This window comes from Streptomyces sp. NPDC012466, from assembly GCF_042955215.1.
In the GTDB taxonomy this organism is placed as follows: Bacteria; Actinomycetota; Actinomycetes; order Streptomycetales; family Streptomycetaceae; genus Streptomyces.
The window spans coordinates 122,088-235,471 of record NZ_JBIBEQ010000006.1 but is presented as its reverse complement, the minus strand read 5'-3'; the positions used below and the strand labels follow the sequence as shown (position 1 = coordinate 235,471).

Below are 113,384 nucleotides of genomic sequence, written 5' to 3'. Positions count from 1 at the left end.
GGCCTTCAGTGCGAGACGCGCGGCCGGGGCTGCGACGGGCTCGGGCTGCGGCAGGGTGGGAATCAAGGTCGCCGACATGATGCGAACCCGTCTCCGGGCCGCCTCTGCGGCGACCCGGGTTTCATCTTTCGCCGAGGACGACCCGGCGTGGAAGCCGGTGTGCGAAATGCCCTCGGTACTGACCACACTACTCCGCGTTCCGCCGCAGCGGGGGTATGCGGCCGCCTGACTGCAGGTATCGCCCCTGGGTGTCCACCTGCGGCTCGCCGAGCCCTCCCGGCCACGAACCGCGGGCGCCGCCTCGCGGGCGGCCATAGCCGGGCTTCGGTGATGCGGCGCCCGAACCAACGTCCCTGAGGAAGAGCGCTGACCGCGTGGGCCACCTCCCGCTCGACGAGGCGGATGCGGCGGGATGAGGACGTCGTGCTGATGGACGTGCGCATGCCCGGACCCCTACCGTGCGCCTGCCCGCCAAGCTGCTGTGCGCGACCGAGCCCGCCTCGTTGCCGTCGTATCGGAAACCGCGCTCGGGGCGGCCGCCGACGGGGACGGTGACCTTCACGGACCGGAGGGATCTCATCAGAGCCCCGAGGCACCCGCCTCACGTGTGCTGCGAGATCGAGAGGCCCAGCCGCCCACGTGGCCAACAGTGCCTCTGACGCGACGGAAACCGAGCCGCACGGGCGTCTGGGCAACTCGGGTGACGACGACCGCCGTTGGGAGTTAACGTGCGGCGATGATCAGTAACGACGGGGCACGTCTGGGCGCGGAAGCGGCGCGTCGCTTGGCACAGACCGGACTGTACGAGGTCGAGCCGGGGTTGTCGGACGCCGAGTTCGCGCGCATCGAGCGCGAGTACGGCTTCGAGTTCGCGGATGACCACCGCGCGTTCCTCGCGGCCGGCCTTCCGGTGAACGTTCCTCCTGAGGAGGGGCAGACCTGGTCCAAGCCCTGGCCCGACTGGCGCAACGGAGACCCAGCCGGGTTGCGTGATCAACTCGGCTGGCCGGTGGAGGGCGTTCTCCTGAGCGTCGAACACAACGGCTACTGGCACGAGGGCTGGGGCGAACGTCCCGCCGACGGAGTCACGGCACTCGCTACGGCACGCCGTCATCTCGCGGAAGCGCCGACGCTGGTGCCCGTGTACGCCCATCGGTACCTCCCGGCGGGCCGGGGAAGCCACGGCCATCCCGTCCTCTCGATGTGGCAGACCGATGCCATCTACTACGGGCTGGACCTGGTCGACTACGTGCACCGGGAGTTCGACGAGGCACGCGGCGACGTCGACGAGAGCTGGAATCCGGAGGCGACAGTCCCCTTCTGGCGGGACCTCCTCTGATCAGCCCGAGCTGCGGTCGCCCGCCCACCACGAGCAACTGAAGAGGCCGAAGGCGCTTGTGGGGCGAAGAACAGCCAGAGGAGCGCTCATGTACCCGTGCCCGTCCCGGCGTCGGCTCAGAGCTCCAACGTCTCCAGGTCCTGCCGCAAGACCACGCGTGCCGCCCTGGTCGCGTCCCCGTGAGCCTGCCTGGCGGCATGGTACTCATCTGACGTCAACGTGCATCCGGACGCGAGTGTCTCTCGAACTCGACGCAACGAGTGGTACGAAGCGTCTATGGCTTCCGATATGCCGGTGGCTGCCGTGAGAACGAGCCGCTCTCGCGCCTCGTCGCACCCCGACGCCTGGAACGCCTGCCGGATCTTGGCCGCCCTCGCCTGCGGGTCCGGGTAGTCCTCGTCAGCGGCCAACCGCATCGCCTCGTGCGCACGACGAAGAGCCACCAAACAGTCCACGTACATGGTTCGTCGGTCTTGCAGCCTGTTGTCCCTGACGGTCCGCCGCCAGCGCAAGTGCTCACCGGCCAGCGTCGCCCCGATGCCGAGCACCGCGCCAAGGGCCGTCCCGACAAGTGTCCCCCACTCCACGCGAAGGATCGTGCCACACAGCTGTCCCTGACGCTCCCTCAGTGCTCCGACTGCGGCCACACGACAAGGGGCCTGGGTCCTCGCACGATCAGCGGCGAGGCGTGAGCCAGTTCCCTGTTGTTACCCGCTCACGACGAAGGGCCGGCTTGGCCACCGCCTCGTCCTTGGGTCGGCGGGTGGCAAGCTGTGCCGATGAGCGACTACCGCGTGTGGCTCGCTGCGATCCCACAGCCCACCCCCGGGGCCGATGCGCCGGTCTACTGGAACCTCAAGGTCGCTCCTCCCGGGCCCGGACCGTTGTCAGTGCCACTTGCTAGTTTGCCTGGTGGAGTGAGACCGGTCAGAGAACCTTCGAGGTCCGCGGTCAAGGGGGGTGGGCATAAAGGTCCCCGGGAGCCACCTCGGGACTATGTTGCAGGCCGTAGATCCCCACCCCCCTCATCCTCCATGAGGTTGGCGAGCTACCTCTTCGTCCCGAAGTAACTCGGGATGCTCGCTGTCCTTGGGCTGGCGTGCCAGTCACCTGCGCTGATGGTCCGCTGACGTCCACGGTTGTTCGCTGTTGTCCGTCGTGGTTGTCACAAAGTTAGACACTCAGTGCGTCTCGTACGCGGAGCGGTGGCATGTGGATCGTCCGGTGACGGTCATATCGGCCGTGCTACGGCCCTGCGAGGGCGGTACCGGGTGGGGTGGGTTGCTGCACTTCGCTGCTGTACGGCGTTGGAGCCAAGCAATCTTTGGCGTACGCCTGTACGCCCACCAACGGGTTGATCACTGCGGCGCATCCCGCGAGGAACGTGCCGACCCCCACCATGAGCGCTGTGACTGTCGTGGCTCTGCTGCTGGTTCTTTGAGTAGGCTCTGCCTGAATAGGGGTGAGTGGGCTATCCATCTCATCCTTCCCGGGGTAGCTCAGTGGAGTTGCGCTGGTTGGCCCCATCCGTCACGTCTCCCCAGACCCGGATGGGGCCTTCTTCAAGCCATGAAGCTAGCAGCGGATGTGCTCCTCCCCGCTTCTTTCGAGAAGCGCTCTGGCCTCGCTCCGACCACACCAGAAAAGTGCACACCACGTCCGCCTGTAGCCCCGTCTACAGCCTCCTGACCTGCATTGATATCCCCTTGCTTTCATCGCAGAAATTTACGTTCACCGCAGTTCCGTGGCTATTCACGCAGTTCGGTGCACTTAAGCGGCAAAACGTGCACCGGGACTTGGCTGAAAGTGATCGATCTCGCCCGCTCACACAAGCCCACCACCTGCCCCAGCTCCCATCCCGTCTGCCGTCGCCCCACACACCGTGGAGCGGGCGCAACGGCCAAGAAGTCGCACCGAGTTCTGCGCTCGGCCCTGTCCTCCGCCTGCCGCGAGGAACTCATCGCACGCAACGTCGCCAAGCTCGTCGAGCCGCCCCGCACGGACAAGCCCTGAACTGCACCCCTGGACCCTCGACGAGACGCTCGACTTCCTTGCCGCCTCCCGAAAGGACCCGCTCTACGCGGCCTTCGCCCTGGGGCTTCGCCGGGGAGAGATCGTGGGCCTGCGTTGGTCGGACGTCGATCTCGACAACCGCGTCCTCTACGTCCGCCACCGGTCCAGCGCCGCCGTGGCGTCCTGTACGCCGACGACCCCAAGAGCCGTCGTCGTCGCACAGTGCCCCTACCCGCCCTCTGCATCGCGCCCCTGCGTTGGCACCGCCTACGGCAGGCGGACGCTCGCGCCAAGGCGGGGGAGACGTGGCAGGAGTCGGACTACGTCTTCGCCACCCGAACCGGCCGCCCTGTAGAGCCGCGCAACCTGTATCGCTCCTTCACGCGTCGCTGAGTCCGCCGGCCTCCGCGTGATCCGGCTGCACGACGCTCGCCACGGGACGGCCACCGGAGTCGCGCCCCGCCTTGTGATGGAGATCCTCGGGCACAGCTAGATCAGCATCACGATGGACGTCTACACCCACGTCGTCCAGGACACCCAGCGCGAAGCCATGAGCCACATGGACCGGCTGCTCAGGAGACGCCCCATCCGCGAGTCCGCCCGCGTTGATGTCAGAAGTAGATGTCAAAGGCCCCGGACCATGATCGGTCCGGGGCCTTTGTGCTGGTGCCCCCGGCAGGATTCGAACCTGCGACACCCGCTTTAGGAGAGCGGTGCTCTATCCCCTGAGCTACGAAGGCAGTGGCAGCAGACGCAAGCAGCGATGTGCCCGTGGTCTGGGAGGACCACAGGCGTCAGCGTACCGGATGCCGGTCGTACGGGTGTGGGGGTCAGGTCAGGGATGCGGGTCGGGCGGGTGTGGGGGACACGTCCGAGATCTGAAGCGTGCGGGTGGGCGGAGCGGAGGCCAGAGGTGGGCCGGGGTCAGGACAAGGGGACGTGGGTGAAGCGGGACGCCGTGTGGAGGTCTGTCTGGATGCGGCCTGCCGTCAGTGTCAGTTCGGGGAGGAGATCCGTCACGCACTCCCGCGGCGTGCGGCGGCTTGCGTGCATCGCTGTGTTGACGGCCGCCACCACTCGGCCCGACCGGTCGCGGATCGGGACGGCGATCGAGCGGAGGCCCTCTTCCAGTTCCTCGTCCACCAGGGCGTAGCCCTGCGAGCGGACCGAGGTCAGGACCTTTTCCAGGGTCTGTTGTTCCGTGATCGTGTGCGGGGTGAAAGCCCGGAGGGACTCAGGTCGGGGGGCGTCTCCGGGCGCGTCCGCCAGCAGGACCCTGCCCAGGGCCGTGGCGTGTGCCGGCAGACGCGTGCCCACGGTGATGTTCACGCTCATCACCCGGGCCGTGGCCACCCGGGCCGTGTACTGGATCTCCTCGCCGGAATCCGACAGCACCGCCAGGGACGTCGATTCGTGGATGCGGGACGTCAGGTCGGCCAGGTGGGGCTGGGCGATCTCGGGGAGGGAGGTGCGGGACAGGGGCGGGAAGCCGAGGGAGAGGACCCGGGGGGTGAGGGTGAAGGTGCGGCCGGCCGGGGCCACCAGGCCCAGGTGCTCGTAGGTGATCAGGGCCCGGCGGGCCGTCGCCCGGGCCAGGCCCGTCGCCTGGGCCACCTCCGTGAGGGTCAGCTCCGGCCTGCCCTCGCCGAAGGCCGTGAGGACCGTCAGGCCCCGGGCCAGGGATTCGATGAACTCGCGGCCCAGTTGCTGCTTCGAGGCGCCCGTCCAGAGCGCGAGGTCCGAGGGGGGCGGGCCGGGTTCGGGGGGCGGGGTGCGGCGGAGTGCGCGTTCCATGTCCGCGACCGCCGACCGCAGCCTCGGGAGGAGGGCCGTCCTCAGGTGGTGCGCGGTGTGCCGGCTCGTGTGGCTGACCACGCTCGCCACGCTCGCGATCCGGCTGTCCGGGCCGGGGGTGCGGACGGGGACCGAGATCGCCACCAGGCCCGGCTCGATCAGCTGGTCGTCCACGGACCAGCCGTGGGCCGACGCCTCCGCCGTGCGGTCGGCGAAGGTCTCGTCGTCCCGCGTGTCCGCCGCGTACCTGCGTGGCGGTACGGCCGTGAAGGACAGGTCCCTCGGGTCCGCCGCCCTGCGGTCCCGCCAGTGTTGCCAGTCCGCGGGCGTCCACTCCGTCGCGAACAGCGGCCCGGGGGCGGTGCGTTCGGCGGGGAGGAGGTCACCGATGCGGAAGCTGAGGGACATCGCGCGGCGGCGGGTCGCCTGGTGGATGAAGCGGATGCCGTCGCGGTCGGCGACCGCGAGGGAGACCGACTCGTCCAGTTCGTCGGCGAGGGCGTCCGCGTGCGGGGAGAGGAGGGCGGGCAGACGCAGGGCCGACATGTAGGCGTTGCCCAGTTCCATCAGACGGGGGGACAGGTGCACGTCCCGGCCGTCGAAGCGGACGTAGCCCATGCGGGCCAGCGTGGCCGTGATGCGGTCGACCGTGGAGCGGGCGAGGCCGGTGGCCCGTTCCAGGCCGCTCAGGCTCAGTGTGCCGTCCGCCTCCGTCAGTTCCCGCAGAACGGCGATGCCGCGGATGAGGGGAGTGACCGCCTCGGCGGGGGTTCCTCTCTCGCCGAGGGTGCTCGCCGTGCGAGCAGCCGGGGCGCCCTCGCGGGCGGCGGACGCGGTCGCCATTTCGACCGGCGGCCTCTTCCCGACCGTTGGTCTCTTCTCGACCGGCGGCCTCTTTCCGACCGGCGGCCCCTTCTCCACCGGCGGCCTCTTCTCGTCGGCCGGCGGGGCGGACCCCTCCGGGGTCTCGGACGTGGGCTTCGCTGGCATCGGCTCTCCGGAACGGCGCTCGCGACGGTCGCGGCAGGCCCACCGTAATCCGGAATCGGTTGTCCGGAGACAGGGAGGGGTTCGAGGGACCGACGCCTCCGTGCGTCGCCCGTACACCGCAATCCCTCGTCACCAGCACTTACTCCCTCGTCACCCGCACCCGGTAACCCCCCTGCGCACTCGCCCCCGCCGCTCCCGCCCCCACCTCCGCCACCTCGATCGTGATGCCCCTCCCCGTGTCCCGGAACGTCTCTCCGGGTGTGAACGGCGCGTCCGACAGCTCCGCGTGGACGTTCGGTGCGCGCGTGCAGCCGCCGCTGTCGCGGCGGGAGTCGTGGACGGTGACCGGGCCCATGCCCGTGCCGACCTCCGCGTCGACCTTGTAGATCAGGACGCCCGGGCGGCAGACGGCCTCGTCGTTGCCGGCGCGGGTGCGCAGCTCGAGGGCGTAGCCGGTTCGGCCGTCCAGGGGGACGAAGACCAGCTTGGAGCCGCCGGCCCGGGCCAGGGGGGTGAGGGTGTACTCCGTGGTGCCGGGGGCCGCCGCGCAGTGGACCTGGGCGGCGTCCAGCCAGCCCAGTTTCCACTTGTGCCAGCCGAGGAAGTCGTTGTTGGCGCCCCAGTCCTCGCTCATGATGTCCCAGTGCCCGACCGCGCCCCCGCCCTCGGCGGTGTACAGGTCGGGCAGGCCGAAGACGTGGCCGTTCTCGTGGGGGAGGACGCGGTAGCCGGTGCGGTCGTAGGAGCCGGAGCCGTCGTCCTGGCGGGAGTAGACGAAGGAGGCGTTGGCCACGGGTATGCCGTCGGCCGTGGGGGCGTCCGGGTTGCCGGCGAAGGTGACGGACAGGACCGTGTCCAGGGCGGAGGGGCCGGCGTTCGGGGTGACCAGGACGTTCAGCAGGTCGTACGCGCGGAAGTCCACCTTCGGGTCGGCCGCGGCCACGAGATCCTGGACCAGCGCGCGGTAGCCGGGCTCGAAAGGGGCCCCGCGCTCTATGCCGTACTCCCGGAAGGTCTTCGGCATCCGCAGCCAGCCCGGGATCGGGGTCTCGGGGCGGTAGTCGAGGCGGCCGTAGGAGCTGGTGCGGAACCACTCGCGGGTCTGCGGGAAGAACTCGTGGAAGCGGTCCTGGGCCTCGCCCTCGCCGGGGGCGTCGGAGAAGTCGATCATCAGGGTGAGGGCGCGGACGGTGCCGGTGGAGCGGGTGTAGCCGGTGGAGGTGGGGATGCCCTCGGACATCTGGACCTCGCGGGCGCCGCGGATCATGCAGGGGCCGTGTGCAGGGGTGTGGGACAGGACGATCGGGCCCGCTCCCGCCGTACTGGCGCCCGGGGTGAGACGACCCGTGCCGGCCGAGGTGCTGACCGTGAAGGTCAGGGCGGACACACAGGCCAGGGCGGCCAGTCGGCGCCTGGGTATCCGGCGGCCGGACGGGCCCGTGCGGTCCGTCCGGGGGTGCCGGGGCTGCGGCTGCCTGCAAGGGACCTGCAAGGGACCTCCCGCGCCACGGCAGCCCCTGGTCTCCGGCTGCACCCTTGCGCTCACCCTGCGTCGCGGGGTGGGGGGACGCCCGTTGGAGGAGACCGATCGTGGGTTTCCCGTCAGTAGCGGCTGCGGCGTTTGTGAGTCAGGTCACAAACAATTTCCGCGTCGGCGGGAAATACCGGGGACCCACTCCCCGTTTAGCCATGTGTCCGACCGAAACGGGGACCCGCTCCCCGGATCGGAGCACCACACCTTCCAGACCAGGAGTACGCCGTGCAGACCGCCAGCCCCGAAGCGCGCAAGGTGCCCCGGCCCCGTGCCGACGCCCTGCGCAACCGGGAGCGGATCGTCACCGCCGCCCGGGAGATGTTCGTCGAGCACGGCCCCGAGGTGCCGCTCGACGAGATCGCCCGCCGGGCCGGCGTCGGCAACGCCACGGTGTACCGCAACTTCCCGGACCGCGACGCCCTCGTCCGCGAGGTCGTCTGCTCCGTCATGGACCGCACGGCCGCAGCCGCCGAGGCCGCTCTCACCGAGACCGGCGACGCGTTCGAGGCGCTGGAGCGCTTCGTGCACGCCGCCGCCGACGAGCGGATCAGCGCGCTGTGCCCGATGGTCTCCAGCACGTTCGACAAGCATCATCCGGACCTGGAGGCCGCGCGCGAACGAGTCGAGCGGCAGGTCGCGGAGGTCATGGACCGCGCCAGGTCGGCCGGACAGCTCCGGTCCGACGTGGACGTGGGGGACGTCATGATCGCCGTGGCCCAGCTCAGCCGACCCCCGGCCGGCACGGACTGCTTCCGGGCCGACCGTTTCGTCCACCGCCATCTTCAGCTGTTCCTGGACGGGCTGCGGGCTCCCGCTCGCTCGGTTCTCCCGGGGACGGCCGTGACCCTGGAGGACCTGCGCCGGCCCTGACCGATCAGTTCGTCCACCGACCAGCTCGGCGAACCAGCTCGGTCCGATCGGTGGTCCGACCAGCTCAGCCCGACCAGCTCGACCCGATCGTTTCAGCCCGATGAGTTCAGGCCGCCCCACCGGTCTGAAACCCGAACGACAGTCCCTGCGGCCGTCCCCGTGGACGAGCCGTCGGCTTTCGTCACCTTTTTTCAGCACGACGTCCCGAATTTCCGTCACGAAGTCCCGAAGTGGGTATCCCCATGTCTGAAACAGCCTCGAAGACGCTCGGCGCACCGGCCAGAGAACCGGACGCCGGCCGCTGGAAAGCGCTCGTCTTCATCGCGCTCGCCCAGCTGATGGTCGTCCTGGACGCCACCATCGTGAACATCGCCCTGCCCTCCGCCCAGCAGGACCTCGGCATCTCCGACGGCAACCGGCAGTGGGTCGTGACGGCCTATGCCCTCGCCTTCGGCGGTCTGCTCCTGTTCGGCGGCCGGATAGCCGACCTGTGGGGCCGCAAGAGGGCGTTCGTCCTCGGGCTCGGCGGTTTCGCCGCGGCCTCCGCGCTCGGCGGCGCGGCCACCAACGAGGCGATGATGTTCGGCGCCCGCGCCCTCCAGGGTGCCTTCGGCGCGCTGCTCGCGCCCGCCGCGCTCTCCCTGCTCGCGGTGATGTTCACCGACGCCAAGGAGCGCGCCAAGGCGTTCGGCATCTACGGTGCGATCGCCGGTGGCGGTGGCGCCGTCGGCCTGATCCTCGGCGGTTTCCTCACCGAGTACCTGGACTGGCGCTGGACGTTCTTCGTGAACATCCCCTTCGCCATCGTCGCCGCGGCCGGTGCCTACTTCGTCATCCGTGAGCCGGAGGGCGGCCGCAACCGCTCCGCGCTCGACATCCCGGGCGTCATCCTCTCCACCCTCGGCCTGGTCGCCCTGGTCTACGGCTTCACCCGCGCCGAGTCGGACGGCTGGAGCGACTCCGTGACCGTCGGCATGTTCGTCGCCTCGGTCGTGCTGCTGGCGTCCTTCGTGCTCGTCGAGTCCAAGGTCAAGGCCCCGCTGCTGCCGCTGCGCGTGATCACCGAGCGCAACCGCGGCGGGATCTACCTCTCCCTCGGTCTCGCGATCATCGCGATGTTCGGCCTGTTCCTCTTCCTGACCTACTACCTGCAGATCGTGAAGGGCTACTCGCCGGTCAAGACCGGTTTCGCCTTCCTGCCGATGATCGCGGGCATGATCACGGGCTCCACCCAGATCGGCACCCGCCTGATGACCCGGGTCGCGCCGCGCCTGCTGATGGGCCCCGGCTTCCTGGTCGCCGCGCTCGGCATGCTGCTGCTGACCCAGCTGGAGATCGGCTCCTCCTACGCCGCTCTGCTGCTCCCGGCGATGCTGCTGCTCGGTCTCGGCATGGGTACGGCGTTCATGCCGGCCATGTCGCTGGCCACCCAGGGTGTGGAGCCGCGGGACTCCGGTGTCGCCTCTGCCATGGTCAACACCTCGCAGCAGGTGGGCGGCGCGATCGGCACGGCCCTGCTGAACACGATCGCCGCCTCGGCGACCACGGCGTACGTCGCCGACCACATCGCCGGGGCGACCAGCCGGTCCCAGCAGCAGCTGGTCCAGCTGGAGGCCATGGTGGAGGGCTACACCAGCGCCATCTGGTTCGCCGTGGGCATCCTCGTGGCGGCCGCCGTGATCGCCCTGACCTTCGTCAACGCCGGACGCCCGGGCACGACCACGGTGACCGGCTCCGGCGCGGACGCGGCGGACGAGGTGCAGATCCCGGTCGTCGCCCACTGACGGCCGCGCACCACACCCCTTCGGGCCATCCGTAGGTACGAGGAAGGGGACGCCTCGTACCTACGGAATCCAGGACCTGCCCGGCTCCCGCGTCAGCGGAGCCAGGGCAGGTCCGCACCCGCTTCGGCGGGCTGAAGTCCCTCGGCGACGATCCGCATGATCTCGCCGAGGGACTTCTGCTGTTCCGGGGTGAGCCGGTCGAAGACCGCCTGGCGCACGGCCTCCACATGGCCCGGCGCGGTCTGCCGCAGCACGTCGAGGCCCTCATCCGTGAGGACGGCGAACTGGCCCCGCTTGTCGTCGGGGCAGTCCTCGCGGCGCACCCAGCCGTTCTTCTCCAGGCGGGCGATGGCGTGCGAGAGACGGGACCGGGTGATCTTCGCCAGCATCGCGAGCTCGGTCATCCGCAGCCGCCGCCGCGGTGCCTCGGCGAGCTTGACCAGAAGGCCGTAGTAGACGTGCGGCATGCCCGCGTCACGCTGCAGCTGACGGTCGAGATGGTCGTCGAGGAGGGTGACGCCCTCCATGAACGAACGCCAGACGCGCTGCTCCTCGTCGGTGAGCCAGCGCGGTTCCTTGGGCTCCGCGGCGGAGCCGGGTGTCGGTGCGGATGCGGGTGCCTTCATGCGTTCCACTCTACGTGGCCCCTCCTTGAACTTTAAACAAATGGCTCGTACAGTTTGTTAGGGAATCATTTTTTGGAAGGAGCCGCAGCATGTCCGCCGCCACTCAGGAGCGCATGCCCGCTCTGTACCTCAGCCACGGTGCACCACCCTTGGCGGACGACCCCGTCTGGCCCGGTGAACTGGCCGCGTGGTCCGCCGGCCTGCCGCGCCCCAAGTCCGTCCTCATCGTCTCCGCCCACTGGGAGGAGGCCCCGCTCGCCCTCGGTGCCACCGAGACCGTGCCGCTCGTCTACGACTTCTGGGGCTTCCCGGAGCACTACTACCGGGTGACGTACGACGCCCCCGGCGCACCGGAGCTCGCCGAGTCCGTACGCAAGCTGCTGCGCGCCCCCGGCGTGCCCGTCCAGGACGTCCCCGACCGCGGCCTCGACCACGGCGCCTACGTCCCGCTGGTCGAGATGTACCCGGAGGCCGACATCCCGGTCCTCCAGGTGTCCATGCCGACGCTCGACCCGGTCCGGCTCCTGGAGATCGGCCGCAAGCTCGCCCCCCTGCGGGACGAGGGCGTGCTCATCGTCGGGTCCGGCTTCTTCACCCACAACCTGGCCGCGCTCCGGCAGGGCGGCGTCCCCGCCTGGTCGGCCGAGTTCGACGACTGGGGCCGGCGGGCGCTGGAGGCGCGCGACGTGGACGCCCTGCTCGACTTCACCCGCAAGTCGCCCGCCGGGCAGCTGGCCCACCCGCGCACCGAGCACTTCGCCCCGCTGTTCGTGACCATGGGCGCGGCCGACGCGGCCGGCGAGCTGGACGCGCAGAAGTCCGTGATCGACGGGTTCTGGATGGGCCTGGCGAAGCGATCGGTCCAGTTCGGCTGAGCGGTGCGGACACCTTCCAGCGCCTAGAGCGGCTTCTCGTACCAGGCCACGTCCCAGTAGCGGCCGAACTTGCGGCCGACCTCCCGGTGGGTGCCGACGTGCCGGAAGCCGAAGCGTTCGTGCAGCCGGGCCGACGCCTCGTTCGGCAACGCGATGCCCGCGTACGCGCGATGCAGATCCTCGCCGGACAGGGCCTCGAAGAGGGCCGTGTAGAGGAGTGTGCCGATGCCGCGCCGGCCGGCGTCCGGGGCGACGTACACGGTCGTCTCCACGGAGGTGGCATAGGCGGGCTTCGTTCGGAAAGGGCTGGAAGTGGCGTAACCCAGAATCTGCTGTGTGTCCGGCTCCCTGGCAACCATCAGGCGGTGCGGCCCGTCTTCAGGGTGGGAGAGCAGCCAAGGGCGGCGCTCCTCCGGAGTGAAGATCGCGGTATCGAATGTGATCGCCGTCTCACGTACATAGTGGTTGTAGAGGGCCGTGAGGGCTTCGAGGTCCTCCTCGACTCCTGGTCTGACCTGCACCTCTGTACGCTCCGACAGCATCGTGCCTCCCTACGTGGCCGGACAGGGTACTGCATGATCAGAAAAATCGGAGGGTGGGTTGGGAATTCTGTCCTGATTCCAGTCGTTGTTTCCATCGGATGCAGGGCACCCGAGGAGAGTCCGGAGAGTCTCTGAAAGACGGAGTCCAGCGTCCGAAGGACCACCCGCTGACCTCACCACGCAAGGGAGCTCGCATGGCAACCCGTGCCGTCGCCCGTCGTCAGTCCGCCACCGGCGAGACGGCCGACGCGGCAAGCAGTGTTCGCGCCCATGGCGGCGAGATCGCCGACCGCGACCTGGTCGGCATGTACCTCGACGAGATCGCGCGCACACCGCTGCTCGACGCCGCCAAGGAGGTCGAGCTGTCGCAGATCATCGAAGCGGGTGTGTTCGCACAGCAGATCCTCGACGGCCTGGAGGAGAACAAGGCCGGAGCCTCGCCGGAGGAACTGCAGGCCCTGGTCGACGCAAGCGAGCGGGCCAAGGACGTCTTCATCCGCTCCAACCTGCGCCTGGTCGTCGCGGTCGCCCGCCGCTACCCCCGCAGCGGTCTGCCGCTGCTGGACCTGATCCAGGAGGGCAACGCCGGCCTGGTGCGCGCGGTCGAGAAGTTCGACTACCGCAAGGGCTTCAAGTTCTCCACGTACGCCACGTGGTGGATCCGCCAGGCCATCACGCGGTCGATAGCGGACCAGTCCCGTACGATCCGCCTGCCCGTCCACCTCGTGGAGGAGCTCGGCCGGATCCGCCGTGTGCAGCGCGAGTTCAACCGCGAGCACGGCCGGGACCCGGAGCCCGCCGAGATCGCGACAGAGCTCGGCTCGACGCCGGAGCGCGTCACCGACGTGCTCGACTGGGCCCGCGACCCGGTCTCGCTGAACATGTCGGTGGACGACGAGGGCGAGACCCAGTTCGGCGACCTCCTGGAGGACACCTCGGCGGTGTCGCCCGAGCAGTCGGTGCTGACGCTGCTGCGCAGCGAGGAGCTCGACGACCTGATCGGCCGGCTCGACCAGCGCACGGCGTCGATCATCAAGATGCGCTACGGCATCGAGGACGGCCGGGAGCGCACGCTGACCGAGGTCGGCAAGGAGCACGGCCTGACCCGCGAGCGCATCCGGCAGATCGAGAAGCACGCGCTGCTGGAGCTGAAGAAGCTGGCCCGCAGCACCGGGTTCGACGCGGCGGCGTGACCCCCGCCCCCGCCCCCGCCCGCGCGGCGCGCACCGCCCCTTCGCGGGCCGGCGCGAGACCGGTGAGCACGGTGGGCGCCCGGGCGTACGACCCGTTCCCACGGCCAGTGGGTGACGGACCGTGTGCGCCCGGGGGTCACCGCGTACGCCGGGTGGCGAAAGACCGCGCAAACATGGCGTTGTAACGCCGCTTCAATGCGCGAACTCAGGGAACAAGACTTCTGGGCCCACCAGTTCGAGCCCGGGGCACACACCCCCTGCCCCCGACAGCCAAGTCCCGTCGCACTCCCCCCGGCGCCGGGACTTTCCCGAGGCCGGGCTTCGGCGTCCTTCCCCCCGGATGCCGGAGCCCGGCTTTCAATCTGTCCGGCCGCCTGCGCCCGCTGGCCCGGCGCGGTGGCCCGGCGGAGCGAGGGGGGACGGTGTGCTTGGAGGGCGGGGCACCCCGTACCTGAACCACGGGGTGGCCCGCCAGATGGCAGATTGTGTCACATGGGCATAGCCTGCCGGGCGTGAGCAGCACCACCCCGACCCCGCCTCCGTCCTCACTGACCGAGCGGCGCAAGGCCGAGACGCGCATGGAGATCGCCCGGGCCGCGGCCGGCCTCTTCGTACGGCACGGCCTGCGCGCCACCCGCGCGGAGGACATCGCCCAGGCCGCCGGCATCGCCCCGCGCACCTTCTACCGGTACTTCGCGACCAAGGAGGAGGCCGTCGCCCCGCTCTACGCGGCCGGCGCCCAGCGCTGGGTGGAGGCGGTGCGCGCCGCTCCCGCCGGCACCGGCGTGCTCCGGGCCCTGGAGGAAGGGGTCCGCCACACCCTCACCCCGGGCCTCGGCGTCTCGGCGTCCTCCTGGGAGTGGGTCCGCACACTGCTCCGCCTGGCCGAGGCGAACCCGTCCCTGCGCAGGGTGTGGGCGGAGGTGTGCCAGACGTCGGAGCGGCTGCTGGGGGAGGCGCTGACGGAACTGGTGACACGTGCCGGTGCCCCCGGGAGGCCCCCGAGGCCGGACGGCGCCGACAACGTTGCCGCGGGTCCCCGGGCGCGCTTCGCCGCCGCCGTGGCCAGTGCCGCCGTACGGACGGCGCTGGAGGCCTGGGCCGAGGGCGACGGGCCCGTCGAGGGCCCGGACGGTCCGGCGGAACTCGCGCTGCGGAATCTCGCGGCGCTGCGGGAGTTCCCGTGGGGAGCGTGAGCTTCGGGGCCGCGACCTCCGGGGAAGGGGAGCCGTGGCCTCCGGGGGCGTGACCTCAGGGGGCCGTGGCGCGAGGGCTCACACCCCGTCCGCGTCCCGGCCGCCGGCCGCCCTGCTCAACCGCGCCCCCAACTCCCGTACGGCCGTGACCAGTTCCGCCGGCTCGTGCACCACGAAGTCGCACTCCAGCATCGCCAGCCGGAACGCCACCCACTGCACGGCGTCGCCGACCGACCCCCGCAGCCGGCAACTGCCCTCGTCCAGCGGTTCGGGCGTGCCCAGCCACCGGGGCACCCGGGCGGCGACGAAGCCGGCCGGTGCGGCGAACGTGACCTCGAAGTCGTAGGTCTGCTGCTGGCGTTGCATGGACCGCCGCAGGTACTCCGCCGCGTTCCCCGTCGGCAGCTCGCGCGGCACGAACCGGGCCCCGGTGGCGAAGGGCTCGCTGACCCGGTCGACGCGGAACGTGCGCCAGTCGTCGCGGTCGATGTCGTACGCCACCAGGTACCAGCGGCGGCCCGTCGACACCAGCCGGTACGGCTCCGTCAGACGCCGCGACGCGGTGCCGTCCGCCGCCCGGTAGGCGAATCGCAGCCGCTCGTTGCCGGCGACCGTCGAGGCCATGACGGTCAGGGTTTCGGGTGCGATGCTCGGCCCGTCGCCGCTGGTCAGTGGGGTGGTCGCGGCCTGGAGGGTGGTCACGCGGTGGCGCAGCCGGCCGGGCAGGACCTGCTCCAGCTTGGCCAGCGCCCGCACCGACGCCTCGTCGAGGCCCTCCACCGCGTGCCCGGCCCCGGCGCGCAGCCCGACCGCGATGGCCACGGCCTCCTCGTCGTCGAGCACGAGCGGCGGCATGGCCTTCCCGGCGACCAGCCGGTAGCCGCCGTCGGAGCCCTTGGTCGCCTGCACGGGGTAGCCCAGCTCGCGCAGCCGGTCGATGTCCCGCCGGACCGTGCGGCGGGAGACCCCGAGCCGCTCGGAGAGTTCGCCGCCGGGCCATTCGCGGGGCGTCTGGAGAAGGGAGAGGAGCGTCAGCAGCCGGGCCGGGGTGTCCGTCGTCATACGCATGAGGATGCCGCACCACTAGGACACGACCTGACCTATTGGGGGTCTAACGTCGAAGCATGAACTCCACCGACACCACTCCGGGCACGGCGGGCGGCGGGACCGACCGCCGGCGTTGGTTCGCCCTCGCGATCGTGATGACCGCGGCTTTCATGGACCTCGTCGACGTGACGATCGTCAACATCGCCATCCCGTCCATCCAGCGGGAGGCGGGCGCCTCCTTCAGCCAGATCCAGTGGATCACCGCCGGTTACGCCCTCGCCTTCGCCGCCGGTCTGATCACCGGCGGACGGCTCGGCGACATCCACGGCCGCAAGCGGATCTTCCTCGTCGGTATCGGCGGGTTCACGGTCGCCTCCGCGCTGTGCGGCCTCGCGGTCAACCCGGAGATGCTGGTCGCCTCCCGCTTCCTGCAGGGCGGCATGGCGGCGCTGATGGTGCCGCAGGTGCTGTCGATCGTGCACGCGACCTTCCCGGCGCACGAGCGGGGCAAGGTGTTCGGACTGTTCGGCGCGGTCGTCGGTCTCGGAGCCGTGTCCGGTCCACTGCTCGGCGCGCTGCTGACCGAGTGGGACCTGTTCGGCTGGGGGTGGCGGTCGATCTTCCTGATCAACCTGCCCGTGGGCGTCGCGGGCCTGATCCTCGGCAGCCGCTTCATCACCGAGTCCAGGGCGCCGCGTGCCCTGAAGCTGGACCTGGTGGGTGTCGCGCTGGTGACGCTGGGCCTGCTGATGCTGCTCTACCCGCTCATTCGCGGCCGTGAACTGGACTGGCCGGTGTGGGGGTACGTCTCGATGGCCGGCTCGCTCGTCGTCCTCGCCGTGCTGGTGGCGTACGAGAGGCGGAAGGCCTCCCGGGACGGCTCCCCGCTGATCGAGCTGTCCCTGTTCAGGGTCAAGAGCTTCGCGGCGGGCATCGCCGTGCAGACCGTCTTCGGGGTCGGGCTCGGTGTGTTCTTCCTGGTGTGGACGCTGTACATGCAGTACGGGCTGGGCTGGAGCCCGCTGAAGGCAGGGCTGACCGGGGTGCCGTTCTCGATCGCCGTGTCCGCGGCCGCCGGGATGTCGGTGCAGATGCTGGTCCCGCGCTTCGGGCGCAAGGTGCTTCAGGCGGGTGCGCTCGTGATGGCGGCCGGGGTGCTGCTCTACATCTGGGAGGCCCGGCACTACGGCCTCGCCATAGCGCCCTGGCAGATGGCCCTCCCGCTCGTCGTCATGGGCGTCGGGATGGGGCTGATCGTCGCGCCGCTGACCGACGCGATCCTCTCGGAAGTGCCGCGCGAGCACGCCGGTTCGGCCTCCGGCCTGATCAACACGGTGCAGCAGATGGGCAACGCGCTCGGTCTCGGCCTGGTGTCCGTGGTGTTCTTCGGCACGATCTCCGACCATCTGCGGCCGGAGCAGATCGGTCCGGCCTTCGCGGACGCCTTCCAGAACGCGCTGGGCTGGGTGGCCGCGGTGATGGGCGCCATCTTCCTGCTGATGTTCGCGCTGCCGAAGCGGCCCGCGCAGCATGTGGAAGGGGAGCAGGCGGCGGTGGAGGAGACGGAGCGGGTGCTGGTCTCCTGAGAGCGGCGGTCGTGGGTCCCCGGGCCCGGCACTACGGTGCCGGGCCCGTTCTGTGTTTCCGATCATGCCCGGTTGGGTCCGAACCTGTTTACTTTGCGGACATCTCGGCGTAGCCTCCCGCTGAAACCACACGTTCGGGCATGAGGCGGAGGCGAACGGACATGTACGCACCGGAGCGGCAGCAGGCGATCCTCCGGCTCGCCCGTGACGGCGGCCGAGTGGATGTCGTGTCGCTGGCCGAGGAGTTCCAGGTGACGGCGGAGACGATCCGCCGGGATCTGAAGGCCCTCGACCGCGCGGGCCTGGTCCGCCGGGTGCACGGCGGCGCCATCCCGGCCGGGCGGCTCGACTTCGAGCCGGACCTCGCCGAGCGCGAGACGACCGCCGCCGACGAGAAGGACAGCATCGCCAAGGCGGCCCTCGCGGAACTGCCCGTCGAGGGCACGGTCATCCTCGACGCCGGGACGACGGTGGCCCGGATGGCCGCCGCCCTCCCGCTGGAGGCCTCCCTCACCGTCGTCACGCACAGCCTCCCCATCGCGGCCCGCCTCGCCGACCACCCCGGCATCCAGCTCCACCTCGTCGGGGGACGCGTACGGCACCGTACGCGCGCCGCCGTGGACGCCTGGGCCCTGCGGGCGTACGGCGAGATCCGCGCCGACGTGCTGTTCGTGGCCGCCAACGGCTTCTCCGCCGAGCACGGTCTGACCACCCCCGACCTCGCCGAGGCCGCGGTCAAGCGCGCGGCCGTGGCCGCCGCCCGCCGCGTGGTGCTGCTCGCCGACTCCTCCAAGCACGGCCAGGAGCACTTCGCCCGCTTCGGTGACCTGAGCGATGTGGACCTGCTGATCACCGACAGCGGGCTGAGCCCCGAAGACACCGTCGCGATCGAGCGCGGCGGCACGGAAGTAGTGCGCGCATGATCCTCACCGTCACCCCCAACCCGTCCCTGGACCGTACCTACGAGGTGCCGTCCCTCGACCGCGGCGAGGTCATCCGCGCCACCGGCGAGCGGATGGACCCGGGCGGCAAGGGCGTGAACGTCTCGCGTGCCGTGGCCGCCGCGGGGCAGCGCACGGTGGCGGTCCTGCCCCTGGGCGGCGCCCCCGGCGCCCTCGTCGCCGAGCTGCTGGACCAGCAGGGCATCGAGGTCGCGCCCGTCCCGGTCGCCGGGGCGACCCGTTCCAACATCGCCCTCGCCGAGTCCGACGGCGTCCTGACGAAGATCAACGCGCCCGGTCCCGAACTGTCCGACGCCGAGCGGGAACTGCTCCTGGAGACCGTGCGGCAGCAGTCCCGCGAGGCCTCCTGGATCGCCTGCTGCGGCAGCCTGCCGCGTGGACTCGCCCCCTCCTGGTACGCCGAGCTGGTCGCCCGCGCGCACGCCGCCGGGACCCGGATCGCCCTGGACACCTCCGGGCCCGCGCTGCTCGCGGCCCTGCGCGAGCGGCCGGACGTGGTCAAGCCGAACGCCGAGGAGCTCTCCGAAGCCGTCGGCCGCCCCCTCGCCACCGTCGGCGACGCCGTGAAGGCCGCCGAGGAGCTGCGCGAGATGGGCGCCCGGGCCGTCCTGGCGAGCCTCGGCGCCGACGGGCAGCTGCTCGTCTCCGCCGAGGGTGCCTGGTTCGGCAGCGCGCGCGTCGCCACCGTCCGCAGCAACGTGGGCGCCGGCGACTCCTCCCTCGCCGGTTTCCTGATCGCCGGCGGCAACGGCCCCGAAGCCCTCGCCTCCGCGGTCGCGCACGGTGCGGCGGCCGTCCAGTTGCCGGGCAGCGTCATGCCGACACCGCGCGACCTGGACCCGGCGGCGGTGACGGTCACGGCCGAGGTCCCGGCGGACCGTGTGCTGAAGGAGCCGGCCACATGACGTACGGCGAGCAGCGCGGAGCGGCGCGCGAGCGGCGGGCCTCCCCGTTATCCCCCGCCTTCATCCCCGCCACCCCCCACCGCACCCCCGTCCCCCTCCCGCCCACCCCTCCCACCGGGCGATACGCGTGCTAAGGAGCCCGCGATGAGCGACATGATCACGGCGGACCTGGTCGATCTCGACCTCTCCGCCGACACCAAGGAAGCGGCGGCGCGTGCCCTCGCCGAGCGCATGGTGGCCCTGGGCCGGGTGACCGACCTGGACGGCTTCCTCGCCGACGTGGCCGCCCGCGAGGCCCAGATGCCGACCGGCCTCGACGGCGGCATCGGCATCCCGCACTGCCGCAGCGCGCACGTCACCGAGCCGACGCTCGCCTTCGGGCGCAGCGCCGACGGCATCGACTTCGGCGCCCCGGACGGCCCCGCCGACCTGATCTTCCTGATCGCCGCGCCGGCCGGCGCCGACGACGCGCACCTGACGATCCTGTCGTCGCTGGCCCGGCAGTTGATGAACAGCGAGTTCACCGACGCCCTGCGCGCGGTGAGCGACGCGCCGGCCGCGGCGGCCCTGATCCGCGGCGACGAGCCGGACGCACCCGCACCGGCGGGTTCCCAGGACACCGTGGCGTCGGCGGGAGCGGCCTCTCCCGCCGCCGCCACGGTCACCGACGACACCACCGCCGAAGAGCCGTCCGCCGAGCGCCCGTTCCGTATCGTGGCCGTCACCTCCTGCCCCACCGGCATCGCCCACACCTACATGGCGGCCGAGTCGCTGGAGAACGCCGGCCGGGAGGCGGGCGTCGAACTCACCGTCGAGCCGCAGGGCTCGGCCGGATTCACCCGGCTCGACCCGCAGGTCATCGCGGCGGCGGACGCCGTGATCTTCGCTCACGACGTGCCCGTGCGGGAGAAGGAGCGGTTCGCCGGCAAGCCCACCGTCGACGTCGGTGTGAAGGCGGGCATCAACCGCGCCGCCGAACTCATCGCCGAGGTCCGTGAGAAGGCCGCCCGCGGTGAGGTCACCTCCGGATCCGCCCCGGCCACTCCGGTGGAGCGCTCCGGCGACTCCGGCGAGGGCTACGGCACCAAGCTGCGCAAGTGGCTGATGTCCGGCGTCAGTTACATGGTGCCCTTCGTCGCGGCGGGCGGTCTGCTGATCGCCCTCGGCTTCGCGATCGGCGGCTACAAGATCAACAAGGCGCCGTCGGTGATGGACCACTTCCTGTGGACCCAGGCCGACAGCTGGGCCGCGCTGCTCTTCCAGATCGGCGGCGTCGCCTTCGGCTTCCTCGTCCCGGTCCTGGCCGGCTACATCGCCTACGGCATGGCCGACCGGCCCGGCATCGTCCCCGGGTTCGTCGGCGGCATGATCGCGTTCAACATCAACGCCGGCTTCCTCGGCGGCCTGGCGGCCGGTCTGATCGCCGGCGGCGTGGTCATGGCGATCCAGAAGGTGAACGTCCCGGCGGCGCTGCGCGGCATCATGCCCGTGGTGGTGATCCCGCTGATCTCCGCGGCGATCGTCGGATTCCTGATGTTCGTCGTCATCGGCAAGCCCATCGCCGAGGCGCAGAAGGGCATGACCGACTGGCTGAACGGCCTGTCCGGCAGCAACGCCATCCTGCTCGGCACCCTCCTCGGCCTGATGATGTGCTTCGACCTCGGCGGCCCCGTCAACAAGGTCGCCTACACCTTCGCCACGGCCGGCATCGCGGTCGCCAGCCCCAGCGACTCGGCCATGAAGATCATGGCCGCGGTGATGGCGGCCGGCATGGTCCCGCCGCTGGCCATGGCCCTCGCGACGACCGTGCGCGGCAAGCTCTTCACCCCGACCGAGCGCGAGAACGGCAAGGCCGCCTGGGTGCTCGGCGCCTCCTTCATCTCCGAGGGCGCGATCCCCTTCGCGGCGGCCGACCCGCTGCGCGTCATCCCGGCCTCCATGGCGGGCGGCGCGGTCACCGGCGCCCTGTCGATGGCCTTCGGCGCCACGCTGCGCGCCCCGCACGGCGGCATCTTCGTGGTCCCGCTGATCGGCAACGCGTTCCTGTACCTGGTCGCCATCGCCGCGGGCGTCTGCGTCACGACGGCCCTCGTCGTCGTCCTGAAGGGCATGCGCAAGCCGGCCCCGGGCACCGCACCGGCCTCCGGTGAGGACGGCGCGGTCCGGTCGGCGGAGACGAAGCAGCCCGTCGCGGCGTGAAGCCGCTGAAGCGGTGGAGGTTCGCCCCTTTCGGGGCGTGTGAACCGTTCATGCCACCTGCGAGATAGATCACGAAAATCACGGCCCGGGACCGAAGTCCCGGGCCGTGGTGTCTACTGGGGCGCATGCCCGAGCACGTCTCCCGGTGGCCCGAGGGCCACCCGCTCCCCGCCCTCCCGCAACAGCGGCAGACGGGCTCCCGGTCGGAGTCCGTGGAACTGACCACGGAGGAGAGAGCCGCCTTCGCCGAGCTGGTACGCCAACTCGGCGACAGGCTCTAGCTCACGACAGCTGCGCCGCTCGCCGCTCCATCGCCTCGCGTGCCGCGTCCTCGCTGGTGTACACCTCGCACATGTGCCGCCCGTCCGGCGTCGCCGTGTGCTCGACCTCCCAGAGGGAGACCTCCTCGCCGTCGCGCAGCAGGAACGCGTGCTCGTAGAGCGAGAAGCCCAGCCCCGCCCGGCCCGCGCGGCACGGCCGGCCGAAGGCCTGGGTGATCTGGTGCCCCGACGCCGTGGCCAGCAGGGCCGCCGTGTCCGCGCCCGGCCGGTCCGCGTTCTCCGCCCGGCGCAGTAACCTGCGCGCGTGGTCCGCCGAGTCCTCCGCGGCGTACGCGTGCCGGGGCGAGGGGACCGGGGACAGCTGCACCGACACCGGCAGTTCGAAGTCCAGGGTGTCCGGCGGCAGCGGCAGCCGCGTGGTGGCGGCGCGCAGCTCCTCCTCGTCCACGTACACCTCGTGCTGCGGTTCGCTGCCCGGCGCGGTGTTGTGGACGAGCTCCCACAGGGTGAGCGCCGAACCGTCGGCCAGCAGCCACGTGTGCCGGTAGGTCTCCCGGTGCAGGCCCGCGCTGTGGTGCGCGGAGTGCAGCGAACCGTCGTGCGCCAGCGCGCAGTCCAGGCGCCTTATCGTCTCGTCCGGTAGCTCGAAGGAGTTCAGGGCGCGGCCGAGGAGTCGCGCGAGGTGCTCCTCCGGAGACTCGGGCGAGTCGTGGGGTTCGTACGCTGCCGTCTCGTACGGAACGCTCAAGGTTTCTCCCGGCGTTGCTGCATGTCACCTTGTGGGTGCATACCGTAGCCCCTCGGTCGGACATCATGTCCGGGAACCGAGAAAACGTACGTCCGGGAAAACGCGCGGGCCGCGCGAAAAGTTCCCGCGCGGCCCGGCCGGTTCGTCAAAATCCCCAGATGGGGCGATCTTTCAGATGGTCATACGGACCGTCAGGAAGCGCTGTCCGCGACCCACTGGCTCCACGCCATGTTCCATCCGTTGAGCCCGTTGTCCGGCGCCACCGTCTTGTCGGGGGAGTTCTTCACGACGACCACGTCACCGATGAGGGAGTTGTCGTAGAACCACTTGGCGGGCGTGCTGCCCCCCGCGCCGCGGACGTCCGCGAGGCCGACGCAGCCGTGGCTGGTGCCCTGACGGCCGAAGGGCGGGTTGCCCTTGTTGTACCAGTAGTTGCCGTGGAGGAACGTCCCCGACGTGGTCAGGCGCATCGCGTGCGGCACGTCCGGGATGTCGTACTCGCCGCCCATCCCGACCGTGCGGCTGTTCATCCGCGTCTGCACGAACTTCTCGGAGATCACCATCTGCCCGTTGTACGTGGTGTGCTCCGGGTCGCCCGCCGAGATCGGGACCGTCTTGATGGTCTTGCCGTCCCGGACGACCGTCATGGTCTGGGTGTTGACGTCGACCGTGGAGACCTGCGAACGGCCCACGGTGAAGGTGACCGTCTTCTTCTGCACCCCGTAGACGCCGTTCGCGCCCTCGACCCCGTCCAGGTCGATCTTCATCGTGACCTTGGAGCCAGCCTTCCAGTACTCCTGCGGCCGGAAGTCCAGCCGCTGCCCGTTGAACCAGTGCCCGACGACCTTCTGCCCGCTGCTGGACGTCACCGTGATGTGCGACTGCACGTCCTTGCGTTCGGTGATGGCCTTGTCGAAGGTGAACGACACCGGCATGCCCACACCGACCGTCGTGCCGTTGTCCGGCGTGTACGTCCCGATGAAGCTGTTGGACGTCGTCACCGTCGTGAAGATCGAGTTGGCCGCGGCGGTCCTGCCGTCGGCGTCCTTGGCGGTCGCCGATATCTGGTACTTCGTCCCGCGCTCCAGCTGTTCCTTCGGCTTCCAGACCTTGCCGTCGGCGGAAACGGAGCCCGCGACCGTCTGATCGCTGCCCGCGACCGTCATCTTCACGTCGGTCAGCTTCCCGTCGCTGACCTTCACGCCGGTGGTGTTGATGGACGCTCCGGTCGAACCGTCCTGCGCCGAGATGGCGATCTTCGCGACGGACGTCTTGGTGCCGCCGTTGCCGCTCTTCTCGTCGTCCTTGGCGTTGGCGCTGCCACCGCAGGCGGTGAGCGTCAGGGCGCCGACCATCAGGGCGGCACAGGCCCCCAGAGTGCGCCGCGCTGAAATGTTCGGCGTTGTCACGGGCTGCTCCCAGTTCGTGTGATGTTGCGTGATCCGCTCCAGTACGTGAGGGAAGAGGGGCCGGGGAACCGGTCGGGTTCCGTCCGTTCCCCATGGAGGCCGTCGCGTGACAGAACCGCGACAAATTCCGGTGCCGCTGTGGATCCGCTGTGCGCCGCAGGCCTGTTCAGCGGCCCGCGTACAACTCCCCGTACGACGGCCACGCCCCGCCGGGACCGTCGACCGGCTCCGCGGCCCGTACGGCCCGCACGATCGCGCGCGTCACCATGTCCGCGCCCGCCGCGAGGATCTCGTTCAGGGCGAGCGGGTTCGCGGCGTCCAGTGCGCGGTCCCCTGTCGCCAGCGTGAACACCGTGTCCCCGTCGTTGAGCAGATGCACCGGACGCACCGCCCGGGCGATGCCGTCGTGCGCCGTGCCGGCCAGCTTCTGCGCCTGCGCCTTCGTCAGATCAGCGTCCGTGGCCACCACCGCCAGCGTGGTGTTGAGCGGGGGCGGCGCGCTCCGCGCGGCCGTCTCGGCGAGACGCCGCCGCGCGGCCGCGTGGACCTCCGCCTCCGGATACTCCACCCGCCCCTGGAACAACTCCCCGTACAGCACCCCCGTTTCCGGATCCACCGTCGACCCCGCCGCGTTGGCCACCACCAGCGCGGCCACCGTGATCCCCGAGCCGAGCACCGTGCTCGCGCTGCCGATGCCGCCCTTCACCACCCCGGTCACCGCTCCCGTGCCCGCGCCCACGCACCCCTGCGCCACGGGAGCGCCGAGCTCGCTCGCCGCGGCCGCCTCCACCGCGGCCCGGCCGGTCGCCGCGTCCGGCCGGGCCCGGAAGTCTCCGCCCCGCCCCAGGTCGAAGACGCAGGCGGCGGGCACCACCGGCACGACATGCGCAGGGTCGGCCCCGACACGGATCCCGCGCCCACGTTCCTCCAGCCAGGCCATCACCCCCGACGCCGCGTCGAGCCCGTACGCGCTGCCGCCGGTCAGTACGACCGCCTCCACCTTCCGCACCACGTTGCGCGGGTCCAGCGCGTCCGTCTCCTTGGTGCCGGGCCCGCCGCCCCGCACGTCCACGGCGGCCACGGCCCCGCCCTCCGGGGTGAGCACGACCGTGGTGCCGGTGAGCCAACCGTCGCCGGTGCGTGTCGCGTGCCCCACCCGCAGGCCGGCGACATCCGTCAGTGCGTCAACTGTCATGGGCCACAGTGTCGTCCAGCCACCGGCCCCGGCGGGCGCAGCGCCCGGTCGGTGCCGCGTCAGCCCGATGACGTCCACGGGGGCGGGGCCGCGGGTGCCCTCACCCGGTCCGCGTCACCGGCCCGCTGTCCCGGGCGGCCGGGCGGGCGGCCAGGGTCTCTCCGGCCACCACCGACAGCGCGCAGACCACACCCGCCGCGAACACCGCCCAGTGGCCCAGGAACGTGCAGCAGATCACCAGCAGCGCCGTCGTCGGCAGCACCAGCTGCTGGGTGATGCCCCGCTTGAAGTGGCGCGAGTGCAGGGCCCACACCGTGAGCAGATACAGGGCCGTCGGCAGGGTCACGGCCGCCGACGCCGCCAGCGTGGAGATGTGCGCCGCGCCGACGGTCTGCTCCACCGCCACCTCCAGCCCGGCCCCGATCGCCGCCGCCGAGGCGAACACCAGGTAGTGGCCGTAACCCCACAGGAACGCCTGCCGGTTGGTGCGCAGATGGCCGTGGATGGGCACCACGAAGTAGATCCACCACGCGGCGAAGACGACCAGCAGCCCGCCCGCCGCGATGGGGAGGAGCTCGCCCAGCGCGTCGTTCTCGTCGATGCCGGACTTCACCGCGACCGTGGCCGCGGCGATCGTCTCGCCGAGCACGATGATGGTGAACAGCCCGTACCGCTCCGCGATGTGACGGGGATGCCAGGGCGTCGTGTATCCACGCTCCGCGAAGGGCGGGACGCACATCTCCAGCAGTGCCATCACCAGGAACCACCAGGGCCGCGCCCCCTCGGGCAGGAGCAGCAGCCCCAGCCAGCCGACCTGGCACGCCAGCACACCGCCGGCGTAGCGCAGGGCCGTCGTGCGCTCCCGGCCCTCGCCGGAGCGGGCCGCCCGCAGCCACTGCGCCGCCATGGCCACCCGCATGATCACGTAGCCCAGCCAGACCACGAGGAACTCGTGCTCCTCGAACGCCCGCGACACCCCCGCGGCGAGGACCAGCACACCCGCGATCTGCACCAGCGTGACGACCCGGTAGAGCACGTCGTCGTTGTCGTACGCCGAGGCGAACCAGGTGAAGTTCATCCACGCCCACCACAGGGCGAAGAACACCATCGCGTAGTCGACGATCCCCTGGCCCGCGTGCCCCTCGGCGACGGAGTGCACCAGCTCCATGCCCGCCTGCGCGACGGCCACGACGAAGCACAGGTCGAAGAAGAGCTCCAGCGCCGAGGCCGTTCGGTGCGCCTCGTCGCGGCCACGGGCCCGGAGCCGGCGCAGCGGTCCCCTCCCGCCGGGCGCGCCGGAGGGGACGGGCGGGGGAGCGGGGCTGGCAGTCATGCGTCCCAGCAGAGCAGAAGGCGCGGGGAATTTCTCCGCGACCGTACCCTGGTTGCATGAGTACCGTCCCCGGCCCCGAGCCGCGCGAGCCGAAGCCCGCGCTGGTCTTCGACGACCCGCTCGACCAGCAGTCCTCCGACGACACCGACCGGGGCTGGGGCGAGCGCACCGAGTCCGGCGGCAGTGCGGCGGACCTCAAGCGCTTCCTCGACGAGAAGCCGCCCCACCACCTCTGAGCCGCCCGCCGCGCGGCTAGCGCCGGTCGTGCCCCGAGCCGCGCTGGGCGACCAGGGCGTCCCGGATCTCCTTCAGCACCTCCAGCTCGGTCACCTCGAGGACCTCCTGCGCGCCCTCCTTCGCCTTCCGGCGGGTCTCCTGACGGGCCAGGTACTTCGACATGGGCAGGACCATCAGGAAGTAGACGACCGCCGCGGTGATCACGAAGCTCAGGGCGGCGCCGAGCACGGACCCCCACAGGATCCGGATGCCCTGCTCGCCCTCGCAGGTCGAGCTCAGGCACGAGCTGTAGTGGTCGAGGTTCTTGGTCCCGATCGCTCCGACGACCGGGTTGATGATCCCCTTCACCAGGGCGTTGACGATGTTGGTGAAGGCGGCACCGATCACCACCGCCACCGCCAGGTCGACGACGTTCCCGCGCATCAGGAAGGCCTTGAAGCCCTGCCAGACGCTCGGCTCCTTCATCTCGCTCACCTCGGGGCCTCTCCTCGTACAAGCAGCTTGTGGAACAAAACGCTCCGCAACCTACGTCACCGTTGGGCCGAACCGAGCAACCAGGTCCCTCTAACGAGGACCTTGACGAGATCATGCACGCGATCACCACAGCGTCACCGCCAACCGTGCCGTGGCGCTCGCACCGGCCAGCCTCGCCGCGGTGGCCCGCGGCACCGACAGCACGACCAGCGCCCCGCCGTCGCCCTCCACCGGCTCCGGCACCTTCGTGACCCTTGCGCCGCGGGCGACCACCCGGGCATCGCCGCCCGATACCGTCTCCTCGGCGGCGATGACGTCGACCCGGTCGCCGGGCCGCAGCAGCCGCACGGTGGCCGCGTCGGAGATCCGGATCGGAGCCGTCACCGGCCCCGCGGCACCGCCCGGGTGCGCGGGCCGCTCCCCGGACGCCGAGGCCGTGTGGGCGGGAGGACGAGGGGGATGACCACGGGCCCCGTCGGCATCGCGTGGGCCCGCCGCCACGAGCGCCGTCGCGGTGACGGCGAGTCCGGCCGCCACGGCCCGCCGCCGGTGCCGTAGGAGCCGGCCGGGCCGGTGGCCGCCGCGAACCCGGACCGGATCGAACCGCGGCACCTCACGGGTCGCGGGCACCTCGGCGCCGGGCGGGCACGGGGCGACGGACCAGGAGGGAGACGAGGGGACGACCGAGGATCGAGCGAGGGACACGGAGACCACCACCTGCGACGAGGGACCGGCTTGCGCTCCCCACGATGGGGCCTCCCGCCGCCGCCCGCTCGGGCCTGTGGACCCATCGACGGTCTGTGGACAACTCCCTCACCCGAACGGCGACTTCCGGCTCCCGCGCGGGCACCTGCCTCGACGTTCTTCCGGCGATGCGAACCCTTACGGCAGAGCGAATCCCGGATCCATGCCGCCCAGCGCACTCACACACAGGCAGTCCCGCTCGCCCTCGCCGGGCAACCCGGCCACCGCGTCGAACAGCACGCCCCGAAGCCGGTCCACATTCGCCGCGAACACCCGCAGCACCTCGTCGTGCGAGACGCCCTCCCCGGTCTCCGCACCCGCGTCGAGGTCGGTGACCAGGGTCAGGGACGTGTAGCAGAGCTCCAGCTCACGGGCGAGCGCCGCCTCGGGATGGCCGGTCATGCCCACCACCGACCAGCCCTGCGCCTGGTGCCACAACGATTCGGCGCGGGTCGAGAAGCGCGGCCCCTCGACGACGACCAGCGTCCCGCCGTCCACCGGCTCCCAGTCCCGGCCGCGTGCCGCCTTCAGTGCGACGGCCCGCCCGGCGGGGCAGTAGGGGTCGGCCAGCGACACGTGCACCACGTTCGGCACCGAGCCGTCGGGCAGCGGCAGGCCGTCGAAATAGGTGCCCGCGCGGGACTTGGTGCGGTCGACCAGCTGGTCCGGCACCAACAGCGTGCCCGGCCCGTACTCGGGGCGCAGGCCGCCCACGGCGCAGGGGGCGAGGACCTGGCGCACGCCGACCGAGCGCAGCGCCCACAGGTTGGCGCGGTAGTTGATCCGGTGCGGCGGCAGGTGGTGGCCCCGTCCGTGCCGCGGCAGGAAGGCGACCCGCCGGCCGGCGACCTCACCGAGGAAGAGGGAGTCGCTCGGCGGCCCGTACGGGGTGTCGACCTGGATCTCGGTCACGTCGTCGAGGAAGGAGTAGAACCCCGAGCCGCCGATGACGCCGATCCCGGCGCCGCCCCTGTCCGTCACGTTCGCCTTGTTCGCCATGCCCGCACCCTAACCGCACGCGGAAACACCGAGGACCCCGTCGCCCCGAGGGCGACAGGGTCCCGTAAGAATCAGGCCTTACGCGGCGGTGGTGCTGCTGCTGGAGGAGCTGCCGGTGCTCGACGACGTGCTCGAACCGGAGCTCGACGAGCCGGAGTCCGAGGACGACGAACCGGAAGACCCGGTGCTCGACGACTTCGCCGCCGGGGAGCTGCTCGACGAGGAGCCGCGGCTGTCGTTCCGGTAGAAGCCGGAGCCCTTGAAGACAATGCCGACCGCCGAGAACACCTTCTTCAGGCGGCCCTTGCACTGGGGGCACTCGGTGAGGGCGTCGTCGGTGAACTTCTGCACCGCCTCGAGGCCTTCGCCGCACGCGGTGCACTGGTACTGATAGGTGGGCACTGTCTTCCTCCTGGCACTCTCACTCGATGAGTGCTAACGACGATCCATAGTGACGTATTCCGGCCGCTCAGTCCACTGCCACCGGCACGCGGTGACCCACGCCACGTGCGACCGTCCGGCCGTGGCCCCGCGCCGCGAGCCGGGAACGCAGGGCCAGGAGGGTCACCAGGGCCAGCACCGTGCCGCCCATGGGCACCAGGAAACCGGCGCCCGACCAGAACCGGTCCTCCAGCTGTCCGGCGGCGGTGACGGCGGCGGCCTGGCCGAGCGCGACCGCTCCGGTCAGCCAGGTGAAGGCCTCGGTGCGGGCACCGGCCGGGACCAGGCTCTCGACGAGGGTGTAGCCGGTGATCAGGGCGGGCGCGATGCACATGCCGACCAGCAGGCCGAGGCCGGCGAGGACCGGCACCGAGTGGGCGGCCCACAGGCCCGAGGCGGTGAGGGCGAGCGCCGTGTAGCCGACGACCAGGCGGCGCTGCGGGGCCGCCTTCCAGGCGATCGCGCCGCAGACCACGCCGGAGAGCATGTTGCCCGCGGCGAAGACGCCGTAGAGGACGCCGTTCAGGCCCGGCTCGCCGATCGACTCGGTGAACGCGGCCAGCGACACCTGCATGCCGCCGAAGACGGTGCCGATGCCCAGGAAGGTCACGATCAGCACGCGGACCCCGGGGACGCGCAGTGCCGAGACGGGCTCCACGCGCGCGTGCCCGCTCGGGGCGACCGAGGGCTGGGTGCTCTTCTGCGCGGCGAACAGCAGACCGCCGAGCAGGGTCAGCGACGCCTCCGTGACGAGTCCGGCGGCCGGGTCGACGGCCGTGCACAGGGCGGTGGCCAGCAGCGGTCCGACCACGAAGGTCAGTTCGTCGGTGACGGACTCGAAGGCCGCCGCGGTGGTCATCAGCGGCGAGTCCTTGAGCTTCACGCCCCAGCGGGCCCGCACCATCGGGCCGACCTGCGGCACCGAGGCGCCGGTCGGCACGGCCGCCACGAACACCGCCCACAGGGGCGCGTCCAGCAGCGCGAGCGCGGTGAGCGTCAGCCCGGACAGCGCGTGCAGCAGCACTCCGGGGATCAGCACGATCCGCTGCCCGTAGCGGTCGGCGAGGCGGCCGCTGTAGGGCGCGAACAGGGCCATGGAGACACCGGTGACGGCCGCGGCGGCGCCCGCCGCTCCGTACGAGCCGGTGGTGTGCTGCACCAGCAGCACGATGGAGATGGTCAGCATCGCGAACGGCTGGCGTGCCGCGAAACCGGGGAGCAGGAACGTCCAGGCGCCGCGGGTGCGCAGCAGCCGGCCGTATCCCGGGCGGGCGGAAGCCGGCGGGTTCTCCGACGCCTTCGAGGTGACCGTGGACTCCACGGCCCGTGCCTTTCTGCCGCCTGGTAGCGCGCCCCGTGACGGGCGGCGCCGAGAGCTGTCCTCTTGCGCGGAACTGCGGTAGATGCCGGGGCCCGGTGAGGAGGGGTGTCCCGACCGCCATACGGTCGCGCCAGCTCTGCGTCAGGCAGAGTTGGTTCGATCTGGGTAACGCCTTCATCGTACAGGGATCAAGGGGTGGCGTGCCTGTGAAAGTGAGCACCATGGACCGCCCGTCCTGCAAATCCCAAACCGTGTGAAATGCCCCTCACCGGCTCGCCCCGTCCGTGCCCAGCCAGCCGGCCAGCTTGCCGCCGTGTCCCACGGCCCGCAGCCGTTTCTCGGTGGCGTCCCGGACGGGGTCCGTGGCGATGACGAGGAGCTCGTCCTCGCGCTGCAATATCGTCGTCGGCAGCGGGACGAAGGACTCGCCCCCGCGCACGATGAGCGTCACGGCGGCGCCGTGCGGCAGCCGCAGTTCGGCCACCTCCACGCCGTGCATCTTCGATCCGCCGGGGATCGCCACGGACAGCAGATGCCCGCGCAGCCGCTCCAGCGGCGCCGACTCGATACCGAGGTCGGCGGCCTCCGAGCCGTCCCCGAGGCGCAGCTTGCGGCCCAGCCAGGGCAGCGTCGGCCCCTGGACCAGGGTGTAGACGACGACCAGCACGAAGACGATGTTGAAGATCCGGCGGCTCGCCTCGACGCCCTCCACCATGGGGATCGTCGCCAGGATGATGGGCACGGCCCCGCGCAGCCCCGCCCAGGACATCAGGGTCTGCTCCTGCCACGGCACCCGGAACGGCGACAGGCACAGGATCACGCTCAGCGGCCGCGCCACCATGGTCAGCACCAGCCCGATGACCAGGGCGGGCACGATGTCGTCGCCCAGTTCGTGCGGTGTGACCAGCAGGCCGAGCAGGACGAACATGCCGATCTGGGCCATCCAGCCGAGGCCGTCGGCGAACCCGCGCGTGGCCGGCCAGTGCGGCAGCCGCGCGTTGCCCATCGCCATCGCGGCGAGGTACACCGCGAGGAAGCCGCTGCCGTGGGCCAGCGCGCCCGCCGCGTACGCCACGACGGCGATGGCCATGACGGCGATCGGGTAGAGGCCGGAGGCGGGCAGCGCCACGTGCCGCAGGCCCCAGGCGCCCAGCCAGCCCACCGCGAGACCGATGGCCGCGCCGATGGCCAGCTCCAGCAGGATCACGCCCAGCAGCACGTACCAGTGCTCCACCGGGCCCGCCGTGGACAGGGACACCACGAGGATGACGACCGGGGCGTCGTTGAAGCCGGACTCCGCCTCCAGCGTGCCCGTCACGCGCGCGGGCAGCGGGATCTTGCGCAGCACGGAGAACACCGCCGCCGCGTCGGTCGAGGAGACGACCGCCCCGATGATCAGCGCCTGCCGCCACTCCAGCCCGATCAGGTAGTGCGCGGCCGACGCCGTGACCCCGACACTCACCGCGACACCGGCCAGCGCCAGTGCCGTGGCGGAAGGCAGGGCCGGTTTGATCTCCTTCCACTTCGTGCCCAGACCGCCCTCCGCCAGGATCACGACCAGGGCCGCGTATCCGATGACCTGGGTCAGTTCGGCGTTGTCGAAGTGGATGTCGCCCACGCCGTCCTGGCCCATGGCGACGCCGATCCCCAGGTACACGAGCAGGCTGGGGAGCCCGCTGCGCGAGGAGATCCGTACCGCTGCGACGGCGACGAGCAGGACGAGCGAGCAGACGAGCAGGAGCTGGTTGAGGTGGTGAACAGTCAGCGGCCGAATCCTTCCCTGGCCCGCACGCACCCGCGCGTGGGCTCACGTACATCGCACATGACGCTGTGGCGCACCGCGCCAACTACTTCGTTACCTTACCTAACTCTTGACGATTTCTTGACGTTTCCGAGGGTCAGATCGAACGTCAGTCCGCGCCGGTTCCCGACTCCGCGTCAAGGGGCGCAAGGCCCTGCGCCTATCGTTGCTCCAGCGCTCAGTTAAAAGCACAGCCGAACCTGCCGCTCGCGTTAGGACAGCAAGGACAGCGATGCCCCCCAACACCACCGCCTCCACGGGTCAGCAGCCCGGCAAGTCCGGCAGGAGAAAGGGGCGCAAAGCCCGCCTTATCGTGCTCGTCCTGGTGCTGGCCCTCATCGGGGGCGTGGCCTACGGGTCGTACTGGTCCATCAGTACCGTCCGGGCCTCCTTCCCGCAGACCAAGGGCACCCTCACCCTGAAGGGCCTCTCGGGTCCCGTCGAGGTCAAACGCGACAACTACGGCATCCCGCAGATCTACGCCTCCTCGGACGCGGACCTGTTCATGGCGCAGGGCTACGTCCAGGCGCAGGACCGGTTCTACGAGATGGACGTCCGCCGCCACATGGCCTCGGGACGGTTGTCGGAGATGTTCGGCAAGAGCCAGGTCGACAACGACGAGTTCCTGCGCACCCTCGGCTGGGACCGGGTCGCCAAGCAGGAGTACGACACCAAGCTGTCGGCCACCACGAAGAAGTACCTCCAGGCGTACGCCGAGGGAGTCAACTCCTACCTCCAGGGCAAGGACGGCGAGGACGTCTCCCTGGAGTACGCGGCGCTGGGCTTCACCAACGACTACAAGCCGCAGCGGTGGACCCCGGTCGACTCGATCTCCTGGCTGAAGGCGATGGCCTGGGACCTGCGCGGCAACATGCAGGACGAGATCGACCGCGCCCTGCTGACCAGCCGCCTCGGCCCGAAGCAGATCGCTGACCTGTACCCGCGGTACCCGTACAGCCGGAACAAGGCCATCGTCCAGGAGGGCCAGTACAACGAGCTGACCCAGGCGTTCGAACAGGGCGGCACGAGCGGCACGTCCGGCACGAGCGGGACCGGTGGCACCTCCACCGGCACCGCGGGCACGGCGTCCGGCGGCTCCGGCACGTCGGGCACCGCCTCGGGCACGTCCGGTACGGCCGGCACGAGCGGCACCGCCTCCGGCGCTTCGGGCACCGCGGGTCTGGACAGCCAGCTCGGCGGCCTGACCCGGGTCCTGGACGACCTCCCGCCGGCCGTCGGCGTCAACGGCGACGGCATCGGCTCCAACTCCTGGGTCGTGGGCGGGGAGCACACCATCACCGGCAAGCCGCTGCTGGCCAACGACCCGCACCTGTCGCCCTCCCTGCCGTCGGTCTGGTACCAGATGGGCCTGCACTGCCGCAGCGTCTCCAGCACGTGCCAGTACGACGTCAGCGGCTACACCTTCGCCGGTATGCCGGGCGTGATAATCGGTCACAACCAGGACATCGCCTGGGGCATGACCAACTCCGGAGTCGACGTCACGGACCTCTACCTGGAGAAGATCACCGGCAACGGCTACCTCTACGACGGCAAGGTCAAGCCCTTCGAGACCCGTGAGGAGACCATCAAGGTCGCCGGCGGCGAGCCGAAGAAGATCGTCGTCCGCGAGACCAACAACGGGCCCCTGCTGTCCGACCGCGACGAGGAGCTCGTGAAGGTCGGCAAGAAGGCCACCGTCGACACCGCCGCACCCGACAGGGGCGACGGCTACGGCGTCGCGCTGCGCTGGACCGCCCTGCAGCCGGGCACCACGATGGACGCGGTCTTCGCCATGGACAAGGCGAAGAACTGGACCGACTTCCGCAAGGCCGCCGCGCAGTTCGAGGTGCCCTCGCAGAACCTGATCTACGCGGACACCGAGAACCACATCGGCTACACGCTGCCGGGGAAGATCCCCACGCGCGCGAAGAGCGACAACGGCTCCATCCCGGCGCCCGGATGGGACCCGGAGTACCGCTGGACCGGGTACCTCAAGCAGGACCAGCTGCCCTACGAGTACGACCCGGAGCGCGGCTACATCGTCACCGCCAACCAGGCCGTGATCGACCCGGACAAGTACCCGTACACGCTGACCACCGACTGGGGCTACGGCGCGCGCAGTCAGCGGATCACCGACCTGATCCAGTCGAAGATCAAGGACGGCGGCAAGATCTCCACGGACGACATGCGCCAGATGCAGCTGGACAACAGCAGCGAGATCGCCCGGCTGCTGGTGCCCACGCTGCTGAAGATCGACCCCGGGAACAAGGACGTCCGCGAGGCGCAGAAGCTCCTGGAGGGCTGGGACTACACCCAGGACGCCGACTCGGCGGCAGCGGCCTACTTCAACGCCGTCTGGCGCAACATCCTCAAGCTCGCCTTCGGCAACAAGCTGCCGAAGGAGCTGCGTCCCAGGGGCCAGTGCCTGTGGGTCGAGCCGGTCAACACCACCGGCCCCGCCGACGAGGCCGAGAAGGTCCGCGAGTGCGGTCAGCGCGACCCCGACAAGGCGCAGCCGGACGGCGGCGACCGCTGGTTCGAGGTGGTCCGGGGGCTCATGAACCAGCCGGACAGCGACTGGTGGAAGACGCCCAAGGTGAGCAAGAGCCGCCCCGGCGCCGACAACCGCGACGACCTGTTCAAGCGGGCCATGATCGACGCCCGCTGGGAGCTGACCGCCAAGCTCGGCAAGGACATCGACTCCTGGAGCTGGGGCCGGCTGCACCGCCTGTTCCTGAAGAACCAGACCCTCGGCACCGCGGGCCCCGAGTTCATCCGGTACGCCCTCAACCGCGGTCCCTGGGAGCTCGGCGGCGGCGAGGCCACGGTCAACGCGACCGGCTGGAACGCGGCCGGCGGCTACGGGGTGGTGTGGGTGCCGTCCATGCGGATGGTGGTGAACCTCGGCGACCTCGACAAGTCCCGCTGGATCAACCTCACCGGCGCCTCCGGGCACGCCTACAGCGCCCACTACGTCGACCAGACCGACAAGTGGGCCGACGGCGAACTGCTGCCCTGGTCCTTCTCGGACCAGGCGGTCGAGAAGAGCACGGCCGACAAGCTGGTGCTCAAACCGTGAGCCGCTGACACCGGCAGCCGAAGGGCCCTCCACGCACGCGTGGAGGGCCCTTTCGCGTCAGGACTCCCGCGGGAACCTCCGCACCCCCGACGGTGTGACCACCGCGTGCACCGGCCGGTCGTGCGGCTCCTCCGGGACGTGTTCGACGACCTCGGAGTCGTACAGCAGCACCACCAGGGCGGGGTGGGCGCCCGCCCGCTCCAGCCGTGCCAGGACCCGGTCGTACGAGCCGCCGCCCCGCCCGAGCCGCATCCCGCGCGCGTCGACCGCGAGCCCCGGCAGCAGCACGGCGTCGGCGGTGGTCACGGCGTCCGGCCCGAGGCGCTCGCCCGCGGGCTCCAACAGCGCCATCCGGCCACCGTGCCGGATCCGCGCGAGCGAGCCCTCACCCCGGTACTCGCCCCAGTCCAGGTCGTTGTCGGGCAGCAGGGCCGGCAGCAGCACGCGCACGCCCCCGGCGCGGAGCGCGTCCAGGAGCGCGAGCGTCCCCGGTTCACTCCCCACCGAGACGTACGCAGCCACTGCCCGGGCCCGCGCCAACTCGGGCAGCTCCAGCGCTCGCCCGGCCAGCGCGGCCGACGTTTCCCGCAGGTCATCCGCCGTCAACCTGCTTCTCACCGCGAGGATCTCGCGCCGCAAACTCCGCTTGTCAGGCTCGCCCGGACGTGCGATAGGCCTCAATGGTTGCTCCCGTACTATGGCAATACGCTCATATGAGCGCCTATGAACCGGAGCCGCAGATTCCATGCAAAGGCACCGGATAGGGTGGCGCACATGACTCAGCACCCTCGGATCAGCAAGGCTGTCATTCCCGCAGCAGGCCTCGGCACCCGGTTCCTTCCGGCCACCAAAGCCACTCCCAAGGAGATGCTGCCGGTCGTGGACAAGCCCGCGATCCAGTACGTGGTCGAGGAGGCGGTCGCCGCGGGTCTCGACGACGTCCTCATGGTGACGGGCCGCAACAAGCGCCCCCTCGAGGACCACTTCGACCGCAACTACGAGCTGGAATCGGCGCTGCAGAAGAAGGGCGACGCCGGCCGTCTCGCCAAGGTGCAGGAGTCCAGCGACCTCGCGACCATGCACTACGTGCGCCAGGGCGACCCCAAGGGCCTCGGCCACGCCGTCCTGTGCGCCGCCCCGCACGTGGGGGACGAGCCCTTCGCGGTCCTCCTCGGCGACGACCTCATCGACCCCCGCGACCCGCTGCTGCAGCGCATGGTCGAGGTCCAGGAGCAGCGCGGCGGCAGCGTCATCGCGCTCATGGAGGTCGCCCCCGAGCAGATCCACCTCTACGGCTGCGCCGCCGTGGAGACCACCGAGGACAGCGACGTCGTCCGGATCAGCGGCCTCGTCGAGAAGCCCGACCCGGCCGACGCCCCGTCCAACTACGCCATCATCGGCCGCTACGTCCTCGACCCGCACATCTTCGGGATACTGCGCCGGACCGAGCCGGGCCGCGGCGGCGAGATCCAGCTCACCGACGCCCTCCAGCAGCTCGCCGAGGACGAGAAGATCGGCGGCCCCGTGCACGGCGTCGTCTTCAAGGGCCGCCGCTATGACACCGGCGACCGCGGTGACTACCTGCGTGCCATTGTCCGACTCGCATGCGAACGTGAAGACCTGGGCCCGGACTTCCGGACCTGGCTTCGCAGTTACGTAGCCGAGGAGATGTAGCACGTTGAGCAGCGCCGCGCCCCACGTCACCGGCCAGGACCACTTCGGCCCCGACCACCTGTGGTCGGTGGACGAGCACCTGGAGGACATCCTCGCCACCGTCCGGCCCCTGGAACCCATCGAGCTGAACCTGCTCGACGCCCAGGGCTGCGTCCTCGTCGAGGACATCACGGTGCCGGTGTCCCTGCCGCCCTTCGACAACAGCTCGATGGACGGTTACGCGGTACGGGTCGCGGACGTGGCCGGCGCGAGCGAGGAGTTCCCGGCGGCCCTGGAGGTCGTCGGGGACGTCGCCGCGGGCCAGGCCGAACTGCTCCATGTGGGCCCCGGCCAGGCCGCCCGCATCATGACCGGCGCCCCGCTGCCGCCCGGCGCCGAGACGGTCGTGCCCGTCGAGTGGACCGACGGCGGGCTCGGCGAGGGCCCGGTGCACGGGATGCGCGCCCGCAGCCTCGGCCCCGAGGGCGCCACGGGGCATGTGCACGTGTACCGCCCGGCCGAGGCACGCGCGCACGTGCGCGCCAAGGGCAGCGACGTGAAGGCCGGCGACCGCGCCCTGGAGGCCGGCACGATCCTCGGCCCGCCCCAGATCGCCCTGCTCGCAGCGATCGGCCGCGGCACCGTCCGCGTGCGCCCGCGCCCGCGCGTGGTGGTGGTCTCCACCGGCAGCGAACTCGTCCAGCCGGGCACGGATCTGGGCACCGGCCAGATCTACGACTCCAACAGCTTCGCCCTCACCGCCGCCGCCCGCGACGCCGGCGCCATCGCCTACCGCGTGGGTGCCGTCACCGACGACGCCGAGATCCTGCGCTCCACCATCGAGGACCAGCTGGTCCGCGCCGACCTGATGGTCACCACGGGCGGTGTGAGCGTCGGGGCGTACGACGTCGTCAAGGAGGCGCTCTCCCACGTCGGCGACGAGGACGAGGCCGGCAGCGGCATCGACTTCCGCAAGCTCGCCATGCAGCCCGGCAAGCCCCAGGGCTTCGGCTCCATCGGCCCCGACCACACCCCGCTGCTGGCCCTGCCCGGCAACCCGGTGTCGTCGTACGTCTCCTTCGAGCTGTTCGTCCGCCCCGCGATCCGCACCCTCATGGGGCTGAAGGACGTCCACCGCCCCACGACCCGGGCGACCCTGACGACCGACCAGGCGCTGACCTCCCCGAAGGGCCGCCGCCAGTTCCTGCGCGGCACGTACGCCGACGGCAAGGTCACCCCGGTGGGCGGCGCCGGATCCCATCTGATCGCGGCCCTCGCCCACGCGGACGCCCTGATCGCCGTCCCCGAGGACACGGTCTCCGTCGAGCCCGGCACCGAGGTCGAGGTGGTCCTGCTCGGCTGAGAGGCGCTGGTTGGGGGTACCGTGTCGCGCACAACAGGCCCGTGCGCCGCACCGCGACGGGCCCGGACCGGGAGCGCCACACAGCATGAGCACGCAGGACCCACCCCCGCACGACGGCCGTACGCCGGACCGGCTGACGCACATCGACGAGGCGGGCGCCGCCCGCATGGTCGACGTGTCGGAGAAGGACGTGACCGCGCGCACCGCCCGCGCCAGTGGACGCGTTCTCGTCTCGCCCCGCGTGATCGAGTTGCTGCGCGGCGAGGGCGTCCCCAAGGGCGACGCCCTCGCGACCGCGCGGATCGCCGGGATCATGGGCGCCAAACGCACCCCCGACCTGATCCCGCTCTGTCACCCGTTGTCGGTGTCCGGTGTGAAACTGGACCTGTCGGTCGCGGACGACGCCGTGGAGATCCTGGCCACCGTGAAGACGACGGACCGCACGGGTGTCGAGATGGAGGCCCTCACCGCGGTCTCCGTCGCCGCGCTCACCGTGATCGACATGGTCAAGGCGGTCGACAAGGGAGCGGTCATCACGGACGTACGGGTGGAGGAGAAGACGGGCGGCAAGTCGGGCGACTGGAGCCGGGCATGACCTATCGCGCTCTCGTCGTCACGGCCTCGAACCGTGCCGCCGCCGGGATCTACGAGGACAAGGGCGGCCCGCTGATCTCCGACGGCCTGAAGGGCTTCGGCTTCGAGGTCGACGGCCCCCAGGTCGTCCCCGACGGGGGCCCGGTGGAGGCCGCCCTGCGCGCCGGGGTGGACGCCGGCTACGACGTCATCGTCACCACGGGCGGCACGGGCATCTCGCCCACCGACCGCACCCCCGAGGCCACCCGCCGCGTGATCGACCACGAGGTGCCGGGCATCGCCGAGGCGATCAGGGCCTTCGGCCGGGAGAAGGTGCCGACCGCGGCGCTCTCCCGGGGCCTGGCCGGAGTGGCGGGCGGGACACTGATCGTGAATCTGCCCGGCTCCAGCGGCGGCGTGAAGGACGGTCTCGCCGTCCTGGAGCCGCTGCTCGTGCATGCCGTCGACCAGCTCCGGGGCGGCGACCACCCCAGACCCGGCAGTGGGGGTGCGAGCTGAACAGCCCATCCTGGCCCGTGGAGCTGGTGGACGGTGACATCGTCCTCCGGCCGATAAAGCTGCGCGACCAGCGGGCGTGGCGTGAGGTCAACCGGCGCAACCGCGACTGGCTGCGCCCCTGGGAGGCGACGATCCCGCCGCCCACGCCCGGTGGGCCGATGGCGCACCGCCCGACCTTCCGCCAGATGGTCCGCCATCTGAGGTCGGAGGCGAACGCGGGCCGGATGCTGCCCTTCGTCATCGAGTACGAGGGGCGGCTGGTCGGGCAATTGACGGTCGCCGGGATCACCTGGGGCTCGATGTGCTCGGGGCACGTCGGTTACTGGGTGGACGAGTCGGTGGCCGGCCGCGGGGTGATGCCGACGGCGGTGGCGCTCGTCGTCGACCACTGTTTCAGGGCTGTCGGGCTGCACCGCATCGAGGTGTGCATTCGCCCGGAGAACGGGCCCAGCCGCCGGGTCGTGGAAAAACTCGGATTCCGTGAGGAGGGCCTGCGGCCGCGATATCTTCACATCGACGGGGCCTGGCGCGACCATCTCGTCTTCGCGCTCACGGCGGAAGAGGTCCCGGACGGACTGCTGAGGCGCTGGCACCGGGCACGATCGCAGAGTAATCCGGGAATGCGGCACCACCCCGGAAATTGAATAAGTGTTCGAAATTGATCGGTCGGTGACCGTCTCGGGGCAATGAATTCCCGGCCCGAGCGGTCTGCTGATCGCATCGGTCACAAGAAAAGTTCGAAATATCAGCCAGATCGTGCGACACACCGGCTCAATTGGCAGATGGCCTCACGCAAACCCCTCTACGGTGTGAGGCGTGAGCAGCAGCGGCCTCATCTACGCAGTCATCGTCGGGGCCTGGGCCGCCTACTTGGTGCCGATGTGGCTCCGTAGGCAGGACGAGCTGAACGAGGCCCGTCCGACGGAACGCTTCAGCACCGCCATCCGGCTGCTGTCCGGACGGGCGGGAATGGAGCGCCGGTACGCCAAGGACCTGCGGGCCCGCTCCGCCGACGAGGGGGAGCAGGGCGCCGACGACCTGGACGCCGTCACCGACTCGGTGGACGTCCGGGCCTTCGCCGTGTCCAAGACCCGTCCGCAGACCCAGGCACCCGTACCGTCGCCCGCCCCCGAGCAGCCGGCCCGCCCGACGGCGCCCGAACCCCCGGCCCGTCAGTCGCCCGCACCCCAGGCGGCGCGTACCGGGCGTCCCCGGGAGCGGGTCCCCGCCGCCCGGCGCGGCGCCTCGGCGCAGGCGGACCAGGCGGCCGCAGCGCGTGCCCGGCGCTCGAAGGTGCTCGCGCGCCGCCGGCGCACCACCATCATGCTGTTCCTCGCCTTCACCCTCGGCGCGATCGTCGCCGCGGTGGGGGGACTCGCGTTCCTGTGGGCACCCGGCGTGCCCGCGGTCATGCTCAGCGTCTACATCGCGTACCTCCGCTCCCAGGAGCGGCGCCGCTTCACCTACCAGATGGACCGCCGGATGGCCGAGGCCGCGGCCCAGCGCCTGCGGGAGCGGCAGCGCCAGCCCCGCCGGCGTCCCGTCGCCGACGAGGAGATCGACGAACCGGAGGAGGGACCCGGGCCGGTGACCGACCCCGGCCTGTCGGCCCTCGCGGCGGACCGGCGCGCCCTCGTCGAGCAGACCGACCACGCGGAGTGGGTCGACCAGCAGCGCGAGCGGCAGCGGCGGCCCGGGCAGGGCGGCGACAGCTGGGAGCCGGTGCCGGTGCCCCTGCCGACGTACGTGACGGCGCCGGTCGCGCCGCGGGCCACCAGCGACGTCGACCTCGGCGCCCCCGACACCTGGAGCTCGGCCCGGTCGAGCACCGTCGCCCCGGACGAGGACGACGACTCCGGCGCCGCCGACCACCCGGGCGAGCCGGACCACCCCGCCCAGGAGGACACGGGCGACGGCGACGGCCGCACCGACGCCCGGAGGGCGGCCTCCGCCCGGCGGGCCCGGGAGCGCGGCCGTACCCCCCTGTTCGACCAGTACGAGGACGGCGAGCGTCCCCGGGCCGCCAACGAATAGGGCCACGAAGCCGCAGGTGACCGGCCCTCGGGAACGGATTTCCAAGCAGGCCGATCGGGGTGCTAAAGTTTCACTCGTTGCAAGGGCCTGTGGCGCAGTCCGGTAGCGCACCTCGTTCGCATCGAGGGGGCCAGGGGTTCAAATCCCCTCAGGTCCACGCAGCTCAGAGCCCCGGTCGGGATTCCCGACCGGGGCTCTGACGTGTGTTCAGCGTCACACGGGGCTTCACGGATCTCTTGCCCTGGTTCCGCCGCCTCGGCGCGGCGGGACCGGCTCGGTGACCGCCTGGTGGCGCGGCCGGGACAGCGCGCCGCGTGACAAGGGCCCCGGGCGCGGCCGCCGCTGAGCCCTTGTCAGCCGGGTGCGTCAGAGCCGCTTCGCGAAGCAGCGGCTCGCGTCGTGGAAGCGGTAGTAGCCGAACTTGGCGCACGGCTCGTAGCCGCTGGACGTGTACAGGGCTATGGCCTCCGGCTGCTTGGTGCCGGTCTCCAGGACCATGCGGACGCGGCCCGCCTCGCGGGCGTCCTCCTCCAGGGCGGCCAGGATGCGGCGGGCCAGGCCCCGGCCCCGCATGCCGTCGATCACATACATGCGCTTGAGCTCGGCGTCGCCGTCGAGGTTGCCCTCGTCGTTGGCGTCCCGGGCGCGCCAGCCGCCCGAGGCGACGGGGGTGCCGTCCTCGTCGTACGCGATCAGGTAGACGCCGTTCGGCGGGGCGAAGTCCGCGGCGGCCATGGGCGTGGCGTCGCCGTCGTCCCCGTAGCGGACGGCGTACTCGGCCTGGACCTGGTCGTTCAGCTTCATGGCGTCGGGGTGGTCGAAGGAGACCCGGCGGATGTGCATGGCCGCTACCGTATTCGATCCGGAACTGGACCTCGTCCAGCGTGCCGGTATCGTGCCGGGGTGCTCACTGTGACCTCTGTGAATGTGAACGGGCTGCGTGCCGCCGCGAAGAAGGGTTTCGTGGAGTGGCTCGCACAGACCGAAGCCGACGTGCTGTGCCTCCAGGAGGTGCGCGCCGAGCCGGAGCAGCTGCCCGGGCACGTCCGGGAGCCCGAGGGGTGGCACGTGGTGCACGCGCCGGCCGCCGCCAAGGGGCGGGCCGGGGTGTCCCTGTACAGCCGCCGTGAGCCCGACCGGGTGCGGATCGGCTTCGGCTCCGCCGAGTTCGACGGCAGCGGGCGGTACGTGGAAGCGGACCTGCCGGGGGTCACCGTCGCCTCGCTGTATCTGCCCTCCGGGGAGGTCGGCACCGAGCGCCAGGACGAGAAGGAGCGCTTCATGGGCGAGTTCCTCGCCCATCTGAAGGGGCTGCGGGAGCGTGCCGCCGCCGAGGGGCGCGAGGTGCTGGTCTGCGGCGACTGGAACATCGCCCACCAGCGGGCCGACCTGAAGAACTGGCGGGGCAACACCAAGAACTCGGGGTTCCTGCCGGAGGAGCGGGAGTGGCTCGGGCGGGTCCTCGACCCGGCCGACGGCGGGTACGTGGACGTCGTCCGCGCCCTGCACCCGGACACCGAGGGGCCCTACTCGTGGTGGTCGTACCGCGGGCGGGCCTTCGACAACGACACGGGATGGCGCATCGACTACCACGTGGCCACCCCGGGGCTGGCCGAGCGGGCGGTCAAGGGGTTCGTGGAGCGCGCCGCGACGCACGCCGAGCGGTGGTCCGACCACGCGCCGGTGACCGTCGTCTACGACCGTTAGGGCTTGTGCATCCTGCGGTCCAGCGCCAGGGACAGTTCCGCCTCCACCACGCTGCGGGCCAGCGGGCGCAGGCGGGGCAGGTCCTGCGCGGAGGCGTGCCGCAGGACCAGGTCCGCGAAGAGGCCGGCCAGGGCGTCGGCGTGGGCCCGGACCTCCTTGGCCGCGCCGAGGACCTCCGCGAGGGGGATGCCCTCGCGGACCAGGGCCGCGGAGACGTCCAGGAGGCGGCGGCTGATGTGGACGATCTCCTCGCCGTCGGTGCCGAGGTAGCCGAGGTCCATCGCGGCGGCGAGGTTCTCCGGAGTGGCCTCGCCGGCGAAGTGGTCGGCGAGTTCCTCGGGGGTGAGGTGGACCGGCTCCTCCTCGGTGGGGCCGCCGACGCCGAGCAGGTCGCCGACGTCCCGGCCGTGGTCGAAGGCCTCGGCCAGTTCCGCGATGCCACTGAGGGTGTGGCCGCGCTCCAGCAGGGCCGTGATCGTGCGCAGCCGGGCCAGGTGGTGGTCGTCGTACCAGGCGATGCGGCCCTCGCGCCGGGGTGGCGGGATCAGCTTGCGTTCGCGGTAGAAGCGCAGGGTGCGCACCGTGATCCCGGCGAGGCGGGCCAGCTCTTCCATGCGGTATTCACGCTTCTCGGCCACCTGGGCACCTTAAGGCGTACCGCGGGTAACTTTCCTGGCCCCGCCCCCTACCCATCGGTACGCCGCTGCCCTACGCTCCCATTGCGCCAGTGTTCACTGGCATGGTTCTCGTGGTGTGTGGAGGTGTCGGCATGGGCGAGCGCGAACACGAGCATGTGCGGGTCGCGGTGGTCGGGTCCGGGTTCGGCGGGCTGGGGGCCGCCGTGCGGCTGCGCCGCGAAGGTGTCACCGACTTCGTCGTCCTGGAGCGGGCGAGCAGCGTCGGCGGCACCTGGCGGGACAACAGCTACCCGGGGTGCGCGTGCGATGTGCCGTCCCACCTGTACTCGTTCTCCTTCGCGCCCAACCCCGACTGGCCGCGCACCTTCTCGGGGCAGGAGCACATCCGCGCCTATCTCGAGCACGTGACCGACGTGTTCCGGCTGCGGCCGCACATCCGCTTCGACTCGGAGGTGAAGCGGATGAGCTGGAACACCGAGCGGCTGTGCTGGGACATCGAGACCAGCAGCGGGAACCTGTCGGCGGACATGGTCGTGTCGGCCACCGGGCCCCTGTCCGACCCGAAGGTGCCGGACATCCCCGGGCTGGAGTCCTTCCCCGGCCAGGTGTTCCACTCCGCCCGCTGGGACCACGACTACGACCTGCGCGGCAAGCGCGTCGCCATGGTGGGCACCGGCGCCTCGGCCATCCAGATCGTGCCGGCCATCCAGCCCGACGTCTCCCGGCTCACCCTCTTCCAGCGCACCCCGCCGTGGGTGATGCCCCGCATGGACCGGGCCATCAGCGGCGCCGAGCGGTGGCTCCACCGGCAGCTGCCCTTCACCTCGCAGGTCAGGCGTGGACTGCTGTGGGGCATCCGGGAGTTGCAGGTCCAGGCGTTCACCAAACGCCCGAACGAGCTCGGCTTCGTCGAGCAGCTGGCCCGGCGCAACATGGCCCGCGCCATCAAGGACCCGGCCCTGCGGGCGAAGCTCACCCCGGACTACCGCATCGGCTGCAAGCGGATCCTGCTGTCCAGCGAGTACTACCCGGCGATCGCGCAGCCGAATGTGGACGTCGTCGCGAGCGGTCTCGCCGAGGTGCGCGGCTCCACCCTGGTCGCCGCCGACGGCAGTGAGACCGAGGTCGACGCGATCGTCTTCGGCACCGGCTTCCACGTCACCGACATGCCCATCGCCGAGCGGGTCGTGGGCGCCGACGGGCGCACCCTCGCCGAGACCTGGAAGGGCGGCATGGAGGCACTGCGCGGCGCCTCGGCGGCCGGCTTCCCCAACTGGATGACGGTCATCGGGCCCAACACCGGCCTCGGGAACTCCTCGATGATCCTCATGATCGAGTCCCAGCTGAACTACCTCGCCGACTACCTGCGCCAGCTCGACGTCCTCGGCGGCCGGGTCGCCCTCGACGCCCGGCCCGACGCCGTGCGCACCTGGAACCACCGGGTGCAGGAGCGCATGAAGCGCACCGTGTGGAACACCGGCGGCTGCACCAGCTGGTACCTCGACGCGAGCGGCCGCAACACCACCATCTGGCCGGGTACGACGGCCGAGTTCCGGCGGGCGACGCGACGGGTGGACCTCGCCGAGTACGACGTCCTGCGAACGCCCGCGACGAAGCAGGCCGCCGCGGCGCAGAAGGCGGAGGTGGACGCGTGAGCCGCCTCCTGGCCGTCGACTCCGGCCCCTACGCCCCGCCCGCCCCGGTGCGCGAGCTGACCGCCGTCTCCGCCGACGGGGCCCGGCTGCACGTCGAGATCCACGGGCCCGAGTTCGGCCCCGCCGTCGTCCTCGCCCACGGCTGGACCTGCTCCACCGCCTTCTGGGCGGCGCAGATCCGCGACCTGGCCGCCGACCACCGGGTCATCGCCTACGACCAGCGCGGCCACGGGCGCAGTCCCGCGAACCCCGCGTGCAGCGCCGACGCGCTCGCCGACGATCTGGAAGCCGTACTCGAAGCCACCCTCGCGCCCGGTGAACAGGCCGTGATCGCCGGGCACTCCATGGGCGGGATGACCGTGATGGCGGCCTCGGGGAGAGCCGCCTTCCGCGCGCACGCGGCCGCCGCCCTGCTGTGCAGCACGGGCAGTTCGCAGCTGGTCGCGGCCGCCACCGTCGTCCCCCTGCGGGCCGGGCGGGTGCGGACCTGGCTGACCCGGCGGATCCTCGGCTCCCGCGCCCCGCTCGGGCCGGTCACGCCGCTCGCCCGCCGCATCCTCAAGTACGGCACGATGGGCCCCGGTTCGGACCCGCACATGATCGAGGCGTGCGCCCGGATCGTGCACGCCTGCCCCCGCAAGGTCCGCCACTCCTGGTCGCAGGTGCTGGATCTGCTCGATCTCGACCACGGCGTGCGCGAACTGGACGTGCCCACGGCCGTGATCGTCGGTGCGGCGGACCGGCTGACGCCGCCGGCACAGGCCCGGGCCCTGTGCGAAGCGCTGCCGCAGTGCACCGGGTTCACCGAGCTGCCCGGCATCGGCCACATGACGCCCATCGAGGCGCCCGAGCTGGTCACCGCGAAGATACGCGAGCTCGTCACCACACACATCCAGGTCGTATCCGAGGAGAGCGCATGAGCAGGGTGAGCCTCGAAGGCAAGGTCGCCGTGGTGACCGGGGCGGCGCGCGGCGTCGGGGAGTTGCTGGCCCGCAAGCTCTCCGCGCGCGGGGTGAAGGTGGCGCTGGTCGGCCTGGAACCGGACGCGCTGAAGCAGGTCTCCGGACGGCTGCACAGCGACAGCGACCACTGGCACGCCGACGTCACCGACCACGAGGCGATGGCCCGCGTCGCGGCCGAGGTCGAGGAACGCTTCGGCCGGGTCGACATCGTCGTCGCCAACGCCGGTGTCGCCACCGGCGGGCCCTTCGCCGACTCCGACCCGGAGTCCTGGCGGCGGGTGATCGAGGTCAACCTGATCGGCTCCGCGGTGACCGCCCGCGCCTTCCTGCCGCTGCTGACGGAGAGCCGGGGCTATCTCCTCCAGATCGCCTCCCTCGCCGCGATCACCCCGGCGCCGATGATGACCGCGTACTGCGCGTCCAAGTCGGGTGTGGAGGCGTACGCGCACAGCCTGCGTGCCGAGGTCGGGCACCGGGGCGTGAAGGTGGGGGTCGGGTATCTGTCGTGGACCGACACCGACATGGTGCGCGGGGCCGACCAGGACGACGTCATGCGGGAGTTGAGGCAGCGGCTGCCCTGGCCGTCCAACAAGACCTACCCGCTCGGTCCGGCCGTGGACCGGCTGGTGGAGGGGATCGAGCGCCGGTCGAGCCATGTGTACGGGCAGTGGTGGCTGCGCGGGATGCAGGGCGTGCGCGGTTATCTGCCCGCGGTCATCGGGACGGTGGGGCAGCGCGAGATGCGGCGCTTCTCGGACCGGCTGACCGGCATGCGCACGGGCCTGGTCGGAGCCGGTGGAGCGGCCGACGAGCAGCAGCGGAACACGCTCCGTAAGTGATCGACATGCGCAGCGTCACGACCCGTGTGAATCTGATCGAGCCAGATCCCCTCACCCCCAACGGGAGTGAACCCACATGGGTATGAAGGACCAGTTCCAGGAGAAGTCCGAGCAGTGGCAGAACCAGGCTCGCCAGAAGGCGGACCAGGCTCGCGAGCAGGTGCAGGGCCGTGGTCGCCGGCGCGACGAGGACATGGACCCCTCGCAGCCGCAGCGTGACCGTGACCGTGAGCGCTCGCAGCCGCAGCGCGAGCGTGAGCGCGAGCAGGAGGACCGCTTCGACCAGGACTTCGACGCCTGACGATGCGTGCTGAGGCAAGGGGTGCCCCCGAGCGGGGCGCCCCTTGCCCCTGTGTGTCCCGCCCCGGCCCGGGCGTTCACGTCCTGGGCGGCAGCTTCGGGCGGGAGCGGTCCGGTACGTCGCTGTAGGTCGGTGGCGTCGCCGGCGGGTTGGTCTCCAGCAGCCCGAGCGCCAGCTCCACCGCATCGGTCAGCTGGGCGTGCCGCCCCTCGGCCCAGTCCAGCGGGGTGCGCAGGACGTCGATGTCGGGGGCGACGCCCTTGTTCTCCACCGACCAGCCGTAGGCGTCGAACCAGGCCGCGTTCATCGGCACCGTGATCACCGTGCCGTCGCCCAGCTCGTGGCGGCCGGTCATGCCGACCACACCGCCCCAGGTGCGCTGCCCCACGACCGGGCCGAGCTTCAGCAGCTTGAACGCGGCGGTGATCATGTCGCCGTCCGAGGAGGTCGCCTCGTCCGCCAGGGCCACCACGGGGCCCCGCGGCGCGTTCGAGGTGTACGACACCGCCTGGGCGTCCCGGGTCAGGTCCCAGCCCAGGATGGTCCGGCTCAGCGTCTCGACGACCAGCTCGCTGATGTGGCCGCCCGCGTTGCCGCGCACGTCCACGATCAGCGCCGGGCGGGACACCTCCATGCGCAGGTCGCGGTTGAACTGCGCCCAGCCCGAGCCGCCCATGTCCGGGATGTGCAGGTAGCCGCAGCGCCCGCCGCTCAACTCGCGGACCACCGCTCGGCGTTTGGCCACCCAGTCCTGGTAGCGCAGCGGCCGCTCGTCGACGAGCGGGACGACGGCGACCCGCCGGGGCGGGCCCTCGCCCTCCGCGGGGCGGAAGGTCAGCTCCACGGTCGTGCCGCCCGCGCCGGCCAGCAGCGGATACGGGCCCGCCTCCGGATCCACCGGGCGGCCGTCGACATGGGTGAGCAGCGCGCCCTCCCGGATGCCCGTGCCGGCCAGCGGGGAGCGGGCCTTGGAGTCGGAGGAGTCGCCGGGCAGGATCCGTCTGACCGCCCAGCCGCCGTCCCGGCGTACGAAGTTGGCGCCCAGCAGGCCCTGCCGGCGCTGGTAGTGCGGCGGGCCCTCGTTGCGCCGGGCGGCGGTGACGTAGGCGTGGGAGGTGCCGAGCTCGCCGAGCACCTCGCGCAGCAGGTCGGCGAACTCGTCGGGGGAGGCGACCCGTTCGACCAGCGGGCGGTACTGGTCCAGCACTCCGTCCCAGTCGATGCCGCACATGCCCGGGTCCCAGAAGTAGGCCCGGATCAGCCGCCCGGCCTCCTCGTACGACTGCCGCCACTCCGCCGCCGGGTCGGCCACGTGCAGGATGCGCCGCGCGTCGATCCACACGGTGGAGTCGCTGTCGCCCTGTTCGCTGGCCGGTACCGCGCGCAGCTCGCCCTCGTCGACGATCACCAGCCGGCTGCCGTCGCCGCTGACCGCGAACCAGTCGAGGTGCTGGGCGAGTTCGGACCTCTTGGCCTTGGTGATGCCGAAGTGCTCCAGGGTCGGCCGGCCGCTGGTGTCGTCCGGGTTGGCGAACGTCTCGCCGAGGGCGCCCGAGATCGGCCAGCGCAGCCACACCAGTCCGCCGCCCGCCACCGGGCACAGCGCCGAGTACTTGGAGGCGGCCACCGGGAACGGCGTGACCCGGCTCTCCAGCCCCTCGACCTCGACGGTCACGGCCCCGTTGTCCCCGTTGCCGTTGTCGTCGTCCTCCACCGGATCGAGGCCCCCGGCGGCCGGACGGCCCTCCGGGTTCACCGCGAACGGGGAGGGCGTCGCGGAGGACAGCGGCACCAGGTACGGGCGGCAGCCCAGCGGGAAGGACAGGTCCCCGGTGTGCACGTCGTAGACCGGGTCGAAGCCGCGCCAGGACAGGAAGGCGAGGTAGCGGCCGTCGCGCGTGAAGACCGGGTTCTCGTCCTCGAAGCGGCCGTTGGTGACGTCGACGATCAGCCGCTCCCCGTCCTCCGTCCCGGCCAGCCGGGCCATCTTGATCTGGCGCAGGGTCCGCCCGATGCCCGGGTGCGACCAGGTGAGCCACGCCCCGTCCGGCGAGAACGCGAGGTCGCGCACGGGCCCGTTGACCGACCGGATCAGCTCGGTGACCTCGTCGTCGGAGTCCTCCGTGACGTCGAGGAGGAGGAGCCGGCCGTCGTGCGAGGCGACCGCCAGCCGCTCGCCCTCCGGGTCCGAGACGAGCTCGTGCACCCGGCCCAGCGCACCGGGGGCCAGTCGCCGGGGCGCCCGGTCGCCGCTCGCCCGGGGCAGGGAGGCGATCTCGACGGCGTCCTCGCCCTCGGCGTCCGTCACATACGCCACCCGTCCGCTGCCGCCGAGCATCTCCGGCAGCCGCACCCGGACGCCCGGGGTGTCGGTGAGGGTGCGGGCCGGGCCGTCCCGGTGGGTCAGCCAGTACAGGCTGCCGCGCACGACGACCGCGCTGGCCCGCCCGGTCTCGTCGACCGAGAGCCCGTCGACGTGCCGGGACGCCGCCACCTGGTAGGGACGCCGTCCCGCGCGCGGCCCGCTCAGCCGTACGTCCAGCCGGCGCGGCCCGGAGTCCGGGGACAGGTCGTCGACCAGCCACAGGTCGCCCCCGCACTGGTACACCACCCGGGTGCCGTCGCTCGCGGCGTGCCGGGCGTAGAAGGCGTCGTGGTCGGTGTGCCGGCGCAGGCCGGAGCCGTCGTAGGCGCAGGAGTAGAGGTTGCCGACGCCCTCGTGGTCGGAGAGGAACGCGATGCGGCCGCCGACGAACATGGGGGAGTGCAGATGGCCGCCCAGGCCTTCCAGCAGCCGTTCGCCGTGCAGCCAGAGCCGGCCCGTGGCCCCGCCGCGATAGCGCTTCCAGGAGGCCGGTTCGTGCGGCGGGGTGCCGGTCAGAAGCAGGGACCTGCGCTCCCCGTCCACGTCGGCGACCTGGATGTCGGAGACCGGCCCCCAGGGCAGTTTGCGGCCCGGGTCGCCCTCGGGGGAGACCTTGTAGGCCCAGGTGTAGAACGAGAAGGGCTCGCCGTGCGAGGCCACGGCCAGGATCTCTCCCTCCGGGGTCCAGCCGCAGACCCGGGTGTCGGCGCTGCCCCAGTGGCTCACCTGGCGGCCCGGGCCGCCGTCCACCGGGACGACGTGGACCTCGGGCACCAGGCTGCGCCAGCTCGTGCAGGCGAGGTGGCGGCCGTCGGGCGAGAAGCGCGGGTGGCCCAGCTTGGTGCGGTCGACGGTGAGCCGCCAGGCCCGGCCGGGGGCGTCGAGCGGGGCGAGCCAGAGGTCGTCCTCGGCCACGAAGCACAGCAGGTCGTCATGGAGGTGCGGCAGACGCAGATAGGTCACCACCTCATGCTTTGCCGGGGGACGAACCGGGGCAACTCAGCACACACGCGTGACCGTGACCCAGTACACGTACGAAACCGGTTCGTTCTCATGCGGGGTGCGCTACATTCATGACGTACGAAACCGTGTCGTTCGGAGCAGGAAGGTGAAGAGATGGCTGAGGTCGCCGCCGCGCGTCGCAGTCGGATCACCCCCGAGCGTGAGGCCGAGCTCTACGCGGCCGTGCTCGACCTGCTCCGCGAAGTCGGCTACGACGCCCTCACCATGGACGCCGTGGCCGCGCGCACCCGCTCCAGCAAGGCCACCCTCTACCGCCAGTGGGGCGGCAAGGCCCAGCTGGTCGTCAAGGCGCTCCGGCACATCAAGCCGGTGAAGAACCTCGACGAGATCGACACCGGCTCTCTGCGCGGCGACTTCCACGCCCTCATGGCGCGTGCTGACGACGCCGAGATGGAGCAGAACGGCGCGCTGATGCGCGGTCTGGCCACGGCGATGCACGCCAACCCGGACCTCCACAGCGAGTTCAAGAGCCAGATCATCGAGCCGGAGATCGCGGACTCGCGCCGTGTCCTCCAGCGCGCCGTCGACCGGGGCGAGGTCCGTCCGGACTGCCCCGCGCTGGAGTTCGTGGTGCACATGATGCTCGGCGCCTTCGTCACCTGCGCGGTCCTGGAGGACAAGCCGCCGACGGCGGCCTTCCTCACCTCGTACATCGACGCCGTGGTCCTCCCCGCCCTCGGCGTGCCCACCGAATAGTCCCCCAGCAAGCCCCTACCTGACGTCTCCGCTCACGTCGTCGGGCTGATCACCCCTGCCCTGAAGACCCCACGACTGACCGGGAGTACGCCCTCGTGGCCACATTCCTCTACCAACTCGGCCGGCTCTCGTTCCGGCGGCGGCACGTCGTCGCCCTGATATGGGTGGCCCTGCTGACCCTCGCCGGTGTCGGCGCGGCCAGTGCCCCCGCCGCGGGCAACAGCTCGTTCTCCATCCCCGGCACCGAGGCCCAGAAGGCCTTCGACCTGCTGGAGCAGCGCTTCCCCGGCACCAGTGCCGACGGCGCCACCGCACGCGTCGTCTTCAAGGCGCCGAGCGGCGAGAAGATGACCGACCCCGGCAACAGGGCGACGGTCGAGGACACGGTGAAGGAGCTGTCCGACGGCTCCGAGGTCGTCCGCGTCACCGACCCCTACCAGGCGAAGGCCGTCAGCAAGGACGGCACCATCGCCTACGCGCAGGTGTCGTACAAGGTCTCCGGCATGGAGCTGGACGACGCGTCCAAGGACGCCCTGGAGGACAGCGCGCAGGACGCGCGGAAGGCCGGGCTGACCGTCGAGATCGGCGGTGACGCGCTCCAGGCCGTTCCGCACACCGGCTCCAGCGAGATCTTCGGCATCGCGGTCGCCGCGGTCGTCCTGGTCATCACCTTCGGCTCGCTCGTCGCGGCCGGACTGCCGCTGCTGACGGCGCTCATCGGCGTGGGCATCGGCGTCTCCGCGATCACGGGCCTGGCCAGTGCGCTGGACCTGGGCACGACCACGTCCACCCTCGCGATGATGATCGGCCTGGCCGTCGGCATCGACTACGCGCTGTTCATCGTCTCCCGCTACCGCGCCGAACTGGCCGAGGGCCGCGAGCGCGAGGAAGCGGCGGGCCGGGCCGTCGGCACGGCGGGCTCCGCGGTGGTCTTCGCCGGTCTGACCGTGGTGATCGCGCTGGTGGGCCTGTCCGTGGTCAACATCCCGATGCTGACGAAGATGGGCATCGCGGCGGCCGGCACGGTGGCCATCGCGGTGCTGATCGCCCTGACGATGATCCCCGCACTGCTCGGATACGCCGGCCGGAAGATCAGGCCGATGGGGGAGAAGGGCAAGCTACCCGGCCGGGCGAAGCAGCAGGACAAGCCGGCCGAGCCCGCCAAGCCGAACCTGGGCACCCGCTGGGCGAGCTTCGTCGTGCGCCGCCCGCTCGCGGTCCTGCTCCTCGGCGTCATCGGCCTCGGCGCGGCGGCCGTCCCCGCGACCTCCCTCGAACTGGGACTGCCCGACGACGGCTCCCAGCCCGTCTCCACCACCCAGCGCCGCGCCTACGACCTGCTGTCCGAGGGCTTCGGGCCGGGCTTCAACGGTCCGCTGATGGTCGTCGTCGACGCGAAGGACAGCGCCGACCCGAAGGCGGTCTTCGCCGAGACCGGCGACGAGATCAAGGCCCTGAAGGACGTCGTGACGGTCACGCCGGCGCAGCCCAACAAGGCCGGTGACACCGCCACCATCACCGTGATCCCCGGCTCCAAGCCGTCCTCCGCCACGACGGAGAACCTGGTGCACGGCATCCGGGACGCGGGCGCGGGCATCCAGGCCGACACGGACGCGAACGTCCTTGTCACCGGCAGCACGGCGATGAACATCGACGTCAGCGAAAAGCTCAACGACGCGCTGGTGCCGTATCTGGTGCTCGTCGTCGGTCTGGCCTTCCTCCTGCTGATCGTGGTCTTCCGCTCGATCCTGGTCCCGCTGAAGGCGGCCCTCGGCTTCCTGCTGTCGGTGATGGCGGCCCTCGGCGCGGTCGTCGCGGTCTTCCAGTGGGGCTGGCTGTCGGACCTGATGGGCGTGGAGCAGACCGGGCCGGTCATGTCGATGATGCCGATCTTCATGGTCGGCGTGGTCTTCGGCCTGGCGATGGACTACGAGGTGTTCCTCGTGACCCGGATGCGGGAGGCCTACGTCCACGGGGAGAAGCCGGCCCAGGCCGTGGTCACCGGCTTCCGGCACGGCGCGCGGGTCGTCACCGCCGCCGCGGTGATCATGATGGCCGTCTTCGCCGGCTTCATCGGCTCGTCCGAGTCGATGGTCAAGATGATCGGCTTCGGCCTCGCGATCGCCGTCTTCTTCGACGCGTTCGTCGTCCGCATGGCCATCGTCCCGGCCGTCCTGGCCCTCCTCGGCCGCAAGGCCTGGTGGCTCCCGAAGTGGCTCGACCGCGCGCTGCCCAACGTCGACGTCGAGGGCGAGGGCCTGCGCGACGCGTCCGACCGGAGGGACACGGACCGGGACCTGGTGCGCGCCTGACGCACCGACACCTCTGAGACACCGGCCGGTGAGGGCTCCGCAACGGGGCGCCCTCACCGGCCTTTCCGTCCGGGCCGGGTCGCCGCACGTGCGCGCGGGGCGGTCCCGGCCCCGGCCTTCTTACGCGGCCTGTGGGTGGAGTACGACCTTGGTGTAGCCCTCCACCCGCTTGTCGAACTTCTCGTACGCGCCCGGCGCCTCGTCGAGCGGCAGTTCGTGCGAGACGACGAAGCTGGGCTTCGCGCGGTCCTCGATGATCAGGTCGCGCAGGTGGCGGTTGTACCGCTTGACGTTGCACTGACCGGTGCCCATCCGCAGGCCCTTCTCGAAGAGGCGCCCGACGGCCACCATCAGCATGCCCTTCTTGGCGGACTCGTCCGGTCCGCCCGGGTCGCTGGGGACGTAGAGGCCCGGTATGCCGAGCGCGCCCGTCGGGCGGACCGTCTCGACGAGGGAGTTCAGCACGATCGCCGGCTCCTCACGGTCCTCGCCCTGCGCCTGGGCCTGGTAGCCGACGGCGTCGACGCCCTTGTCCGTGCCCTGGCCGTCGGTCTGCTCCTTGATCTGCTCCACCGGGTTGCCCTGGGTGAAGTCGATCGGGATCGTGCCGATCTCCCGGGCTTTCTGCAGGCGTTCCGCCACCCGGTCGACGACGAACACCTTGCTCGCGCCGCGCAGCATCGCCGAGTAGGCGGCCATCAGGCCGACCGGGCCGCCGCCGTACACGGCGACGCTGTCACCGGGGCGCACGTCCGCCAGCTCGTTGCCGTGATAGCCGGTCGGGAAGATGTCGGCGAGCAGGACGAAATCGGTCTCCTTCTCGGTGCCCTCCGGGAGCTTGAGGCAGTTGAAGTCGGCGTACGGAACCCGTACGTACTCCGCCTGGCCGCCCGTGTAGGGGCCCATGGCGACGTAGCCGTAGGCGCCGCCGGCGAAGCCCGGATTCACGGTCAGGCAGAAGCCCGTGAAGCCGGCCGTACAGTTCTTGCAGAAGCCGCAGGCCACGTTGAACGGCATGACCACGCGATCACCGCGGCTGAGCGAGGTGACCCCCTCTCCTGCCTCCTCGACGACCCCGAGGTTCTCGTGTCCGAACACGATCCCCGGCTCCGCCGCCGTGCGGCCCTCGTACATGTGCAGGTCGGAACCGCAGATCGCTGTCGACGTCACCCGGACGATCACGTCGTTCGGGTGCTGGATGTGTGGGTCCTCCACTTGTTCTATCGCTACCTCGAAGGGGCCTTTGTACACGACAGCCCTCATCGTCACGCACCTCCGTCTATGTGCCGTAGCTCATATACCAGGCTGGTGCATGATGAGATGATTTGCACCCAGAGGAGAAAGGAAGTATGGCTTTGTCTCGACGTATCGGCACCCTTCTCGTGGCGGTCTCCGGACTGTCCGGCACCACCTACCCGGTCGGGACCCGTGTGGCCATCCAGGGCACCGGCGGTTCCGTCGACGGCTTCGTCGACGGGGACTGGCTGCCGCTCGCCTGGTGGGAGTTCGCGGACGTCCGGCCGGAGGACGCCACCGGCTGAACCGGACCGGGGCAGCGCGCCGATACCGCCTCGCGTGCCCCGTACACGTACCGCTAGCGTGCACGGCATGACGACGACAGCCGCCACTGACGCCGAGAACTCCGGAGCACACCCCCGTTTCGCCGAGGCCCTGCGCGACCTCGGGCTCGGGCACCTCGTGCGACAGGTCCGCCGCTTTCCGGACGCCACCCGTACCGCCGCCGAGGCCGCTGCCGCGGTCGGCTGCGAGCTGAGCCAGATCTGCAAGTCGCTGATCTTCGCTGCGGACGGGGTGCCCGTGCTCGTGCTGATGGACGGGGCCTCCCGGGTCGACCTCGAACTCGTCCGCAAGGAGCTCGGCGCGGACAAGGTCACACGGGCCAGGGTGGACGTCGTGCGGGAGACCACCGGGTACGCCATCGGCGGCGTGCCGCCCTTCGGGCACCGGACCAGGACCCGCGTGCTCGCCGACCGGTCCCTGCTGGAGCACGACGTCGTCTGGGCCGCGGCCGGGACGCCGCACACCGTGTTCCCCATGGCACCCGAGGACCTCGTCACCCACGCCGACGGCACCTTGGTGGACGTGCGCGAGCGCACCTCGTGACCCCTCTGGTCACCGCCGCCGTCCTGCTCGCCGCCGTCACCCACGCCAGCTGGAACGCCCTCGCCCACAAGATCACCGACAAGCTGGCCGGCTTCGCGCTGATCTCGGGCGGGGGCGTCGTCATCGGGCTGGCCCTCGCGCCCTTCGTGGCCTTTCCGGCGGCCGGGGCCTGGCCGTACCTGCTCGCCTCCGCCGCCGTCCACATCGCCTACTACGCCCTGTTGATGAACTCCTTCCGGCTGGGCGACTTCGGGCAGGCCTACCCCATCGCCCGGGGCACCGCGCCCCTCGTCGTGACCCTGCTCGCCGCCCTCTTCGCACACGAGGTTCCCGACGGGTGGGCCGCTGCCGGAATCGCCCTGTCGTGCGCGGGGCTGACCGGCGTCGCCCTGTGGGGACTGCGGGGCCGGCGGCCGGACTGGGCGGCGATCGGGGCGGCCCTGGCGACCGGGCTGACCATAGCGGTGTACACCGTCGTCGACGGGCTGGGCGTACGGGCCTCCGGGTCCTCCCTGGGCTACATCGCCTGGCTGATGGCGGTCCAGGGGGTCGTCATCCCGGCATACGCCGCGTGGCGTTGGCGCGGGCGGACCGTCGCCCTGCTGCGGCCGTTCGCCGGGGTGGGGCTGTTCGGCGCCGCGCTGTCCGTCACCGCCTACGCCCTCGTCCTGTGGGCCCAGACCCGGGCCGAACTCGCCCCCATCGCGGCTCTGCGCGAGTCGTCGATCATCGTGGGCGCGGCGATCGGGGCCGTCTTCTTCAAGGAGCGGTTCGGGGCTCCGAGGATCGCGGCGGCCGGGTTGCTGGTGGTCGGGATCGGGCTGATGCTGCACGCCGGATAGGGGCCCGCCGGACGGGTGCGTCCGGCCGGTGCGAGGAGCACCCTGGAACTAAGCGTTCCGGAGGTGATCGTCATGATGCACACCACAGTCGGGTGGCACGTCGAGATGGAGTTCACGGAGGACGACCAGCACACGCGCGCGGCCGCGATGGTCCGCTTGCCCGACGGCAGCGAGGTACGGGCGCACGGGCACGCGAGCCGGCACCGGACCGACGCCAATCAGCCGAGGGTCGGGGAGGAGATCGCCGGGGCCCGGGCGCTCAACGAACTCGCCATGGCGTTGCTGACCAAGGCGCACGAGGAGATCGACCAGGCGTCGGGCCGGACCTCCCACCCCATCCACGTGTAAGGGCTCCTAGAGGTCCAGCACTCCCCGCACCGCCCGCACCAGCGCCTGCGCCCGCGGGTCCGCCGTCACCGTCTTGCGGAAGCCGTTGGTGACGTAGCCGAAGGCGATCCCGGTCTCCGGGTCGGCGAAGCCGAGGGCGCCGCCGCGGCCCGGGTGGCCGAAGGAACCCGGGGTGAGGAACGGCGAGGCGCTGCCGTGCAGCATGTAACCGAGGCCGAAGCGGGTGCCGACCACCAGGACCCGGTCGGGGCCCGCCGACTCCTCGGCCCGGGCCAGTTCCACCGTCTCCGGCGCGAAGAGGCGTGCGGCGCCGGCCGTGTCGCCGATCAGGGTCGCGTAGAAGCGGGCCAGTCCGTCCGCCGTCGCCATGGCGTTCGTCGCGGGGAGGGCGGACGCGCGGTAGGCGGGGTCGTTCTGGTCCGGGAACGGGGAGATCGCGGCGAAGGCCCGGCGCGTCAGGGAGGCCGGGTCCTCGTAGGCCTCGGTGACCGAGCGCTTCGGGCGGGCGCGCAGGCCCCCGGCCGGTTCGGCTCCCTCGACGCGGCCCACCCGCCCGACCCGGCCGGCCTCCGACTCCGGCAGACCGAGCCAGAGGTCCAGGCCCAGCGGGCCGGTGACCTGCGACGCGAGCCACTCGCCGGTGCCCTGCCCGGTCACGCGCCGCACGAGTTCGTCGAGCAGCCAGCCGTAGGTGAGCGCGTGGTAGCCGTGGTCGGTGCCGGGCTCCCAGGCGGGCGCCTGCGCGGCGACCGCCTCGGGGCCGCGCAGCGGGTCGAGGGCCTCCCGCGGCGTGAGCGGCCGGTCGAGGACCGGCAGTCCGGCGCGGTGGTTCAGCACATGCCGGACCAGGACCCGCTCCTTGCCCCGCGCCTTGAACTCCGGCCAGTAGTGCCCCACCGGCGCGTCCAGGTCGAGCTGCCCGCGCTGGTGCAACAGCAGGAGGACGGCAGCGGCGACCCCCTTGGTCGCCGAGCGCACGACCTGGGCGGTGCCGCGCTCCCACGGAGCCGTGCCGTCGACGTCCTTGGTGCCGCCCCAGAGGTCGACGACCCTCCGCCCGTCCCGGTAGACGGCGACCGCCGCGCCCCGGTCCCCGAGCGTGTCGAAGTTCCGTACGAACGCGTCCCTCACCGGCTCGAAGCCCTCGGCCACTGTGCCGTGCACGTCCACGCCCGTACTCCTCGTCTCGCCGCTGTGCTCGTGATGCCCTCCCTAGCCAAGCAGGATGGTCACGTCGATGTTCCCGCGGGTCGCGTTCGAGTACGGGCAGACCTCGTGGGCGGCGTCCACCAGCCTGGTCGCGAGGTCGGGGTCGACGACCGGCAGGGAGACGCTGAGGGCGACGGCCAGGCCGTAGCCGCGCTGCCGGTTGGGGCCGAGGCCGACCTTCGCGGAGACCGTGGAGCCGGTCAGGTCGTAGCCCTCGCGGTTGCCGACGAGGATCAGGGCGTTGTGGAAGCAGGAGCTGTAGCCGGCCGCGAAGAGCTGTTCCGGGTTGGTGCCGTTGCCGTCGCCGCCGAGCTGCGGGGGCATCGCCACCCTGAGGTCGAGCTGACCGTCCTGGCTGGTGACGTAGCCGTCGCGGCCACCGTGGGCGGTGGCCTCCGCCACGAACATGATCTTCGTCGGGCGGGTGTCGACGGCGGGGCCGTCAGTCATGCTGTCCTCCCCCGGAACCAGGTGTGCACCGATACATCGTGCACAAGGTACTGGCCGGTAACTACCCTGCCGTGCCCAGGGGGTGGCAACCGTGGGTAACCCTCAGCGGGCCCGGTCCGCCGCCGACTCCGCCCGCTCCGCCAGCCGCCACAGCTCCGCACGCAGCCGCCCGGCCTCCGCCGCGTCCAGCCCCGTCGCCGTGAGCAGCGCGCCGGGCACCCGCCCCGCCCGCTCCCGCAGTTCCTCCCCGCGCCCGGTCACGGCCACGAGCACCGACCGCTCGTCCCGCGCCGACCGCTCACGCCGGACGAGACCGGCTGCCTCCAGGCGCTTCAGCAGCGGGGACACCGTGCCGTAGTCGAGGCGAAGGGCCGCGGCCAGTTCCTTGACCGTGGTCTCGCCGCGCTCCCAGAGGACCAGCAGCACCAGATACTGCGGGTAGGTGAGACCCAGCTCGTCGAGGAACGGGCGGTACGCCGCCGTCACCGCGCGCTGGGCGGCGTACAGCGCGAAGCACAGCTGCTCGTCCAGCAGCGGTGATCCGTCGCTCTCCTCGTTCGTCACGCGCCCATTGTCACGGACGGGCCGGAGCCGCCGGGACGGAACGCGGATCGAAACCGAACGGCAGCTCCAGGCGGTGGGCCCGCATCAGGTCCTCGTCCGAGAGCAGTGCGCCGGTCGGCCCGTCGGCCGCGATCACCCCGTCGCTGAGGATCAGGGAGCGCGCACACAGCTCCAGGGCGTAGGGGAGGTCGTGCGTGACCATCAGCACGGTCACGTCCAGGGAGCGCAGGATGTCCGCCAGCTCGCGGCGGGAGGCGGGGTCGAGGTTGGAGGAGGGCTCGTCGAGGACGAGGATCTCCGGCTCCATCGCCAGCACCGTCGCGACGGCCACGCGGCGGCGCTGCCCGAAGGAGAGGTGGTGCGGCGGGCGGTCCTTGAACCCCGCCATGCCGACCCGCTCCAGGGCCCGCTCCACGCGCTCCTCCAGCTCGGGCCCCTTCAGTCCGGCCGCCGCCGGCCCGAACGCCACGTCCTCCCGGACCGTCGGCATGAACAGCTGGTCGTCCGGGTCCTGGAAGACGATGCCGACCCGGCGCCGGACCTCGGCCATGTTGCGCTTGTCCACGGGCAGCCCGGCGACCTTCACCGTGCCGGCGCCGCCGGTCAGGATGCCGTTGAGGTGCAGTACGAGGGTCGTCTTGCCGGCGCCGTTCGGCCCGAGCAGCGCGACCCGCTCGCCGCGGGCGATCGAGAAGTCCACGCCGAAGAGGGCCTGGTGCCCGTCGGGGTAGGCGAAGGCCAGTCCGGCCACGTCGAGCGAAGGGGTCACATCGGTCACAGGGTCCATCCCAGCAGACAGACGAGGAGAGCGGCGCAGGGGAGGGCGAGGGCGTACGACCACTGCGCCCGGGACGCGGTCACCTCGTCGATGACGGGCATGGAGCCGGCGTATCCGCGGCTGACCATGGCCAGGTGCACACGCTCGCCGCGCTCGTAGGAGCGGATGAACAGCGCGCCCGCCGACTTGGCGAGCACGCCCCAGTGCTTGACGCCGCTGGCTTCGAAGCCGCGCGACTCCCGGGCGATCCGCATGCGCCGCATCTCGTCGGTGATGACATCGCCGTAGCGGATCATGAAGGACGCGATCTGCACGAGGAGCGGCGGGAGTTTGAGGCGCTGGAGGCCGAGGAGCAGTTCGCGGAGCTCGGTCGTGGCGGCCAGCAGCACGGAGGCCGCGACACCGAGGGTGCCCTTGGCGAGCACGTTCCAGGCGCCCCACAGACCGTTGACGCTCAGGGACAGGCCGAGGACGTCGACCCGCTCGCCCTCCGCCACGAACGGCATGAGCACCGCGAACGCGACGAACGGCACCTCGATCAGCAGCCGTCCGAGCAGGAACGCCGCGGGCACGCGCGCGACGTACGCGACGGCCCCGAGCAGAACGGCGTACAGCCCGAACGCCCACATCGCCTCGCGCGGTGTCGACACCACGACCACCACGAAGGCGAACACGGCCGCGAGCTTGGTGTGCGGCGGCAGGCCGTGCACGGGCGAGTGCCCGTGCCGGTACAGCTTGTGCGCGTGCCCGGCTCCCACGTCAGACGCTCGTCATGCTGGTCGTGTCCGACGGGGAGGTGTCGCCCGTACGGCGGCGGCGCACGGCCCAGAACACGCCGGTGCCCGCCACGACCGTGACGCCCACGCCGATCACGCCCGCCAGACCCCCGGACAGGCGGGCGTCGTCGACGTCCTTGACGCCGTAGTCGGCGAGCGGGGAGTCGGCGACGGCGTGCTCCTCGGCCTTCTTGTCGATGCCGTGGTCGGCGGCGACCTTCTCCAGCCCGTCGGGGTTCGCGGACGCGTAGAAGCTGACGAACCCGGCCAGTACGAGGGAGGCGACCAGGCCGGCGGCCCACACCTTTCGGTGCGAGGTCCGGGCGGCCACCGGGGCGGGCGCGGGCTCGGCCTCGGGCGCGTCGACCAGTTCGCCGTTCACCCGCAGCTTGAGCTTCTGCGTCAGTCCGCGCGCTCCGTACACCAGGTCCGGGCGTACGGCGATGACCGCGCCGACGGTCAGGGCGGTGATCGTGGCCTCGCCGATGCCGATCAGGACGTGCACGCCGATCATGGCGGTGGCGACCTTGCCGATCGACACGTCGGTGGTGCCGCCGAGCGCGTACATCAGCGTGAAGGCCAGCGCGGCGGCCGGGACGGAGACCAGGGCGGCGACGAAGGAGGCCGCGGTGACCGACCGGCGGGTGCGGGGCAGCACCTTGACCAGGCCGCGGAAGAGGGCGTAGGCGACGACCGTCGTGACGATCGCCATGTTGGTGATGTTCACGCCCAGCGCGGTCAGGCCGCCGTCCGCGAAGAGGATGCCCTGCATCAGCAGGACGACGGAGACGCACAGCACCCCGGTGTACGGGCCGACGAGTATCGCCGCCAGCGCACCGCCGAGCAGATGGCCGCTGGTCCCCGCCGCGACGGGGAAGTTCAGCATCTGCACCGCGAAGATGAAGGCCGCGACGAGCCCGGCCAGCGGCGCGGTGCGCTCGTCGAGTTCGCGGCGTGCGCCGCGCAGGCTCACGGCGACGGCGCCCGCGGCGATCACACCGGTGGCTGCTGAGGTGGGCGCGTTGATGAATCCGTCAGGTACATGCACCGTTCGATGATGTGGCTTGATGCGAACGGTTTGCAAGAGCGTGCCGCTCGTTTTATCTCACGCGTGATATATGCACCCCGAGGGGCGCAATCCGGAAAATATGCGACATTGGAGGGGGAGTGGACGCAGAGTTTCCACTCGGAACGCGCACGGTGAAGGGGCCGTCCGATGTCCGTAGTCGAGCAGTACGCGCGAGCCCACATCGTCTCGGACGCGGCCGTCCCGCTCGTCGACGAGCTGGAGGCGGTTCCGGTCACCCTGCGGTACGACCCCGACCACGATCCCCGGTCGGTGCGCATGGGACTGCCCGGCGCGGGGGGCGGCGAATGGACCTTCCGCCGCGAACTCCTGGAGGAGGGCCTGCGGGCCCCCGCGGGCAGCGGCGAGGTGCGGGTGTGGCCCTGCGGCCGGGTGCAGGTCGTGGTGGAGTTCCACTCCCCGCAGGGCGTCTCGGTGGTGCAGTTCGAGCGGCAGGCGCTGCTGCGGTTCCTGCGGCGGACGTACACGGCCGCCGCGGAACCCGTGACGCACTGACCCCGGGGCTCAGCCGCCCGTCTTCAGCAGCGCCGCCACGATCGGGCCGGCCGTCGAACCGCCGTGCCCGCCCTGCTGCACCACGCCCGCGGCGGCCAGGTCGCCCCGGTAGGCCGTGAACCACCCGTTCGGCTTCTTCTGCCCGTCGACCTCGGCCGACCCGGTCTTCGCGCCGACGTCACCGCCGACCCCGGCCATCGCCTCCGCGGCCGTGCCGTACGCGGCCGTGTACGACATCAGCTCACGCAGCTGGGACAGGGTGCCCGCGGACATCGTGCGCGAGGCCTTCGCCAGCTTGCGGCCGTCCACGTCCGGGGAGACCAGGTAGGGCTGGTGGAACGTGCCGGCCTTGACCGTCGCCGACACCGACGCCATGTTCAGCGGGTTCATGCGGACCCCGCCCTGCCCGATCAGCGAGGCTCCCATCTGGGCCGCCGACTGCACCGGCACCGCGCCGTCGAAGGACGGCACACCGATCGCCCAGTTGTTCAGCCCCAGACCGAAGACCTGCTGGGCCTGCTTGGTCAGGTCGTCGTTCTTCAGCTTCGGCGCCTGGCTGATGAAGGCGGTGTTGCAGGAGCGGGCGAAGCTCGCCTTGAAGGTGCCGTTCTTGATCTCGAACTTGTCGTCGTTCTGGAACTTCCAGTGGCCGTACGTGAAGTACTTCGGGCACGGGTGCTTCTTGTCCGCCGAGGCCAGGCCCTTTTCGAGCAGCAGCGAGGAGGTGATGACCTTCATCGTGGAGCCGGGGGCCAGGGAGCCCTGGAAGGCGGTGTTGAAGCCGGGGGAGGCGTTGGCGGCGGCCAGGATCTCGCCGGTCGACACCCGCACCACGGCCACCGACGAGCGGGCCTTCTTCGCGACCTGCTGCTCGGCGGCGGCCTGGAGCGCCGGGTCCAGCGTGGTCCTCACCGTGCCCGGTGTGCCCTCGCTCAGCTCCAGCAGGGTCTTGTCCGAGAGGTCCTTCGCCTTGGCGGCCTTCCCGCGCACCACGCGCAGTTCGATACCGGCCTTGCCGCCGGCCTGCTTGCCGTACTTCTCGCGCAGTCCGTCCAGGACCGGGCCGATCGAGGCGTACTTCTTCACGGTCAGTTCGCCACCGTCCCGGTCGAGAGCCTTGACCGGGGGTGTGCCCGCCTCGCCGGTGACCAGCTCGTCGCCGTCCTTCAGATCCGGGTGGACCACCGCGGAGTGCCAGTCGACCAGGGGCTTCCCGTCACTGGTGCGGCGCATGACGGTCAGCGCGCTGTCGTACGTCAGCGGCTTCTCGGTGCCCTTGTACGCCACCGTGGCCTTGACGGTGAACGGCACCTTGTCACCGGTGCGCGTGCCCGGGGTGAGGGTGACGTCCTTGATGTGGGCGTCCTTGGTGTAGCCGGTGAGCAGCGGCCGGGCCGCGGAGGGGGCGTCGGTGACGGCGGCGGCCTGGGGGACCTTGCCGGACTGCCAGGCGGTGAGGAAGGCGCGGGCGGTGGTGGTGACCTCGGCCGACGACAGCGGGCCGGTCTTCACCCTGGGCTTCTGGTCCGCGGCCCGCGTCCCGTCGTCGGCAGCGGCCCCGCTGCCGAACAGCGCGTAGGCGCCGAGACCGGCGCCGCCGACGACCACGGCGATCATCCCGCCGATCACGGCGGGTCTCGTCTTCCGTCGCTCGGCGACGCGCCTTCTGTTGCCCACTGCTGTTCGTTCCTCCGCGAATCCCCCGGGTCACCGTTGCCCTCGGATGTCCCAACGACGGCCCCCACCCTAGAGTCCCGTCCCGCGCAGGTGAGATCAGCCACCCGTTCGTAGCACGGCTGCGACAATCGGCCCGGCCGCGTCGCCGCCGTGTCCGCCCTGCTCGGTCATGGCCGCCGCCGCGATGTCGTCCCGGAAGCCGGTGAACCAGCTGTTGGACTTGGCGTTGCCGTCCACCTCGGCCGAACCGGTCTTGGCGCCGATGTCACCACCGCCGAGCCCGGCCATGGCCTGCATGGCCGTGCCCTGCGTGGCGGTGAGCCGCATCATCTGCTTGAGCTGGGAGGCGGTGCTCGCCCGCAGGCCCCGGGCCTGCGCCAGCTCGCGGCCGTCCAGCTCCGGCGAGACGAGGTAGGGCTGGCGGAAGGCGCCGGTGATCGCGGTCGCGGTCACCGAGGCCATGTTCAGCGGGCTCATCTGGACCTGGCCCTGCCCGATGGCGCCCGCCGCCCGGTCCGGCCCGTCGACCGCGGGGACCCGGCCGTCGAAGGAGACGATGCCGGTCTTCCAGTTGTCCTTCCCCAGCCCGAAGCGCTCCTCGGCCTCCTGGGACAGCGAGGCGTCGGTGAGCGGCTTCTCGTCGATGAGCTTGATGAAGGCGGTGTTGCAGGACCGCATGAAGCTGCCCGCGAGCGTGGCGTTCTCGTCGGGCTTCATGTTCGTGAGGTTCTTGAACGTCTGGCTCTGCCACACCGCGGTGTCGGGGCAGGGCGCCGGACCGGTCATCGAGGTCACGCCGTTGTCGATGAGCATCGCGGCGGTGATGATCTTCATGGTGGAGCCGGGCGCCGCCTGGCCTTCGAAGGCCGCGTTGAAGCCGTCCGTGCGGTTGTTGGCCACGGCCAGCACCTCTCCGGTGCTCGGCTTGACGGCCACCACCGACGACTGGGCGAACCGCTTGACCGCCTTCTCGGCCGCCGCCTGAGCGCTCGGGCTGATCGTGGTGGTGAGCTTGCCCGGCTCGCCCTCGGCGAGGGTGAGCAGCGGGGTGTCGGGAGCGCCGTTGCCGGCGTGCCGGACGACCAGCTCGATGCCGGGGGTGCCACCGGCCTTCTCGCCGTACTTGTCGCGCAGGGCGTCCAGGACCGGGCCGAGAGAGGGGTACTTCTCCTTCGTCAGCACGGAGCCGTCGCGGCCCACGGCCTCGATGGGCGGGGTGGCCGACTGCTCGGTGACCAGGGTGTCGTCCTTCTTCAGCCCGGGGTGCACGACGGACGGCTGCCAGTCCACGAGCGCCCGCCCGGTGGTCAGCCCGCGTACGACCTTCAGCTTGCTCCGATAGGTCAGCGGCTTGGACTTCCCGTCGTAGGCCACCTTCGCCTTCACCGTGTACGGCACGCTCGTGCCCTGCGCCGCACCGGGCGTGATCTTCACGTCGGTGATGTGCGCGTCGTCACCGAAGGCGGTGAGGAGCCGCTCGGCGGCCGCGTCGTTGTTCGTGTACGACGCCGCCGTCGCGGCCGCTCCCGTCTGCCAGGCCGCGAAGAACTTGGCCGTGGTCTCCTCGACCTCGTCCTTGCCGGGCGGCCCGGTTCTCTTCTCCGCGGCCACCCCGCTGGTGCCGCCGTCACCGCTCAGCGCGCTGATGACGTTGTAGGCCCCGTACCCGGCACCGCCCACCATCACCGCGAACACCCCGCCTATGACGGCGGCCTTGACCCCCTTGCCCATTGGGCGATCCCTCCCCGTTGGGCCCCACGCGTTCCTTTGAACGCGTTCAGAAAGCCCGATCCCGGCAGCACTCTACGTGCAGGCGGTTACCAACGGCGGGGGAGTTTCGATTTTTGACCGAACGTGGATCAGACCCAGGTGTCCAGCCACATCCGCGACCGCCAGTCGTCGATCGGGATGGCCTGGCCCGTGTACAGCGGCCAGAAATAGATGAAGTTCCAGGTGATCAGGAGGACCAGGACGCCCGCGGCCGTGGCGCCCGCGACGCGGCGGGTGTCGGTGGAGCGGGGCGGGCCGATGATCGCGCCGAGGAGCATCGCCACCGCCAGGCACAGGAACGGCAGAAAGACGACGGCGTAGAAGAAGAAGATCGTGCGTTCCTGGTACATGAACCAGGGCAGGTAGCCGGCCGCGATGCCGCAGGCGATGGCGCCCGCGCGCCAGTCGCGGCGGAAGAACCAGCGCCACAGGACGTACAGCACCGCGAAACAGGCGACCCACCACAGCAGCGGAGTACCGAGGGCGAGGACCTCGCGGGCGCACTTCTCGCCCGCGTCGGCCGGGCAGCCGTCCTTGCCGGGCGCCGGGGACTCGTAGAAGTACGACACCGGGCGGCCGAGGACGAGCCAGCTCCACGGGTTGGACTGGTACGTGTGCGGCGAGGACAGCCCGACGTGGAACTCGTACACCTGGTGCTCGTAGTGCCACAGGCTGCGCAGCCAGTCGGGCAGGAAGGTCCAGCTGCCGCCCTGGCCGTCGGTCGCGGCCCAGTTGCGGAAGTAGCCGCCCTTGCCGTCGGTGGCGGAGAGGATCCAGCCGGTCCAGGACAGGACGTAGGTGACCAGGGCCACCGGGACCGTGGCCAGGAACGCCAGGCCCGTGTCGCGCTTGAGGACCGCCGTGTACGGGTAGCGGGCACCGGCGACGCGGCGCGAGCCGACGTCCCACAACACCGCCATCAGGCAGAACGCGGCCAGGATGTACAGGCCGTTCCACTTCGTGCCGATGGCCAGGCCCAGCATCAGGCCGGCCGCCCAGCGCCAGGGGCGCAGGCCCAGGCGGGTGGTCTCGGCCGTGTGCCGGTCGGGCCGGGCCCGGCCGTCCTCGTCCACCGGCAGCGCGGCGGCGAGTCTCGCGCGGGCCTTGTCCCGGTCGACCAGCAGACAGCCGAACGCGGCCAGCACGAAGAACATCAGCACGCCGTCGAGCAGGGCCGTGCGGCTCATCACGAAGTGCAGGCCGTCCACCGCCATCAGCGCACCCGCGAGACACCCCAGGAAGGTGGAGCGGAACAGGCGGCGGCCGATCCGGCACAGCAGCAGCACGGACAGCGTGCCGAGCAGCGCCGTCATGAACCGCCAGCCGAACGGGTCGAACCCGAACATCAGCTCGCCGAGCCCGATGACGTACTTGCCGACCGGCGGGTGCACCACGTACGCCGCGTCCGTCGGGATGGTCACGTGCGAGCCCGACGACAGGACCAGGTCGTTGGCGTTCTTGTCCCAGCTGACCTCGAACCCGCGGTGGACGAGACCCCACGCGTCCTTGGCGTAGTACGTCTCGTCGAATATCACCGCCCTGGGGTTGCCCAGGTTCCAGAACCGCAGCACACCCGCCAGCAGCGTCACGAGCAGCGGGCCGATCCAGCCCGACCAGCGCACCAGCCGTCCCGCGAGCGCGGGCGGGACGCCGAGCGCCGCCCACAACCGGGGGCCGGGCTCGGTGTACGGCGGCACCAGGCGCTCCCGGACGTCGTCGGCGTCGCTTCTGGGCCGGCCCTGGTAGCCGAAGCGGCGCAGCCGCTGCTGCCAGGACGTCCGCTGCTCGAGCGGCGCCTGGCCCTGCCGGGTGTCCGTGGAGGACGCGGTACTGGTCACCGCGCCATCGTAGGGAACCGTTCTGTGTGAGTCCCGTGCATGGCCGGTATGCGTCCGCATCCTCCGCCCCTGGGAGGAGTCCGGGGCCGCCCGCCCTGGGAGGATGGGAGCGTGATCGGAACCCTCGTACTCGCAGGCACCCCCATCGGCGACATCGCGGACGCCCCGCCCCGGCTCGCCGAGGAACTGGCCGGAGCCGATGTCGTCGCCGCCGAGGACACACGGCGGCTGCGCCGGCTGACCCAGGCCCTCGGCGTCACACCCAGGGGGCGGGTGGTGTCGTACTTCGAGGGCAACGAGTCCGCCCGCACGCCGGAGCTGGTCGAGGAGCTGGTGGGCGGGGCGCGGGTGCTGCTGGTGACCGACGCGGGGATGCCGTCGGTGTCCGACCCGGGGTACCGGCTGGTCGCCGCCGCGGTCGAGAGGGAGGTGCGGGTCACCGCCGTGCCCGGGCCGTCCGCGGTGCTCACCGCGCTCGCGCTGTCCGGGCTGCCCGTCGACCGGTTCTGCTTCGAGGGGTTCCTGCCGCGCAAGGCAGGGGAACGGCTGGGGCGGCTGCGGGAGGTCGCCGACGAGCGGCGGACGCTCGTCTACTTCGAGGCCCCGCACCGGCTCGACGACACGCTGTCGGCCATGGCCGAGGTGTTCGGCGCCGAGCGGCGGGCGGCGGTGTGCCGGGAGCTGACCAAGACGTACGAGGAGGTACGGCGGGGCGGGCTCGGGGAGCTGGCCGCGTGGGCCGCGGAGGGGGTGCGCGGCGAGATCACCGTGGTGGTCGAGGGGGCGCCGCAGAAGGGGCCCGAGGAGGTCGGGCCCGAGGAACTGGTGCGGCGGGTCCGGGTGCGGGAGGAAGCGGGGGAGCGGCGCAAGGAGGCCATCGCCGCGGTGGCGGTGGAGGCGGGGGTGCCGAAGAGGGTCGTCTTCGACGCGGTGGTCGCCGTGAAGAACGCCGGTGGGTGAGCCGGGTCAGGGGTGAGGGCCGGAGTGGCTCGCGGGGTGCGTGTGGTGCGGGTTGAGCGCGCCCGCACGGCGGAGCCGCACGTCGATGTGGCCCCGCGCCCTCGACAGGGGCGCTGAACCCCCTCTGAGCAGGGCGCTTTTCGTTTGAGCGTGCGCCCCATGGGTGGGCAAAGCAGAAGGGGCGCAGGGGCAAGGGACGCCCAAATCGGGGCCAACAGTCGACAGGTCTGCTGCCATCGGTCCGGCCGGGGAGTCCACTGGGTTGCGGGGGCGGCATCGCCCTCACGCCACAGCGGACCAACAGGAGCTGGCATGAGTGAGATCGCAGGGCAGACCGGGCTCCGCGCCGGTGCGACCGCAGTCGTCAACGAGTCCTACTCCTTCGCCTGCATGCGGTGCGGGCACGGCTGGGAGCAGTCCTACGAGATAGAGCACCACACGGACGCCGCGGGTCACGAGTTCGTCCTCTACGTGGCCGACGGCAAGGTGGTGCCCTCCCCGTTGAGCAAGCCCGAATGTCACCACTGCGACAGCCACGTCGTGCGGATCATGCGGCCCGGGCGGGTCGCGTCGGCGCGCGACGCGGCGCACCAGCCGTCCCGTGTACCGCCGCCCGCCGGGCCCGCGGAGGCGCCCACCGCGGGCGCCGAGGCCGGGGCGAAGGCCGGCCAGGAGCAGCGCGAGCCCCACCACTGGCACCTGTCCGACCTGTTGCACCCCTTCCAGCGCAAGGCGAGCTGACCCGTCCGGCTTCCCTTGTCGACGCCCTCCCCGGTCCTCCCCCATCGGGGAGGGCGTACCCCTTTCGTAGGATCGGGGCATGCCTTCGAACGCCTCCGGCCGCCAGGACAAGAACGCGGCCCCGCCCCTTCCGGAGCCCCTCCGGGTGCCGGTCGCCGATTCCCACACCCACCTGGACATGCAGTCCGGCACGGTCGAGGAGGCGCTGGCCAAGGCGGCGTCGGTCGGAGTGACGACGGTCGTGCAGGTCGGCTGCGACCTCAAGGGCTCGCGCTGGGCGGCCGAGACGGCGGCGGCCCACGCCGCCGTCCACGCCACGGTCGCCCTGCACCCGAACGAGGCGCCCCGGATCGTGCACGGCGACCCCGACGGCTGGTCGCGGCAGGGCGCCCGCGAACCCGGCGGCCCGGCGGCCCTGGACGAAGCGCTCGCCGAGATCGACCGGCTGGCCGCACTGGAGCAGGTCAAGGGCGTCGGTGAGACCGGCCTCGACTACTTCCGCACCGGGCCCGAGGGCAAGGAGGCGCAGGAGCGGTCCTTCCGCGTCCACATCGAGATCGCCAAGCGGCACGGCAAGGCCCTGGTCATCCACGACCGCGAGGCCCACGCCGACGTCCTGCGCGTGCTGAAGGAGGAGGGCGCCCCCGAGCGGACCGTCTTCCACTGCTACTCCGGCGACGCCGAGATGGCCGAGATCTGCGCGAGCGCGGGCTACTTCATGTCCTTCGCCGGCAACGTCACCTTCAAGAACGCCCAGAACCTGCGGGACGCGGTGGCCGTGGCCCCGCTGGAGCTCCTCCTCGTGGAGACGGACGCGCCCTTCCTCACCCCGGCGCCCTACCGCGGGCGGCCCAACGCCCCCTATCTGGTGCCGATCACGGTGCGGGCCATGGCGGAGGTGCGCGGCGTCGACGAGGACACGCTGGCCACGGCGCTCGGCGCGAACACCGCGCGGGCCTTCGGCTACTGACCTCGGCCGCACTACTGTGCGTAGTCGCGTCGCTTTGGAGAGTGACGGCCGCTCCGCTAGGTTCTGGGGGCCCGATCCGGACCCCTCTGGACCCCCTCCGGCCCCTGGAGCGCGTCGGCGTGAGCAACTCGCGGTACGAGACGTACGAGACGTATGGCCCGGCCTACGCCGACCCGGCGTACGGCCGTTTCGACGCGCCGCCGGCTGACCTGCACAACGCCGAGACCCTCGGCCACGGGGCGCCCGGCGCCTACGAGGACACCTATCGCCCCGCCTATGAGGCCCCGACCCTGCCCGGGCTGCCCCGGCAGGGCGCCCCGGCCGGCGAGCCCGCGGGGCCCGCCGGCCGGGGCGTGGGTGCGCGCGCCGGGTCACGAGCCGCGGCGCGCACCGGCTCGCACCGCAGGTCCACGCGCCGGCGCAAAGCCCGCTACGCCGAGCGCCCGGACAGTCCCATGCGGCGGCTGATCCCGCAGGCGCTGGTCGTGGCCTTCCTGGCGGGTGGCACCACGGCGTTCGTCGCCAAGGACAAGGCCATCGAGCTGAACGTCGACGGCAGGACGCGCACGCTGCACACCTTCGCCGACGACGTCACCGAACTGCTCGCGGAGGAGGGCGTCGAAGTCGGCGCCCACGACGTGGTGGCACCTGGGCCCGGCACGGAGCTCGCCAGCGGCGACGAGGTCGCCGTGCACTACGCCCGTCCGGTACGGCTCACCCTCGACGGACACCGGCGCGAGGTCTGGACGACCGCCCACACGGTGGAAGGGGCGCTGCGGCAGCTCGGTGTGCGACAGGAGGGCGCGTACGTCTCCACGCCCCGCTCGAGGCGCATCGGGCGCGAGGGCCTCGCCCTGGACGTGCGGACCGAGCGCACGGTCACGATCATGGCGGACGGCCGCGCCCGCACGGTGCGCACCAGCGCGGCGACCGTACGGGAGGCCGTCGAGGAGGCCGGGATCACCCTGCACGGCCAGGACACCACCTCGGTCCCGCAGGGCAGCTTCCCGCGTGACGGGCAGACCGTGACGGTGCTGCGGATCACCGGCGGCAAGGAGGTCCGCGAGGAGCCGATCCCGTTCCAGGTGCGGCGCACGGACGATCCGGCCCTGTTCCGCGGCACGGAGGTCGTGGAGCGCGCGGGCGAGCCGGGCCTGCGCCGGATCACCTTCTCCCTGCGCACGGTCAACGGCGTCAGACAGAAGCCGCGTCGGATCAGGTCCGAGGTGGTGCGCGCGCCACGCCCGCAGATCGTGAAGGTCGGTACGAAACCGCGCCCGGTGTCCGTTCAGGGCGCCGACCACCTCGACTGGCAGGGCCTCGCGGCCTGCGAGTCGGGCGGACGCCCGGACGCGGTCGACTCCTCGGGCACCTACGGCGGCCTCTACCAGTTCGACACCCGGACCTGGCAGGCCCTCGGCGGCAGCGGCCGCCCCCAGGACGCCCCGGCGGCGGAACAGACGTACCGGGCGAAGAAGCTGTACGTGCGGCAGGGAACCAGTCCCTGGCCGCACTGCGGGGCGCGGCTGCGCGGACCGGGCGGACCAGGGGGAACCTGAGGGGCGACCGGGCCCCCGTACCCTTGTCCCGTGACCAGCAGCCCCACCCCCGACGCCCTTCTGGGCCCCGCCGACATCCGCGAGCTCGCGGCAGCCCTCGGCGTACGCCCCACCAAGCAACGCGGACAGAACTTCGTGATCGACGCGAACACCGTCCGCCGTATCGTCCGCACCGCACAGGTCCGCCCCGACGACGTGGTCGTCGAGGTCGGCCCGGGGCTCGGGTCGCTCACCCTCGCGCTGCTGGAGGCCGCCGACCGGGTCACGGCGGTGGAGATCGACGACGTGCTCGCCGGCGCGCTGCCCGCGACCATCACGGCCCGCATGCCCGAGCGCGCCGACCGGTTCGCCCTGGTCCACTCCGACGCCATGCACGTCACCGAGCTGCCGGGCCCCGCCCCGACCGCGCTGGTCGCCAACCTCCCCTACAACGTGGCCGTCCCGGTCCTGCTGCACATGCTCGACACCTTCCCGAGCATCGAGCGCACCCTCGTCATGGTCCAGGCGGAGGTCGCCGACCGGCTCGCCGCCCCGCCCGGCTCGAAGGTCTACGGCGTCCCCTCGGTCAAGGCCAACTGGTACGCCGAGGTCAAGCGCGCCGGTGCCATCGGGCGGAACGTGTTCTGGCCGGCGCCCAACGTCGACAGCGGCCTGGTCTCCCTGGTCCGCCGGAGCGAGCCGCTGAGGACGACGGCCTCGAAGCGCGAGGTGTTCGCCGTCGTCGACGCCGCGTTCGCCCAGCGCCGCAAGACGCTGCGGGCCGCGCTCGCCGGCTGGGCCGGATCGGCCGCCGCGGCCGAGGAGGCCCTCGTCGCCGCCGGGGTCTCGCCGCAGGCCCGGGGCGAGTCGCTGACCGTGGAGGAGTTCGCGCGGATCGCCGAGCACAAGGCGAACCGGCACGAGGAGAAGGAGCCCGCGTGAGCGTCACGGTCCGCGTCCCCGCCAAGGTCAACGTCCAGCTGGCGGTCGGCGCCGCCCGCCCCGACGGCTTCCACCCCCTGGCCAACGTCTTCCTCGCCGTCGGCCTCTACGACGAGGTCACCGTCACCCCGGCCGACGAACTGCGCGTCACCTGCGACGGCCCGGACGCCGACCAGGTCCCCCTGGACCGCACGAACCTGGCGGCGCGCGCGGCGATCGCGCTGGCCGAGCGGTACGGCCGCAGTCCCGACGTGCACCTCCACATCGCCAAGGACATCCCCGTCGCCGGCGGCATGGCGGGCGGCAGCGCGGACGGCGCCGCTGCCCTGGTGGCCTGCGACGCGCTGTGGCAGACCGGCGCCTCCCGCGGCGAGCTCCTCGACATCTGCGCCGACCTGGGCAGCGATGTGCCGTTCAGCCTGGTCGGCGGGGCGGCCCTCGGGATCGGGCGGGGCGAGCAGCTGACGCCCCTGGAGGTCGGCGGCACCTTCCACTGGGTGTTCGCGATGGCCGGGCGGGGTCTGTCCACCCCGGCGGTCTTCCGCGAGTTCGACCGGCTCGGCGAAGGAACGGACATCCCCGAGCCCGTCGCCTGCGAGGAACTCCTCGCCGCCCTCGCCAAGGGCGACCCGGACGCGCTCGCCGCCGCCGTCTCCAACGACCTTCAGCCCGCCGCCCTCTCCCTCTTCCCCGAACTCGCCGGCACCCTGGCCGCGGGCCGGGCCGCCGGCGCCCTGGCCGCACTCGTCTCGGGCTCCGGCCCGACCACCGCGTTCCTGGTCCGCGACCCCGAGTCGGCCGCCACGGTGGCCCAGGCCCTGCTGGCGTCCGGGACGTGCCGGACGGTGCGCACGGCGTCGGGCCCGGCGCCCGGGGCGACGATCGCCGGGCGTTGATCACGTGCCCCGGCCGCGGCCGGGCGCCCAGGCTCCCCCCGTCGTTTCAAGAGGGAGGCACAGGAGTGCGGGAACTGGTCGCGGCCGTACGGCGCGGGGACGTGGACGAGGTCACGGCGCTGCTGGAGTCCGGGGCCGACCCCGACACCCCCGAGGGGACCGACGGCCTCCCGGTCCTCTGCATGGCCGTGGCCGCGTACGACCTGCCCGTCGCCGCGGCCCTGCTCCAGGCCGGCGCCGACCCCCTGCGCCCACTGCCCGACGGGAGCACCCCGCTGACGCGGGCGGTGGACGGCGGATCCCACCTGCTGATCCACGCGCTCGCCACCGGCCGGATCCCGCTCCCGGCGCCGGCGCGCGCAGAACTGCTGGCCCGGGTCCGGCGCTGGGCCGAGGCGGGCGCGGAGGCCGAACTGCGCCGCGTCACCGGCCACACCGGGCCCGTCGAGCGGGTCCGGGTCGAGGACGACGAGATCGGCTGGTGGTCCGAGCAGCTCACGCTCGGCGGGAGGACCGTGCGCGACGAGCACCGGGCGGTGCTCACCTCCACGGAGGCCCGCTACGGCATCCGCACCCCCTTCGGCGAACTGGTCGCGCGCGCCCTCGCCCACCCCGACCGGGGCCACGTCGTGTGGTGCGACGTGGTGTCCACGCTCGGCCGGCGGGCCGACGAGGAGACCTGGCAGGGGAGCCGGGACCTGCTCAACCACCCCGACCGGCTGCACCGCCTGCTCGCCGCCGACCTGCTGCTCTCGCTGATCCTCGGAGACGCCACGGGCGACGCCCCGTTCTGGGAACGGGGGCGGGAGCTCGTGCCCTGGGCGGAGCAGGAGCAGGATCCGGAGGTGCTGGCGGTCCTCCTCCACGCGATGACCCACGACAGCGCCCCGGAGATCGAGGCCGTCGGGCTCTCGCACCTCACCCACCCGGACCCGAGGGTGCGCGCACTGGTGCCGGAGACCGTGCACCGCCCCGAGAGCCTCACCACCGTGCTGACCCTGGCCCATGACGAGGACCCCGGCGTACGCGGGGCGGTGTGCCACTGGCTCGCCCACCACCGGGGACCCGAGCCCGAGGTGGGGGACGCGCTGGTCGCGCTCACCCATGACGAGCGGCAGTCGATCCGCCTCTGCGCCGTGTCCGGACTGGCCGTGCGCGACGACCCGCGCTGCGTGGAGGCCGAGCACCGCATCGGCCCCGTGGCCGGGGAACTGCGCGGCGACGAGCGGCTGCTGGACGTGTGGCGCTACCAGCGCCGCATGGAGGCCGCGGCCGACGCGTGAACCGCCCGGCCGGAGCACCCCGCCGCGCGACTACCCTGGAGGGTCGATCCATCCCCCTTGGCAGGAGAGTAATGGCCGTCAACCTGGTCAATGTCGAGAACGTCAGCAAGGTGTACGGCACCCGCGCCCTGCTCGACGGCGTTTCCCTCGGCGTCTCCGAAGGGGACCGCGTGGGTGTCGTCGGCCGCAACGGCGACGGCAAGACCACGCTCATCCGCATGCTCGCCAAGCAGGAGAGCGCCGACACGGGGCGGGTCACGCACTCCGGCGGGCTCCGCCTCGGCGTGCTCACCCAGCACGACTCCCTCGACCCCGGGGCCACCGTCCGCCACGAGGTCATCGGCGACATGGCCGACCACGAGTGGGCGGGAAACGCCAAGGTCAGGGACGTGCTGACCGGCCTGTTCGGCGGGCTCGACCTGCCCGGGTTCCCCAAGGGGCTGGACACCGTCATCGGCCCGCTGTCCGGTGGTGAGCGGCGCCGCATCGCGCTGGCCAAGCTCCTCATCGAGGAGCAGGACCTGCTCGTCCTGGACGAGCCCACCAACCACCTCGACGTCGAGGGCATCGCCTGGCTGGCCAAGCATCTGCAGAACCGCAGGTCGGCGCTGGTGTGCGTGACCCACGACCGGTGGTTCCTCGACCAGGTGTGCACCCGCATGTGGGACGTCCAGCGCGGCGCCGTCTACGAGTACGAGGGCGGCTACTCCGACTACGTCTTCGCCCGGGCCGAGCGCGAGCGCATCGCCGCCACCGAGGAGGCCAAGCGGCAGAACCTCGTCCGCAAGGAGCTGGCCTGGCTGCGCCGCGGGGCGCCCGCCCGTACGTCCAAGCCGCGCTTCCGCGTCGAGGCCGCCAACGAGCTCATCGCGGACGTACCGCCGCCCCGGGACAGCAGCGAGCTGATGAAGTTCGCCTCCACCCGGCTGGGCAAGACCGTGTTCGACCTGGAGGACGTCACCGTCCAGGCGGGCCCCAAGATCCTCCTCAAGCACGTCACCTGGCAGCTCGGGCCCGGTGACCGGATCGGCCTGGTCGGCGTCAACGGCGCCGGGAAGACGTCCCTGCTGCGCGCCATGGCCGAGGCCGCCAGGTCCGGTGGCGAAACCCAGCCCGTCGGCGGACAGGTCCGCGTCGGCAAGACGGTGAAGCTGGCCTACCTCTCCCAGGAGGTCGCCGAACTCGACCCCGCCACGCGCGTACTGGAGGCGGTGCAGCAGGTGCGCGAGCGCGTCGACCTCGGCAAGGGGCGCGAGATGACCGCCGGGCAGCTGTGCGAGACGTTCGGCTTCACCAAGGAGAAGCAGTGGACGCCCGTCGGCGACCTGTCCGGCGGTGAGCGCCGCCGGCTCCAGCTGCTGCGCCTGCTCATGGACGAGCCGAACGTGCTCTTCCTCGACGAGCCCACCAACGACCTCGACATCGAGACGCTGAACCAGCTGGAGGACGTGCTCGACGGCTGGCCCGGATCGATGATCGTCATCTCCCACGACCGGTTCTTCATCGAGCGCACCACCGACCGGGTGTTCGCGCTGCTCGGCGACGGCGCCCTGCGGATGCTGCCGCGCGGCATCGACGAGTACCTGGAGCGGCGCCGGCGCATGGAGGAGGCCGCGGCCGCCTCGGCCCCCGCCGCCGTCGCGCAGTCCGCGGCCCCGGAGAAGAGCGCCGCCGACCAGCGCGTCGCGAAGAAGGAGCTCCAGAAGATCGAGCGGCAGCTCGACAAGGTCTCCGAGAAGGAGGCCAAGCTCCACGCCCGGATCGCCGAAAACGCCACGGACTTCGCGAAGGTGGCCGAACTGGACGCCGAGCTGCGGGAGTTGGCCGGACAGCGCGAGGAGCTGGAGATGCGCTGGCTGGAACTCGCCGAGGACGCGTGAAGGGTGCGTGAAGACGCATAACGACGGCATCACGGGCCGGTCCGCCCTTGGGAACAGGGGGCGAGACGGCCCGGTCGCTGTCGGAACCTGGTGATACAAAGAGTCGTCTTAGAACTTTATGAAGCGACTCTGAGCCCATTTCGTATCTCAGGGTGTGGCTAAAAATCAGTGATCGAACGGGGGAGCCGCTGATGACTCAGCCGCCCAGTCAGCCGCCGCACGGTGGCTTCGGAGCACCGCAGAACCAGCCGCCGCAGGGCGGTGGTTACGGGGCACCGCAGACTCCGCCGCCGCCCCAGGGCCCGCCCCAGACGCCGCCGCCCCCGCAGGGCCCGCCGCAGCCGGGATACGGCTACCCGCAGCAGCCGCAGCAGCCGGGCCCCTACGGGCCGCCGGGACAGCCGGGGCCGTACAACCCCGGCCCCTACGGCCAGCAGCCCGGCCCGTACGGCCAGCCCGGTTACGGCTACCCGCAGCAGCCGCAGTACCCCGGTGCGCCCGGCACCCCGCCCGGAGGCGGCTCGGGCAACCCCTTCAAGGGCAAGCCGGCCATCATCATCGGCGCGGCCGTCGCCGCGCTGCTCGTCGTCGGCGGCACCGTGTGGGCCGTCACCGGTGATGACGACGGCAAGGGTGAGAAGAAGCCGGTCGCCCAGAAGACCGACGACGCCAAGCCCGCCTCCTCCGCCCCGGTCAACCCCGGCGACGGCGGCGGCGACGGCGGCGAGGACCCGGAGAACCTCAACGAGGGCCGCCAGGCCGGCGAGGCCAAGGTCCTCTGGTACAAGGAGGCGCCCGACGCCCCCGGTTCCGGCGCCGACGCCCCGGGCATGTGGATCACCGGCAAGACCGCGGTGAAGGCCGCCTACAAGCAGCTCTTCGCCTACAACGTCGGTGACGGCAAACCCGCCTGGGACGCGATCACCTTCCCGCAGAAGATCTGCGCGACGACTCCGCAGAAGACGTCCGACGACAAGATCGTCGTCGCGTACATGAGCGGCAGCAGCGACCGCGCCAAGTGCAACCAGCTGCAGGAGGTCGACCTCGGCACCGGCGAGAAGGGCTGGAAGAAGCAGGTCGCCGACGGCGCCCTGTTCGACTCCACGCTCTCCGTCGAACTGTCCATCACCGGCAAGACGCTGATGGTGGGCCGCTCCCAGTCCGGCACGGCCTACGACGTCACCAACGGCGACAAGCTCTTCGACAAGAAGCGCTACGGCAACGCCTGCTTCCCCGCCGCGTTCGCCGGTGGCGAGAAGCTGATCGCCGTCTCCTCCTGCGGCGCGGGCACCGACAAGGAGCACGACGAGGTCCAGGAGCTCGACCCGAAGACCGGCAAGGCCAGGTGGACCCAGCCGTTCGACAAGGGCTGGCGGGTCGCGCGCACCTACTCGGTCAGCCCCCTCGTCGTCTACAGCACCAACGAGGACAAGAAGGCCTGGAACATCTCCACCTTCACCTCCGGCGGCAAGTTCCGCTCGCAGGTCGGCTTCGACGAGGACTTCGCCCCCGAGTGCGGCTGGGCGATCCTCGAGCGTGACCTCACGGGCTGCCAGGGCGTCGCCGTCGACGACTCCACCCTGTACCTGCCGACCGAGGCCACCACCGGCGCCAACGAGATCGTCGCGGTCAACCTCGCCACCGGCAAGGAGAAGTGGCGCGTGAAGTCGCCCTCCGACGAGTCGATGCTGCCGGTGAAGACCGAGGGCGGCAAGCTCATCGCCTACGTGGAGCCGTCGTACGACGCGGGCGGGCAGATCGTGTCCATCCCGACCGGCGGCGGCAGCCACAAGCCGTCCAGGCTGTTGCAGAACCCGCAGGGTGCCGCGGACATCGAGGACAGCTTCTTCTCCAAGGACATCGACTGGGTCGACGGGCGCTTCTACATCTCGACGACCCGGCTGAGCGGGAACGACGAGACGAAGGAGAAGTTGATGCTCGCCTACGGCAAGTGACTCTTCCTCCTTCCGAACTCCCCCCGTCGCCCGTCCCCTTCCCCGAGGTACCCACGCCATGACCCAGCCGCCGCCCCCGCCGCCCCAACAGCCCCCGCAGGGGGGCGGCTTCGGGCCGCCCCAGGACCAGCCGCCGCAGACCCCGCCGCCCGCGACCGGGCCGAACCTCGGCAAGGCCCCGGAGCCGGGGTACGGCTACCCCCAGACGCCGCAGCCTCCGCAGACGCCTCCGCCGGCCGCCCCGCAGACGCCTCCGCCGGCCGCCCCGCAGACGCCGCCCCAGCCTCCGCAGGGGTACGGCTATCCGCAGGGTGCTCCCGCGCCCCAGCCTCCGCAGGCCCCGCCCGGCTACGGCTACCCCGGTCAGCAGCCGGGGCCGTACGGGCAGCCGCAGCAGGCGCCTTACGGGCAGCCGGGGTACGGCCAGCCGGGATACGGGCAGCAGCCCGGTTACGGCTATCCGCAGCCGACCATGCCGCACCAGCCGCAGGCCGGACAGCCGGGCGGCGGCGGGAAGTTCAACGCCCAGATGGCGATCATCATCGCCGCGGTCGTGGCGATCGCCCTGATCATCGGCGGCGGTGTCTGGTACGCCTCGTCCGGCAAGGACGACGGCAAGAAGGACGACACCGCCTCCGCCGGCGGCGGCACCGGCGGCACGGACGACGACAACGGCGGCACCACCTCCGGCAAGGAGAAGGCGCCGTCCGACCCCAGCGCCAAGGTCCTCTTCCAGGTCCCTGCGCCCGAGGTGAAGAACGACAGCACGGTCGTCGTCTCCGGCTCGTGGCTCACCGACAAGGCGTACGTCAAGAGCGGCATCGCCCAGATCGTCGGCTACGACCGCGACAAGGGCGGCGAGCTGTGGAAGATCCCGCTGGCCGGTCCGGTCTGCCAGGCCGCCCGCCACGTCACCGACGACAACCTGACGGCGATCCTCTACCAGCCGGCCATGCCCACCAAGGCCGACCCCTCGCACGGGTGCAGCGAGATCGCGCTGATCGACCTGGATGCCGGCAAGAAGCTGTGGACCAAGACGGTCAAGACCGGTGACCAGCTGATCACCTTCGACAACATCACCCTCAGCGGGAAGACCGTCGCCGTCGGCAGCACCAGCGGCGGCGCCGCCTTCGACGTCTCCGGCAAGCTCCTGTGGAGCCCGAAGCCGACCGACTCCTGCTACGACGCCGGCTACGGCGGCGGCGAGAAGCTGGTCGCGGTGCGCAAGTGCGGCTCGTACGACCAGCGGCAGCTGCACATCCAGACCATCGACCCGAAGTCCGGGAAGGTGATCTCGGAGTACAAGATGACCGAGGGCATCGAGTACGCGAGCATCGTGTCGACCAACCCGCTCGTCGTGGCCGCCGACGTCGGCGACTCCGCGGGCGACGGCAGCGGCATCTCCGACTTCTTCTCCATCGACGGCAAGACCGGCAAGCTGCGCACGCGCATCTCCGCGCCGGGCGAGCAGTTCGCGGCCCGCTGCGAGGGCATCACCCGCGTCGAGGCCTGCAACCTGCTGGCCGTCGGCAACGACCGGCTGTACCTGCCGACCGAGGAGCACGACGGCACCGGCAAGTACAGCCAGACCAACGAGATCGTCGCCTTCGACCTCGCCACCGGCAAGCAGACCGGGCAGCGGGCCGACGCGGGCGACGGCTACACGATCTCGCCGCTGCGCATGGACGGCGGCAACCTGATCGCGTACAAGCGTCCGCCGTACGACAAGGGCGGGCAGGTCGTGAGCATCGCCGGGGACAGCTTCAAGGAGACGACGCTGCTGGAGAACCCCGCGACGGACAACGTCCGCGACGTGGAGACCAGCATGTCGCCGGAGTACTCCGAGTTCCTGTACGCCGACGGGCACCTCTACATGTCCAAGGTGTACGCGAGCAAGCGGTCGACGGTGAGGGAGAAGGAGTACCTGGCGGTCGGCTTCGGAACGGGCTGACCGGGTACTGACCGGTTCTTGATCGACTGGTGGCTGGTACGGCCCCGTCCCTGTTCAGGGGCGGGGCCGTATCTGTTTGGCGCGGTCAACCTGGAATGAGAGGAATTTCGGCGATCCGGGGCGATTCTCGCGGGTAGGGGGAGCGCAACGTCGAACAAGCGTGTAGCTTCCGGGGGCATGAAGGCGGGGGAGCCGGGGGGCTTCCATAGGGGGCTGGGGTGACTGGGGGGTTGCTCGATGGGAGTGCGGCTGATGGTGGTCGACGACCACCGATTGCTGGCCGAGGCGCTGGCCTCGGCGTTGAAGCTGCGTGGGCACCGGGTGCTGGCCGCGGCGGCGCCCGCCGCGGGGGCGGCGGAGTTGGTGATCACACGGGCGCCGGAGGTGTGTCTGCTGGGGACGGCGGCACCGGCGGAGCCGGGGATCTTCGACCCGGTGGTGCGGATCAAGCGGGAGCGGCCCCAGGTCGCAGTGCTGGTGCTCGGGCCGGTGCCCAGCCCCCGGGGCATCGCGGCGGCGTTCGCGGCGGGAGCCTCCGGCTATGTCCGGCACGATGAACGCATAGAGGGTGTCGAGCGGGCGATCATGAAGGCGCGGGCGGGGGAGGCGGCGGTGGCGCCGCAGCTGCTGCAAGGGGCGTTCAGCGAGTTGCTCAACCCGGCGGCACAGCCGGACGACGAGGGGCAGCGGTTGCTCCAGATGCTCACGCCGCGCGAGGTGGAGGTGCTGGTTCGCGTCGCCGACGGCGAGGACACCCGCCTGATCGCGGCGGGCATGGGCATCGCACCGTCCACGGCCCGTACGCACGTCCAGCGCGTCCTGATGAAACTGGGTGTCGGCTCCCGCCTGGAGGCAGCGGCCCTGGCAGCCCGGACGGGGTTGCTGGACCGGGCGGGTCCGGTACGGCGGGAGCCGTGACCGTCTGACGCCGGGTGGGGGTGCGGGTGCTCACGCCTGACGGTGGGAGGCCGGGCGGGGCCGCGCCGGGGGGTGTCCGTCCTCGGAACGGCGCGAAGGGGTGTCGTACCGACTGACTGGCGTCGACGCGCCAACCGCTGCGGGCGGACACCCCCCGGCACCTCCCCGTGCGCCGTCCGGCGGGTGCGGGTCGTCGTCCGCTGAGCCGGCGGGCACATGTGCCGCCAGGGGCGGCACGGGTGGGCGCGGCTGCACCTCGTCGCGCCGGGTTGCGCACCCACCCGACCTCGACACCGACGCCGAACACCTGAGGACCCCGGGCTACTTCACCCGCTCGTCCCCCTCCGGCTCAATCCCCGGAGGGGCCGGTGCCACGGGCCTCAGCTTCAGCCACACCAGGAAGAACAACCCCAGCGCGAGCATCCCCAAGCCCGTCCACAGGTTGATGTTCACCCCCTCGGCCTTGTCGATGTCCGCATCGGACGCCGTGAACCCGGCGATCGTGACGATCACGCCGTACACCACGAACAGCCCACCGATGATCCGCCGGATGTCGAACAGCCGCGCGGCGGTCGCCGACTTGCCCTGCAGTTCGGTGATCTCCCGTTGCAGGTCCTTCTCTGAGTGGGAATCGGACATGGTCGGTCAATCCTCCGTCGGTCAGAACGAGAACGGGATGTAGCAGGCGGCGGCCAGGACGACCGCGCCCCAGCCGAGCAGCGCCGGCTTGCGGTACCAGGCCTCGTCCCCGGGCGCCGGGGGCTCCGACATGCCGGGCGAGGTCGTGCCGTAGACCAGCCCCTGGAGCTCCTCGGCGGGCTTCGGCGCGGTGAACAGCGACACCGCCACCATGACGACCGCTCCCGCGACGAACCCCGCGATCGCCGAGACGAAGTTGGCCCCCTGGTCGGAGGGGATGTCGATGATGTCCCGCTTGTAGAGGACGAAGTAGTTGACCATCGCCGCGGTGGTGCCCGCGAGCAGTCCCCAGAAGCCCGATTTCATGGACGCCCGCTTCCAGAACATGCCGATGATGAAGACGACGAACATCGGCACGTTGAAGAAGGAGAACAGCGTCTGGAGGTAGGCCATGATGTTCGAGAAGGACCGGGCCAGGAACGCCGTGCCGATGGAGGCCAGGACGCCGATCGCGGTGATGAGCCGGCCGAAGCGCACGTAGTACGCGTCCTCGCGGTCCCTGACGACGTACTTGGCCCAGATGTCCGTCGTGAACACCGTGTTGAAGGACGACACGTTCGCCGCCATGCCCGCCATGAACGCCGCGAGCAGGCCGGTGACGGCGATGCCCAGCACGCCGTTGGGCAGCAGCTGTTCCATGAGGTAGGGGATGGCGTCGTTGTACTGGAGGTCGGAGCCGGGGGTGCCGATCTTCGGGACCAGGACCGCGGCGACCAGGCCCGGGATCATCACCAGGAACACGATGAAGATCTTCGGGAACGCGGCGATCAGCGGGGTGCGCTGGGCCGCCGAGAGGTTCTTCGCGGACAGCGCGCGCTGCACCTCGGCGAAGTTCGTCGTCCAGTAGCCGAAGGAGAGCACGAAGCCGAGGCCCAGGACGATCGTCAGCCAGTTCGCGCCGAGCGGGTTGTCGCTGCCGATGCCCGTGCCGCCCCAGGACGTCATGAAGTCGGCGCCGCGGCTCTTCGTCAGGGAGTCCGACAGGCCGTCCCAGCCGCCGACCTTCTTCAGGCCGAGGAACGTGATCGGGATGAGCGCGGCGAGGATGACGAAGAACTGCAGAACCTCGTTGTAGATCGCCGAGGACAGGCCGCCGAGGGTGATGTACGCCAGCACGAAGAAGCCGGCGACCACGATCGCCACCCACTCCGGCCAGCCCAGCAGCGCCTCGACGACGATGGCCAGGGCGTAGAGGTTGACGCCGGCGATGAGGATGGCGGCGAAGGCGAAGAGCACGGAACTGAGCAGGTGTGCCGCCTTGTCGAAGCGCAGCAGCAGGAACTCGGGGACCGAGCGCACCTTGGAGCCGTAGTAGAAGGGCATCATCACCAGGCCGAGGAAGACCATGGCCGGGATGGCGCCGATCCAGTACCAGTGCGTGGTGTAGACGCCGTACTGGGCGCTGTTGGCGGCCATGCCCAGGATCTCGGTGGCGCCCAGGTTGGCCGCGATGAACGCCAGGCCGGTCACCCAGGCGGGCAGGGAACGGCCGGAGAGGAAGAAGTCGAGACTGGTCTTCACCGAGCGGCGGGCGGCGAAGCCGATGCCGAGGACGACGAGGAAGTAGAGGCCGAGGATCGTGTAGTCCAGCCAGTTGGTGGGGAGTCGCAGCTCCGCTGCCAGGTATGTGGGGGTTTGCATGAGCCCTCGCTTTGTCGCGCGAACCGATACCTCGCGGAACCACTTCTCCGCGTTCAGCAATTGAACACGTCTGCTGATGTTCTTTGTTTGATTGTGATGTTGACGATTGGGGTGAGTCGTGTTTAGGTATGTTGGGTTATGTTTGAAGGATGAGGAGTCCGGCGTGAAGAAGACCTCGACCCGACTGGCCGACGGTCGCGAGCTCATCTACTACGACCTGCGTGACGACAGCGTGCGGGACGCGACCGACCGCCGCCCGCTGGACCCCACCGTCACCACGTCCGAGATCCGCCGCGACCCCCTGCTCGGCGACTCCGTCGCCATCGCCTCGCACCGCCAGGGCCGCACCTACCACCCCCCGGCCGACGAGTGCCCCCTGTGCCCCTCCGAGGGCGACCGCCTGAGCGAGATCCCGGACTCCTCCTACGACGTCGTCGTCTTCGAGAACCGCTTCCCCTCGCTCGCCGGCGACGCGGGCCGCTGCGAGGTCGTCTGCTTCACCTCCGACCACAACGCGTCCTTCGGCGAGCTCACCGAAGAGCAGGCGGGCCTGGTGCTGGAGGCCTGGACGGACCGCACGTCGGAGCTGTCCCACCTCCCCTCCGTCGAGCAGGTGTTCTGCTTCGAGAACCGGGGCGCCGAGATCGGCGTCACCCTCCAGCACCCCCACGGGCAGATCTACGCCTACCCCTTCACCACGCCCCGCACCGCGCTGATGCTCCGCTCCGTCGCGGCCCACAAGGAGATGACCGGCGGGGAGAACCTCTTCGACGCCGTCCTGGAGCGTGAACTCGCCGGCGAGCGGGTCGTCCTGGAGGGTGACCACTGGGTCGCCTTCGTGCCCTACGCGGCGCACTGGCCGTACGAGGTGCACCTCTACCCCAAGCGCCGCGTGCCCGACCTGCTCGGGCTGGACGAGGGCGCGCGCACAGAGTTCCCCAAGGTGTATCTGGAACTCTTGAGGCGCTTCGACCGGATCTTCGGGGAGAGTGAGCCTCCGACGCCGTACATCGCGGCCTGGCACCAGGCCCCGTTCGGCGCGCTGGAGGAGTTCGACGGGGTCGTGCGCGAGGACTTCGCGCTCCACCTCGAGCTTTTCACCATCCGCCGCACTTCCGGCAAGCTGAAGTTCCTCGCGGGTTCCGAGTCCGGCATGAACGTGTTCATCAACGACGTGCCGCCGGAGCGCGCGGCCGAGCGACTGCGAGAGGTAGCGAGTTCATGAGCGGGAAGTACCTGGTGACGGGCGGCGCGGGATACGTCGGCAGCGTGGTCGCGCAGCACCTGCTGGAGGCCGGTCACGAGGTCGTCGTCCTCGACAACCTCTCCACGGGCTTCCGCGAGGGCGTCCCGGCGGGCGCGGCGTTCGTCGAGGGCGACATCCGCGACGCCGCCAAGTGGCTGGACTCCTCCTTCGACGGCGTGCTGCACTTCGCGGCGTCCTCACAGGTCGGCGAGTCGGTCGTGAAGCCGGAGAAGTACTGGGACAACAACGTCGGCGGCACCATGGCGCTGCTGGCCGCGATGCGCGAGGCGGGCGTCCGCACGCTGGTGTTCTCCTCGACCGCGGCGACGTACGGCGAGCCGGAGCAGGTCCCGATCGTCGAGTCGGCACCCACCTCCCCGACCAACCCGTACGGCGCCTCGAAGCTCGCGGTCGACCACATGATCACGGGCGAGGCGGCGGCGCACGGCCTGGGCGCGGTGTCGCTGCGCTACTTCAACGTCGCGGGTGCCTACGGCGCGTACGGCGAGCGCCACGACCCCGAGTCCCACCTGATCCCGCTGGTCCTCCAGGTCGCGCAGGGCAGGCGCGAGGCGATCTCGGTCTTCGGCGACGACTACCCGACGCCGGACGGCACCTGCGTACGCGACTACATCCATGTCGCGGACCTCGCCGAGGCCCATCTGCTGGCGCTGCGGGCCGCCTCCCCCGGCGAGCACCTGATCTGCAACCTCGGCAACGGCAACGGCTTCTCGGTCCGCGAGGTCGTCGAAACGGTCCGCACGGTGACGGGCCACCCGATCCCGGAAGTGGTCGCACCCCGCCGGGGCGGCGACCCGGCGATCCTGGTGGCGTCGGCCGCCACGGCCCGCGAGAAGCTGGGCTGGAACCCGTCCCGCTCGGACCTCGCGGGAATCGTCGCGGACGCGTGGGACTTCGCACAGAACATCTCAAGGGAGCAGTAGTGGGCGCACAGCAGGTGCGGGACGGTTTCGAAGAGCTGTACGGAGCCGCCCCCGAGGGTGTCTGGGCGGCCCCGGGCCGCGTCAACCTCATCGGTGAGCACACCGACTACAACGACGGCTTCGTGATGCCCTTCGCGCTGCCGCACACCGCCGTCGCGGCCGTCTCCCGGCGCGCAGACGGCGTGCTGCGCCTGCACTCGGCGGACGTCGAGGGCGGGGTCGTCGAGCTGCGCGTCGACGAGCTGACGCCGGAAAAGGACCGGAACTGGACGGCGTACCCGTCGGGTGTCCTGTGGGCGCTGCGCGAGGCCGGCCACCCGGTCACCGGCGCCGACATCCACCTCGCCTCGACGGTCCCCTCCGGCGCGGGCCTGTCGTCGTCGGCGGCGCTGGAGGTCGTGGTCGCGCTGGCCCTCAACGACCTGTACGAACTGGGCCTGAAGCGCTGGCAGCTGGCCCGCCTGTGCCAGCGCGCCGAGAACGTCTACGTCGGTGCCCCGGTCGGCATCATGGACCAGACGGCGTCGGCCTGCTGCGAGGCCGGGCACGCCCTGTTCCTCGACACCCGCGACCTCTCCCAGCGCCAGATCCCCTTCGACCTGGCGGCCGAGGGCATGCGCCTGCTCGTCGTCGACACGCAGGTCAAGCACTCCCACAGCGAGGGCGAGTACGGCAAGCGCCGCGCCGGCTGCGAGAAGGGCGCGGCCCTGCTGGGCGTCGACGCCCTGCGGGACGTCCCCTACGACGGCCTGGACGCGGCCCTGGACCGCCTGGGCGACGAGGAGGAGGTCCGCCGCCTGGTCCGCCACATCGTCACGGAGAACGAGCGCGTCGAACGGGTCGTGTCGCTGCTGGAATCGGGCGACACCCGCGCGATCGGCCCGATCCTGATCGAGGGCCACGCCTCCCTGCGCGACGACTTCCGCATCTCCTGCCCCGAACTCGACCTGGTCGTCGACACGGCCCTGGCCTCCGGCGCCCTGGGCGCCCGGATGACGGGCGGCGGCTTCGGCGGCTCGGCGATCGTCCTCGCGGAGGAACCGGACGTCGACGCCATCACCAAGGCGGTGACGGAGGCCTTCGCGACGGCGGGCTTCACGGCCCCCCGCGTCTTCGAAGCGGTCCCGTCGGCGGGCGCCAGCCGAGTGCACTGACCCACCCCCCGAGAGCGGTGCCCCCTCCAGCCGGGGGCACCGCTCTCGTCGTCGTCAGCGGTTGACGGACTGGATCTCCTGGACCGCCATCGCCTGAGTCGTCTCGAAGGTCCCGTCCGGCAGATCGCCCCGGGCGCCGCCGGACCCTTCCCACGAGATCTGCCAGGTGACCGATGCCTTGAGCCGGTAGGGGGCGCCGTCCGTGGCCCGGAGGTACCGGACGCCACACGGCGGAGTCCGGTCGGCATCGCCCTTGGTGTACGGGGCGCCGATGGATCCGTCCTCGTTGATGGCACAGTCGCCCGACGCCGGGTAGGTCTCGGCGTCCTCGGTGCCGGGGTTCAGGTGAAGAGCGACCGGCTTGGCGGTGGTCTCCGCCCAGACCCCGGCGTCGGCCAGCTCGGCGCGGACCCTGACCTCCTTGAAGGTCGCCTTGTCCAGCCACGCCCAGGTCGGCAGGTTCACGGTCGACCTGGCGGCGGGCCTCAGCTCGACCTCGGTCTGCGGAACGTTGATCTTGTCGTACGCGTATCCGGCGAGGACGTCGGGGGTGGGAGCGTGGTCGTCGTCGGGGAGCGTGTTGACGTCCTGCCAGAACAGGGTGCGTTCGCAGTCGTACGACTCGACGTCGTTCTCCCGGTTCTTGTTGATCACCCCGCGCCAGAACATGCCGTCCTTGCCGAGGTTGTAGTTCTTGTAGCTGAACCCGCCGGCGGTGTCGTCCTTTCCCTTCTCGTAGTGGTCCACCATGAGCTCCTCGCCCCAGCTGAGTGAGGGGGTGACGGGCACCAGGTCGCCGTTGGGGTTCTTCTTCAGCCGCGCCACGGCGTCCTTGAGCTGCTGGGGCGTGGCCACGGGCTCGTACCAGCACGCCGGCGGCTCCCAGTTGGGATCCACCGGGGCGAGCGGCTGCTTGGAGCCCCCGGCGCCGCCGCCTTCCTGAGTGACTTTGATGCGCGTGGTGGCGGCTGATGCCGTCAGTGTGCTGCCGGATGCGCCCCCGGACCCGCCCGAGGGCGGCGCCTGGGAACCGTCTTCACCGATGGCGTGGGCCGCCGTGCACGACAGGACGAGGGCGGAGGCGGACGCTGCGAGGACGGCCCCTGTCTTCGTCGGGAACCGCATCAGCTGCACGCCCCCGGGACAGTGGTCAGCGACGTCGTCCTCCACACCCCCGCGGAGGACTTGTCCAGCCGGAGGCGGTACTGGACCAGCGACTCGGGCTTGTCCGGCGTCTTGACGATCTTCTCGGTCTTGCGGTTCCTGGTGGACGCCTGACGCTCGTCGACGCAGTAGAAGAGCACTCCCGAGCCGGTGTCGCTGAGCTGAACCTGGGGGTCGAACACCCTGACCTTGCCGATGATGGTGTCGTCGTCGTCCGTGAACTGCCTGATCCACTTGCGGGCGGTCGCCTGGGTGGCCTCGGCGTTGTAGAACGCGACCGCCTCCGACTCCGGGTCGGCCTCGATGATTGCCGCGTACTTCGACCGCAGCTCCTCACGGCCGTCGTTCAGGATCGCCTGAAGCTTCGGATCGCTGTTCGTCCAGTTCTCGAAGTCCGCCTGGAACTCCTTGGAGAGCGTGATCTCCGGTCGCCGGACACCGCCCTGCGAGGCCGAGGCCGAAGGGCTGGCCGACGTCTTCCCGTCTCTACTGCCGGCGCCCTTGATCGCGTCGGAGGACGAGTCGCCCCCCTCCGACCCGCATGCGGTTGTCAACACGGCCATGGCTGCGGTGAGCACGGCTGCTGCGAGCCGGGCGGGGCGATTCACGTTGGACTCCCGTTGAGGTGAAGTTAGCTCAAGCGAACCCACGTTATCCGAGGTCGCTCAGTCCTTTGTCCACCCGGCATTCGCACTCGGCGTCATGGCGGGCACCGGCTTCATGCCGGCGGGAAGTCCGGTCTCCGGCAGGTCGGTTCGCCCGCGGACGCCAGATCAACGCTGTCCGGTCACCGGTCAACGGCCCCCTCGGCCCAGCCTCTTCGTCAGTGTGTACTCCGTGATCCCCGGCGGGTAGTCCGGCACCACGCACACCACCTGGTACCCCTGCTTCTCGTAGAACCGCGGTGCCTGGAAGTCCCAGGTCTCCAGGCGGGCCGAGCGGCAGCCGCGGGACGATGTCGCGATGTGTTCCGCCTCCGCGAGCAACCGTGCGCCCAGGCCCCTGCCGCGGTGGCGTTCGTCGACCCAGAGGTAGGTCACGTGGAGCCAGGTCGCCCAGGTGTGGCCGACCAGGCCGCCGGCGAGGTCGTCGTCCCGGTCGTTCACAGCCCACACGTGCAAGGGGGCGTCCCTTTCGTCCGGTGTCCCGCGCAGGGCGCGCAGGATCGGAGAGGCGGCTGTGTTCGTGTCCCGCAGGCGGGTGCGGAGCAGATCACGTCGGGCCTTGTCGACTTCTGTCTCAAGACGGAACATGCGGCACACCATAAACGCGTCGGACAGTCAGTTCTGCAAATAACCTTCCGCTCCGGGCCCCCGTCCGTACCCTGATGAACAGCACCGGTGGGGGCCGGTGCCGCTCAGGGGGCGAGACAGCCGGGTACGACGCCCGGGGTGGGGTAGCGGTACTGCACGGCGGCGGCCGTGCGGCTGCGGCGACCCGAACAGGCTGCCGCGGCACCGACGGACGGTCGGACGCGGCAGATCCGGACACTCCGGCGTCGTACCCGCGCGGTGTCATCCTCCGACGATGGGGTAGCCCCTGCTCTTCGGGAGCTCGGGGAAGGGGGTTTCGTGGTTCGCATTCGTGTCCTGGTCGTCGACGACCATCGCATCTTCGCCGAGTCACTCGCGGCGGCCCTGGCGGCCGAGCCGGACGTCGACGTCTCCGCGGCCGGCAGTGGTCCGGCCGCGCTGCGCAGCCTGGAGCGGGCGGTCGCCGAGGGGCGGCGCTTCGACGTGCTGCTCGTGGACGCCGATCTGGGCGGCAAGGTGCCGGGCACCCGCCCGGCCGTACCCGTGCAGGAGGGCAACGAGGACGGGCTCGTCGACGGGATCTCCCTCGTCACGGGAGTGCGTGCCGCGCAGCCGAACGTACGGATCGTGGTGCTCGCCGAGAAGGACGACCCGCGGCGTGCCGCGCTCGCCCTTCAGGCCGGCGCCTCCGGCTGGGTCGCCAAGGACTGCTCGCTGTCCCGGCTGCTCACGGTCATCCGGGGCGTGCTGCGGGAGGAGACGCATCTGCCGCCCGCCCTGCTGACCGGTGTGCTGCGGGAGCTCACCGCCGCCCGCAAGCACCGCACCGAGAGCGAGCGGCTCGTCGAGTCCCTCACTCCGCGTGAGCGGGAGGTGCTGCGGTGCATGGTCGCGGGGCTGGGGCGCAAGGCAGTCGCCGAGCGCCTGTATCTGTCGCCGCACACGGTGCGGACGCACATGCAGAACGTCCTGGGCAAGCTCGGCGTGCACTCCACGCTCGCCGCCGTCGCCCTGGCCCGGCGGGCCGGGGTCGGACCCGCCGACCTAGCCGGGGATGTTGTCGAACGGGGCGGTCAGCTGGCGTAGCAACCCCGCCAGTTCACCGCGCTGGGCCCGGGAGAGCTCCGCGAGGATCGCGCGCTCCTGGTCCAGCAGGCCCGCCAGGGCCTGGTCCGCGCGGTCCCGTCCCTCGTCCGTCAGCCGGACCAGGACGCCTCGGCGGTCGCTGGGGTCGGGAAGCCGTTCCACCAGGTCCTTCTTCGCCAGGCGGTCGATGCGGTTCGTCATCGTGCCCGAGGTGACCAGGGTCTGCGTGAGGAGCTGACCCGGCGACAGCTGGTACGGCGTGCCCGCGCGGCGCAGGGCCGTCAGCACGTCGAACTCCCACGGCTCCAGGCCGTGCTCCGAGAACGCCAGCCGTCGCGCCCGGTCCAGGTGCCGGGCCAGTCTGCTGACACGGCTGAGCACCTCGAGCGGTTCCACGTCGAGGTCCGGGCGCTCTCGGCGCCACGCTGCGACCAGCCGATCGACCTCGTCCTCCATGACGATCAGTGTAGTGGTTGTGTCGACGTAGAGTCTCTTGACATCTAGTTTCTTGACATCGAGATACTTTCGGGATCACGCTGGGTGTGCGTCCCGTACGGTCACCACCAGGACACCAGGAGGACCCATGCCCGCAGCCGCCCCCACCTGGGACCCCGCCCAGTACCTCCGTCACGCCGGCCACCGCGCCCGCCCCTTCGGCGACCTCCTCGCGCGCGTCCCCGACCCGCCCGCAGGCCGCCCCCGCGTCGCCGACCTCGGCTGCGGCCCCGGCAACGTCACCACGCTGCTCGCCGCCCGCTGGCCCACCGCCCGGATCACCGGCTACGACAACTCGCCCGAGATGCTCGACAAGGCCCACGTCGATCACGAAGGGCCGACCGCGGGCGGCGGACGCCTCGACTTCGCCCATGCCGACGTACGGACGTGGACGCCGGACGAGCCGCACGACCTGATCGTCAGCAACGCCACGCTCCAGTGGGTGCCGGGGCATGCCGAGCGGTTCGCCGACTGGGTGGCCGGACTGAAGCCCGGCGGGACCCTCGCCTTCCAGGTGCCGGGCAACTTCGGGGCCCCCAGCCACCGGCTCATGCGCGAACTCGCCGGTTCACCGCGCTGGCGCGGCCGGCTCGACGGCACCCTGCGCCACGCCGACGCCGTCCTCGCACCCGAGGCCTACCACGAGCGGCTCACGTCCCTCGGCTGCACGGCCGACGTGTGGGAGACGACGTACATCCACCTGCTCCAGGGCCAGGACCCGGTGCTCGACTGGGTCAAGGGGACCGGGCTGCGGCCCGTGCTGACCGCGCTCGCCGACGATCCCGAGGCGCGGGAGGCCTTCGTCACCGAGTACCGGGCGGCCCTGCGCGAGGCCTATCCGGCCGGGCCGCACGGCACGCCCTTCCCGTTCCGCCGCGTGTTCGCCGTCGCCCGGAAGGAGAGCCGGTGATCACCGCCCTCGACCATGTCCAGCTCGCCGCGCCGCCCGGGAGCGAGGAGCGGCTGCGGGCGTACTACGTCGACGTCCTCGGCATGACCGAGATCCCGAAACCCGCCCGAGCTCGCCCGGCGGGGCGGGTGCTGGTTCCGGGCCGGGACGGTGCAGCTCCACCTGGGGATGGAGGAGGACTTCCGGGCGGCGAAGAAGGCCCACCCCGGACTGCGGGTGAGCGGCATCGACGGCTACGCCGCCCGGCTGGAGGCCGGCGGCGCGACCGTCCACTGGGACCACGCCCTGCCCGGGCACAAGCGTTTCTACGCGCAGGACCCCGTCGGCAACCGCCTGGAGTTCCTCGAACCGCACTAGGCCTTGCGGCGCCCTATCAGGTGCGGCTTGGCCTCTATGCCGTCCAGGCCGTGCCACGCCAGGTTCACCAGGTGCGCGGCCACCTCGGCCTTCTTCGGCCTGCGCACGTCCAGCCACCACTGGCCGGTCAGGGCGACCATCCCGACCAGGGCCTGGGCGTACAGCGGGGCCAGCTTGGGGTCGAAGCCGCGGCTCTTGAACTCGCGGCCCAGGATGTCCTCCACCTGCGTGGCGATGTCCGAGATCAGCGAGGCGAAGGTGCCCGTCGACTGCGGGATGGGGGAGTCGCGGACCAGGATGCGGAACCCGTCCGTGTACTCCTCGATGTAGTCCAGCAGGGCGAACGCCGCCTGTTCGCACAGTTCGCGGGGGTGACCGGCGGTGAGCGAGCTGGTCACCATGTCCAGCAGGCGCCGCATCTCGCGGTCGACCACGACCGCGTACAGCCCTTCCTTGCCGCCGAAGTGCTCGTAGACCACCGGTTTGGAGACCCCGGCCTTCGCCGCGATCTCCTCCACCGACGTGCCCTCGAACCCCTTCGCCGCGAAGAGCGTGCGGCCGATCTCCAGCAGCTGCTGGCGGCGCTCCGCACCGGTCATCCGGGTGCGACGCGCTCGCCGCGGCTTGTCATTGCTGGGGGTGCTGCTCGAGTCGGTCGCCACAGCGACCATCATGCCGCCTCGGCGGGTTCCTTCCCCCGCTGGGAGCCGCCTTCCCTGGTGTTACGGCGCGAATCGATACGGGAGCGTGACGGCCAGCGCACGTCGTACGCCCAGCCCGCCATCTCGAACCAGCGGATCAGCCGGGCGGACGAATCCAGCTGGCCGCGCATCACCCCGTGCCGCGCCGAGGTCGGGTCGGCGTGGTGCAGGTTGTGCCAGGACTCGCCGCAGGACAGCACCGCCAGCCACCACACGTTGCCCGAGCGGTCACGCGACTTGAAGGGGCGCTTGCCGACCGCGTGGCAGATCGAGTTGATCGACCAGGTCACGTGGTGCAGCAGGGCCACCCGGACGAGCGAACCCCAGAAGAACCCGGTGAACGCGCCCCACCAGGACATCGTCACCAGACCGCCGATCAGCGGCGGCAGCCCCAGCGAGACCACCGTCCACAGGACGAACTGGCGGGAGATGTTGCGGAGCGTCTTGTCCTTGATCAGGTCCGGGGCGTACTTCTCCTGAGACGTCTGCTCCTCGTCGAACATCCATCCGATGTGCGCCCACCACAGGCCCTTCATCAGAGCCGGAAGCGTCTCACCGAACCGCCACGGCGAGTGCGGGTCGCCTTCCGCGTCGGAGAACTTGTGGTGCTTGCGGTGGTCCGCCACCCAGCGCACCAGCGGCCCCTCGACCGCCATGGACCCCGCGATCGCCAGCGCGATCTTCAGCGGCCGCTTGGCCTTGAAGGAACCGTGCGTGAAGTGCCGGTGGAAGCCGATCGTGATGCCGTGGCATCCCAGGTAGTAGAAGAAGACCATCAGGCCGAGGTCCAGCCAGCTCACCCCCCAGCCCCACGCCAGCGGCACGGCCGCCAGCAGCGCGAGGAACGGAACGATGATGAAGAGGAGGAGGGCGATCTGCTCGATGGACCGCTTCTTCTCGCCGCCCAGCGTCGCGGAGTCCGCTGCGGCGTCGGTGTGCTGACCGGGTGCCTTCGCGGCGTCCTCGATCACATCGGAACTACTGGTCATACGCGTCCCCTGGGGGGTATGTGGATGGAGAAGGAGTCGCCGGGCCAGCGGAACCGTGCTTCCTACGGTTCCGTAACCTACGGCATCGTAAGTATGGCAGTGCGCCGCCCGGCGGCAAGAGCCCCCGCCCCTGCGCGTCCGGCCGACACCTATCCTTGGAGTCGGTCGGACAGCGCGGTCCGCTCTGATTTCTTCCCGGATGACCGGACCGTAAGCGGCGCCCCGCCGCGCGAGACGCCGTCCGGGTTCCCCTCCCAGACGAGCTTCAACACTGCAAGGAGCCGCACCTGTGAGCAGTGCCGACGACCAGACCACGACGACGAGCAGCGAGCTGCGCGCCGACATCCGCCGGCTGGGCGACCTCCTCGGCGAGACCCTCGTCCGCCAAGAAGGCCCTGAGCTGCTGGAACTCGTCGAGAAGGTCCGCCGCCTCACCCGAGAGGACGGCGAGGCCGCCGCCGAGCTGCTGCGCGGCACCGAACTCGACACAGCGGCCAAGCTGGTCCGCGCCTTCTCCACCTACTTCCACCTGGCCAACGTCACCGAGCAGGTACACCGCGGCCGCGAGCTGCGCGCCCGCCGCGCCGCCGAGGGCGGACTCCTCGCCCGTACGGCCGACCGGCTCAAGGACGCCGACCCCGAACACCTGCGCGAGACGGTCCGCAACCTCAACGTCCGCCCCGTGTTCACGGCCCACCCCACCGAGGCCGCACGCCGGTCCGTCCTGAACAAGCTCCGGCGCATCGCCGCGCTCCTCGAGACCCCGGTCATCGAGTCCGACCGCCGCCGCCTCGACATCCGGCTGGCCGAGAACATCGACCTCGTCTGGCAGACCGACGAACTGCGCGTCGTCCGCCCCGAGCCCGCCGACGAAGCCCGCAACGCCATCTACTACCTCGACGAACTGCACGCCGGCGCCGTCGGCGACGTCTTGGAGGACCTCACCGCCGAACTGGAGCGCGCCGGGGTCAAGCTCCCCGACGACACCCGCCCCCTCACCTTCGGCACCTGGATCGGCGGCGACCGCGACGGCAACCCCAACGTCACCCCCCAGGTCACCTGGGACGTCCTCATCCTCCAGCACGAGCACGGCATCAACGACGCCCTGGAGACGATCGACGAACTCCGCGGCTTCCTGTCGAACTCCATCCGCTACGCCGGCGCCACCGAGGAACTGCTGACCTCCCTCCAGGCCGACCTGGAGAACCTCCCCGAGATCAGCCCCCGCTACAAGCGCCTCAACGCCGAAGAGCCCTACCGGCTCAAGGCCACCTGCATCCGGCAGAAGCTGGAGAACACCAAGAAGCGCCTCGCCAAGGGCACCCCCCACGTGGCCGGCCGCGACTACCTCGGCACCGGCGAACTCCTCGCCGACCTGCGGATCATCCAGGACTCCCTGCGCGAGCACCGCGGCAGCCTCTTCGCCGACGGCCGCCTCGCCCGCACCATCCGCACCCTCGCCGCCTTCGGCCTCCAGCTCGCCACCATGGACGTCCGCGAACACGCCGACGCCCACCACCACGCCCTCGGCCAGCTCTTCGACCGGCTCGGCGAGGAATCCTGGCGCTACGCCGACATGCCCCGCGACTACCGCGCCAAGCTCCTCGCCAAGGAACTGCGCTCCCGCCGCCCGCTCGCCCCCACCCCGGCCCCCGTCGACGCGCCCGGCGAGAAGACCCTCGGCGTCTTCCAGACCGTCAAGCGGGCCCTGGAGGTCTTCGGACCCGAGGTCATCGAGTCCTACATCATCTCCATGTGCCAGGGCGCCGACGACGTCTTCGCCGCCGCCGTCCTCGCCCGCGAGGCCGGCCTCGTCGACCTGCACGCCGGCTGGGCCAAGATCGGCATCGTGCCGCTGCTGGAGACCACCGACGAGCTCAAGGCAGCCGACACCATCCTGGAGGACATGCTCTCCGACCCGTCCTACCGGCGCCTGGTCGCGCTGCGGGGCGACGTCCAGGAGGTCATGCTCGGCTACTCCGACTCCTCCAAGTTCGGCGGCATCACCACCAGCCAGTGGGAGATCCACCGCGCCCAGCGCCGCCTGCGCGACGTCGCCCACCGCTACGGCGTACGCCTGCGCCTCTTCCACGGCCGCGGCGGCACCGTCGGCCGCGGTGGCGGCCCCACCCACGACGCCATCCTCGCCCAGCCCTGGGGCACCCTCGAAGGCGAGATCAAGGTCACCGAGCAGGGCGAGGTCATCTCCGACAAGTACCTCATCCCGTCCCTCGCCCGGGAAAACCTCGAACTCACCGTCGCGGCCACCCTGCAGGCCTCCGCCCTGCACACCGCACCCCGCCAGTCCACCGAGGCCCTCGCCCGCTGGGACGCCGCCATGGACGTCGTCTCCGACGCCGCCCACGCCTCCTACCGCCGCCTCGTCGAGGACCCCGACCTGCCGACGTACTTCCTCGCGTCGACACCGGTGGACCAGCTCGCCGACCTGCACCTGGGCTCCCGGCCCTCCCGCCGCCCCGGCTCCGGCGTCTCGCTCGACGGCCTGCGCGCCATCCCCTGGGTGTTCGGCTGGACCCAGTCCCGGCAGATCGTCCCCGGCTGGTTCGGCGTCGGCTCCGGCCTCAAGGCCCTGCGCGAGGCGGGCCTGGACACCGTGCTCGACGAGATGTACGGACAGTGGCACTTCTTCCGCAACTTCATCTCCAACGTCGAGATGACCCTGGCCAAGACCGACCTGCGGATCGCCCAGCACTACGTCGACACCCTCGTCCCCGACGAGCTCAAGCACGTCTTCGACACCATCAAGGCCGAACACGAACTCACCGTCCGCGAAGTCCTGCGCGTCACCGGTGAGAACGAACTCCTCGACGCCGAACCCGTCCTGAAGCAGACCTTCGCCATCCGCGACGCCTACCTCGACCCCATCTCCTACCTCCAGGTCGCCCTGCTCAAGCGCCAGCGCGACGCGGCCGCCGCCGCCGAACAGACCGACCCGCTCCTCGCCCGCGCCCTCCTGCTCACCGTCAACGGCGTGGCAGCCGGCCTGCGCAACACCGGCTGAACCACCCCGGACACCACCGTGCCCCCGAGCCCGTACACAGCTCGGGGGCACGGCCGTTCCACGTCAGCCGCGGCCGAACCCGCGCCGCCGCACCACCAGGAACCCGCCGGACGCGAGCAGCACCGCCGCCACCCCCGACAGCAGACCCACCGGCGCCCCGCTGCCCGTCTCGGCCAGGTCACCCTCAGCACCGCCCTGCGGCGACGGCGACGAGGACGCCGGCACACCACCACCGGCCGGCGCACTCGGGGACGCCGACGCACCCGGCTCACCCGACGGGGCCTGCGACGCCCCCGGCGAAGGCGAAACGGACGCCGACCCGGACGGCGTTCCGCCACCCGGCTCCTGCTCGTCCTCGCAGTCCGTCCAGAACACCTTGTGCTTGGCGGACCCCTTCTCCCCCTCGAAGGTCCAGAACAGCTTGTAGTGCCCGTCGGGCAGCGACAGGTCCTCGCTGCGGCCGTGACCCTGGCCGTCCAGCGTCAGCGCACCCGACTTCACCGTCTCCCCCTTGTTCTCACTCGGAGGGATGGCATCGATGCGCCAGTCCACCTCCTGGACGCCGTCGAAACCGAAGGCGTCCAGGTAGAAGGCGCACACATGCGGCTCGTTACGGCGCAGCTCCTCACCCGTCGAGGCGTCATGGATCTTCACCGTGCCGTTGTCACCCGGCGGAGTGGCCTCGGCGGCCGGAGCGAGCAGGAGGACCGCGGAAGCGGCGGCGCAGACAGCGCCGAAACGCGAGAGAGTTCGCATCGAGAGGTAGTCCATCTTCGAGAAGTGACCGGGAAGATGTGGAGGGGGCGGCTCAGCTTCCAGCCTCGCCCGGCGGCACGTCAATCACGAACACACAACGCCTCCGCCCCTCCACAGAAGGAGAGAACGCCCCAACCCCTCAGACGGTCACGAACGCGGCCGTCAGCAACGCCACCCCCGACAACGCCAACACCCACGCCGCGCGCGTCCGCAGCAGACCACCCGCCACCACCACCGACGCCAGCAACAGCGCACCACCCAGCGGAATCCACGCATGCAGGACCCCCGCCGGGCCCGAACGCACCGCCTCGTCACCGCCGGGCTTCATCACCACCGTGTAGGTCCGGCCCTGCTCCACCGCGACCGACTTCTCCAGCACCACCCGCGGCCGCGGAAGCGAACCCTCCGACAGCGGCGTGTACCGGCCCGAGCACCGGTCCGGCCCGCACCGCGTCACCTCGACCGTGCCCCGCTCCCGGCCCTTCGTCAGCATCACATGCTGCGCCGTACCCCACGAGGCCCACACACCCGCGATCAGGATCAGCACCGCGACCGTCCCCATCGCCGCGAACCGCCCGAACCGCAGCACGGCGACCGAGGCCTGACGGGAAGAAGCGGCATGGGCAGGCATGGCCGGGATCATTGGCCATGCCTGAACGGCCCGTCAACCTCAGGGGGTGACAAGTCAGGAGTTGTACGTGCTTTGCGCCCGCTCCAGCCCCTCGATCACCAACGCCTCCACCGCGTCCGCCGCCCGGTCCACGAAGTAGTCCAGCTCCTTGCGCTCCGCCGACGAGAAATCCTTCAGCACGAAATCCGCCACCGGCATCCGCCCCGGCGGCCGCCCGATCCCGAACCGCACCCGGTGATACTCCGCACCGAACGCCTTCGTCATCGACTTCAGACCGTTGTGCCCGTTGTCCCCGCCACCCAGCTTCAGCCGCAACGCCCCGTAGTCGATGTCCAGCTCGTCATGCACCGCCACCACATGGCCCACCGGCACCTTGTAGAACTCCCGCAGCGCATTCACCGGCCCACCCGACAGATTCATGTACGACATCGGCTTCGCCAGAACCACCCGCCGGTTCAACGGCCCCGGCGGACCGATCCGGCCCTCCACGACCTGCGCCTGCGCACGCCCGGCCCGCTTGAACCTCCCCCCGACCCGGTCCGCCAGCAGATCGGCCACCATGAAACCCACGTTGTGCCGGTTCCCCGCATACTCCGGCCCCGGATTGCCCAGCCCCACGATCAGCCAGGGAGCGGCGGCATCGGTCGTCACGTCCATGTCTCCTTCATACGCGTCGGCCGCTGCCCCACACGGGAACAGCGGCCGACGAAACGACGACGAAGAGGATCAGGCCTCAGCGGCCTCTTCGCCCCCGGTCTCCTCACCCTCAGCGGCCTCCTCGGCCTGCGCGGCCAGGACCTGCAGGACGACGGTGTCCCCCTCGACGGCCAGCGTCGTGCCCTTCGGCAGCGGGATGTCCTTGGCGAGGATGGAGTCACCGGCCGACAGACCCTCGACGGAGACGGTCACGGACTCCGGGATGTGCGTGGCCTCGGCCTCGACCGGCAGCGCGTTCAGCACGTGCTCCAGCAGGTTCCCACCCGGGGCCAGCTCACCCTCGGTGTGGACGTAGATCTCGACGTTGACCTGCTCGCCACGCTTGACCAGCTGCAGGTCCACGTGCTCCAGGAAACCCTTCAGCGGGTCACGCTGCACCGACTTCGGAATCGCCAGCTCGTTCGTCTTGCCGTCGATGTCCAGCGCGATCAGCACGTTCGGCGTACGCAGCGCCATCAGCAGGTCGTGGCCCGGCAGGGTCAGGTGCACCGGGTCCGAACCGTGCCCGTACAGAACACCCGGAACCTTGTCTTCACGACGGATACGGCGCGCGGCACCCTTGCCGAACTCGGTGCGCGTCGCGGCGGAGATCTTCACCTCGGACATAATCACTCCTCGAAATCAGAACGGACGTGGTCACCCGGCCACGAACGGCCTGCTACGAAGAGCGCGTCGATAACGGACAACCGCGTCCCGAAACGGGAACGGCCTCCCTCGCCGAGCAACTTCAGCAGTCTACTCGGAGCAGGAGGCCGCACCCAAAACGATCTACACAAGCCCGACCAGAGGCTCTTACTGGTCGTCGAACAGGCTCGTCACCGAACCGTCCTCGAACACCTCACGCACCGCATTCGCGATCGTCGGCGCGATCGACAACACCGAAATCTTGTCCAGGTCCACGCTCAGCTCACCCGGCGTCGGCAGCGTGTTCGTGAACACGAACTCACTCACCCGCGAGTTCTTCAGACGGTCGCTCGCGGGACCCGACAGCACACCGTGCGTCGCCGTCACGATCACGTCCTCCGCACCGTGCGCGAACAGCGCGTCCGCAGCGGCACAGATCGTCCCACCCGTGTCGATCATGTCGTCCACCAGGACACACACGCGCCCCTTCACCTCGCCCACGACCTCGTGGACGGTGACCTGGTTCGCCACATCCTTGTCCCGGCGCTTGTGCACGATCGCCAGCGGCGCACCCAGCCGGTCGCACCAACGGTCCGCCACCCGCACCCGGCCCGCGTCCGGCGACACGACCGTCAGCTTCGCCCGGTCCACCTTCCGCCCCACGTAGTCCGCCAGCAGCGGCAACGCGAACAGGTGGTCCACCGGACCGTCGAAGAAACCCTGGATCTGGTCCGTGTGCAGATCCACGGTCAGGATCCGGTCCGCACCCGCGGTCTTCATCATGTCCGCGATCAGACGCGCCGAAATCGGTTCACGCCCACGGTGCTTCTTGTCCTGCCGCGCGTAACCGTAGAACGGCACGATGACCGTGATGGAGCGAGCCGACGCACGCTTCAGCGCGTCGATCATGATCAACTGCTCCATGATCCACTTGTTGATCGGAGCCGTGTGGCTCTGGATCAGGAAACAGTCGGCACCACGCGCCGACTCCTGATACCGCACATAGATCTCACCGTTCGCGAAGTCGAAGGCCTTCGTCGGGACTACCCCGACACCCAGCTGTTGGGCGACCTCCTCCGCAAGCTCGGGGTGGGCGCGGCCGGAGAAGAACATCAACTTCTTCTCGCCGGTCGTCTTGATCCCGGTCACAGCACTGTCTCCTCAGAGGTTTCGCAGCTGGGTGTCGAGAGACCTCGCAGCCGGCTTGCCGGAGGCCGTCTCAGCTGGTGGGGGTGCGGGTGTGCACTTATCACCGTACGCCGTGTTTGAGGCATCGGTTTCCGGTCAGCCCTCTCCGGCCGACTCCCGGGAAGCCGCCTCAGCCGCCTTCGCGGCCGCGCTCCCCGGACGCTTCCGAGCCACCCAACCCTCGATATTCCGCTGCTGACCACGGGCCACGGCCAGCGAACCGGGCGGCACATCCTTCGTGATCACGGACCCGGCCGCGGTGTACGCGCCGTCCCCCACCGTGACAGGCGCCACAAACATGTTGTCCGAGCCCGTCCGGCAGTGCGAACCGATGGTCGTGTGGTGCTTCTCCTGCCCGTCGTAGTTCACGAACACGCTCGCGGCGCCGATGTTGGTCTGCTCCCCGATGGTCGCGTCCCCCACATAAGAGAGGTGGGGCACCTTCGTCCCGTCCCCGATCGACGCGTTCTTCGTCTCGACGTACGTCCCGATCTTGCCCTTGGCGCCCAGCCGCGTCCCCGGACGCAGATAAGCGAACGGCCCCACGGTCGCCTCGGCACCCACCTCGGCGCCCATCGCCACCGTGTTGTCCACCCGCGCACCCGCACCCACGCGCGTGTCCGTCAGCCGCGAGTTGGGCCCGACCTCGGCACCCTCGGCCAGATGCGTCGCACCCTGCAGCTGCGTGCCCGGGTGGACGACGGCGTCCTGCTCGAACGTGACCGTCACATCGATCCACGTGGTCGCCGGGTCGACGACGGTCACACCGGCGAGCATCGCCTCCGTCAGCAGCCGGTCGTTCAGAATCCGGCGGGCCTCGGACAGCTGCACACGATTGTTGATGCCGGCGATCTCACGGTGGTCGCCGGCCACCGACGCCCCCACCCGGTGCCCGGCCTCACGCAGGATCCCGAGCACATCGGTCAGGTACTCCTCGCCCTGACTGTTGTCCGTCCGCACCTTCTTCAGTGCGTCCGCCAGCAACTGACCGTCGAACGCGAACACCCCCGAATTGATCTCACGGATCGACCGCTGGGCGTCGGTGGCGTCCTTGTGCTCGACGATGGCGGTGACGGCTCCGGTGGCGTCGTCACGGACGATCCGCCCGTACCCCGTCGCGTCCGGCACCTCGGCGGTCAGCACGGTGACCGCGTTGCCGTCGGCCGAGTGGGTCTCGGCGAGGGCCCGCAAGGTGGCGCCGGTGAGCAGCGGAGTGTCCCCGCACACGACGACCACGGTCCCGTCGACGGACCCGCCCAGCTCCTCCAGACCCATCCGCACGGCGTGCCCCGTACCGTTCTGCTCCGCCTGTACGGCGGTGCGGACGTCGGGGGCGATGTCGCCGAGATGGGCGGTGACCTTCTCACGGGCGTGGCCGACCACGACCACCAGGTGCTCGGGCCGCAGCTCGCCGGCGGCGGCGAGCACGTGCCCGACGAGACTGCGGCCGCAGAGCTCATGCAGGACCTTGGGTGTGGCCGACTTCATACGGGTGCCCTCACCCGCTGCGAGAACGACGACGGCTGCCGGGCGGTTGGCGCTCACGGGATGCCCTTCGGCTGTGGATGGGGTGGGGTGACATCCGCAGGATACCGGGGGGTTTTGTGGGGGGCATGGGTGCGGGTCCTGACCGAGGGGTTGTGGGTCAGGACCCGAACTGAGGTGGTGTGCTCTGTGGGCTCCCGGAGAAGGATTCGAACCCTCATTCAACGGACCAAAACCGTTTGTCCTGCCCTTAGACGATCCGGGATTAAGCGCACGCTATGTCCGATGCGGAAGATCGGCCTTGCGTGCGGACTCCACTATGCCGTACCAGGAGCCCTCGATGCGACGGTACAGATCGGCACCCTTCAGTACTTTGACGACCAGGCAACCCCGATAGGAATCGCCGACGTTCTTGCGGCGTGTCTTCGGGTTGTGCCTCTTCAGCGTCGTCTTGTTGAAGGCGGAGCGATCGGTACCCACAAGGCCGGCCCAGTACCTCTCGGCGCCTGCCACATCGGCCGACTCGTGGATCATCACCGTGAACCTGAGGCGCTCGCGTTCCACCCCGAGCAGGTCGAGCCAGGCCAGGAACACCCCGATCATGTCGGGATCGCTGTTGACGAAGCAGACGTTCTCGCGGCGTTCGTAGGGCTTGTCCTTGCCGCCCTCCGCCCAGTACAGGCCGACTCCCAGGAGAAACAGCTCGCGGACTGACAGTGCGCCGACCGCCTGCTTGGCTGCTTCCTTGGTCCGCTGCCGCTTCTGATCGCGCAGGCGCATCGTGGCTTCCCAGCCCCGCCTCGCGATCGCTGACGCCTCCTCGGGTGTTCGCTTCCGCTCGGGCTTCGGCAGATCCCGCACCCACAGGGAGATCGAACTCTTCGAGCACCCCAGCTCCACTTGGATCTGGTCGTACGTCCAGCCCTGGAGTCGCAGGTTCCTGGCCTTCTCGCGCAGGTCGTCCTTCGCGTTGGGGCGCTTCGTCCATGTCGGCGGAGGTTCGCCCTCCAGCAGGCGGTTGAGGATGTCGTTGTTGTCGACGTGGAGGCGGTCACGGATCTGCCGGCGGCTGAGCCCCGCTCGCCGCAGCTCCACCGCCCTCTCCCGCAGCCCCTCGAAGTCCGCGTACTTGCCAGGTGCATGTGTCATACGCATACCGTCCGGGTGGAATGGCTACTTCCGGGGTCGAACGGTGAGCGATTCAGCAGTTCGAGGGATATCGGGCGGTATCGCAGCCGAACGGTCACGGAGTGTGGTGCGGGCCGGTCCGGGAAACTCACCGGAAAACCGGCGGTGGCCGCCCGTAGGCTGGGAGACATGACCGCGACGGGGGAAGACCATGTGACGGCCCGGGGAGGGCCGTGGTGGTGGGCCAGGCGGCGTAGTGCCGTGTTCGATGTGAGCCTGGCCGTGGTGTCCGCGCTGGAGTGCGCGCTGGAGGGGATCCCGTTCGCGAGGGACGCCGGGATCCCGGTGGCGGCGGGGGTCGTCTTCGGGTCGCTGGCCGGTTCCGTGCTGCTCGTGCGGCGGCGGTGGCCGATCGCGGTCGTGCTGGTGGCCATAGCGATCACGCCCGCGGAGATGGGCCTGATGATGGGCGTCGTCGGCCTGTACACGCTGGCCGCGGCCGAGCTGCCCCGGCGGATCATCGCCTCGCTGGCCGGGATGTCGCTGGTGGGGACGCTCATCGTGACGTTCGTGAAGACGCAGCAGGACGTCTCGCGTGGGGACCTGGAACTGGGCGACTGGTTCGTGCCCTTCGCGGCGATCACGATGTCGCTGGGGTTCACGGCGCCTCCGGTGCTGCTGGGTCTGTACGTGGGGGCGCGGCGGCGGCTGATGGAGAGCCTGCGGGAGCGGGCGGACAGTCTGGAGCGGGAGCTTCAGTTGCTCGCGGAGCGGGCGGAGGAGCGGGCCGAGTGGGCCCGGAACGAGGAGCGGACGCGGATCGCGCGGGAGATGCACGATGTCGTCGCGCATCGGGTGAGCCTGATGGTGGTGCATGCCGCGGCGTTGCAGGCGGTGGCGCGGAAGGATCCGGAGAAGGCGGTCAGGAATGCCGCGCTGGTGGGGGACATGGGGCGGCAGGCGCTGACGGAGCTGCGGGAGATGCTCGGGGTGCTGCGCAGCGGTGGGGACGGCGTGCGGCGTGAGCGTGCGGCGTCGGTGCCGTTGGCGGCGGTGGGGGTGGCCGCGGCTGCTGCGGCTTCGCGGGCGGCGGATGACGACGGGCCGTCTCTGGCGGAGATCGAGGAGCTTGTGGGGCAGTCGGCTGCCGCGGGGATGGTGGTGGCGTTCTCGGTGGAGGGGGATGCCCGGTCGTATGCGCCGTTGGTGGAGCAGACGGCGTATCGGGTGGTGCAGGAGGCGCTGACGAACGTCCACAAGCATGCGGCCGGGGCGAAGACGTATGTGCGGTTGGCGCATCGGGTGTCGGAGATCGCGATGCAGGTGGAGAACGAGCCGCCCGAGGAGGCGGGGTCGTCGGCGCGGTTGCCGTCCGGGGGGAACGGGTTGGTGGGGATGAAGGAGCGGGTGTCGGCGCTGGGTGGGGTGTTCGTGTCCGGGCCGACGGATGCGGGGGGTTTCCGGGTGTCGGCGGTGATTCCGGCGTCGTAGCCCGTTCGGGGGCGGGTTGCGTGGTCAGCCTGTGGTGAGGCGTACGGGGTCGGTGCCGGTGATGAGGGTGGCGAGGGCCTGGTCGATGTCGGGGCCGAGGTACCAGTCGCCGGTGTGGTCGAGGGTGTAGACGCGGCCGTCGGTGTCGATGGCGAGGAGGGCCTGGCTGTCGGTTTCGGCGCCGAGGGGGCAGACGTCGGTGCCGAGGGCGCGGCCGAGGTCGCCGAGGGTGCGGGCCATGTGGAGGCCGTGCAGCGGGTCGAGGTGGAGGGTGGCGGGGGCGACCTGGCGGCCGGGGCCGGTGGGGGTGATGTGGAGTCCGCCGAATTCGGCCCAGGCCTCGACGGCGGCGGGGAAGACGGTGTGGCGGTGGCCGGCGGGGGAGGCGTGGTCGCGCAGGGCGTCGGCCCAGATCTCGGCTTGTTTGATGTCCCAGCGTCCGGGTTGCCAGCCGGCGGCGCGCAGGGCGGCGTCGACGGGCACGGCGAAGCGGGTGGTGGAGGTGCGGTCGGTGTGCATCTGCCCTTCGTCTCGTCGAGGTTTTAGGGGTGGCGTGAGGGGCGCGCCGGGGTGTCCGGTGGTGCGGGGGGTGGGGGTGGGGGCGTCAGTTGTTCCGGGACGCCGGGTCGACTATGCGCACGCCGAAGTGGGCGCTGAGCGCGGTGCAGGCGCGGCAGGGGGTGGCGAAGCTGCCGTGGAGGGGGTCGCCGTCCTCGCGGATGCGTCGGGCGGTGAGTTTGGCCTGCTTGAGGGCTTTGCGTGCCTCGCCGTTGGTCATGGGTTTGCGCGCGGCGCGTTTGCTGCGGGCGGTGTCGGCGGCGGCGATGTGGCGGGAGATGAGGATGGTTTCGGCGCAGCGGCCGGTGAAGCGGTCGCGCTGGGCGCTGGTGAGGGTGTCCAGGAAGTCCTGGACGAGGGGGTGCAGGGCGGGGGGTGTGTCGCCGCGGGCGGCGGTGCCGGTGAGGGTGGCGCCGCGGACGGAGAGTGCGGCGGCGATGGTGGGGAGGATGCCGTCGCGGCGGTGGCGGAGGACGGGGGCGTGGGCGGCTTCGGTGGCGCTCCAGCCGATGCGGGGGTCGCCGTGTCGCGGGTCGCCGGCCAGGGGGCCGGTGTCGCGGGTGCCGGCTCGCGGGTCGCCGTTTCGTGGGTCGGCGGGCCTGCCGGTGTGTGGCCCCGTCTGCGTCGCGTTCATGATCGTCTTCCCCTCCGTGCATCCCCCCGGGGGTCACAGACTGCCAAATGCCGTGGCTGGTGCGGAAGCTGGGGCGCTGCGACACGCCCGGAGCGGGGGGTGCCGTCACGGTGGGGTGACGGCCGGTCACGGAAGCGGAGGGGGCGCCGGCCGGTGCCGGTGACCGGTGTCGTCGTACCGCATAGGCTGTCGGCACCGCGGGCGATGCGGTGATCCGTTCGGAGATCGATGCCGTGAACCGGAGGGTGATCCGTGAGGGTCGGTGCCTGCGGTGACGTGCAGTGAAGTCGAGACAGAAGACGTGACAGTCGATACGGGTCGTAGTGCGCCAAAGGTGGTGAATACGGGTCGTACAGAGTGCCGCAGGGGGCAACCGCCATGACGACAGGTCGGCTCGGGCAGCAAGCCGCGCCGCCGAACGCGGCCTACGCCGGGCAGGTCGTGCATTTCCCGGATCCGGTCCGGGCGGCCCGTCACCCGAGAGGGGTACGGGTCGACGAGCATGGTTACCCCGACTTCTCGGCTTACGCGCGCGCGGCCGCGGAGATCGCGGAGCCGCCGGAGGGCTTCGGCGTCGACGAGTTGCGGCTGACGGACTACGTGTCGGCGAACACGGCGCTGTCGGCGTCCGGGCACGAGCTGTGGGACACGGTGCCGGCGGTGGCGACGCCGCACGGCTGGACGTGGCATCACGTGGTGGGGACGCGGCGGCTGGAGCTGGTTCCGGTCGAGGTGAAGGCGCTGCTGCGGCATCACGGGGGCGTGGCCACGTCGGGCGTCGACCATTCCAAGCGGGGCACGCGGCCGCTTCAGGAGACGCGTCCGGCGCACTTCGGGCTGCCGAAGTCGGGTGTCGCGGTGACCGAGTCGCAGGTGCAGGGGGTCGAGGAGGATCTCGGCTACCGGTTGCCGGGTGCGTACCGGTCGTTCCTGAAGGCGGCCGGCGGCTGTGCGCCGGTGGGTGCCGCGCTGGACGCGGAGCTGGGGCTGCTGGTCGACCAGCCCTTCTTCACGGTGCGTGACGAGGCGGCGGTCAATGACCTGGTGTACGTCAACAAGTGTCTGCGTGACCATCTGACCAAGGACTATCTGGGGATCTCCTTCGTCCAGGGCGGGTTGCTCGCCGTGAAGGTGAAGGGGGAGCGGATCGGTTCGGTGTGGTTCTGCGCGTACGACGACGCGCGGGACGTGGATCCCTCGGTGCCGCCGGCGGAGCGGGTGGAGCGGCTGTTGCTGCCGTGCGGGGACGACTTCGATGTCTTCCTGTCGCGGCTGGCGGGCAATCCGCCGGAGTTGGAGACGGTGGCGAATCTGATGGTGGACGGCGGGTTCGCGCGTGTGGTGCCGGTGGGCGCGGTGTCGTCCTCGGCCGTGGGGGAGTGACGTCAGCGATGGTGACCTTCGCGCAGGCGCAGGAGCGCGCGGAAGAGTGGATCAACGGGGATGTGCCGTCGTACCAGCATCGTGAGGTGCGGGTGCGGGAGTTCGACCTCGGGTTCGTGGTGTGGGCCGAGGACCGGGCGGACGGGCCGCGGTCGGACGGCGGTGCGCAGCGGCTGGTGATCGCGCGGGACAGTGGTGAGGCGACGCTGTGGCCCGGGCTGCCGGTGGGTGAGGTGATCCGCCGGTACGAGGAGGAGTACGGCCGTCCGGACTCGGTGGACGAGCCGGCTCCCGCGGCGCCTGCCGCGCGGGTGGATCTGAATCAGACGTCGTTCCTGCTGACTCCGCCGGAGTGGTTGCAGGATGCGGCGGACAAGCTGGGGATTCCGGACCGGCGTGGTGCGGGGGCCGGTGCCGCGTCGGCGGCTGCCGGTGAAGCGGGTTCGGGTGTTGCTGATGGCGGGCCTGCTTCCGGTTCCGTTTCCGGTGCCTCGGCCGGGGGTGCGGCGACTCCCGCGCAGGGAGCGCCCGTCGCGCCGGAAAGCGGTGCGGCGTGGCCGGCCGCCGGGGGGAGCGACCCCGGGGCTGACGACGGCTCGGCCGCCGGGCCGGGTGCTTCCGCCGCGCCGGGTGTGCCCGCCGGGGCGACGCCCTGGGCCGGTACGGACACCAACGGCGATGCCGGTGACGACCGGTCCGTGCCGTTGCCCGCGACGGTTTTCGCGCCGCCGCTGAGCGAGGCAGACGACACACCGCCGCCGTCGACCACGCCCGACGCCAAGACGGCCCTGATGTCCGGCGGCAGCCAGCTTCCGCGGACGGCGGTGACGCCGGCGGTGGACGGTCCGCACGCCCCCGGTTCCGGCCCTGTGGGCGGCCCGGGCTACGGCTACCCCTCGGGCCCGGCCACCGCGCCCGGCGTGCCGGGGACGCCGCCCGGTGGGACGCCGCGGGGCGGCACGCCTCCGCCGGTGCCGGGCGGGCAGCCCTACGGCTATCCGCAGAGCCCGCAGAGCCCGCAGAGTTCGCAGTCGAGTACGCCTCCGCCCGGGCCGGGTGGGACGACGTACGGGTATCCGCAGGGGGCGGGTGGCGGGACCGCCGGTCCTGGGAGTGGTGCTCCGCAGTCACCGGCCGCGCCGGGTGTGCCGGAGCGGCCGCTCGCGCCCCACGCCGGGGACATCGCCGACGCCGCGACCAGCAAGGCGGCTCCGCCGCCGGGTCGTGCGCGGAACGCGGGTCCGACGACGCCGCCCCCGCCGGGCGCTCCGGGTGCTCCGGGTGCGCGCCCGGGCAGCACGCCGCCGCCGTCGGGGCCCGGGGCTCCGGGGACTCCGGCGGGTGGTTACGTACCCACGCAGTTCGTGTCGGCGCTTGGTCCCGAGGGGCTGGGCGGCCCGGACGGGCCGGGTTCCGAGGGGCCCGGCGGTCCTGGTGGTTCCGGTGGTCCTGCGGGGGCCGGGGCTCCGCAGGGTCCGGGTGCGCCTCAGCCGCCTCAGCCGCCGGGGCCTCCGGGAGCGCCCGGCGCCCCGCAGCCGCCTGGCCCGCCCGGTGCGCCGCAGCCCCCGGGCGCCCCTGGTGGCACGCCCCCGGGCGGTGTCCACCATGCCGCCACGATGTTTGCCGACCCCGGCCGGACGGGCCCGGGTGCGCCTCAGCCGCCGGGGCCTCCGGGAGCGCCCGGCGCCCCGCAGCCGCCTGGCCCGCCCGGTGCGCCGCAGCCTCCGGGCGCCCCGCACCCGCCCGGTGCCCCCGGCGCGCCCGGCGGCCCGGGCCCGGTGCATCACGCGGAGACCATGCTGGCCGCGCCCCCGGCGGGCGGCCCCGGTGTGCCTCCGCCTCCGCAGGCCCCCGGCGCATCTCCCGCCGCGCCGGGCGCCCCCGGCATGCCCGGCGCGCCCGTGCCCCACGGCGTGGTGCCGGGTGCGATGCCGCCCGGCGCGATGCCGCCCGGCGCGATGCCGCCGGGTGGGATGCCGCCGGGTGCGATGCCCCCGCCCGGCCAGCCCGTACCCGGGCAGCCGCCGGCGTACGGCTATCCGCAGCGGCCCACCGGGCAGCCGACCGTCGGCCCCGGCTACCAGGCCGTGCTGCGCTACCGCGCGCAGGACGGTTCCGAGCAGCAGCTGATCCGTCGTTCGGCGCCGGGCACGCCGCACCCGGAGTGGCAGATCTTCCACGAGCTGCGGGCCATGAACGTGCCCCCGGACCAGGTGCTGGAGCTGCACACCGAGCTGGAGTCGTGCGAGCTGCCGGGTGCGTACTGCGCGCGGATGATCCGGGAGCAGTGGCCGCAGGCACGCATCACGTCCATCGCGCCGTACGGGACGGACCACGCGAGCCGGCAGCAGGGTATGCAGCAGCTGCTGGCCCATCAGGGCGAGTTGCACCAGGTGGCGGACGGTCCGGCGCGTCCGGCTCCGGTGCGCGCTCCGCTGCCGCCGGTGCAGGCGGCGCCGCCGATCCCGCCGGAGGCCATCGGGCAGGAGCTGGGGGCCGCGTTCGGGCCGGGGGTGTTCCGGTTCGAGCAGGCCGCGGTGTCGCGGCAGGGTGTGCCGCCGGTGGTGGCGCACACGCTGGTGGCGGCCGGACTGCCGATGGACATGGGCCCGTTCTTCTGGGCGCAGGCGCAGCCGGGGCGGCCCGTTCCGACGCTGGCGGAGCTGGCGGCCGAGCGTGGTGTGCAGCCCGCCTCGGACGCGGGTGCCTATCTGGTGATGGGCAGCGACTTCGGCAAGGCGATCTGCGTGCAGTACGGCACGGCGAACATCGTCGCCGTGCCGGTGGAGGCGGGGCCGGGCGGGGCGCCCGTACCGCCGCAGTTCGTGAACACCGGGCTGCCGGAGTTCGCGCGCTGCCTGGCGCTGCTCGGGCGGATGTGGCGGCTGCGGTTCGGGCTGAACCAGGAGCAGGCGGGCCGCTGGACCGTCGACTTCCAGGCCCAGTTGGCCGCGCTCGACCCGGCGGCGCTCGGGTCGCCGGAGAGCTGGTGGTCGGTGCTGCTGGAGCAGATGTGGGACGGGCTGCTGTGACGCCTCGCCGCTGAGGTGCCGCCAGGAGCCGGGTTCGGTCGCGCGTACGACCGGGCCCGGCTTCTTCGTGCCCGGCCCGAGAAGAAGTCCGTGCCGGGCTGTCACACCTCCTGCCGTCGCTCCGTCAGTGCAGTGACAGTGACGCACCGCCGACACAGGAGGCAGAGATCATGCAGGCACGGATGACGAACCCGGCGTACGTCCTTTCCGGCGCGATGAAGGGCATCGGCACCCTCTTCCAGGCGATCGGGGAGGGCGGCCTGGCGCAGGACGTCGCGGAGATCGTCGGGCTGCGCGCCAGCCAGATCAACGGCTGCGGGGCCTGTGTGCACGGGCACGTCGCCAACCTCCGCAAGGCCGGGGTGAGCGAGGAGCGCATCGCTGCCGTCGCCGCCTGGCGGCACGCGCCCTTCTTCTCGGACGCCGAGCGCGCCGCGCTGAAGCTGACGGAGGCGATGACGCGGCTCTCCGACCTCTCCGGGGAGTCGGTGCCGGACGCGCTGTGGGACGAGGTGGCCGACCACTTCGACGAGAAGGAACTCTCGGCGCTGATCCTCACCGTCTCGGTGACCAACATGTTCAACCGCATCAACACGACCATCCAGGAGCCCGCGGGCACCACCTGGGGCTGACGGCGGGACGGCCCTGCCGTGGACCCGTGACCTCTGAGCGGAGTGTCGGGTTAGGGACACTTCCGTCTGATCCACCAAGATGTGCGCTGAATCATCGCATTTCTGGCGCGACTTCACGTCGGTGTGGTGGAGAGGGGTCCGGATGAGCAGCGCGACGGTGTCACCGCACGGCTTCACGGCCGTGCGGGGGCGCGGCTACCGTCCCGAGCAGGTCGACGCGTACACCGAGGCCCTCTCCGCGGACCGGGACGCGGCCTGGGAGAGAGCAGCCCGGCTGACGGTGCTCGCCCGGCGGATGGACGAGGAACTGGCGCTGCTGCGCGAGGCCGTGGCGCGGCTGGCCCCGCAGACCTACGAGACGCTCGGCGAGCGGGCGCGGCGGCTCTTCGAACTCGGCGAGCAGGAGGCCGCGGCCGTACGGGAGGGGGCGCGGCGGGAGGCGCGGCACCGCGTGGACGAGGCGCGGGCGTCCGCGACCGGCCTGCGCGAGGCCGCGCAGGCGCACGCCGACGCCGTGCGTGCCGACGCCGATGAACGGGCCCGGCAGCGACTGCTGGCGGCCCGCGCCGAGGCCGACGAGATCCGGGACGTGGCCCGGCGTGAGGCGCAGGAACAGCGGGGCGAGGCCGTGGCCGCGCTGCGGGAGATGCGGCAGCGGACCTCCGGGATGCTGGCCGAGCAGGACAAGGAACGCGTCGAGCGGTGGGCGCAGACCGAACGGGAAGAGGCCGGCCGGGCGGCGGTCCTGGACGCGCACCACGCGAAGGCGCGCACACGCGCCGAGGAAGCGCTGTCCAACGCCGAGCAGGCCTTCGCCGACGCGGAGGACTTGGCCCGCGACCGGGAGGAAGAGGCCCACGCCCATGCGGCGGAGCTGGTCGCCCGGGCCCGCGGAGACGCCGAGGCGGTGGAGGAGGAGACGGCCCGGCTCCTGCGCGAACACGCCGAGCGGCGAGACGACGCCCGGGCCCACATCGACCGAGTCCACGCCGGCCTGACGGACTGGGCGGGGCGGGTGGCGTCGGAGTGACACCGTCGCCGGGCCCTGCCCGCGGTGTGTGACGAGACCGATGGCGTCTCCCACCTGCTGCGCGGGCGCGGCACGCAGGGCGCGTCCACGGGCGGCGACGGCCTCGGCCGTGTCTCTTCCACCGGCTGCGCGGAGTGCACGCGGGCGTACGCAGCCGGGCGTGTCCGCGCCCGGGCTCACATCGACCGTGTCCACGCCGGCCTGACGGACTGGGCGGGGCGGGTGGCGTCGGAGTGACACCGTCGGCGGGCCCTGCCCGCGGTGTGTGACGAGACCGATGGCGTC

Annotated in this window: 101 protein-coding genes, 3 tRNA genes and 2 pseudogenes (1 of these 106 only partly in view); 57 read left to right on the top strand and 49 right to left on the bottom strand. The window is 71.4% G+C overall.

Annotated features, from left to right (window positions below; all coding sequences use genetic code 11):
* Positions 1-186: the start of a DUF5994 family protein gene (locus ACFY9E_RS23120; RefSeq protein ID WP_390987126.1), read on the bottom strand. Its footprint begins 513 nt before the window's first position; only the first 186 of its 699 coding nucleotides appear in the window; it begins with the start codon at positions 184-186; the stop codon falls past the left edge of the window.
* 550 nt (positions 187-736) lie between these two features.
* Here ACFY9E_RS23120 and ACFY9E_RS23115 point away from each other — a divergent pair.
* Together ACFY9E_RS23115 and ACFY9E_RS23110 are read left to right on the top strand one after the other, a co-directional pair.
* Positions 737-1,339, top strand: coding sequence for a hypothetical protein (locus tag ACFY9E_RS23115; protein ID WP_390987123.1), 603 nt, complete (start codon positions 737-739; stop codon positions 1,337-1,339).
* Positions 1,340-3,232: 1,893 nt separating this feature from the next.
* Positions 3,233-3,944 (top strand): annotated as a pseudogene (locus ACFY9E_RS23110) (tyrosine-type recombinase/integrase); the annotation flags it as partial.
* 72 nt (positions 3,945-4,016) lie between these two features.
* On the opposite strand, the gene ACFY9E_RS23105 reads toward ACFY9E_RS23110, so the two are convergent.
* The 3 genes from ACFY9E_RS23105 to ACFY9E_RS23095 all read right to left on the bottom strand — a co-directional run bounded on the left by ACFY9E_RS23105 (position 4,017) and on the right by ACFY9E_RS23095 (position 7,556).
* A tRNA-Arg gene (locus ACFY9E_RS23105) sits at positions 4,017-4,092 on the bottom strand.
* A gap of 184 nt (positions 4,093-4,276) precedes the next feature.
* The gene (locus tag ACFY9E_RS23100) at positions 4,277-5,989 is read right to left on the bottom strand and encodes an IclR family transcriptional regulator C-terminal domain-containing protein (protein WP_390987120.1); all 1,713 of its coding nucleotides are present in this window, start codon (positions 5,987-5,989) and stop codon (positions 4,277-4,279) included.
* Positions 5,990-6,275: 286 nt separating this feature from the next.
* Positions 6,276-7,556, bottom strand: a complete 1,281-nt coding sequence (locus tag ACFY9E_RS23095) for a M6 family metalloprotease domain-containing protein (RefSeq protein WP_390987613.1) — start codon at positions 7,554-7,556, stop codon at positions 6,276-6,278.
* Positions 7,557-7,895: 339 nt separating this feature from the next.
* On the opposite strand from ACFY9E_RS23095, the gene ACFY9E_RS23090 reads away from it, so the two are divergent.
* Together ACFY9E_RS23090 and ACFY9E_RS23085 are read left to right on the top strand one after the other, a co-directional pair.
* Positions 7,896-8,540 carry a TetR family transcriptional regulator gene (locus ACFY9E_RS23090; RefSeq protein WP_390987118.1) on the top strand — a complete coding sequence of 215 codons (645 nt, stop codon included), beginning with the start codon at positions 7,896-7,898 and terminating at the stop codon, positions 8,538-8,540.
* Positions 8,541-8,782: 242 nt separating this feature from the next.
* Positions 8,783-10,324: a DHA2 family efflux MFS transporter permease subunit gene (locus tag ACFY9E_RS23085; protein ID WP_390987115.1), complete on the top strand. Its 1,542-nt coding sequence runs from the start codon at positions 8,783-8,785 to the stop codon at positions 10,322-10,324.
* Positions 10,325-10,416: 92 nt separating this feature from the next.
* Here ACFY9E_RS23085 and ACFY9E_RS23080 read toward each other — a convergent pair whose 3' ends face one another.
* Positions 10,417-10,950 (bottom strand): MarR family transcriptional regulator, encoded by a 534-nt coding sequence (locus ACFY9E_RS23080; protein ID WP_390987113.1) that lies wholly within the window; start codon positions 10,948-10,950, stop codon positions 10,417-10,419.
* An 89-nt stretch (positions 10,951-11,039) separates the two neighbouring features.
* Between ACFY9E_RS23080 and ACFY9E_RS23075 the strand changes: the two genes are divergently transcribed.
* Positions 11,040-11,825 carry a dioxygenase gene (locus ACFY9E_RS23075; protein WP_390987111.1) on the top strand — a complete coding sequence of 262 codons (786 nt, stop codon included), beginning with the start codon at positions 11,040-11,042 and terminating at the stop codon, positions 11,823-11,825.
* Between the two features lie 23 nt (positions 11,826-11,848).
* On the opposite strand, the gene ACFY9E_RS23070 is transcribed toward ACFY9E_RS23075, so the two are convergent.
* Positions 11,849-12,367: a GNAT family N-acetyltransferase gene (locus ACFY9E_RS23070; RefSeq protein WP_390987109.1), complete on the bottom strand. Its 519-nt coding sequence runs from the start codon at positions 12,365-12,367 to the stop codon at positions 11,849-11,851.
* 194 nt (positions 12,368-12,561) lie between these two features.
* Between ACFY9E_RS23070 and ACFY9E_RS23065 the strand changes: the two genes are divergently transcribed.
* Both ACFY9E_RS23065 and ACFY9E_RS23060 read left to right on the top strand, forming a co-directional pair.
* Entirely contained in the window at positions 12,562-13,560 is a 999-nt protein-coding gene (locus tag ACFY9E_RS23065) for an RNA polymerase sigma factor RpoD/SigA (RefSeq protein WP_142163091.1), read from the top strand.
* 512 nt (positions 13,561-14,072) lie between these two features.
* Complete coding sequence (locus tag ACFY9E_RS23060) at positions 14,073-14,756, top strand: TetR family transcriptional regulator (protein ID WP_390987106.1); 684 nt, start codon at positions 14,073-14,075, stop codon at positions 14,754-14,756.
* Between the two features lie 78 nt (positions 14,757-14,834).
* Here ACFY9E_RS23060 and ACFY9E_RS23055 read toward each other — a convergent pair whose 3' ends face one another.
* Positions 14,835-15,818 (bottom strand): WYL domain-containing protein, encoded by a 984-nt coding sequence (locus ACFY9E_RS23055; RefSeq protein ID WP_390987103.1) that lies wholly within the window; start codon positions 15,816-15,818, stop codon positions 14,835-14,837.
* A gap of 62 nt (positions 15,819-15,880) precedes the next feature.
* Here ACFY9E_RS23055 and ACFY9E_RS23050 point away from each other — a divergent pair, with 62 nt between their 5' ends.
* The 5 genes from ACFY9E_RS23050 (at position 15,881) to ACFY9E_RS23030 (ending at position 21,736) form a co-directional block, all read left to right on the top strand.
* Entirely contained in the window at positions 15,881-17,389 is a 1,509-nt protein-coding gene (locus tag ACFY9E_RS23050) for a DHA2 family efflux MFS transporter permease subunit (protein ID WP_390987100.1), read from the top strand.
* A 161-nt stretch (positions 17,390-17,550) separates the two neighbouring features.
* Positions 17,551-18,312, top strand: coding sequence for a DeoR family transcriptional regulator (locus ACFY9E_RS23045; RefSeq protein ID WP_390987097.1), 762 nt, complete (start codon positions 17,551-17,553; stop codon positions 18,310-18,312).
* The gene (pfkB, locus tag ACFY9E_RS23040) at positions 18,309-19,256 is read left to right on the top strand and encodes a 1-phosphofructokinase (RefSeq protein ID WP_390987094.1); all 948 of its coding nucleotides are present in this window, start codon (positions 18,309-18,311) and stop codon (positions 19,254-19,256) included. Before ACFY9E_RS23045 ends, pfkB begins: the two co-directional genes overlap by 4 nt.
* A 144-nt stretch (positions 19,257-19,400) precedes the next feature.
* On the top strand, positions 19,401-21,455 hold the full coding sequence (locus tag ACFY9E_RS23035) for a fructose-specific PTS transporter subunit EIIC (RefSeq protein ID WP_390987092.1): 2,055 nt from the start codon (positions 19,401-19,403) through the stop codon (positions 21,453-21,455).
* A gap of 125 nt (positions 21,456-21,580) precedes the next feature.
* Complete coding sequence (locus ACFY9E_RS23030; protein ID WP_283973995.1) at positions 21,581-21,736, top strand: hypothetical protein; 156 nt, start codon at positions 21,581-21,583, stop codon at positions 21,734-21,736.
* Between the two features lies 1 nt (position 21,737).
* On the opposite strand, the gene ACFY9E_RS23025 is transcribed toward ACFY9E_RS23030, so the two are convergent.
* From ACFY9E_RS23025 to ACFY9E_RS23010, 4 genes are all read right to left on the bottom strand, one after another.
* Complete coding sequence (locus ACFY9E_RS23025; protein ID WP_390987089.1) at positions 21,738-22,484, bottom strand: DUF6227 family protein; 747 nt, start codon at positions 22,482-22,484, stop codon at positions 21,738-21,740.
* 191 nt (positions 22,485-22,675) lie between these two features.
* Positions 22,676-23,893 carry an Ig-like domain-containing protein gene (locus ACFY9E_RS23020; protein ID WP_390987087.1) on the bottom strand — a complete coding sequence of 406 codons (1,218 nt, stop codon included), beginning with the start codon at positions 23,891-23,893 and terminating at the stop codon, positions 22,676-22,678.
* Between the two features lie 166 nt (positions 23,894-24,059).
* Positions 24,060-25,088: a P1 family peptidase gene (locus ACFY9E_RS23015; protein ID WP_390987084.1), complete on the bottom strand. Its 1,029-nt coding sequence runs from the start codon at positions 25,086-25,088 to the stop codon at positions 24,060-24,062.
* A gap of 100 nt (positions 25,089-25,188) precedes the next feature.
* Positions 25,189-26,421 (bottom strand): low temperature requirement protein A, encoded by a 1,233-nt coding sequence (locus ACFY9E_RS23010; protein ID WP_390987081.1) that lies wholly within the window; start codon positions 26,419-26,421, stop codon positions 25,189-25,191.
* Positions 26,422-26,477: 56 nt separating this feature from the next.
* Between ACFY9E_RS23010 and ACFY9E_RS23005 the strand changes: the two genes are divergently transcribed.
* Positions 26,478-26,657 carry a hypothetical protein gene (locus tag ACFY9E_RS23005; protein ID WP_390987079.1) on the top strand — a complete coding sequence of 60 codons (180 nt, stop codon included), beginning with the start codon at positions 26,478-26,480 and terminating at the stop codon, positions 26,655-26,657.
* Between the two features lie 16 nt (positions 26,658-26,673).
* Here ACFY9E_RS23005 and mscL read toward each other — a convergent pair whose 3' ends face one another.
* The 6 genes from mscL to ACFY9E_RS22975 all read right to left on the bottom strand — a co-directional run bounded on the left by mscL (position 26,674) and on the right by ACFY9E_RS22975 (position 32,432).
* Positions 26,674-27,123, bottom strand: coding sequence for a large conductance mechanosensitive channel protein MscL (mscL, locus tag ACFY9E_RS23000; protein ID WP_390987612.1), 450 nt, complete (start codon positions 27,121-27,123; stop codon positions 26,674-26,676).
* A 132-nt stretch (positions 27,124-27,255) separates the two neighbouring features.
* Positions 27,256-27,762 carry a hypothetical protein gene (locus tag ACFY9E_RS22995; protein WP_390987610.1) on the bottom strand — a complete coding sequence of 169 codons (507 nt, stop codon included), beginning with the start codon at positions 27,760-27,762 and terminating at the stop codon, positions 27,256-27,258.
* Positions 27,763-28,014: 252 nt separating this feature from the next.
* Positions 28,015-28,875, bottom strand: coding sequence for an S-methyl-5'-thioadenosine phosphorylase (locus tag ACFY9E_RS22990; protein ID WP_390987076.1), 861 nt, complete (start codon positions 28,873-28,875; stop codon positions 28,015-28,017).
* A 78-nt stretch (positions 28,876-28,953) separates the two neighbouring features.
* Positions 28,954-29,277 carry an FmdB family zinc ribbon protein gene (locus ACFY9E_RS22985; protein WP_390987074.1) on the bottom strand — a complete coding sequence of 108 codons (324 nt, stop codon included), beginning with the start codon at positions 29,275-29,277 and terminating at the stop codon, positions 28,954-28,956.
* A gap of 67 nt (positions 29,278-29,344) precedes the next feature.
* Entirely contained in the window at positions 29,345-30,637 is a 1,293-nt protein-coding gene (locus tag ACFY9E_RS22980; protein ID WP_390987071.1) for an MFS transporter, read from the bottom strand.
* 265 nt (positions 30,638-30,902) lie between these two features.
* Positions 30,903-32,432, bottom strand: a complete 1,530-nt coding sequence (locus ACFY9E_RS22975; RefSeq protein WP_390987069.1) for a potassium/proton antiporter — start codon at positions 32,430-32,432, stop codon at positions 30,903-30,905.
* Positions 32,433-32,670: 238 nt separating this feature from the next.
* Between ACFY9E_RS22975 and ACFY9E_RS22970 the strand changes: the two genes are divergently transcribed.
* Complete coding sequence (locus ACFY9E_RS22970; protein ID WP_390987066.1) at positions 32,671-35,517, top strand: penicillin acylase family protein; 2,847 nt, start codon at positions 32,671-32,673, stop codon at positions 35,515-35,517.
* Positions 35,518-35,574: 57 nt separating this feature from the next.
* On the opposite strand, the gene ACFY9E_RS22965 is transcribed toward ACFY9E_RS22970, so the two are convergent.
* Positions 35,575-36,123 (bottom strand): 5-formyltetrahydrofolate cyclo-ligase, encoded by a 549-nt coding sequence (locus tag ACFY9E_RS22965; RefSeq protein ID WP_390987064.1) that lies wholly within the window; start codon positions 36,121-36,123, stop codon positions 35,575-35,577.
* A gap of 168 nt (positions 36,124-36,291) precedes the next feature.
* Here ACFY9E_RS22965 and galU point away from each other — a divergent pair, with 168 nt between their 5' ends.
* From galU to ACFY9E_RS22930, 7 genes are all read left to right on the top strand, one after another.
* Positions 36,292-37,191, top strand: a complete 900-nt coding sequence (gene galU, locus ACFY9E_RS22960) for a UTP--glucose-1-phosphate uridylyltransferase GalU (protein WP_390987062.1) — start codon at positions 36,292-36,294, stop codon at positions 37,189-37,191.
* 4 nt (positions 37,192-37,195) lie between these two features.
* Positions 37,196-38,533, top strand: coding sequence for a gephyrin-like molybdotransferase Glp (gene glp / locus ACFY9E_RS22955; RefSeq protein ID WP_390987060.1), 1,338 nt, complete (start codon positions 37,196-37,198; stop codon positions 38,531-38,533).
* Between the two features lie 85 nt (positions 38,534-38,618).
* Positions 38,619-39,128, top strand: a complete 510-nt coding sequence (gene moaC / locus ACFY9E_RS22950; RefSeq protein ID WP_390987057.1) for a cyclic pyranopterin monophosphate synthase MoaC — start codon at positions 38,619-38,621, stop codon at positions 39,126-39,128.
* Positions 39,125-39,625 (top strand): molybdenum cofactor synthesis domain-containing protein, encoded by a 501-nt coding sequence (locus ACFY9E_RS22945; RefSeq protein ID WP_390987054.1) that lies wholly within the window; start codon positions 39,125-39,127, stop codon positions 39,623-39,625. The genes moaC and ACFY9E_RS22945 overlap by 4 nt, the downstream gene beginning before the upstream one ends.
* A complete protein-coding gene (locus ACFY9E_RS22940; protein ID WP_390987608.1) occupies positions 39,622-40,269 on the top strand; it encodes a GNAT family N-acetyltransferase in 648 nt (215 codons plus the stop codon). The genes ACFY9E_RS22945 and ACFY9E_RS22940 overlap by 4 nt, the downstream gene beginning before the upstream one ends.
* A gap of 172 nt (positions 40,270-40,441) precedes the next feature.
* A complete protein-coding gene (glpR, locus tag ACFY9E_RS22935; RefSeq protein ID WP_390987051.1) occupies positions 40,442-41,659 on the top strand; it encodes a gephyrin-like molybdotransferase receptor GlpR in 1,218 nt (405 codons plus the stop codon).
* An 83-nt stretch (positions 41,660-41,742) separates the two neighbouring features.
* Positions 41,743-41,816: transfer RNA gene (locus tag ACFY9E_RS22930), tRNA-Ala, on the top strand.
* Between the two features lie 209 nt (positions 41,817-42,025).
* Here ACFY9E_RS22930 and ACFY9E_RS22925 read toward each other — a convergent pair.
* On the bottom strand, positions 42,026-42,502 hold the full coding sequence (locus tag ACFY9E_RS22925; protein ID WP_390987049.1) for a GNAT family N-acetyltransferase: 477 nt from the start codon (positions 42,500-42,502) through the stop codon (positions 42,026-42,028).
* Between the two features lie 60 nt (positions 42,503-42,562).
* On the opposite strand from ACFY9E_RS22925, the gene ACFY9E_RS22920 reads away from it, so the two are divergent.
* Positions 42,563-43,366 (top strand): exodeoxyribonuclease III, encoded by an 804-nt coding sequence (locus ACFY9E_RS22920; RefSeq protein ID WP_390987048.1) that lies wholly within the window; start codon positions 42,563-42,565, stop codon positions 43,364-43,366.
* On the opposite strand, the gene ACFY9E_RS22915 is transcribed toward ACFY9E_RS22920, so the two are convergent.
* Entirely contained in the window at positions 43,363-44,004 is a 642-nt protein-coding gene (locus ACFY9E_RS22915) for a MerR family transcriptional regulator (RefSeq protein ID WP_390987046.1), read from the bottom strand. The two genes, ACFY9E_RS22920 and ACFY9E_RS22915, sit on opposite strands and share 4 nt — an antisense overlap.
* Positions 44,005-44,135: 131 nt before the next feature.
* Between ACFY9E_RS22915 and ACFY9E_RS22910 the strand changes: the two genes are divergently transcribed.
* The 4 genes from ACFY9E_RS22910 (at position 44,136) to ACFY9E_RS22895 (ending at position 47,761) form a co-directional block, all read left to right on the top strand.
* The gene (locus ACFY9E_RS22910) at positions 44,136-45,659 is read left to right on the top strand and encodes an NAD(P)-binding domain-containing protein (protein WP_390987043.1); all 1,524 of its coding nucleotides are present in this window, start codon (positions 44,136-44,138) and stop codon (positions 45,657-45,659) included.
* Positions 45,656-46,579 (top strand): alpha/beta fold hydrolase, encoded by a 924-nt coding sequence (locus ACFY9E_RS22905; RefSeq protein WP_390987041.1) that lies wholly within the window; start codon positions 45,656-45,658, stop codon positions 46,577-46,579. The genes ACFY9E_RS22910 and ACFY9E_RS22905 overlap by 4 nt, the downstream gene beginning before the upstream one ends.
* Entirely contained in the window at positions 46,576-47,460 is an 885-nt protein-coding gene (locus tag ACFY9E_RS22900; protein ID WP_390987038.1) for a short-chain dehydrogenase/reductase, read from the top strand. Before ACFY9E_RS22905 ends, ACFY9E_RS22900 begins: the two co-directional genes overlap by 4 nt.
* A 76-nt stretch (positions 47,461-47,536) precedes the next feature.
* The gene (locus tag ACFY9E_RS22895; protein WP_390987035.1) at positions 47,537-47,761 is read left to right on the top strand and encodes a hypothetical protein; all 225 of its coding nucleotides are present in this window, start codon (positions 47,537-47,539) and stop codon (positions 47,759-47,761) included.
* A 76-nt stretch (positions 47,762-47,837) separates the two neighbouring features.
* Here ACFY9E_RS22895 and ACFY9E_RS22890 read toward each other — a convergent pair whose 3' ends face one another.
* Positions 47,838-51,089 carry a S41 family peptidase gene (locus ACFY9E_RS22890; protein WP_390987032.1) on the bottom strand — a complete coding sequence of 1,084 codons (3,252 nt, stop codon included), beginning with the start codon at positions 51,087-51,089 and terminating at the stop codon, positions 47,838-47,840.
* 153 nt (positions 51,090-51,242) lie between these two features.
* Between ACFY9E_RS22890 and ACFY9E_RS22885 the strand changes: the two genes are divergently transcribed.
* Both ACFY9E_RS22885 and ACFY9E_RS22880 read left to right on the top strand, forming a co-directional pair.
* Complete coding sequence (locus ACFY9E_RS22885) at positions 51,243-51,845, top strand: TetR/AcrR family transcriptional regulator C-terminal ligand-binding domain-containing protein (protein WP_390987030.1); 603 nt, start codon at positions 51,243-51,245, stop codon at positions 51,843-51,845.
* A 95-nt stretch (positions 51,846-51,940) separates the two neighbouring features.
* Positions 51,941-54,157, top strand: coding sequence for an MMPL family transporter (locus tag ACFY9E_RS22880; RefSeq protein ID WP_390987027.1), 2,217 nt, complete (start codon positions 51,941-51,943; stop codon positions 54,155-54,157).
* 120 nt (positions 54,158-54,277) lie between these two features.
* On the opposite strand, the gene ACFY9E_RS22875 is transcribed toward ACFY9E_RS22880, so the two are convergent.
* Positions 54,278-55,420: an alcohol dehydrogenase catalytic domain-containing protein gene (locus ACFY9E_RS22875; RefSeq protein ID WP_390987024.1), complete on the bottom strand. Its 1,143-nt coding sequence runs from the start codon at positions 55,418-55,420 to the stop codon at positions 54,278-54,280.
* Positions 55,421-55,506: 86 nt separating this feature from the next.
* On the opposite strand from ACFY9E_RS22875, the gene ACFY9E_RS22870 reads away from it, so the two are divergent.
* The 4 genes from ACFY9E_RS22870 to ACFY9E_RS22855 all read left to right on the top strand — a co-directional run bounded on the left by ACFY9E_RS22870 (position 55,507) and on the right by ACFY9E_RS22855 (position 57,471).
* Entirely contained in the window at positions 55,507-55,698 is a 192-nt protein-coding gene (locus ACFY9E_RS22870) for a hypothetical protein (protein WP_390987021.1), read from the top strand.
* A 67-nt stretch (positions 55,699-55,765) separates the two neighbouring features.
* Positions 55,766-56,281: a YbaK/EbsC family protein gene (locus ACFY9E_RS22865; protein ID WP_390987019.1), complete on the top strand. Its 516-nt coding sequence runs from the start codon at positions 55,766-55,768 to the stop codon at positions 56,279-56,281.
* Positions 56,278-57,123, top strand: coding sequence for an EamA family transporter (locus ACFY9E_RS22860; RefSeq protein ID WP_390987017.1), 846 nt, complete (start codon positions 56,278-56,280; stop codon positions 57,121-57,123). The genes ACFY9E_RS22865 and ACFY9E_RS22860 overlap by 4 nt, the downstream gene beginning before the upstream one ends.
* A gap of 72 nt (positions 57,124-57,195) precedes the next feature.
* Entirely contained in the window at positions 57,196-57,471 is a 276-nt protein-coding gene (locus ACFY9E_RS22855; protein WP_030844963.1) for a DUF1876 domain-containing protein, read from the top strand.
* A 6-nt stretch (positions 57,472-57,477) separates the two neighbouring features.
* On the opposite strand, the gene ACFY9E_RS22850 is transcribed toward ACFY9E_RS22855, so the two are convergent.
* From ACFY9E_RS22850 to ACFY9E_RS22825, 6 genes are all read right to left on the bottom strand, one after another.
* Entirely contained in the window at positions 57,478-58,641 is a 1,164-nt protein-coding gene (locus ACFY9E_RS22850; protein WP_390987015.1) for a serine hydrolase, read from the bottom strand.
* Positions 58,642-58,683: 42 nt separating this feature from the next.
* Positions 58,684-59,130, bottom strand: a complete 447-nt coding sequence (locus ACFY9E_RS22845; protein WP_390987012.1) for an Ohr family peroxiredoxin — start codon at positions 59,128-59,130, stop codon at positions 58,684-58,686.
* A 102-nt stretch (positions 59,131-59,232) separates the two neighbouring features.
* Positions 59,233-59,694 carry a MarR family transcriptional regulator gene (locus ACFY9E_RS22840; protein WP_390987010.1) on the bottom strand — a complete coding sequence of 154 codons (462 nt, stop codon included), beginning with the start codon at positions 59,692-59,694 and terminating at the stop codon, positions 59,233-59,235.
* A gap of 10 nt (positions 59,695-59,704) precedes the next feature.
* A complete protein-coding gene (locus ACFY9E_RS22835) occupies positions 59,705-60,481 on the bottom strand; it encodes an ATP-binding cassette domain-containing protein (RefSeq protein WP_390987007.1) in 777 nt (258 codons plus the stop codon).
* Positions 60,469-61,230 carry a cobalt ECF transporter T component CbiQ gene (gene cbiQ, locus ACFY9E_RS22830; RefSeq protein WP_390987005.1) on the bottom strand — a complete coding sequence of 254 codons (762 nt, stop codon included), beginning with the start codon at positions 61,228-61,230 and terminating at the stop codon, positions 60,469-60,471. Before cbiQ ends, ACFY9E_RS22835 begins: the two co-directional genes overlap by 13 nt.
* 1 nt (position 61,231) lies before the next feature.
* Positions 61,232-62,296 carry an energy-coupling factor ABC transporter permease gene (locus ACFY9E_RS22825; protein WP_390987002.1) on the bottom strand — a complete coding sequence of 355 codons (1,065 nt, stop codon included), beginning with the start codon at positions 62,294-62,296 and terminating at the stop codon, positions 61,232-61,234.
* A 168-nt stretch (positions 62,297-62,464) separates the two neighbouring features.
* Here ACFY9E_RS22825 and ACFY9E_RS22820 point away from each other — a divergent pair, with 168 nt between their 5' ends.
* Positions 62,465-62,830, top strand: coding sequence for an SsgA family sporulation/cell division regulator (locus ACFY9E_RS22820; RefSeq protein ID WP_390986999.1), 366 nt, complete (start codon positions 62,465-62,467; stop codon positions 62,828-62,830).
* A gap of 9 nt (positions 62,831-62,839) precedes the next feature.
* On the opposite strand, the gene ACFY9E_RS22815 is transcribed toward ACFY9E_RS22820, so the two are convergent.
* From ACFY9E_RS22815 to ACFY9E_RS22805, 3 genes are all read right to left on the bottom strand, one after another.
* Positions 62,840-64,507 (bottom strand): penicillin-binding transpeptidase domain-containing protein, encoded by a 1,668-nt coding sequence (locus tag ACFY9E_RS22815; RefSeq protein ID WP_390986997.1) that lies wholly within the window; start codon positions 64,505-64,507, stop codon positions 62,840-62,842.
* 96 nt (positions 64,508-64,603) lie between these two features.
* The gene (locus ACFY9E_RS22810; protein WP_390986994.1) at positions 64,604-66,238 is read right to left on the bottom strand and encodes a penicillin-binding transpeptidase domain-containing protein; all 1,635 of its coding nucleotides are present in this window, start codon (positions 66,236-66,238) and stop codon (positions 64,604-64,606) included.
* A gap of 128 nt (positions 66,239-66,366) precedes the next feature.
* Positions 66,367-68,115, bottom strand: coding sequence for a phospholipid carrier-dependent glycosyltransferase (locus ACFY9E_RS22805; RefSeq protein ID WP_390986991.1), 1,749 nt, complete (start codon positions 68,113-68,115; stop codon positions 66,367-66,369).
* Positions 68,116-68,226: 111 nt separating this feature from the next.
* Between ACFY9E_RS22805 and rsmI the strand changes: the two genes are divergently transcribed.
* From rsmI to ACFY9E_RS22750, 11 genes are all read left to right on the top strand, one after another.
* On the top strand, positions 68,227-69,075 hold the full coding sequence (gene rsmI / locus ACFY9E_RS22800; protein ID WP_390986989.1) for a 16S rRNA (cytidine(1402)-2'-O)-methyltransferase: 849 nt from the start codon (positions 68,227-68,229) through the stop codon (positions 69,073-69,075).
* A 312-nt stretch (positions 69,076-69,387) separates the two neighbouring features.
* Positions 69,388-69,816, top strand: coding sequence for a hypothetical protein (locus tag ACFY9E_RS22795; RefSeq protein ID WP_390986986.1), 429 nt, complete (start codon positions 69,388-69,390; stop codon positions 69,814-69,816).
* Positions 69,817-69,895: 79 nt separating this feature from the next.
* Positions 69,896-70,786, top strand: a complete 891-nt coding sequence (locus ACFY9E_RS22790) for a TatD family hydrolase (RefSeq protein ID WP_390986983.1) — start codon at positions 69,896-69,898, stop codon at positions 70,784-70,786.
* A gap of 119 nt (positions 70,787-70,905) precedes the next feature.
* Positions 70,906-72,345 carry a ubiquitin-like domain-containing protein gene (locus tag ACFY9E_RS22785; protein ID WP_390986981.1) on the top strand — a complete coding sequence of 480 codons (1,440 nt, stop codon included), beginning with the start codon at positions 70,906-70,908 and terminating at the stop codon, positions 72,343-72,345.
* Between the two features lie 30 nt (positions 72,346-72,375).
* The gene (gene rsmA, locus ACFY9E_RS22780) at positions 72,376-73,266 is read left to right on the top strand and encodes a 16S rRNA (adenine(1518)-N(6)/adenine(1519)-N(6))-dimethyltransferase RsmA (protein WP_390986978.1); all 891 of its coding nucleotides are present in this window, start codon (positions 72,376-72,378) and stop codon (positions 73,264-73,266) included.
* Complete coding sequence (locus ACFY9E_RS22775; protein WP_390986976.1) at positions 73,263-74,162, top strand: 4-(cytidine 5'-diphospho)-2-C-methyl-D-erythritol kinase; 900 nt, start codon at positions 73,263-73,265, stop codon at positions 74,160-74,162. Before rsmA ends, ACFY9E_RS22775 begins: the two co-directional genes overlap by 4 nt.
* Positions 74,163-74,227: 65 nt before the next feature.
* Positions 74,228-75,445 (top strand): hypothetical protein, encoded by a 1,218-nt coding sequence (locus ACFY9E_RS22770; RefSeq protein ID WP_390986973.1) that lies wholly within the window; start codon positions 74,228-74,230, stop codon positions 75,443-75,445.
* Between the two features lie 71 nt (positions 75,446-75,516).
* The gene (locus ACFY9E_RS22765; RefSeq protein ID WP_390986970.1) at positions 75,517-77,325 is read left to right on the top strand and encodes an ATP-binding cassette domain-containing protein; all 1,809 of its coding nucleotides are present in this window, start codon (positions 75,517-75,519) and stop codon (positions 77,323-77,325) included.
* A gap of 191 nt (positions 77,326-77,516) precedes the next feature.
* Positions 77,517-79,280, top strand: coding sequence for a PQQ-binding-like beta-propeller repeat protein (locus tag ACFY9E_RS22760; RefSeq protein WP_390986967.1), 1,764 nt, complete (start codon positions 77,517-77,519; stop codon positions 79,278-79,280).
* A gap of 58 nt (positions 79,281-79,338) precedes the next feature.
* Positions 79,339-81,231: a PQQ-binding-like beta-propeller repeat protein gene (locus tag ACFY9E_RS22755; protein ID WP_390986965.1), complete on the top strand. Its 1,893-nt coding sequence runs from the start codon at positions 79,339-79,341 to the stop codon at positions 81,229-81,231.
* 237 nt (positions 81,232-81,468) lie between these two features.
* Positions 81,469-82,149, top strand: a complete 681-nt coding sequence (locus ACFY9E_RS22750) for a LuxR C-terminal-related transcriptional regulator (protein WP_390986964.1) — start codon at positions 81,469-81,471, stop codon at positions 82,147-82,149.
* A gap of 321 nt (positions 82,150-82,470) precedes the next feature.
* Here the strand turns inward: ACFY9E_RS22750 and ACFY9E_RS22745 are convergent, their stop codons facing one another.
* Together ACFY9E_RS22745 and ACFY9E_RS22740 are read right to left on the bottom strand one after the other, a co-directional pair.
* Positions 82,471-82,788 (bottom strand): hypothetical protein, encoded by a 318-nt coding sequence (locus tag ACFY9E_RS22745; protein ID WP_390986961.1) that lies wholly within the window; start codon positions 82,786-82,788, stop codon positions 82,471-82,473.
* 21 nt (positions 82,789-82,809) lie between these two features.
* Complete coding sequence (locus ACFY9E_RS22740; RefSeq protein ID WP_390986959.1) at positions 82,810-84,489, bottom strand: sodium/solute symporter; 1,680 nt, start codon at positions 84,487-84,489, stop codon at positions 82,810-82,812.
* Positions 84,490-84,652: 163 nt separating this feature from the next.
* Here ACFY9E_RS22740 and galT point away from each other — a divergent pair, with 163 nt between their 5' ends.
* Genes galT through galK form a run of 3 tightly spaced genes read left to right on the top strand, consistent with a single transcriptional unit; the run spans position 84,653 to position 87,833 of the window.
* Positions 84,653-85,714: a galactose-1-phosphate uridylyltransferase gene (gene galT / locus ACFY9E_RS22735; RefSeq protein ID WP_390986957.1), complete on the top strand. Its 1,062-nt coding sequence runs from the start codon at positions 84,653-84,655 to the stop codon at positions 85,712-85,714.
* On the top strand, positions 85,711-86,679 hold the full coding sequence (gene galE / locus ACFY9E_RS22730; RefSeq protein WP_390986954.1) for a UDP-glucose 4-epimerase GalE: 969 nt from the start codon (positions 85,711-85,713) through the stop codon (positions 86,677-86,679). The genes galT and galE overlap by 4 nt, the downstream gene beginning before the upstream one ends.
* Positions 86,679-87,833 (top strand): galactokinase, encoded by a 1,155-nt coding sequence (gene galK, locus ACFY9E_RS22725; RefSeq protein ID WP_390986951.1) that lies wholly within the window; start codon positions 86,679-86,681, stop codon positions 87,831-87,833. Before galE ends, galK begins: the two co-directional genes overlap by 1 nt.
* 54 nt (positions 87,834-87,887) lie before the next feature.
* Here galK and ACFY9E_RS22720 read toward each other — a convergent pair whose 3' ends face one another.
* The 3 genes from ACFY9E_RS22720 to ACFY9E_RS22710 all read right to left on the bottom strand — a co-directional run bounded on the left by ACFY9E_RS22720 (position 87,888) and on the right by ACFY9E_RS22710 (position 90,262).
* On the bottom strand, positions 87,888-88,958 hold the full coding sequence (locus tag ACFY9E_RS22720) for a hypothetical protein (RefSeq protein WP_390987606.1): 1,071 nt from the start codon (positions 88,956-88,958) through the stop codon (positions 87,888-87,890).
* Positions 88,958-89,605, bottom strand: coding sequence for a hypothetical protein (locus tag ACFY9E_RS22715; protein WP_390986949.1), 648 nt, complete (start codon positions 89,603-89,605; stop codon positions 88,958-88,960). Before ACFY9E_RS22715 ends, ACFY9E_RS22720 begins: the two co-directional genes overlap by 1 nt.
* A gap of 186 nt (positions 89,606-89,791) precedes the next feature.
* Complete coding sequence (locus tag ACFY9E_RS22710) at positions 89,792-90,262, bottom strand: GNAT family N-acetyltransferase (RefSeq protein ID WP_390986947.1); 471 nt, start codon at positions 90,260-90,262, stop codon at positions 89,792-89,794.
* Between the two features lie 306 nt (positions 90,263-90,568).
* Between ACFY9E_RS22710 and ACFY9E_RS22705 the strand changes: the two genes are divergently transcribed.
* Complete coding sequence (locus ACFY9E_RS22705; protein ID WP_283974551.1) at positions 90,569-91,336, top strand: response regulator transcription factor; 768 nt, start codon at positions 90,569-90,571, stop codon at positions 91,334-91,336.
* Here ACFY9E_RS22705 and tamR read toward each other — a convergent pair.
* On the bottom strand, positions 91,295-91,792 hold the full coding sequence (gene tamR / locus ACFY9E_RS22700) for a MarR family transcriptional regulator TamR (protein WP_215120920.1): 498 nt from the start codon (positions 91,790-91,792) through the stop codon (positions 91,295-91,297). The genes ACFY9E_RS22705 and tamR overlap by 42 nt on opposite strands.
* Before the next feature lie 127 nt (positions 91,793-91,919).
* Here tamR and ACFY9E_RS22695 point away from each other — a divergent pair, with 127 nt between their 5' ends.
* Positions 91,920-92,741: a trans-aconitate 2-methyltransferase gene (locus ACFY9E_RS22695; protein WP_390986943.1), complete on the top strand. Its 822-nt coding sequence runs from the start codon at positions 91,920-91,922 to the stop codon at positions 92,739-92,741.
* Positions 92,738-93,098 (top strand): annotated as a pseudogene (locus ACFY9E_RS22690) (VOC family protein). Before ACFY9E_RS22695 ends, ACFY9E_RS22690 begins: the two are co-directional and overlap by 4 nt.
* Here the strand turns inward: ACFY9E_RS22690 and ACFY9E_RS22685 are convergent.
* On the bottom strand, positions 93,095-93,772 hold the full coding sequence (locus ACFY9E_RS22685; protein WP_385664487.1) for a TetR family transcriptional regulator: 678 nt from the start codon (positions 93,770-93,772) through the stop codon (positions 93,095-93,097). The pseudogene ACFY9E_RS22690 and the gene ACFY9E_RS22685 overlap by 4 nt on opposite strands.
* Positions 93,769-94,788: a fatty acid desaturase gene (locus tag ACFY9E_RS22680; protein WP_390986941.1), complete on the bottom strand. Its 1,020-nt coding sequence runs from the start codon at positions 94,786-94,788 to the stop codon at positions 93,769-93,771. Before ACFY9E_RS22680 ends, ACFY9E_RS22685 begins: the two co-directional genes overlap by 4 nt.
* 289 nt (positions 94,789-95,077) lie before the next feature.
* Between ACFY9E_RS22680 and ppc the strand changes: the two genes are divergently transcribed.
* Complete coding sequence (gene ppc, locus ACFY9E_RS22675) at positions 95,078-97,810, top strand: phosphoenolpyruvate carboxylase (RefSeq protein WP_390986938.1); 2,733 nt, start codon at positions 95,078-95,080, stop codon at positions 97,808-97,810.
* A gap of 63 nt (positions 97,811-97,873) precedes the next feature.
* Here the strand turns inward: ppc and ACFY9E_RS22670 are convergent, their stop codons facing one another.
* The 8 genes from ACFY9E_RS22670 to ACFY9E_RS22635 form a co-directional block, all read right to left on the bottom strand.
* Positions 97,874-98,566, bottom strand: coding sequence for an LPXTG cell wall anchor domain-containing protein (locus ACFY9E_RS22670; protein ID WP_390986935.1), 693 nt, complete (start codon positions 98,564-98,566; stop codon positions 97,874-97,876).
* 139 nt (positions 98,567-98,705) lie between these two features.
* Positions 98,706-99,209: a hypothetical protein gene (locus ACFY9E_RS22665; RefSeq protein ID WP_390986933.1), complete on the bottom strand. Its 504-nt coding sequence runs from the start codon at positions 99,207-99,209 to the stop codon at positions 98,706-98,708.
* Between the two features lie 42 nt (positions 99,210-99,251).
* Positions 99,252-99,854, bottom strand: coding sequence for an aminoacyl-tRNA hydrolase (gene pth, locus ACFY9E_RS22660; protein WP_283974557.1), 603 nt, complete (start codon positions 99,852-99,854; stop codon positions 99,252-99,254).
* 69 nt (positions 99,855-99,923) lie between these two features.
* The gene (locus ACFY9E_RS22655; RefSeq protein ID WP_390986930.1) at positions 99,924-100,520 is read right to left on the bottom strand and encodes a 50S ribosomal protein L25/general stress protein Ctc; all 597 of its coding nucleotides are present in this window, start codon (positions 100,518-100,520) and stop codon (positions 99,924-99,926) included.
* 186 nt (positions 100,521-100,706) lie between these two features.
* Positions 100,707-101,687 (bottom strand): ribose-phosphate diphosphokinase, encoded by a 981-nt coding sequence (locus tag ACFY9E_RS22650; RefSeq protein WP_390986928.1) that lies wholly within the window; start codon positions 101,685-101,687, stop codon positions 100,707-100,709.
* 135 nt (positions 101,688-101,822) lie between these two features.
* Positions 101,823-103,271, bottom strand: coding sequence for a bifunctional UDP-N-acetylglucosamine diphosphorylase/glucosamine-1-phosphate N-acetyltransferase GlmU (gene glmU, locus ACFY9E_RS22645; RefSeq protein ID WP_390986926.1), 1,449 nt, complete (start codon positions 103,269-103,271; stop codon positions 101,823-101,825).
* A gap of 134 nt (positions 103,272-103,405) precedes the next feature.
* Positions 103,406-103,476, bottom strand: a tRNA-Gln gene (locus tag ACFY9E_RS22640).
* 11 nt (positions 103,477-103,487) lie between these two features.
* On the bottom strand, positions 103,488-104,360 hold the full coding sequence (locus tag ACFY9E_RS22635) for a hypothetical protein (protein ID WP_390986924.1): 873 nt from the start codon (positions 104,358-104,360) through the stop codon (positions 103,488-103,490).
* Positions 104,361-104,528: 168 nt separating this feature from the next.
* On the opposite strand from ACFY9E_RS22635, the gene ACFY9E_RS22630 reads away from it, so the two are divergent.
* The gene (locus ACFY9E_RS22630) at positions 104,529-105,830 is read left to right on the top strand and encodes a histidine kinase (protein ID WP_390986921.1); all 1,302 of its coding nucleotides are present in this window, start codon (positions 104,529-104,531) and stop codon (positions 105,828-105,830) included.
* A gap of 24 nt (positions 105,831-105,854) precedes the next feature.
* On the opposite strand, the gene ACFY9E_RS22625 is transcribed toward ACFY9E_RS22630, so the two are convergent.
* Both ACFY9E_RS22625 and ACFY9E_RS22620 read right to left on the bottom strand, forming a co-directional pair.
* Positions 105,855-106,349 (bottom strand): SUKH-3 domain-containing protein, encoded by a 495-nt coding sequence (locus ACFY9E_RS22625; protein ID WP_390986918.1) that lies wholly within the window; start codon positions 106,347-106,349, stop codon positions 105,855-105,857.
* 85 nt (positions 106,350-106,434) lie between these two features.
* On the bottom strand, positions 106,435-107,022 hold the full coding sequence (locus tag ACFY9E_RS22620) for a YwqJ-related putative deaminase (protein ID WP_390986916.1): 588 nt from the start codon (positions 107,020-107,022) through the stop codon (positions 106,435-106,437).
* A 378-nt stretch (positions 107,023-107,400) separates the two neighbouring features.
* On the opposite strand from ACFY9E_RS22620, the gene ACFY9E_RS22615 reads away from it, so the two are divergent.
* The 5 genes from ACFY9E_RS22615 (at position 107,401) to ACFY9E_RS22595 (ending at position 113,336) form a co-directional block, all read left to right on the top strand.
* Entirely contained in the window at positions 107,401-108,405 is a 1,005-nt protein-coding gene (locus ACFY9E_RS22615; RefSeq protein ID WP_390986913.1) for an HNH endonuclease, read from the top strand.
* Between the two features lie 8 nt (positions 108,406-108,413).
* Positions 108,414-111,437: an SUKH-4 family immunity protein gene (locus ACFY9E_RS22610; protein ID WP_390986910.1), complete on the top strand. Its 3,024-nt coding sequence runs from the start codon at positions 108,414-108,416 to the stop codon at positions 111,435-111,437.
* Between the two features lie 170 nt (positions 111,438-111,607).
* Positions 111,608-112,069, top strand: coding sequence for a carboxymuconolactone decarboxylase family protein (locus tag ACFY9E_RS22605; protein WP_175433002.1), 462 nt, complete (start codon positions 111,608-111,610; stop codon positions 112,067-112,069).
* Between the two features lie 142 nt (positions 112,070-112,211).
* Positions 112,212-113,099, top strand: coding sequence for a cellulose-binding protein (locus ACFY9E_RS22600; RefSeq protein WP_390986907.1), 888 nt, complete (start codon positions 112,212-112,214; stop codon positions 113,097-113,099).
* Between the two features lie 24 nt (positions 113,100-113,123).
* The gene (locus ACFY9E_RS22595) at positions 113,124-113,336 is read left to right on the top strand and encodes a hypothetical protein (RefSeq protein WP_390986904.1); all 213 of its coding nucleotides are present in this window, start codon (positions 113,124-113,126) and stop codon (positions 113,334-113,336) included.
* Positions 113,337-113,384 lie beyond the last annotated feature (48 nt).

Bases quoted from the DNA above. Each gene is read 5' to 3' on its own strand.
- ACFY9E_RS23115 (WP_390987123.1), top strand. From the start codon at position 737: ATGATCAGTAACGACGGGGCACGTCTGGGCGCGGAAGCGGCGCGTCGC.
- ACFY9E_RS23100 (WP_390987120.1), bottom strand. From the start codon at position 5,989: ATGGCGACCGCGTCCGCCGCCCGCGAGGGCGCCCCGGCTGCTCGCACG.
- ACFY9E_RS23085 (WP_390987115.1), top strand. From the start codon at position 8,783: ATGTCTGAAACAGCCTCGAAGACGCTCGGCGCACCGGCCAGAGAACCG.
- ACFY9E_RS23080 (WP_390987113.1), bottom strand. From the start codon at position 10,950: ATGAAGGCACCCGCATCCGCACCGACACCCGGCTCCGCCGCGGAGCCC.
- ACFY9E_RS23075 (WP_390987111.1), top strand. From the start codon at position 11,040: ATGTCCGCCGCCACTCAGGAGCGCATGCCCGCTCTGTACCTCAGCCAC.
- ACFY9E_RS23070 (WP_390987109.1), bottom strand. From the start codon at position 12,367: ATGCTGTCGGAGCGTACAGAGGTGCAGGTCAGACCAGGAGTCGAGGAG.
- ACFY9E_RS23065 (WP_142163091.1), top strand. From the start codon at position 12,562: ATGGCAACCCGTGCCGTCGCCCGTCGTCAGTCCGCCACCGGCGAGACG.
- ACFY9E_RS23055 (WP_390987103.1), bottom strand. From the start codon at position 15,818: ATGACGACGGACACCCCGGCCCGGCTGCTGACGCTCCTCTCCCTTCTC.
- ACFY9E_RS23050 (WP_390987100.1), top strand. From the start codon at position 15,881: ATGAACTCCACCGACACCACTCCGGGCACGGCGGGCGGCGGGACCGAC.
- ACFY9E_RS23045 (WP_390987097.1), top strand. From the start codon at position 17,551: ATGTACGCACCGGAGCGGCAGCAGGCGATCCTCCGGCTCGCCCGTGAC.
- pfkB (WP_390987094.1), top strand. From the start codon at position 18,309: ATGATCCTCACCGTCACCCCCAACCCGTCCCTGGACCGTACCTACGAG.
- ACFY9E_RS23035 (WP_390987092.1), top strand. From the start codon at position 19,401: ATGAGCGACATGATCACGGCGGACCTGGTCGATCTCGACCTCTCCGCC.
- ACFY9E_RS23030 (WP_283973995.1), top strand. From the start codon at position 21,581: ATGCCCGAGCACGTCTCCCGGTGGCCCGAGGGCCACCCGCTCCCCGCC.
- ACFY9E_RS23015 (WP_390987084.1), bottom strand. From the start codon at position 25,088: ATGACAGTTGACGCACTGACGGATGTCGCCGGCCTGCGGGTGGGGCAC.
- ACFY9E_RS23010 (WP_390987081.1), bottom strand. From the start codon at position 26,421: ATGACTGCCAGCCCCGCTCCCCCGCCCGTCCCCTCCGGCGCGCCCGGC.
- ACFY9E_RS23005 (WP_390987079.1), top strand. From the start codon at position 26,478: ATGAGTACCGTCCCCGGCCCCGAGCCGCGCGAGCCGAAGCCCGCGCTG.
- mscL (WP_390987612.1), bottom strand. From the start codon at position 27,123: ATGAAGGAGCCGAGCGTCTGGCAGGGCTTCAAGGCCTTCCTGATGCGC.
- ACFY9E_RS22990 (WP_390987076.1), bottom strand. From the start codon at position 28,875: ATGGCGAACAAGGCGAACGTGACGGACAGGGGCGGCGCCGGGATCGGC.
- ACFY9E_RS22970 (WP_390987066.1), top strand. From the start codon at position 32,671: ATGCCCCCCAACACCACCGCCTCCACGGGTCAGCAGCCCGGCAAGTCC.
- galU (WP_390987062.1), top strand. From the start codon at position 36,292: ATGACTCAGCACCCTCGGATCAGCAAGGCTGTCATTCCCGCAGCAGGC.
- moaC (WP_390987057.1), top strand. From the start codon at position 38,619: ATGAGCACGCAGGACCCACCCCCGCACGACGGCCGTACGCCGGACCGG.
- ACFY9E_RS22945 (WP_390987054.1), top strand. From the start codon at position 39,125: ATGACCTATCGCGCTCTCGTCGTCACGGCCTCGAACCGTGCCGCCGCC.
- ACFY9E_RS22925 (WP_390987049.1), bottom strand. From the start codon at position 42,502: ATGCACATCCGCCGGGTCTCCTTCGACCACCCCGACGCCATGAAGCTG.
- ACFY9E_RS22910 (WP_390987043.1), top strand. From the start codon at position 44,136: ATGGGCGAGCGCGAACACGAGCATGTGCGGGTCGCGGTGGTCGGGTCC.
- ACFY9E_RS22900 (WP_390987038.1), top strand. From the start codon at position 46,576: ATGAGCAGGGTGAGCCTCGAAGGCAAGGTCGCCGTGGTGACCGGGGCG.
- ACFY9E_RS22895 (WP_390987035.1), top strand. From the start codon at position 47,537: ATGGGTATGAAGGACCAGTTCCAGGAGAAGTCCGAGCAGTGGCAGAAC.
- ACFY9E_RS22885 (WP_390987030.1), top strand. From the start codon at position 51,243: ATGGCTGAGGTCGCCGCCGCGCGTCGCAGTCGGATCACCCCCGAGCGT.
- ACFY9E_RS22875 (WP_390987024.1), bottom strand. From the start codon at position 55,420: ATGAGGGCTGTCGTGTACAAAGGCCCCTTCGAGGTAGCGATAGAACAA.
- ACFY9E_RS22870 (WP_390987021.1), top strand. From the start codon at position 55,507: ATGGCTTTGTCTCGACGTATCGGCACCCTTCTCGTGGCGGTCTCCGGA.
- ACFY9E_RS22865 (WP_390987019.1), top strand. From the start codon at position 55,766: ATGACGACGACAGCCGCCACTGACGCCGAGAACTCCGGAGCACACCCC.
- ACFY9E_RS22855 (WP_030844963.1), top strand. From the start codon at position 57,196: ATGATGCACACCACAGTCGGGTGGCACGTCGAGATGGAGTTCACGGAG.
- ACFY9E_RS22845 (WP_390987012.1), bottom strand. From the start codon at position 59,130: ATGACTGACGGCCCCGCCGTCGACACCCGCCCGACGAAGATCATGTTC.
- ACFY9E_RS22835 (WP_390987007.1), bottom strand. From the start codon at position 60,481: ATGGACCCTGTGACCGATGTGACCCCTTCGCTCGACGTGGCCGGACTG.
- ACFY9E_RS22820 (WP_390986999.1), top strand. From the start codon at position 62,465: ATGTCCGTAGTCGAGCAGTACGCGCGAGCCCACATCGTCTCGGACGCG.
- ACFY9E_RS22810 (WP_390986994.1), bottom strand. From the start codon at position 66,238: ATGGGCAAGGGGGTCAAGGCCGCCGTCATAGGCGGGGTGTTCGCGGTG.
- ACFY9E_RS22795 (WP_390986986.1), top strand. From the start codon at position 69,388: ATGAGTGAGATCGCAGGGCAGACCGGGCTCCGCGCCGGTGCGACCGCA.
- ACFY9E_RS22790 (WP_390986983.1), top strand. From the start codon at position 69,896: ATGCCTTCGAACGCCTCCGGCCGCCAGGACAAGAACGCGGCCCCGCCC.
- ACFY9E_RS22765 (WP_390986970.1), top strand. From the start codon at position 75,517: ATGGCCGTCAACCTGGTCAATGTCGAGAACGTCAGCAAGGTGTACGGC.
- ACFY9E_RS22760 (WP_390986967.1), top strand. From the start codon at position 77,517: ATGACTCAGCCGCCCAGTCAGCCGCCGCACGGTGGCTTCGGAGCACCG.
- ACFY9E_RS22755 (WP_390986965.1), top strand. From the start codon at position 79,339: ATGACCCAGCCGCCGCCCCCGCCGCCCCAACAGCCCCCGCAGGGGGGC.
- ACFY9E_RS22750 (WP_390986964.1), top strand. From the start codon at position 81,469: ATGGGAGTGCGGCTGATGGTGGTCGACGACCACCGATTGCTGGCCGAG.
- ACFY9E_RS22745 (WP_390986961.1), bottom strand. From the start codon at position 82,788: ATGTCCGATTCCCACTCAGAGAAGGACCTGCAACGGGAGATCACCGAA.
- ACFY9E_RS22740 (WP_390986959.1), bottom strand. From the start codon at position 84,489: ATGCAAACCCCCACATACCTGGCAGCGGAGCTGCGACTCCCCACCAAC.
- galE (WP_390986954.1), top strand. From the start codon at position 85,711: ATGAGCGGGAAGTACCTGGTGACGGGCGGCGCGGGATACGTCGGCAGC.
- ACFY9E_RS22720 (WP_390987606.1), bottom strand. From the start codon at position 88,958: ATGCGGTTCCCGACGAAGACAGGGGCCGTCCTCGCAGCGTCCGCCTCC.
- ACFY9E_RS22710 (WP_390986947.1), bottom strand. From the start codon at position 90,262: ATGGTGTGCCGCATGTTCCGTCTTGAGACAGAAGTCGACAAGGCCCGA.
- tamR (WP_215120920.1), bottom strand. From the start codon at position 91,792: ATGGAGGACGAGGTCGATCGGCTGGTCGCAGCGTGGCGCCGAGAGCGC.
- ACFY9E_RS22695 (WP_390986943.1), top strand. From the start codon at position 91,920: ATGCCCGCAGCCGCCCCCACCTGGGACCCCGCCCAGTACCTCCGTCAC.
- ACFY9E_RS22685 (WP_385664487.1), bottom strand. From the start codon at position 93,772: ATGATGGTCGCTGTGGCGACCGACTCGAGCAGCACCCCCAGCAATGAC.
- ACFY9E_RS22680 (WP_390986941.1), bottom strand. From the start codon at position 94,788: ATGACCAGTAGTTCCGATGTGATCGAGGACGCCGCGAAGGCACCCGGT.
- ACFY9E_RS22670 (WP_390986935.1), bottom strand. From the start codon at position 98,566: ATGCGAACTCTCTCGCGTTTCGGCGCTGTCTGCGCCGCCGCTTCCGCG.
- ACFY9E_RS22665 (WP_390986933.1), bottom strand. From the start codon at position 99,209: ATGATCCCGGCCATGCCTGCCCATGCCGCTTCTTCCCGTCAGGCCTCG.
- pth (WP_283974557.1), bottom strand. From the start codon at position 99,854: ATGGACGTGACGACCGATGCCGCCGCTCCCTGGCTGATCGTGGGGCTG.
- ACFY9E_RS22655 (WP_390986930.1), bottom strand. From the start codon at position 100,520: ATGTCCGAGGTGAAGATCTCCGCCGCGACGCGCACCGAGTTCGGCAAG.
- ACFY9E_RS22635 (WP_390986924.1), bottom strand. From the start codon at position 104,360: ATGACACATGCACCTGGCAAGTACGCGGACTTCGAGGGGCTGCGGGAG.
- ACFY9E_RS22630 (WP_390986921.1), top strand. From the start codon at position 104,529: ATGACCGCGACGGGGGAAGACCATGTGACGGCCCGGGGAGGGCCGTGG.
- ACFY9E_RS22625 (WP_390986918.1), bottom strand. From the start codon at position 106,349: ATGCACACCGACCGCACCTCCACCACCCGCTTCGCCGTGCCCGTCGAC.
- ACFY9E_RS22620 (WP_390986916.1), bottom strand. From the start codon at position 107,022: ATGAACGCGACGCAGACGGGGCCACACACCGGCAGGCCCGCCGACCCA.
- ACFY9E_RS22615 (WP_390986913.1), top strand. From the start codon at position 107,401: ATGACGACAGGTCGGCTCGGGCAGCAAGCCGCGCCGCCGAACGCGGCC.
- ACFY9E_RS22610 (WP_390986910.1), top strand. From the start codon at position 108,414: ATGGTGACCTTCGCGCAGGCGCAGGAGCGCGCGGAAGAGTGGATCAAC.
- ACFY9E_RS22605 (WP_175433002.1), top strand. From the start codon at position 111,608: ATGCAGGCACGGATGACGAACCCGGCGTACGTCCTTTCCGGCGCGATG.
- ACFY9E_RS22600 (WP_390986907.1), top strand. From the start codon at position 112,212: ATGAGCAGCGCGACGGTGTCACCGCACGGCTTCACGGCCGTGCGGGGG.